The sequence below is a fragment of the Paenibacillus solani genome, from assembly GCF_050475945.1.
GTDB lineage: Bacteria > Bacillota > Bacilli > Paenibacillales > Paenibacillaceae > Paenibacillus_AQ > Paenibacillus_AQ solani_A.
This window is the reverse complement of record NZ_JBCMXJ010000016.1, coordinates 518,064-633,406: the sequence shown is the minus strand read 5'-3', so window position 1 is coordinate 633,406 and position 115,343 is coordinate 518,064. Positions and strand designations below refer to the sequence as shown.

Sequence of the window (115,343 nt, the reverse complement as noted above, 5' to 3'; positions counted from 1 at the left end):
AAGGTGCGATATTGATGAACAGAGATTAGTGGAATCATGTAAAGTTGCGAATATTTATGAATGGATAGATTTGTTGCCTCAGAAGTTTGACACTGTTATTGGGGAAAGAGGTGTAACATTATCAGGAGGGCAGAGGCAGAGAATTGCTATTGCAAGAGCTATCGTTGGTCATCCAGAAATACTTATTCTTGATGAAGCTACATCAGCACTTGATGAAGCTACAGAGGATAAAATATTTACTGCACTAAATATTTTTAGAAAAGGGCTAACCACTTTAATAGTAACTCACCGACTATCAACCGTAAAAGATGCTGATTATATATATGTTTTTGACAACGGGTCATTAGTTGAAAAAGGGAAGTATGGAGATTTAACAAGTAAAAATGGATTGTTTAGAGAGTTATTGGATATTGAATTGGATACCAAAAAAGAATTTAATATGAAAACAAATCAAATTACAACAACACACAAATTTTTAGAGACTTATGAATAATGACATTCTCAAGACGAGAAATACATGCAAAAAAACTATGAGACTTGAATAAACCTTTTGAGAGTCAATTAAAAAAGGTACTTCCAAACCGAAGGTATAGAATTGATAGATCTATTGAATAATCCTAATTTAATTATTAGTCTTAGTTAATAGGTGATATATGCCGGGGACTCCAGTTGAGGTATTTGTATATCAAATTAGAACTAAAATTTATCCGAACTTTTATAGCAGTTAGCTTAAAAATACGATTTTAACAACAAATGAATTCATTCTATAGAATCTGGACAATGAAAGAGAGCTTACTCACCATACTTCTCGATTTCATAAAAACACACTATTTACTACATTTCGAGTCCTTTGAATTAGCAGATATATTTGAATAACCATTACATCAAATGAATTTAAAATTACATTCTATATCCCAGCTATAAATCCTTGAGATTAAAATCTTAGATCCCAGTAGAAATGAAGAACTAGAGGTGAAAATATAAATATGAATTCATTAATTTGCTCGCATGCAGAAGTGAAATTAATTCTGAAGCATTAGGGATATGTTGTATGTTGAGTCAAAATATCAATGAGTTTGGTGTAACCTCATTCATTTTGGAGAGAAAAAAGTATCTGTTGAGAATGATAGGATTCAGAGAAGTATTTTCTTCAAGATAAATAAGATGTGATTGAGATGTATGAATCCATCTTTGCAAAAAATAGCTATGGCATTTTCTTGCACTTAGAGGATCAATCAATATGCTTTTAAGATGATTTAGTTGAAATTTTTTACTGAAAGGGGAGAGAGAGGATGGTTCTTCTTCTCGATAATTACGATTCATTTACTTATAACTTGGCTCAATATATTGGTAGAATCGGGTTCAAATATCAAGTCCATAGATCTGATCAAATCAATTTAACTGAAATAGATATGTTGTCTCCTACTCATATTATTATCTCCCCAGGTCCTGGCGATCCTAATGATACTGGAATCAGTAAGGAATTAATACAATTTTATATGGGTAGGATACCAATATTAGGCATTTGTTTGGGGCATCAAACTATTGGACAAGTTTTTGGTGCGAAAGTGGTTAAAGCACCTTGTCCAATGCACGGGAAACTATCAAGTATATATCACGATGGGAGAACGGTATTTGAGAGTATCCCTTCACCCTTCAAAGCAACCCGATACCACTCTCTTATTCTTGAAAAAGAAAGCATCCCTGAGTGTATCGAAATAAGCGCAGAAACCGAGTGTGGTTTGGTAATGGGAATTAGGCATAAACATTATGAGATTGAGGGCGTGCAATTTCATCCTGAATCAATCTTGACCGAATTTGGTTTGATTCTTATTGAAAAATTCTTGGTAGGAACCACTAGGAAGGTAGAAACATGACTAAATCTACTTTATCAGCAATCGGCTTGGGATCGAATGTTGGGTCGAGAAAAGAGTATTTGTTTAGAGCAATCGAGCTTCTTAATGACCACCCTCAAATAATGATTAACAAAATATCAAGTATATATGAAACTGAACCAGTCGGAATGAAAAATCAACCGTGGTTCTTGAATATGGTTGTTAAGTTGGAAACCACTCTAGACGTTTATGAGCTATTTAATTATTTAAATAAGATCGAGAATACAATGGGCAGAACCAGGAATATTCGGTGGGGTCCACGCACTATCGATCTGGATCTTTTGTTGTATGGGGATATGATAGTTGATACGCCCGAATTAATAATTCCCCATCCTAGAATAGAGGAGAGGCTTTTTGTATTAATTCCATTAATGGAAGTTTTAGAAGATGTTGAGCTTTCTTCTTACTGGAAGAAAATCAAGACTAGTATAAGTGAAAAGTGTGATGGGGATAAAGTAATACTTTTCGAAGGGTGAGAATATGAACGAATATGATCAAGTGAATTTTCTGCAGTTCGATTTTCAGACGGAAGAAGGGAAAAACGAAACAATTCAACTTTCAAAACCGATTAAAATTGTTCAAACCTACAGTCTTGATAATGTTGTATCACTTATTGATATCGTAGAGGAAGCGTCCAATAAAGGGTATTATTGTGCGGGATTTATCTCATATGACGCAGCACCTGCATTTGATTCATATTGTTTAGTTCAAAATAGTTCAGAGTTCCCCTTATTGTGGTTTGGGGTATATGATCCTGCAGATGTGGTGAAAAAAGGAAGTGTATCTGAAAATGTTACTTCTCATGGATTTAAACTCAATTGGAAATCTTCAATTGACAAGATCCAATACATAGATTCCATCAAAAAAATTAAAGAGGAGATCTATCAAGGAAATTCCTATCAAGTTAATTATACGATGAGGCTTCGATCTCATTTTTTCGGTAATGATTATGAATTATATCGTCAGCTCCGAAAAAACCAAAACGGCAAATATAGTGCTTATCTTAATACTGGCAGACACCGTGTTTTATCGTTATCTCCTGAGTTGTTTTTCGAATGGAACGGGCAAGATATTGTTACCAGACCTATGAAAGGGACCGTTCAGCGCGGCAGATGGAGTGAAGAAGACAGGAATAATAGGGATTTTTTACTGCAATCTGAAAAAGAACGCGCTGAAAATATCATGATTGTGGATCTTTTGCGTAATGATTTAAGTAGAATATCTGATCCTATGACAATAGAGGCGAATCCAATTTTTTCTATTGAAAAATATCCTACAGTCTTTCAGATGACCTCAACAATAAGAGCTAAAACTCAACATAACGTGAAATTATCGGATGTATTTTGTGCTCTTTTCCCTTGCGGATCTATAACCGGAGCCCCGAAGATTCGTACTATGAGAATAATATCAGATATAGAAGATTCCCCAAGGGGAATATATTGTGGTGCGATTGGATTAATTGAACCGCACAAAAACAAATATATTTTTAATGTCGCTATACGTACAGTTATTATCGATAAGGAGAACAACTCTGCTGAATATGGAGTCGGTGGAGGAATAACTTGGGATTCAACGGCTGAGGGAGAGTACCAGGAAGTCATCTCAAAAGCAAAAATTCTTAAGGGGAGTGCAACCGACATTGGTTTTTTTGATAATTGGCTATAACTCATTTTGTTGGTGTTTAATTATCTGATCTTAGGAGTTATTATTGGAGATTGCACGAAGAGGCGAGCGGGGCAGAAACAGTAATCTGTGTTATAGAGGATAGGACTGTAACAACTTCCGGTAAGTTAATTTGAAACAGATATTAATTTTGCTTACGTAATTAGTTTTATTATGATTTTTTTAGAGAATTGCTAAGGAATGTAGAAATGAGGTGAACCAATGAAAAAAACTTTACTTATTGATATGGATTCGGTCTTAGCTAATTTAATGAAAGAGTGGTTTGAGCGCTACAACAAAGATTATGGAGATAATTTAACAATAGATCGGGCTTATGATTGGAATGCTACATCTTATGTAAAGAAAGAATGTGGTTATAAAATATATGATTATCTGTGTCAACCTGGAATTTTTTTAAATCTTGAACCTATGCCAAACGCGATAGATGTTTTAAAACGATTAGCGAATCGGTTCGAAATTATTATTGTAACCTCCCCCCCTTCAAAATATGCATATTTAGAAAAAGAAGAATGGTTGAGCAAATATGTTCCATTTATTGATCGTAATAATATAATATTCAGTCATAGAAAAGAATTAATCGATGGTGATTTGTTATTTGATGATGCACCTCATAATCTGATACAATTTATTAATTGTAACAAAAAGGCAGTTGCAATGGATTATCCATACAACAGAGGTGTTTCTTGCCCTCGTGTTTCAGATTGGCTTGAATTTGAGTTGAAAATAGATCTTATTATGGAACATGTCAGCGTATAAACCGAAAAAAGTCAAATTGATTAGCTCGGAAGTAAAATTATTGACTGAGGATGATTAAGGTTAACTAAATTCGAATTTCTCTATGACAACTGCGCTGATCCCACCAAACAAAGCTATCCGGTATTCCGATCTATATTGGTGGATGAGAACATATGCAGATATGAAACCTCGGAAGGTAGGCAGTGTGTATAAGTACAGTAAAGTTTACTCAGAAGGGACCCGACATCAGGCTGGGTTTATCTCAACATACGAATCAGGCTTTAATACGACGGCACCCAATACAAAAACTATTATCTATGACATATCTGCCAATCGGCTCTCGTTTCTGTACCTGTCGGTTATGTTCGATCTGTCAATGTGGTTGTCTTCCAGATCGGACACCCCAACAATTTAAAGTTTACGCTGTAGACCGTACAATCAACTGTATATAAACGCTAAGTAACTACGGCTTCACAGCGACCAAGACTTTCATTATATCTACAAGGATTACCATTGTCTTTTGGAAATGCATACATAATAATCGGCCGGGAGAGGATGATTTTTATTATGTAAAAATAAACGGTAATATACAAAGACAAATAATTAAAAGTGCCTAATAAATATCCAATGACACATTACTGCTACCGCTCTGAGTAACAGCAGCTGTTGTTTTATTTCTTTTAAGCTTTGTTGAAATAGGACGTAATCCTTATCATGGAAAATCCTTTTCATGTGCTTGTTACTCAGGAATGTACTGGTTGTTATTGCTGGAAGGATATGTTGGCCTCGGTATTCTGGAAGTATAAGCTTGCATTAACCACATTTATGAGTTAAGTGATAGAGACTTATCTAAAATGTTTCCAAAAAAATTCTCTCGCATCAATTCTGCGACATGAGAGGATATAGTTTATTTTTATTAAATGGATATATAAGGTTGAAGAACGCTTTAAGGAGGCTGAAATGAAACAAGAGACGAGATCCTAGAGCTTAAAGATCGGTTGCATGCGGTGGAGCAGCAGCTTGAGAAAAGATCAGAGGGCTCAAGGCGCTTAGAATAGTAGTTATCATTGTACTCGTTATTTTTCTTCTGTTTACTCTCATTGGCATAATCCAATATGTGAGCATTGGTTAAAGATCACCTACTAGGCGGTCTTTTTCTTTACGACTTTAGTCAGTTGAGCAAGCAATAGTGTGCGTAACATAAAACCACCTGCTATGCGGTGGAGAGATCAATGAAAGGGATGGTCTTAGATGGCAAACAAGAGCTAAAGTCCTAGCTCACACGAAGTTGATGTGATCACCCCGAAGTATAGACAGAAAGAGTTCTATAATCAAGTGAGGAAAGATTTGATCGAAATCTACGTTCGCTAAATATATTCGTGAACAAGAAGCACAAGACCAAGCGGTATACCCCAAGTGTAAACCACTCGTTGGACGGGTGGTCATGATTAGATAAATATGATCCAGGACAACATTTACCAACTAATCATGTCCATCCATGAGGGGAACATAATGGTTACGATCTCTATTTAGTCCAGGACTCTGTGGATCTCCTCCAGCATATAAGTTGCAAACCGTTTGAGCTCGTTGGGTACGTAATCCATGGTGGAATGCTCTCCTTGACGATATGCGTGCAAGGCACGCTCAATGATCGGATGGTACTCGGAGGGAAGAACAGAAAGGCCCCATTCGCCCCCTTCTTTTTTGGAGGAAACAATATTTTCTTTCAGATAATACAACACCCTGCAGAGGTTCAGCGTATAGTAGGTTGGCGAGCCGGCGATGTCTTGTACCGCACCTTCCACATCATGGAGGATGGCTTCAACATAATATTGCCGGTCAACGGGTGTAAAGACCTCTTGAATTGGTTTGCCGTACAAGACAATCCCCCGATGGTAGACCACCGTGTAATGAGCCGCTAGGTCGGCGTCCGCAAATCCTCCGCATATGTAATGGGGATCAGTTTGATACCTTTCACGGTGAAAAGCAGAGTAGTGCAGTTCGAATGGTGGCGGGTAGACGAGATTCTGCAGGCTGGATTCCAGAACAAGACTGAGCTCCAAGCCTTGCCTATTGGCCATCGTATATTCTAACGTCATAATTTTCTGAGCAAGTCGTCTCATGTGTTCATGGGATAATCTCTCCGCTGCAACTATGATCAGATCTATGTCGCTATTCTCTGGGTGAAAGCAGCCCATCGCTAATGATCCATGTAAGTATATGCCAATCAGATTGTCGTGCAGCTCCTCTTTAAACAGGTCGACCACCTGGTCTAAAACCAATTGAGTGTCCATTTATTTGAAACCCGCCTTTATTACACATTGATATATTGATTATGTTTGGAGTTTCGCTTTATTGTCAATGACCGGCATCAGTGGCGATAAATAACAGAAAGGGCGTCAAGATCTTTAAGCAAGCAGGGGAATTAAGCGCACATCTCGAAGTGAACACGGACTATGATTTGTTGAAAGGACGAGTGTATGGATACTGCTTATGTTGATCAAACAAATGCTATCAAAATATATGCTATCAAGAATTTGGCCTCTATTTCTGATGAAACATTCCGTCTCTTGTTCTGTACCTTGTCGCCTGAGCGGCAGGCGTATGTATCCAAATTCAGAAGAGCAAGCGATTATCAACGTTCTGTCCTTGGCGGTGCCTTGGTCCAGCGCATGCTTCAGGATCGACTGGGAAGGGAAAAGACTGACTTCGACATTATAAGAAATGCCTATGGTAAGCCGTATTTGAAGAATTATAACGATTTGCATTTTAATATCTCCCATTCCGGCGACTGGATTGTAGGTGCTGTTGGCAACCAGCCAGTTGGGATTGATGTGGAGAAAATGGGAACGGTTAACATGGAAATCGCCAAGCGTTTTTTCCATCCAACCGAATACAATGTACTGATGGCCTGCTGCGGCATATCTGCTCAGCTATCGCTATTCTATGATCTATGGACGTTAAAGGAAAGCTATATCAAGGCCGTCGGCAAAGGCCTCTCTTTGCCGTTGGATTCATTTGTGCTGGTGCAGCAAGACGGGGAATGGGCGCCAGTTATCAGCGAGAACGGAGATACGCACTATTTTAAACAATATGCATTAGAAGAAGGCTACAAGCTGTCGGTATGCGGCATTAGTCCTCATTTCCCGATAAACATTCAATTCGTAACCGCTGAGGAATTATGAACGGGACAAGAAAAACCAGCTCAAGGTTATCGCTTGGGCTGGTTTTTTGGGTTGTAAAGCGGTGACGTATCAGACAGGCCGCAGTTCGGGCCATGCGAGCTCAATTCCTTCGTTTACAAGCTTTTGCTGGAAGCTGGCCAATCTCTCTTCATTGTTCCGCACATCTGTTGGCAGAATGTCATGGTCGAGACAGTAGCTGATACAATACCCAGCCGCTTCCCCAATATTCCATTCTACGGGATGCAGCCTATAGCAGCCGTTGGTAATATGGGTGACGCCGATGTTTTTGCTGGCTGCCAGCACATTCTTCATCCGTTTCGGAATTAAGCTGCCAAGTGGAATTTGAAATGGTAGAGACGAGATATCAATATAAGGCCGTTCTCCTGTACTCGGATGAAGATCGATCCGGTAGCAGCCGATGCCAACGGAATCTTGGAACGTTTCCGCTACGCCATCAGGCCGTGATTCGGTAGCCACATGCTGTTCCAGCACTGTAAACTCGGCCTGAATTCTTCTGGACTCACGGATGTATGGATACATAGCCATCCCGTCTTTCGTTCCGACCACATCGGGACGAAGCCGCAGCCCCGGATAACCTTGTCCGCCGTCCGGCCGTGGCGCCTCGGTCTGAAGCCAATACAGCAGAGACAAGCTGAGCTGCTTGGCTTCATAGATATGACGGTCTGCCTCCTCCTTCGGAACATCGATAATGGAGCCCAGCCAGTAGTCGTTTTGCGGCCAGTTTACAAGCGACACCGAGCTTTCGAAAGTCCCTTCGGCGAAATGCTTGGGATCCAGGATTTGTCGGTATTGATAGAGCGGGAACTTCCCATGTCCAGGGAAAATCTCGTACTCGATCGGCTCATTCGTAGATGGTTTGATGGCAGAGAGACTCAGCAGCTTATCCGGCCAGAAATCGGGCTTATATTCCCGCCAAAAATCGTAAAGAGCGGGTTTCTCGATCGTGTGGTCCTCCCCCTCCAGATAATCCACGGCAAAGCAATAAGTGATGCCTTGCATGTCCTGCGGCAGTGAATCACCGTCTACAGCATGCGGTTCTCCTGTCTGGGATTTCGATTCAGCGCCGGTAACATATTCTATACCAGCCAGCGGAAGCAAATCACCGAGCTCAGTGGCATCCACGAAGTACGGGGCGTGAAGCGCAATTTGATCCTGCGTTTCCAGATGGCGCACGGTCACACTGTTCACGCGATCTTCTGAAACATCAGCAGACTCCACGGCATATTGATACAGGATTTTAAGCTGTCCGCTGTGTATATATGGAGCCAGCATTTGGTGCAGCACGGCAAGAGCCGTACGAGGCTCATGGCACAACCGACTGACGATACCGCTGCCAGGGTTCAATTGCATATTGGCTCTGGCCTTGGGAGTCATGGGAAAAAAATCGCGATAATACTGACGGACGCCTTCGCGGAACTGTCTGTAGCTGCGAGTACAGCCAAAGGATTCGATCCACGGATGCTCGTCGGGCGGAACCGCTTGGCTGGTTAGCTGTCCTCCGATCCAGATAGTTTCCTCGGTCATAATGACCGTCTTTCCCGATTTGGCGGCAGCAAGAGCAGCGGCTGTTCCTCCTGTCCCGCCGCCCAGAATGACGATATCGGCCTGCATTTCTCGTATCATTGACAGATTCTCCTTTTGGGATGGTTTCGTACATGATTAACAAGATCAGCACAACAAGTGACTATTCTAATTGTAGATTCTCTCCTGCAGGAAAAGTACGGGACACAGGTGACCTTTTTTGGTAATCTGATGCCGATTTGCCCCATCCATGTTATTTTTACTGCGATAGAGGATGAAGTTATGACATGTTAAACAGGAATATGAAGAATATTCGGCGAAGATGTCCACGTACTTGAGACGAAGGACAGAAAGGAATGGATATCATGAAGCTTTGGGAACAAGACATACCTGGATTGGAATCAGTGGAAGAAGAATTCATGCCTTATATGACACCTTATCTTGTAAAGAACGATACTCCCCATGGAGCCGTCCTTGTACTGCCTGGCGGGGGCTACTGGCGGCGCTCGGATCATGAGGGTCATCCGGTTGCGCTGTGGCTTAATTCGATTGGTTTATCCGCCTTTGTTGTTCATTACCGTGTTGCTCCTTATAGGCACCCATATCCGCTGCTAGACGCACAGCGTGCGATTCGGCTTGTAAGACATCATGCCAGGGAATGGAATATTGATCCGGATCGGATCGGAATTCTTGGCTTCTCTGCGGGGGGACACCTCGCGGCTACTGCCAGCACGCATTCTGATGAAGGCAAACCGGAGGCCCAGGATTCCATTGAGCGGCAAAGCTCACGTCCTAATGCATCGATTCTATGTTATCCGGTCATCTCCTTCAGAGATTTCCGGCACGAAGGCTCCGTAAACAACTTGCTGGGAGAAGATGCAGCGGAAGATCTGATAGATGCACTGTCACTCGAACATGCAGTGAAACCGGGCACGCCGCCTACATTTTTGTGGCATACCGCAGATGACGGTGCGGTACCGGTCGAGAACAGTCTGATGTATGCTAAATCGCTAAGTAAGCATTCTATTCCCTTTGAGCTTCATGTATTCCCGGAAGGACAGCACGGTATAGGTCTTGCTGAAGGGGATGACAGCGTTGCCCAGTGGACAAACTTGTGCGAAGGCTGGCTGCGGAGGATAGGATTCCTGTCGTGAAGCTTCTTCCAATGAAGGTAGGACACATCAGAATACTTGCTAATTTTTATTTGGGAGAACAACTCGATTTCTCTTATTTATAGACGACTTTTACCCGTACAGGCACTTCTAGGCCCCTGCCCACATACAATGAGAAGACCGAGAAGCCGAGCGCGATAAGGGCCGGTTGCATTGTAACTTCGCAGGAGGTGTCCTAAAGTGCCTGGATTGTTTACCGCCATAGCTTTGTTCATTAAAGAGTTGACCCTGCTCGTTTCGTATGTGAAAAACAATGCGTTTCCACAACCTCTGACCGAAGAAGAGGAAGCTAAACATCTGCTGCGTATGTCCGAAGGTGATGCTCAATCACGCAATAAACTCATTGAGCATAATCTCCGGCTGGTTGCGCACATTGTCAAAAAGTTCGATAATACCGGTGAAGATCTTGAAGATCTTATCTCCATCGGAACCATCGGTTTAATCAAGGCTATTGAAAGCTTTCGGCCTAATAAGGGCACGAAGCTCGCTACATTTGCAGCTCGTTGTATAGAGAACGAGATACTGATGCATCTTCGCTCATTGAAGAAGACACGAAAAGACGTATCACTGCATGATCCAATAGGAACGGACAAAGAGGGAAATGAAATTACTCTCATCGATATTCTCGGAAGTGAAGCGGATGATATTGTAGATGCGGTACAGTTGAAGATTGAGAAGAGCAAAATCTACCGCAACCTGGATATTTTGGATGACAGAGAGAAGGAAGTTGTCATTGGAAGATTTGGACTTGAAGCTGGCGGTGAGGAAAGAACGCAGCGTGAAATCGCCAAGGAGCTTGGCATTTCGCGCAGCTACGTGTCGCGGATAGAGAAACGGGCGCTGATGAAGCTGTATCACGAGTTTTATAAACAGAAGCGTTGAAACGATGCAGCTTCCTCACGGACGGGATCACACAAGAAGATTTGCAGCTTCTGTATTTGAACTTTACAAAATAATGATCTGCACCCCATTTTAAGTCCCGGTCAATGCATGCTAACAAACGAAAGCGAGCCTCTTCTACCAATGAGGCTCGCTTTCGTTTGTTGTTAGTCATTTCGGCAAGGTATAGATTTAGTCAGGACCCCTTCTCGTCCAGTTCGGTTTGCAAGATCTGGTCCTCCGATGGATAATCCCTCGTCATCTCTTTGTGCAGCTCTCTATTTTCGTAATCGAAGGAGTTGGGCGGTCTTTGATCCTCTCTCCAAGGGGTGCTTTTACCAAGTGTTTCAGTCAGTAGGCTGGATCCGTAAGGACCCTCAGGGAACTCCTCGGCGGTTAGATCATTCCGCTGGGACTCAACAGTTGACAGGTCCGTGTATTCTGATCGATCTTCCTTCTCAAATCCGTTCATACTGAGACCTCCCGAACAGGTTCTTCATTTCCTTTTCAGTATGCCCTGCTCAAGAGGAATCATTCTGCGTATCCGTTAAACGACGGATTACAGTCCTGCAGCACCGAATACGTTGTTGAAGGCTTGGCGAGACTTGGCGACCAGTTCCTCTGGGGTTCCCGTCGGAGTGGAAGGCATCAGAATTTCTTGCGTAACCGGACCTGCGTATCCGATCTCGTTCAATGCTTGAAGGAACCCTGGTAAATCGATAACGCCCTCTCCAGGATAAAGCCTGTCGTTATCGAGGACGTTCTGGATTGGAATGTCCTGGGCATCGTTAATATGAACATGAACGATCTGCTGCGCCTGAAGCTGCTTTATATCGGCAACCGTCATTTCATTCGTGTACCAGTGATATGCATCATAGAGCAATCCCACATTAGGTTCTCCGATCGCATCGATCCAGTCCAATGTCTCTTGCACTGTCCATATGAACGGGTTTTTCCACTGGGTGCGCAGATGATGTGGTCCTACGAACTCAAGGCCCAGTCGGATACCATATGCCCCCAGAATGCTTGCGCATGCCCGTAGTCTTGTCGTAGCCAAGGCCATAAAATGAGCCGAAGGAGCATCTGTAGAAGGAAGGATATATGTACAGCAGCGTGTGCAGCCGAGAGCACTTGCAGCAGCAGCTGCTGACGGAAGCTGCTCAAGTCCGCTTAAGAACTGTTCATCGGTCCCTCTCCATTCTACTGGCAGCCCAATAGCACCGATCTCTATTTTTTTGGTTTGCAGCAATTCGATTGCAGCTTCTCTCCCGAGACGCTCCACCAGATCACGGGCATCGATATCCACGCATTGGAACTCATATTTGGACGCTAGTTCGATCAACTGGACACCGCTTTCAAGTTGGCCGAGTCCTGCGCTTGTTAATCCTTGCAACATATTCATCGTCTCCATTCGCTGTAAGATGTCGTTTTGTTTCGGGTGCTCCATTTATATGAGTCTTCTAGTATTCCATAGTTTCTATTATGATATGTTCGACTCTATAAATCTATGATCGCTTAGCATAAATTTATATAATAAATTGAGATGAATTCTTATCGATACGAAGGGGATACCGATGTTTTGCCGAATTAACCATGTTACAGGAACTTCCACTCTACTGGCGAAAAGGAGATCTTAACTCAGGATGAACACCATAAAGCAGCGTAAGAAAGAACTTGGCAACTTGCGTCCGAAACCAACGATCGATTTGCAGGTTTTAGATCGATTCTGGGAGGAAGTGCTGACGGCATATGCCGACAAGCCTCTTCACATGATGATTCAATCAGAGGAAACCCCCTTTCCTCATATGAAAGTATCCAAAGTTTCCTACCATGGTTATGACGAAACGCCAATCCATGCATGGTATATTACGCGTACTGATCAGTTGCAAGATAACTCCTCCCCATGTATCGTAACCTTTCCGGGTTATACCGGAGACCGCGGATTCCCGGAACGATATGCTCATTGGCTGATGCTGGGTTACTCGGTGCTTGCTGTGGATGTCAGGGGACAGGGCGGAGAAACCGGAAATCTGCTGCCGCTGGACAGCGGTGTAGTTAAAGGCTGGGTGTCGCAGGGAATAACAGATATCCATCATTCGTACTACATGGCTATTGCTATGGATGCCGTCAGAGCTGTGGACGTTGCAGCACAGCAACCGGGAGTTGATCCGGGTAAAATTGCCGTAGTGGGCGGGAGTCAGGGCGGGGGATTGGCACTGCTGGCAGGGGCTTTGAATTCGAAAGTTGCAGCGATTGTGGCCGATATTCCCAACATGTGCAGAATGGATTATGGGGTTCTGCATTCGGTCAGCTCTCTGAACGAGATCGCCCAGTATATTAAACGGTATCCCCAGCAGTTGGATCAAATCCTCGAGCATCTCGCACATTTTGATATGTTAAATCTTGCGCCGCGAATTCATGTGCCGGTCATGGTATCTGTTGGATGGAAAGATACGGTTTGCATGCCTGAAACGATATATGCTGCGTACAATCGAATAGAAGCTGAAAAAGAAATACGGGACTATCCTTTCTCCGGGCATGAAGTCAATGAGTATCAGAAGCGCGAAGGAATGTTGTTTCTGGAGCGAATTTTAAACAAGGTTTAATATATGGGATGAAGAGCTCCCATATATCACTTACAACTGTCTGAAATACGTGTACGTACATAGGGGAATAATACGCAAAAAGGGTATCCTGCGGTCATGATTAGACCAGCAGGGTACCCTTTTTATTAGCCATTAACTTAAGCCCGGTCCAGGATCGTCTGGAGCGTTGTGCGATCCAGACCTTTGACGAGCTTGATCAGGAGTTCTTTGGCTGCATCATAATCATCCGTGTGGATAATGGACGAAGAAGTATGGATGTAACGTGAGCAGATGCCAATGATGGTGGAAGGAACGCCAATACCGCTAAGATGAACTTGACCGGCATCCGTGCCGCCAGGGGAAACGAAGTATTGGTATTTAATCTTGTTCGTCTCAGCCGTATCCTGCACGTACTCTACCATGCCGCGGTGAGTAAGCATCGTCGGATCGAAAATTCGAAGCAACGCGCCCTGACCCAATTGACCGAATTGGCTCTTGTCACCCATCATATCATTCGCCGCGCTGGCATCTAGTCCGAAGAAAATATCCGGCTGAATTAGGTTAGCGGAAGTGCGTGCTCCCCGAAGGCCCAATTCTTCTTGCACGGTCGCCCCGGCGTATACCGTATTGGGAAGCTTCTCACCGTGGAGCGCCTGAACCAGCTCGATTGCAAGGCCTACACCATAACGATTGTCCCACGCTTTGGCCATGATTTTTTTGGGATTAGCCAGGGGAGTGAATTCACAAATCGGAACCACTTGCAATCCCGGACGAATACCAAATGATTCGGCTTCTGCCTTGTTGTCGGCCCCAATATCAATATACATCGATTTGATATCGACCGGTTTGCTTCGCTGCGCTTCATCCAGCAGATGTGTAGGAATGGAGCCGACAACACCTATAATCGGGCCATTGTCTGTGATGATTTGCAGGCGCTGAGCAAGCACCGCCTGACTCCACCAGCCTCCAAGCGGCTGAAAACGGACCATACCTGCCTCGGTAATGCCGGTTACCATGAATCCGACTTCATCCATGTGACCTGCCACCATGACTTTTGGACCTTCATCATTACCGCGGAGAACAGCGAACAGGCTACCCAGCCGATCCTGCACGAACTCATCTGTATATGGAGAGAGGGCATCCTTGACCCAAGAACGAAGTTCTCTTTCAAAACCTGGTGCAGCAGGGAATTCTGTTAGCGTACGAAAAAGTTCCAATGTTGATTCATTCATTGTGAAGTCGCTCCTTTTGAAAAGGTATGTAAGAGTTTTTTCATGTTCTAGTATGCCCCTATATATCTAAAAAGTCTACAAAGCCTGAGTGCTGTGCTGTTATAAACAATGAAACAAGCACCGGACTTTCCATAGCAGAATACGATGGTGGTAGAGCGGGTGAACCTGCAGCTCAAAGGAGGGGCAGAACAGAATATGAACCGCCCATGGATTAATAAATATGAGGCACACGCCGATCTAAGAATACTTCTGCTCATCATCGTCTTGTTTATCTTACTCGTCATTTTGCTGAAGTATATTTTCTTAGTCTAACCGCCCAAGCAATTATGACAGCGAATCTTAATTCAGCTTTCAGGATACTCCTGAAGGCTGATTTTCGCGTTAAGCATAAACCTTCTGGACAAGCTTTGGATTCCACGTGAGAAGGATGATTTTCCAATCATAAAGTCAGTTCGTACTAAGCATAATGATATCAGTGATATCCTCAGCAGGTCTTTTAGCGTTCAGAAAGGTCACATACTTATTCAAAGCGGAGGTGCATTAAAATGTCTGGCTCAAATCAAAAGCCTAAATCCGATATCACCACCATGAGTTCGGCGGAATATCAGGCGATTGCCAAGAAACACGAACCTCCCCGCGCCATATTCAAAAATTGTTTTCGCGCTTTTTTGGTGGGAGGACTTATTTGTTTGATCGGTCAATGCATACAGAAGTTTTTCATGTCTGTATTCCATATGAGCACCACCGAAGCGAGCAATCCGACGGTCGCCGTGCTGATTATACTCTCCGTTATTCTGACCAGTTTTGGCGTGTATGATAAAATCGCGCAATGGGCTGGAGCGGGCAGTGCCGTGCCGGTCACGGGATTTGCGAATTCCATGTGTTCCGCGGCGTTAGAGCATCGCGCAGAGGGTTTGGTCCTTGGTGTGGGGGCCAGTATGTTTAAACTGGCGGGCTCTGTCATTGTATTTGGTACCGTAGCTGCTTTTATCATAGGTATCATTTACGCTATCTTTGGCATCGAGGGGAGATAACATGAGATGAAGGTGATCGGCCAAACCTGGCAGTTCGAGAACAAACCCGTCATTATTGGCACAGGAACGATTGTAGGACCAGAGGAAGGCGAAGGGCCACTGGCCAATGATTTTGATTATGTGTACGACAATATAGAAATTAATGAGAAAACATGGGAGAAGGCAGAACGGAAACTGCTGGAGGATGCCTCAAAGAAAGCGGTCGAAAAGGCGGGCATTAAGGAAGACCAGCTCCAGTTTTTTGTGGGCGGAGACTTAATGAATCAGATTATAAGCAGTTCATTTGCCGCCAGACAGATGGGGGTCCCTTACATCGGTGTATTCGGTGCTTGCTCCACGTCTATGGAAAGTCTGGCGGTTGCTTCCATGCTCGTTGAAGCAGGTGGAGCCAAGTATGTCATGGCAGGTACCGCAAGCCATAACTGTACGGTGGAGAAGCAGTTTCGTTATCCGACAGAGTACGGATCTCAGAAGCCGCCTTACGCGCAGTATACGATAACGGGGGCTGGCTGTTCCGTCGTTTCAGACAAGGGTGATGGCCCTGCTGTCACTTATGCCACCATCGGCAAGGTCGTTGATCTGGGGATCAAAGACCCATTCAATATGGGAGCAGCGATGGCACCAGCAGCGGCCGATACGATCACGAAGCACTTCAAAGACACGGGACGGCAGGCAAAAGACTATGACTTGATCGTAACCGGTGACCTGGCGTCGGTCGGACTTCCCATAGCCAAAGATCTTCTGAAACAGAATGATGTCATCATGGACGGTACGGTATTCGCGGATTGCGGTTTGATGATTTATGACCTGGAAAAACAGAAATATGTCAATGCAGGAGGAAGCGGCTGCGGCTGCTCCGCAGTGGTTACTTACGGTCATATTTTGAATCGGATGCGGAAGGGCGAATTAAAAAAGGTTCTTATCGTAGCTACCGGAGCTTTATTGTCGCCGATATCATATCAACAGGGTGAGAGCATTCCTTGTATTGCACACGCTGTAGCTTTAGAAATGGGAGGATAATACGATGCAGTTTCTATGGGCGTTTATTATTGGCGGTTTGATATGCGTGATTGGGCAAATCCTAATGGACGTTGTTAAACTGACACCTGCGCATACCATGAGCACCTTAGTGGTTACCGGAGCCGTAGCCGATGGCCTAGGATTGTACGAGCCGCTAGTCAAATTCGCCGGAGCCGGAGCGTCTGTACCGATCACGAGCTTCGGTAATTCGCTTGTTCACGGTGCCTTGACGGAGCTGGGGAGGGACGGCTGGATCGGGGTCGTAACGGGGATATTTGAGGTCACCAGTGCCGGAATATCCTCGGCCATCATTTTTTCTTTTCTGGCAGCTTTATTTGTTCGACCGAAGGGATAACTTCTATAAATTAGGAAAAAGAAGGTCCTGGCATATGCCGGGATCTTTTTTATGTATAACAATCAAATTCTCTCTTCGAATGTACTCCCGGAGGTCGATCATGTACAATAGTACTAAATTAAGTATTTATTCCCCTATCAGGAGGTTAGTCATACATGCCCGTAAGTCAAGAATCAATGAAAATTATTACTTCGGTACGCAAAAATCTGGAATCGTGCCTGCTAGGAAAAGAATTTGAAATCCAATTGCTCCTTACAGCGCTCCTCGCTGGCGGACATGTACTGATTGAGGATGTACCCGGCACAGGAAAAACCCAGCTGATCAAGGCATTGGCTAAATCCATGCAGGGTGACTATCGCCGTATTCAATGTAACCCTGATATTCTCCCAAGTGATATTACGGGGGTTTCCGTATTCCATCCCAGGGATGAAATGTTCTATTTCCGTCCAGGTCCAGTTATGACCAACATATTGCTGGCGGATGAAATAAATAGAGCAACAACCAAAACGCAATCAGCTCTGCTAGAAGTCATGGAAGAGAGAAGCGTGACTGTGGATGGGACCACCCATGAGCTTCCGCATCCTTTCATGCTGTGTGCAACCCAGAATCCGATTGATTTTGAAGGTACCTATATGCTCCCTGAGGCCCAGCTGGACCGGTTTATGCTGAAACTAAGCTTGGGTTACCCTGATGCTGCTACAGAGAAGCAATTGATGTACCGCTCAAGCAACGGACAACTGGTGGACAAGCTTCAACCAGTGACACATATGGACAGGATATCGGCTATTCAGCTTGAAATTCGTGAAGTATTCATCGGTGAGCCCGTAGCCGATTACTTACTGAATATTATCCGGACAACGCGTGAGCATTCTGCTGTTATGCTTGGTGCTAGTCCACGGGCGACCTTATCCTTTATGAATGCTGTAAAAGCTTATGCTTTTCTGCAAGAGCGGGATTATGTACTGCCCGACGATGTAAAGATCCTTGCTCCTTATGTGCTATCACACCGGATCATGCTGCGTCCGGAAGCCAGACTCGATAATGCTAGCCCTTCGTCTGTGCTAGAGTTCATATTGCGTCAGGTCAAAGTGCCTGTACATATGGGGAGATAGGCATGCGCCGTGCTGTTTCGTTAATCATGAATGGCATGCAGCCGTCTAGACTGGCAGCGGTGCTGGCGGTATGGTGCCTATCACTATTGTATGTATTATTCCAGGGGGGCAAAACCTCGATTATGCTCTTCTCCATGATCAGCCTTCTCTCCATCTATTTGATCGGAGCCGGTTTTGGCGGAGTGAATCGTGTCATAGCTCAGAGAAGCGTACGGGGGGGAGCGGAACGCGGAGTGGAACAACTTCATGCTGGTGAGCAGGTTAGTGTGAAGCTGGAGGTTCATATTCCGGGATTTCTGCCTACACCCTATTTAATCGTCCGTGAAGTATTGCAAAGGCATAACGGTGACTCTTGGTCATTTGAAGAAAGCGTAATACCTAATCTCCGCGGGGCTGGCAAGCTTGTCTTTCAGACTCCTCCGTTAGAGCGGGGGCGGTATGTATTCTCCAAGACGGAATGCATAAGCGAGGATATCTTCGGACTTATGGAGCACAAGGGACGCATAGAAGTGCAGACTAATTTCCACGTACTGCCGCGAACGGTATATATCCCAAAATGGCAGCGAAATATTCGAAATTCCAGATTGGGAGGCACTCATACTACGATTTCTGCTTCAAGACGGGAAACAACGCAGATAAACGGGGTCCGCGATTATGTTTATGGCGATCGGATTTCCCGGATCCATTGGAACGCAACGGCAAAAACCGGCACGTGGAAATCGAAGGAGTTTGAGCATGAATCCTTTCCCAGAACCTTAATCGTTCTGGATTGCACTGCGGAAGGGTATGATCATGCCCAGCAGTTTGAACTTGCCGTATCAGCTGCCGCTTCGTTGATCGAATACGGTGCCAAAGAGCATGCGGGTACGGGCTTGTTCACGACCGCCAAGGAAACAAGAATGTTTCCTCCTGCTGATCACGCCGGAGAACGGATGCGGATGATTCAGCACCTGATTGATATTGATTACAACCGTAAGAGCAAACTGATTGCTTCTTTGGAGACATCGTACCGCCATTTTCCTAAGGGAGCTTTATTCTTGTTAATCAGCCCAATGAGCGGCAAGGCTGCTTCAGAGATCATGCGCTGGGTAGAGACCAGGGGAATGAACCCCTGCTTCCTTCAAATCACCAATCCCCGTAAACAGAATCAGCGGGATGAATCCATAGCGCTTCTTCAATCCCGTGGGATCTCAAGCTATTCCGTTTCTTCCCTTGAAGAGCTGCCTGCGGTGTTGGGAGGTGGGACATGATGAAGTTATGGCAGGACAAGTTATCCACTGTCTTCTTTGCCGCGCTAACGATGTTATGGATATGGATTATCGGAATGCAGTGGGTATCCTTTGCCAAAACGATCTGGCTGCCTGAAACAACGGCTATCGTTATTGCAGCATTGACCATCACGGCAGTGACCGAGGCACTGCTGCCAATAAGGCAAGGATACCGAATGCTTGTCCAGTTCATTCTGATCTTGTACTCTGTGTACAGCTTGCTGTCCAGTCATGGCAATGCGGTCCCATCTTTTGTAACGGGTGGTTTCCTTACTAAGGAGATTATGCTTCTGTTCCCGTATCTGTGGTTTGCCGTTATCGCTTGGGCTGTTATTCTGTTTGTTGCGCGCTGGACCAAAACGAAAAGCCGTGTACTCTTTGTAACTGCGCTTAACGTTATCGGTTTAGCCGTGCTGGATTCATTTACAAGAATCGTGCTATGGGATGAGGTTGCATGGGTTGCCGGCGTGGGATTATGCTGGCTCGTAACCAATCATTTTAACCGGTTTCGGAGACGTTTTCCCCAAGGCTGGGTTAGGCTATCCAAATCTCCCTTTAAGATTGTAGCTAATATTCTGGTCATTATTTCTTTAATTATCGTGGCAGGAGTGAACATGCCGTACGTTAAACCGACATTAGTTGATCCATATACAGCCTGGAGAGAATGGAATGGTGTACCACTATCTAGCAGTGGCATAACCGGGTCAGGCACTCTTTATGAGTCGTTAATGGAAAGCACGTCCGGATATGGAAGAGAAGACAACAATCTTGGCGGCGGCTTTAATTTTGACTATTCTCCTGTAATGTCGATTACCACAGACGAACGCAGTTACTGGCGTGGTGAGACGAGAACCGTGTATTCGGGTACTGGATGGACGGATAGCGCTGATAATCAGCGTTCCGGGTCTGGGGTAGACATTGGCAAGGAATTGACTGAAGAAATGAGTGTATCCGTGCCCACCAAAACCTTGGAGCAGTCAGTCATCATGCTGAATGATACGGTATATCCGGTATTGTTCGGAGCCTATACGGTTCGCCAGCTGGACAGCATGGATGATCGTATTGACTCGGATCGGCTTCGCTGGGTGGCGGATCGCGCCGAATTGCATTTGGATGAAATACGTAATTCAGATTATCCGCAAAGCTACACCGTAACATCGGAGGTGCCGGTAATCCCGATAGAGGAGCTGAGCAACAAAACCTTCAATGAACTATATTCAGGGTCCATTGATAAAGCTTATCTTCAGGTACCAAGGAATTTTCCAAACCGCGTTAAAAACCTGGCAGAGGAAATTACGGCAGAAGGAAATACGCCGTATGAGAAGGTTATGCTCTTGCAGAACTACTTAACAACCAATTATTCCTACACCAACACGCCTGATCTTACGCGCAAGAAGAGTGATGACTTTGTGGATGGTTTCCTGTTTGAGATTCAGGAAGGGTATTGCGATTATTTTTCTACTGCTATGGTGATGATGTCGCGGTCTCTGGATATCCCCGCACGCTGGGTCAAAGGCTACGCCCCGGGAAGGGCGGCGATTCCGGATTACCCCATGGCGGACGGCCAGACGATAATAGAGCCTGGGAGCTATACCGTTACGAATGCCGATGCTCATTCATGGGTTGAAGTATACTTTGGCGAATATGGTTGGGTTCCTATTGAAGCTACACCCGGCTTTAGCATGCCAATCCTGACAGCGGACTCAGATGCTGATCCTGTAATGAATGAAGAGGTTGAAGAAGAGAAGGAAGAAGATGTAACCACTCCGGCTTCCTCTGCCGATGATCAACAACCAGGCTGGGTTACACCCGTGGTTATGGCTGCTCTCGGGGTTATTGTGCTGTGGATTGTGTATATCTTATGGAGAATGCGCATCCGTTTACGTTTTGTCTCTGCAAGGATCCGCGCGGGCAAGCCGTTGACAGCAGCAGATAAGGTGATTGCCGAAACGGAACGTTGGATACGTGCCGCGCACCGCAGAGGTATGGTAAGGCAGGAACATGAAACTTTGCGAGAGTCGGTTCGTCGTTGGGCGACTTCACACCCTGAACTGGAGCCCCTGCTTAGAGCGCTGCTCCTGCAATTCGAAACTGCCAGATATAGTCCTGCCCAAGTAAAGGAGGAGCAGTGGCGTTCGGTCCAGCACGATGCAGAGCAATTGAAGAAGACGCTGAAAGGCGTGCGCATCGTGCCCCAAGAATATCTCTCATCTTAAATAGTTACGATGGCGCATGGGAAGGAATGTTCTTGTTATAATAATAGGGATAAGGCTTTTAGATGGATTACTTCCTGATATTTAGTCATGACAGACCGCCCAACCTGCTTTTGCAGCAGCCGGGTGGTCTTTTACTGACAAAGAATACGACTCGCTCGGGTCCAAGGAAAGGGTTCGTGATTATTTTTACTAAGGAACCGGAATATGGTATAGTTTTTCGTATGAAATTGAGGTGACGAACTTGTTTGAAATGTTAATTCCAAAGCTCCGTGTTAACACGGTTTTTGATATTAACCTTGAGGAACTATATAAACAGGGGTATCGGGGAATCATTACGGATTTGGACAATACTCTTGTAGGAGCCAAGGCACCACTGGCAACGCCAGAACTGGTCGATTGGTTCAAAAAAGTCAAGGAGATCGGCTTTCAGCTCATCATCGTCTCGAATAATCAGCTCGAACGTGTATCAAAATTTGCGACACCGCTGGATATCCAGTTTGTGCATGAAGCTCGTAAACCAAGCAATACTCCTTTTCGCAAAGCGATGAGCATGATGGAGCTTGCTCCAGAGAAGACGGTTGTGGTTGGTGATCAGATGCTGACCGATGTATATGGCGGAAATCGTCTCGGATTGTACACGGTTCTGGTTATGCCTATTGCCATTCAAGACGAGGGATGGTTTACACGTATGGTGAATCGCCGGGTGGAACGAATCGCCTTAACCCGTTTGCGTAAAAAAGGATTGTGGATGGAGGAGGAACCTAAATTATGACGTTGCCTACTGGCGGTGAAGACATCAAGAAGTGCAGCGGCTGCGGCATACCGCTTCAAAGTGCGGCGCAGGACAAGCCGGGATATTTACCGGAGAAGGCTTGGGATCGCGATCCGGTCATTTGCCAGCGCTGCTTCCGGATCAAGAATTATAATGAAGCATCTTCGGTTGCTGTAGACCAGGATGAATTTTTACGGCTGCTTGGGCAGATCGGCGGCAAGAACGCGCTGGTCATTCACATTGTGGATCTATTCGATTTTGAAGGAAGTCTCATATCCGGCTTGCAGCGGTTTGTCGGCAACAATCCGGTCATTCTGGCCGTGAATAAGACCGATCTTCTGCCGAAGGTAACCAATTGGAACAAGGTTCTGAATTGGGTGCAGAAACAATGTAAGGAGCATGGCCTGAAAACGGAAGATATTGTGCTATGCAGTGCAAAGAAAAACCAAGGCTTCGAGCGACTTCTTGAGACAGTTGCACACCATAGAGGCGATCGTGACGTCTACGTTGTCGGTGCCACGAACGTGGGTAAATCCAGCTTGATCAATCGCTTGATCCGCGATTACAGTGATCTGGATCAGGAGCTGACGGTTTCCCGTTATCCGGGAACAACGCTGGATATGGTCCATATTCCGCTGGATGATGGACGGCATATCATCGATACGCCGGGTATTGTTTATCCATGGCGTTACAGCGAGCTTGTCAGCCGCCAGGATTTGGGGGCGATTATGCCTGAGAACCCGCTGAAGCCGATGGTATACCAGTTGAATGAAGGACAGACACTGTTCTTTGGAGGGTTTGGCCGGTTTGATTTTGTGCAAGGAGAGCATCAATCCTTTACTTGTTTTATCAGCGGTAGACTAGGCATCCATCGCACCAAGCTGGAACGTGCGGATTCGCTGTTTGCCGAGCATGCAGGGGAACTGTTATCCCCTCCGACCAAGGAACAGCTTGATGAATTGCCGGAATGGACAAGACATGAAATCCGAATTTCAAAGGGTACACGACAGGATGTGTTTATTTCAGGACTTGGCTGGATCAAGATCAACGGTGAGCTGGGAGCTCTCGTAGCAGTCCATGTGCCCAAAGGAATCAAGGTGCTGGCGCGTCCTTCCTTGATATAAGCAAAATAAGAATGCTGGATAACACTAAAAGGGACTAAACCTTGGGTAAACACCCGTCTATTCATGGGAGAGGCAGGAGAGAATGAAAGTGAATCCATTAATCGAGCATGATTATCTGCTCCTGGGTGTGATGGGGGATCCGATCGGACACTCGAAATCACCGGCCATGCACCAGGCAGCATTAACTGCGATGGGATTATCCGGTGCCTATGTGCCGCTGCATATTCGTCCGGAAGGATTAAGTGATGCCATTCAGGCAATCAAAGTGCTGGGATTCCGGGGTGTGAACATCACGATCCCGCACAAGGTGGAAGTTATGAAGTATCTGGATGTCATTGATGAAGGAGCGCAGCGCATCGGTGCTGTGAACACGATCGTCAATGATAACGGTAAATTGACAGGATACAATACAGATGGTATCGGGTATGTCCGTTCCTTAAAGGAGGAAGCTTGTTCCGATCTTAAGGGAAAACATATTGTCGTACTCGGTGCGGGCGGCGCAGCCAGGGGAATCATACACGCCCTTACGGGGGAAGCTCCTGGATCGATATCCATTGTGAACCGGACATCGGCCAAGGCTGTGGCGCTGGCCGCAGAATGGTGCTCGCTTGGTGATCTGAGGGGATACGGAGAGGATGAAGCCGACAAAGCGTTGCTCGAAGCGGATATCATCATTAATACAACTTCAGTGGGTATGTTTCCTCACATTTCCGAACTACCAGTATCGCCGAAGTTTATCCCTGAGGGGATTGTTGTCAGCGACCTGATCTATAATCCACTGAAGACCGAGCTGCTGCGGCAAGCCGAGCTTCGGCAATGCACGGTGCATGGCGGACTGGGAATGTTCGTTAATCAGGGCGCGTATGCATTCGAGTATTGGACAGGACAAGCTGCACCAGTACAAGCCATGAAGGAAGCGGTGTTAAGAAGCTTCCAGCCAGAGTCGTAATATCTTTGTTTATTGATTAATGCTTAGGCAAAAGCTACAATATAGCTTTCAACACGAAGCACACTATAATAATTGAATATTTAAGGAGTAATGACCAAGCATGTTAACAGGAAAGCAAAAACGACATTTACGTTCGCTTGCGCATCATCTGGATCCGCTGTTTCAGGTAGGCAAGGGAGGCAGCAATGAACATCTGATCCGGCATATTTCCGAGGCGATCGAGAAGCGGGAGCTACTGAAAGTGTCCGTGCTCAACAATTGCCTCGAAGATCCTCGTGAAATCGCTCAGGAGCTTGCCGAAGGGGCAGATGCCGAACTTGTGCAAGTGATTGGAAAGACGATCGTACTTTATAAAGAATCGAAAGATCACAAAACAATCGAACTGCCATAACTAGAGCACGCGCTCTTTGGATGCAGTGGATTTGCAAGGAACTCAAACTCTCTTACTTTAGGGGGAGGTGACCCGCATGAAGGTAGGGATCATGGGCGGAACTTTCGATCCCATTCATATTGGACATATGCTTGCTGCGGAATCAGCGCGGGATGCTTATCGTTTGGACGAGGTATGGTTTATGCCAAGCCATATCCCTCCGCATAAAGAGGATGCTGGCGTGACCGGTTTGATGAGGCTGGAAATGACGGCTGAAGCGATCACCGGCCATCCGTCTTTTCGTTCGCTCGACTGGGAAGTGAAGCGCGGAGGGGTATCCTATACGGTGGACACGGTGAGGGATCTTCGGAATATGTATCCTGAGCATGATTTTTCATTCATCATCGGAGCGGATATGGTAGCATATCTTCCCAAGTGGGACCGTATTGAAGAGCTGGCGGGAATGATCACCTTTATTGGGGTCAACCGTGCGGGTACTAAGCTTTCGGTGGAGGCGCTGCCAGACTTTCTGCAAACCGCAGTGGTTACGGCGGAAATGCCGATGATCGAAATATCGTCTACCATGATTAGGAACAGGGCAGCTGCCGGGTCTTCCATCCGTTACATGGTACCGGATCGTGTATATGATTATATTGTTAGGAGCGGTATTTATGGCATACAACCGTGATGAACTCATAGCAGCCGTATCCTCCCAGATGCCGGCCAAGCGCTGGGAGCACACCCAAGGTGTAATGGAAACCGCGGTGATTCTGGCTGACAGGTACGGAGCAGACCCGGTTAAGGCTGAGCTAGCTGCCATTTTGCATGATGTGGCGAAATACTGGCCTATACAAAAGCTTCATCAAATGATGGTGGAGAACGAGCTCTCCGAAGAGCTGCTGCACTACGACAAGCAGCTTTGGCATGCCGAGGTAGGCGCCTTCGTCGCGGAGCACGAGTATGGCGTAACGGATGTCGAGGTGCTTGACGCCATCCGTTACCATACATCGGGGCGCGTAGGAATGACGCTGCTCGATAAGGTGGTATGCCTTGCGGATTACATGGAACCGGGACGGGATTTCCCCGGCGTGAATAATATCCGCGAACTGGCCAACCATAGCCTTGAAGGGGCCCTTGCAGCCGGTTTTGATTCGACGATTGGCTTTCTGCTTTCACGCAGACAAATTATTTTTCCGTTGACGGTACTAGCCCGCAACGATCTAATTAAGCAATTGGAGGCGAATTCATGACGTTGAAACCGAATGAATTGTTACAGGTAGCCGTGGCTGCCGCTGAAGATAAAAAAGCGATGGATGTTGTTGTCCTTGATCTTAGAGGCATTTCATTGATTGCAGACTATTTTGTCATTTGTCATGGTAACTCAGATACCCAGGTTCAAGCGATAGCTACCGAAATCCGAAAACAGGCTCATGATGCGGGCGTAGCCCTGCGCGGTCTGGAAGGCATGGACGCTGCACGTTGGGTGTTGATGGATCTTGGAGACGTGATCGTTCATATTTTCCATCGCGATGAGCGCGAATACTACAACATTGAGCGTCTATGGTCGGATGCTAAAGTGGTGGAGAACGTATGAGCCTGATCGCCGGCACATTGACGAAGCTCGTGGTCTCCAGAGAGGTGTCTCCATACGGATATTTTCTGGATGGTGGAGATCGGGATGTGCTTCTTCACTATTCTGAGCTTACGGAAAAAGTTGAGCCGGGGGATACGGTGGAGGTCTTTATCTTCTTTGACACGGAAGACCGCCTGGCCGCAACGATGAAGAAACCTTATCTTACGCTGGGTGAAACCGCAAAGCTTGAGGTGGCGGACGTTCATCCGCGTCTCGGATGTTTTCTGGAGATGGGTCTTGGGCGGCAGCTGCTGCTTCCCATCCGGGAATTGCCGGAAATGCGTGAGCTGCATCCGCAAGTGGGTGATCACGTATTTGTTCTTATGGAACATGATAAGCAAGGAAGGCTTCGTGCAAAGCTTGCAGGAGAGCAAGAGCTTGCTCCACTGGCATTCCATGCCCCTGAATCGTGGAAAGGCCAGTGGTTTACCGCTTTGGTGTATAAACCGCTTCAGATGGGTACATTCGTCATCATTGATGGCGGTGTGATCGGTTTCGGCGCTATTGGCATGATCCATTCTTCTGAACGTACACGCATGCTGCGTCTTGGCGAAGAGGTGAAGGTTCGGGTCAGTCATATCCGTGAAGACGGCAGAGTGAACCTGTCCATGGTTCCGCAAAAAGAAATCGGCCGCACGGATGATGCGGATCGGCTGCTTGCTTTTCTTAAGGAGCGTCCGGGTCATGCGATGCCGTATTCGGATGAAACACCGCCTGATATCATCAAGCAGCGTTTTGGGATCAGTAAATCTGCTTTTAAACGGGCTCTTGGCAAGCTGATGAAGGACGGACTCGTTACGCAGAAGGAAAGCTGGACCTACATGGTCAAACAAGAGGAAAATTCCGGTTCTAATGAATAACCGAGGCTTTGGTAGGTAAAAGCTTCTAGGAAAGTGGTGTCATCATGTTGTCTTACCGCAAGTTTGCTTACGTATATGATCAACTCATGGAAGACATGCCGTATCCGGATTGGATCCGCTTTGCAAGAACGGCTTGGGATCAGCACGGAATGCCAAAGAGCGTCGTAGAGCTGGGATGCGGTACAGGCAGTATCACGATTCCGCTTGTTAATTCTGGATTTGAAGTGACGGGAATTGATTTATCGTCGGATATGCTTTCCGTTGCAAGACGCAAGCTGGAAGGCACAGCCCAAGGCCACCGATTGTTCCGGGAGGGCAGTATTCGCTGGGTACAGCAGGACATGCGATCCTGGGAGCTGCCCGAGCAGGTCGATTCCGTCATTTCATTTTGCGATTGTTTGAACTACCTGCTGGAAGAGAAGGACATTCGATCCGCTTTCGCAAGGACTTATAGCGGTCTTAAGGAAGGCGGTACATTCTTGTTTGACGTGCATCACCCTAATACGCTGCGTCGGTATGACGAAGAGCAGCCATTTGTACTAGATGAACGTGAAGTGTCCTACATATGGACATGCGATCTCGATGAACGTCGTTGTGAAATTGAACATCATCTATCCATTTTTGCAAGAGATAACGAGGATTCTTCAGTCTATCGCCGTTTTGAAGAAACGCATGTGCAGCGGGGGTATGATCCGGACTGGATGAAGGTTGAACTGGTTAAAGCCGGATTTCGGGATGTGAAATGTTACGCTGATTTTGAGTGGATTGAGGCGGGCGAGGATGCTGCCCGGCTATTCTATGTTGCAATAAAATAAGTGAGTATTTTATGTGAAGGCACTCTCTTTCGTCTGTTTTGGGCGAAAAGGAGTGCCTTTTTTAGATATCAGGGAGTATACACTGCGGAGCAGTTGTATCCAAAGATACTTTTTTTCCATTTTATTTGACTGTCGTTAAGGTTCATTCGAAGAGGTATGGGTTTGCTTAATGGGCTGTGCTACGATGTTGGAGAAATAGAATTGACAGATTTGTTACCGCTTTCTTTCAGAGTGATTCTAGCATCCCATAGGTTTGGGATAACTGAAAACGAGTACAACGAGAGTTAAATGAATGAGGCGAAAATAGGTTGAGAGAGGATGGAACATTGATGAAACTGTCTGTATTCACAGTGGCTACTCCTGATTTAGCACCGGAGGAATTGGCAAAAGCTGCAGCAGATGCTGGTATTGAGAGTATTGAATGGCGCTTCAAGGAGGTTCCGGCAGATGCCGCTGATGAGAAGCCGTCCTTTTGGAGGCACAATCGCTGCTCGATGGATCCTGGTGGCACCCAGGAGGATTGGCTCCGGTTTCGGGAAGCAGCCGACCAATATGACAGGCGCAGTCTTGCAGTCGTCCCTTATCTGACATGTGGTGATGTGGAAGCGACGGAGAAGGTCATGCAAGCAGCCAAGCTGATTGGTGCCTCCTTTATTCGCGCAGGTATCCCGGGATATAACCGGAAACGCAATTATTATGAGCTGTATGACCAGGCGGTTCAGTATTTACACGAAGTGGAGGAGCTCGCAGCAGCTTATGGGGTTAAGGCATTGGTGGAAACGCATCATCTAACGATCGCGCCGAGTGCCGGGTTGGCGCACCGTCTCGTATCCCATTTCAATCCACAGCATATCGGCGTGCTGTATGATCCGGGCAATATGGTTTATGAAGGTTATGAAAACTACCGAATGGGTCTTGAGCTTCTTGGGCCGTATCTTGCGCATGTTCATGTTAAAAATGGGGGCTACCGTAAATCGCCATCTGTGGATGGTACCTCAGCTGAATGGTCTGCTGAATGGACTCCGCTTTCGCAAGGAGCCGTGCCTTGGAGACAAGTGGTACAGGACCTGAAGTCCGTTGGTTACGATGGTTACTACGGTATTGAAGATTTTAGCGGTACTTTTGAATCTAGGGAGATGCTAATGCGTTTTGCCGAGCAAATGAATATGTGGTCAGATCATGAACAGAGCTTGTAAGAAGCTGTTGAAGGAGGGATTAGATATGGATCAGGTAAGAGTAGGGGTTATAGGGTTAGGGATGGGTTTTTCACATGCCAGATCGCTGGCTGCGGGACAGATTGCAGGAGCACGACTAAGCGCGGTATGTGATTTGAATCCCGTTAAGTTGGAGGAGGCGAAGGCCACGCTGCCTTCAGATGTAAAGCTCTGGAGTGATGCCGATGCTATGATCTCGTCGGGCGAGATCGATGCAATAATTATTGCCACTCCGCATTATGCTCATCCGGATATGGCGATAAAGTGCCTGAGTCACGGGCTTCATGTCCTGATCGAGAAACCGGCAGGCGTGTACACGAAGCAAGTGCGGGAAATGAATCGCGTGGCAAAAGATAGCGGCAAAGTGTTCTCGATCATGTACAATCAGCGCTGCAATCCGTTGTACAAAAAGCTGAAAGAGCTCATTGCAGACGGAGAGCTTGGGGAAATCAGGCGGATGAATTGGATAATCACGAATTGGTATCGGTCTCAAAGCTATTACGATTCAGGCGGATGGCGTGCCACCTGGGCAGGTGAAGGCGGGGGAGTACTGATCAACCAGTCTCCGCATCAGTTGGACCTGTGGCAATGGACGATCGGCATGATGCCGAAGAGAATGCGGGCATTTTGCTCTTTTGGCAAGTATCGGAACATTGAAGTGGAGGATGACGTTACTGCGTACGCAGAATACGAGAACGGGGCCACAGCCGTGTTCATTACGACAACGGGTGAAGCGCCGGGAACGAACCGATATGAAGTGACGGGGGATCGCGGAAAAATCGTCATCGAAGACGGGAAGCTTACCTTCTGGCGTCTCCGTGTTAATGAGTCCGAGTTCAATCGCCAGTATACCGGCGGCTTCGGTGAACCGGAATGCTGGAAATGCGAAGTGCCGATCTCGAGTGATAACCCACAGCATAATGGAATTATCCAAAATTTTGCGGATGCTATCTTACATGGAACACCATTGATTGCACCGGGAGAAGAGGGAATCCATGGATTAATGTTATCGAACGCCATGCATCTGTCCACCTGGACTGACAATTGGGTTGATCTACCCCTGGACGAAGACCTGTATTACGAGATGCTGCAAGAACGGATAGCAAATTCGTCCATCCGGAAAACGGTTAAGGAGGTCGGCCCGGTGGATATGAGCAAGACGTTTGGCTCTTATTAAATCATAATCAGGAGGCTCTTGGTATGGATCGCAGTAATGGAATGCTCTATGCGCCCGTGGGCAAGGCCCAGCCGGTGTGTAAGCCCAGAGAGTTTATATTTGCAGCCATGTCGCTGGAGCACGGCCATATCTACGGCATGTGTAACGGCTTGATTGAAGCCGGAGCGAAGCTGAAGTGGGTGTATGACCAAGACCCCGTTAAGCTGGCAGCTTTTTGCAAGGCATACCCTGGAGTGGCCGTGGCTTCCTCCGAGGCCCAGGTGCTGGAAGATGCTGAAGTTCATCTGGTTGCTGCAGCAGCCATACCTTCGGAAAGATGCGAGCTTGGCCTAAAGGTTATGTCGCACGGCAAGGATTATTTCACGGATAAGACGCCGTTCACTACGCTGGAGCAGGTGAACGCTGCACGTGCGAAAGTTGCAGAGACAGGCAGGAAGTATATGGTTTACTATAGTGAACGCCTGCATGTGGAGAGTGCAGTCCATGCAGGAACGCTGATTCGGGACGGGGCTATCGGGCGAGTGGTGCAAGTGATGGGAACAGGGCCGCATCGTTTAAACGCCGCCTCTCGTCCGGATTGGTTTTTCCGTCGCCATCAGTACGGAGGGATTCTGTGTGATATTGGTTCTCATCAGATTGAACAGTTTTTGTATTTTGCGGACTGCCGTGATGCCAGGGTGATCAGCAGCAAGGTTGGCAATTATGCGAACCCGGCTTTCCCCGAGCTGGAGGATTTCGGAGATGCGACGCTTGTGGGAGACAATGGAGCGACGAATTATTTTCGTGTTGACTGGCTTACACCGGAAGGATTAGGTACCTGGGGTGATGGCAGAACCTTTATACTTGGGACGGAAGGATACATCGAGCTTCGCAAATATATTGATATCGCAAGGCATCCTCAAGGCGATCATCTGTATTTGGTTAATCGCGATGGCGAGTTTCATATGGAGCTTCAAGGCAAGGTAGGCTATCCATTTTTCGGGCAGCTTGTTCTGGATTGTCTGGAACGAACAGAAAATGCCATGTCCCAAGAGCATGCCTTCAAGGCCGGAGAATTATGTGTGATTGCCCAGAATGAAGCCATACGCATTCATCAAAATCACTTATAATAGAGAAAACCCCGTTAAGATTGAGGGGCAAGCAGGAGATGATTACTCCAAAATCGCTAAAGGGGCAATTCTCTATGACCTCATCTTCCAATAAAATATCAAGATTTGACCGTATGCAGCTTAATAAGCCTTTTGATCTGACTTATCACAGCGAGCAGCCAATATTGAGCGGGCAGTTTCATTCACATCCTTTTTATGAGATTTTTTATTTCCATGAAGGACGCTGTACTTATTTGATCGGCGATTCTATATTTGCTCTGAAGCCGGGAGATCTGCTCCTGATGAATGGACTCGTGCTCCACTGCCCGAATGTAGAGCCTGGCTCCAGATATGTCAGAAGTATTCTGCATTTTGATCCATCCTGGATCTGCAAGGGATTATCAGATACAGCCAAATCGATCATGCTGGATCCCTTCGAAACACTGCGGAATCATCGTATAAATCTGGTGGGGACGGACCGGGACGAGTTCGAAGGCATACTAGCAGATATTAACCGTCTATCTGTGTCCACAGCCGGCTTTCGTCAAGAGCGAATGACCTTGCGCATCCAGGAGATGCTGTATATGATAGCCGACTGGTGTCGGGCAGCTGTTCAGGATCAAGATTCGATCTCAGAGAAGGAACGACATGTCCAACATGTGGTGTCATTCATTGAGGGGAATTACATGAACGACCTGACGCTAGAAAGAATCGCCCGCGATATGCATATCACAAAACATTATTTATCTACTTTATTTAAGGAAGTTACCGGAACAACGGTGTTTACATATTTGTATCATCGGCGGATTAACCAGGCAAAGATCATGCTCAGGCTAAATCCTCAATTGAGTATAACGGATATCAGCCAAGCGTCAGGGTTTAAGCATCTAGCTCATTTTAGCAGGCTGTTCAAAGCCACGGTAGGGATGACACCCGAATATTATCGAAAGAGCGGGGATGAGCTTCCGTTGACTTGATCGTGCTTTTTGGTTATAATAGCGACATTAAAACCGAAATTAAACGCGATGATGAGGATCAATCATTCCATTTTCGATCATGCAGAGAGCCGGTGTCTGGTGAAAACCGGTTGACGATAGGAAGAAGCTCGCCTCGGAGCAATGGTGTTAACCCGGCCGTCGGAGGTTTGTATTTCCGGCAGATTCGGCCGATGAAGCATCGTCGTTTCATCCGCGATAAGGATGCAAAGGGAGTGAAAGGCAAGGCATGCCTTTGGCTAACTAGGGTGGTACCACGGGAATCAAACCTCTCGTCCCTAGCGATCAGCGCTATGGATGACGAGGTTTTTTTGTTTTTTTGGGCATAGGCATAGGCCTTTGTCTCTCGACTGCGAAGGAGGAGCAATGAAGTATGACGGACAATCAACCAATCGGCCACGGCTATCAGCCGCAGGCCATCGAACCAAAGTGGCAGAAATACTGGGATGATAACAAAACCTTCAAAACGGAAGATTCATCATCCAAACCGAAATTTTATGCACTGGATATGTTTCCCTATCCATCAGGTGCAGGCTTGCATGTAGGACATCCGGAAGGTTACACGGCAACGGATATCGTATCCCGCTACAAGCGGATGCGTGGCTACAATGTGCTGCACCCTATGGGATGGGACGCTTTCGGTTTGCCTGCAGAGCAGTATGCGATGGACACGGGCAAACATCCACGTGAGTTTACCGTACAAAATATTAATACGTTCCGCCGCCAGATCAAATCTCTCGGCTTCTCCTATGATTGGGATCGTGAGATCAGTACGACGGATCCGGAATATTATAAATGGACCCAATGGATCTTTATTCAGCTCTATAACCGCGGTCTTGCCTATGTGGCTGAAGTTCCAGTGAACTGGTGCGAAGCGCTTGGTACCGTGCTCGCGAATGAAGAGGTCATTGACGGCAAGAGCGAACGCGGAGGACATCCGGTCGTTCGTAAGCCGATGCGCCAATGGATCCTGCGTATAACCGAATATGCGGAGCGACTGCTTGAGGATCTGGAGGATCTGGACTGGAGCGAGAGCCTGAAGGATATGCAGCGCAACTGGATTGGTAAATCCACAGGTGCTGAAGTCCGTTTTGAAATCGAGGGTTATGATGGTCATCTGGAGGTATTTACAACTCGTCCCGATACGTTGTTTGGCGCTAGCTACTGTGTTCTGGCACCGGAACATGACCTCGTAGACAAGATTACATCGGCAGATCAGCGTGATGCGGTTAAGGCTTACCAGGACCAAGCGGCTCGGAAAAGCGATTTGGAGCGTACGGATCTGGCCAAAGATAAAACGGGCGTATTTACAGGTGCGTATGCCATCAATCCGGCAAGTGGTGCTAAAGTGCCGATCTGGATCGCCGATTATGTACTCGCCGGTTACGGAACCGGGGCCATTATGGCGGTTCCAGGGCATGATAGTCGTGACTGGGAATTTGCGAAACAATTCGGTCTTCCGATTATTGAAGTCGTTCAGGGAGGAAATGTTGAAGAAGAAGCATACACCGGCAGCGGTGTGCATGTGAACTCCGGCTTCTTGAACGGATTGGATAATGAAGAGGCTATCCAGAAAATGAACGAATGGCTGGAGAAAGAGGGAAAGGGCCAGAAGAAGATCACTTACCGACTCCGCGATTGGCTGTTCAGCCGTCAACGCTACTGGGGCGAGCCGATCCCGATTCTGCATTTGGAAGACGGTACAATGAAGACTGTGCCTGAGGATCAGCTTCCTCTGCTGCTTCCGGATGTGGAACAGATCAGACCATCAGGTACTGGCGAGTCACCACTGGCTAATGTTACGGATTGGGTGGAAACGGTAGATCCTGAAACGGGAATGAAAGCCCGCAGAGAAACCAATACCATGCCGCAATGGGCTGGCAGCTGCTGGTACTACTTGAGATACATTGATCCTCAGAACAATGATGAGCTGTGCTCCAAAGAGAAACAGAAGGAATGGCTGCCAGTTGACTTGTACATCGGTGGTGTGGAGCATGCGGTGCTTCACTTACTGTATGCTCGCTTCTGGCACAAGGTTCTGTATGATCTTGGTGTCGTTGATACGAAAGAGCCTTTCCAAAAGCTGGTCAATCAGGGTATGATTCTGGGTAACAATAATGAGAAAATGAGTAAATCCCGCGGCAACGTCATTAATCCGGACGATATCGTGAACGAGTATGGCGCTGACACACTGCGCGTATACGAGATGTTCATGGGGCCGTTGGAAGCAACGAAGCCATGGAACACCAATGGCGTTGAAGGAACGCATCGTTTCCTCTCCCGCGTATGGCGTCTGTTCATCGGCGACAATGGTCAATTGAACCCTAAAATCGTGGACGGGGAGGGTACGGATGAATTCAAACGTACGCTTCACAAAACGATTAAAAAAGTGACCCATGACTTTGATCATATGCACTTTAACACAGCAATCAGCCAGCTGATGGTATTCATCAACGAGGGATACAAGACAGATGAGCTTCCACGCAAGGCGATGGAGAACTTCGTCCAGCTCCTGTCCCCGCTCGCACCTCATCTGGCTGAAGAGCTGTGGAGTCGCTTAGGCTATACAGAGAGTGTAACCTACGTGCCATGGCCTGAGTTTGACGAAGCTTGGACCGTAGAGGCAGAAGTAGAAATCGTTGTTCAAGTTAATGGCAAAATTGTAGAACGTGCCAAGATTGCAAAAGACATGGATCAAGAAGCCATGCAACAACATAGCCTCTCCCTTCCGAATGTCAAGCAGGCGCTGGAAGGAAAGAGTATTCGCAAAGTTATTGCCGTACCGGGAAAACTGGTCAATATCGTGGCCGGTTAATCGTAAAACCGAAGGCAGCATCCAGTTTTGCCAGATCCTCCTCATACTTGTCGTGTGTGGTTTTGATCAATTGGTAGAACAATCCGCTCAGGTTGGAATCAAGAAGTGCCAAAGCCTGGGCTGTGATGCCTCCGGGAACCGCCACCCGATGTTGCAGCTGTTCGGGGGAGAAGCCCTCCTCCGTTAACAGTTTGCCGGTGCCAAGCAGCATTTCACCGGCTAACGCATTAAGGGTCCGGCGGTCGATTCCGGTCATCTCAACGGCAGCATCAATCCATTTTTCCATGAATAAACTTAAAAAAGCAGGCCCGCAGCTGGAGAAATCGGAAGTGATTCGCGTGTGCGATTCCAGTATCTCGACGGGCCTGCTGATGTAAGACAGGAGGCTTTCTATAAGCTGCCTGTCTTCTTCTTTTATTCGGGAACCATACATGCATAATGATGCTCCGCCACCGGTAAGGTTCGTGATGCTCGGGATGATTTTGGCGACTTTACAATTCAAAGTTGATTCCAAATGAATCAATTGAACGGGACTCGTGATGGATATTACAATTTGCCCTTCTTCAAGCTGGTCTTTAATTTCATTAATGACCGATCTAAACTCAAGCGGTTTGATACATAAGAATAGTACATTACTCGAAGAAGCTGTCTCCTCGTTACAGCTGCATACTGTCAAACCGGCATGGCGTTTTGCCAGTTGGTGTGCTTTCTCAGGGCTTCGGTTGCTGATCTGAATTTGCTCAGGCAGGAGTGCGCCCGAATGTATGAAGGCATCGATCAACAGACTACCCATACTGCCCGTACCGATAAAACCGACCTTCATGTGTAAGTTCCCTCCTTTCGCGCTTTACGGCAGAAATGTACCGTCCTTACGTTTAATGTATGCAGGAAAGTGGCCGGTTCATGACGGCTTTTCGACTCAATTTTGACGCAGGATAACTCAATATTATGGGATAGGCTTTGGGACAATGTGAACTTTGATAATAAGGAGTGATCATAATGAAACGGATACCTCTAGGCTGGAGTCTAGCCGCAACCATTGCAGGATGCGGATTCATACTATTTGCCGGTGGTAGCGATAAGGGGCTGGAGGGCTGGCAGGCGTTGAACGACCAGCTGGCGGAAGTGCTTGTAATAGAGGAGAAAGTAAATGCCAAAGTTTCGGGGCCAGATCCGAAAGAGAAGGATTCGGGACAGACTGCAGCCGTGGTCAATACGAATGTCGTGAAAGATTCAGAGGTGCTTGTGAACGGCCCGGCATCAAGTCAAGATCCTGGTACTGCAGGGTTGGGCAGCAGTGATCCCGCGCCACCGGTTACATCGATCGACCCGCCTGCCTCGTCCACCACTTTTTCAGATGCAGTAGACGGTAGTATGCAGTCCCAGCAGCCCCTGCCCGCTAATGAATCATCTGTGCAGACAACCCCACCGGCAGATCAAAATGGACTAATCAATGTCAACACGGCGGATGTAGCTGCATTGATGGAGTTGCCTGGCATTGGAGAAGCAAAAGCGAAGGCTATCATAAATTACCGGAATCAGTTTGGCCCTTTTCGCAGCAAAGCGGATTTAATGAATGTAAAAGGCATCGGTCCTAAAATTCTGGAGAAGATGAAGCCTTACGTTGGACTTTAGCTATGTGCTACAATAAAGGAGATATTGATAAGAAACAGGTGACAGATGATGAGTGCAGATCAACGTAAAGATTGGGATACTTATTTCATGGATATTGCCTTTATGGTGTCCACCCGCTCTCAATGTTCGCGGCGACATGTAGGGTCAGTTCTGGTGCAGGGGAAGAAGCTGCTTGGGACGGCATATAACGGAGCTCCGATGGGCGTGCCGGATTGCTCAGAGGCAGGCTGTATGATCGTGGAAGATTATGAGTTGGTAGTGGAGGAAGGCAAGGAAAGCATGGTGAAAAAACAACGCTGCATCCGTACGATTCATGCCGAACAAAATCTGCTGCTATTCACCGATCGCATTGATAGGGAAGGCAGCACGGTGTACGTGACGGATGAACCGTGCTGGACCTGCGCGAATATGCTCGCTAACAGCGGCATTGTCGAGGTGGTCTTCCATCGTCCCTATCCGAAGGATTCGGAGAAGGTTTCCCGTATGATGGAACAGAAGGGCATCTTGTTCAGGCAGCTTAAAGCATATGAGCCGCCACGCGAAACCTTGATGACGGTCGAGAATTAACGTAGGGATCGCCTAGATCGCATATAAGAAATTAAATCCGGCATCACAGAGGAAGAACCTTTGACTGCTTTAAGCAGCCAAGGGTTCTTTTTTGTATAGAATTATCGGGTTTGGAGGTCTCCGTCATCCAATCTTCTGTGGGGAACATCCGCTATATGCGGATTAGCTTGGTGAAAGAGTACGTCGATAAACGTTCTTTTGATGATATTTTTTTGGAAAGGATACGTTCAAAACATGAAACGAAGACCGTTGCTTGCATTTGCCGTATTATGGGTTATCGGCAGTAGTACAGCATGTCTGTATGATGGATGGAGGCTGTACTTGACAGCGGCCGGGCTGATTCTTTTGCTGCTTGTGGTATGTCAATGGGCGCGTGCAGGGAATATGTATACGTTTTGCATGCTGTTCTCTTTGGTGGTGTCAGGTATTTACTGGGAGTGGTATGACACAGCAAATGTAAGTGATTTCGAGTCAGTGCTCTCCGGAGAGGAAACGATAGATCGTATTCCTGTTATTGCTAGTGGCATCATATCATCACCTGTCGAGGTGGATGGTGACCGGGCGGATTTTAAGGTTACCCTGCAGCAGGCTGAGCTTATCCTGTCAAAGCCTCCCGTGGGAGCAAAGTCCCCAGTAGACTCGGACTATAACACGATGTTAAGGACAGATGACATCGTTATGGTTCAAGTAAAGCTTCTGGACCAAGTAGAGTTGGAATCAGCTAGGCAATGGCAGCGTGGTGATCGGGTACAGTTGACCGGAGAATTGCAAAAACCGGGAGAAGCGCGTAACTTTGGCGGCTTTGATTATCTTCAGTACTTGCGCACTCATAAGATTCATTGGATGCTTAAGGTGAAAGGCTCGGACCAAGCGAAGATCTCATCCCCTGATAAGTGGAAGATAAGCCATATTCTAAGGTGGAATGATGCTGTTCGCGAGAAGCTTGGGGATAAGTTAAAACAATTGTATGGCGGCATTCATGCAGGCTTTATGAAAGGGCTGGTTATTGGCAATCAGGACGATCTGGATCCCGATACTTTTATGGAGTTCTCGCGATTGGGATTGACTCATATTCTTGCGATATCAGGTATGCATGTCGCTGTGGTTGTCGGATGTCTTATCTTCGTTTGCAACTCACTTCGGATGACGAGAGAAACCTCGTTGACTGTAGTTATATGGCTGATACCTGTCTATGTCCTTCTTACAGGGGCGAGCCCTTCCATTGTGCGTGCGGGTATGATGGGGGTCATCGGTTTGTATGCAGCCAAACGACGAATGTTAAAGGACGGTATGCATATTCTCAGTGTGGCTGCGCTGGTAATGCTGCTGTGGAATCCATATTTTCTCCTAAATGTCAGCTTTCAGCTGTCGTTTATCGTCACTGCGGGGATCATGATATTCGTCCCGAAGCTGGTGTCTCTATTGACATTTCTGCCCCGCTGGCTTGCAGGGTCTGTCGGAATAACCGTGGTTGCACAGCTGATTTCTTTTCCACTCACAATCTATTACTTCAATCAAGTGTCATTGATATCTGTATTCGCCAATTTGCTTCTGGTTCCGGTCATAAGTATGGTAGTACTTCCACTCGGTATGGTGTCACTGCTGCTTAGCTGGGTATGGATGCGCGGAGCGGGCTGGATAGCTACTATAGCAGAATGGATTAACGAGATAAATTTTCGGATTGTAGACTTTATGAGTAGTTCATCCGCTTTCATGACTTTATGGCCATCCCCATCGCTGGCTTGGATCTTATGTTATTACTTCGTCTTGTATTTCCTACTCACTATATTGAAAAAGAGATCAGAGGTTCATGAAGAGCAGCAGCGTGGTTCCGATGATGATACGGTTCCTCTGGAGGACCGTCTATCGAGGGATATTCGAGCAAATATGCCAGATCCATCAGGTATGCTGCCGCTCGCGGACCAACTGGCCAGTGCATTACGATGGAGAGGTTTCCTGCGCGCAAGTGATTATGTCGAGCGATATGCATCAAGAACTGCGATCGTACTGCTGTCCGGAACTATGGTTATTTTGCTATTTAACGGTTATCAACCGCCTGAACCCGATCGCGGAACGGGGCTCGTACAATTTTTGGACGTGGGACAAGGAGATTCGATTCTGGTGACCACACCGGAGGGCAAGCATATTCTCATCGATGGCGGGGGGACGGTGAACTTTCGTAAAGAAAAGGATGTTTGGAAGGAACGAAAAGCTCCATTTGAGGTGGGAGCCAAAGTGGTAGTTCCTTTGCTAAAGAAACGGGGCGTACACCAGATTGATTATATGCTTATAACTCATGGTGACCAGGATCATATAGGTGGGCTCTTGGCTGTTCTGGATGAGATCCCTGTGAAGGCCGTCGTGTTCAATGGCACCTTGGCTCAATCTGCCTCTTTTAAACAGCTGATGCTTAGTGCCATTAAGCAGAAGATTCCGATTTATCAGGCTGGAGCAGACCGTGGGATTTGGGAGCTTGGTAAGGACACGACCATACAGTTCTTATCGCCCGTTTTCCCTGATAAGGGAGAGTCCGCAGAGGATTTACCGTTCATGAAGGAGCAGAATCATGTGTCATTAGTGTTTATTCTTGAAATGAATGGCAGCCGTTTTTTGTTTACAGGTGATACGGACCAAGCTGCCGAACAGAAAATATTATTGCATCTTGAAGAGCAGTCCATTAGCGGCCCCGGCTTACTAGACACTGCCGGTGGTCCTGAGGGCGGGATTGATGTCATGAAAGTGGCCCACCATGGAAGCAAAACATCCACCTCGGCTATATGGCTAGACGCTTGGAAGCCGAAAACCGCGGTTATTTCAGCTGGTGTCAACAATATGTACGGTCATCCTCATCCGGATGTCGTCGACCGTTTAGAGCGTTCCCCCTCTCTTATCTATCAAACCAATCTGCACGGTGAGATTCAGATGAGGGTCAAGAATGGTCATATTGAGACAAGGACGAAGCTGCCATAATGCTGCCTTTCTGTCATTTCCGCCTATAATCGTAGTATGATCTCTATAGGGAAACGTAGAGATGACTATGATCTTTATATTTGGTATAGTTAGATGAAGTTTCCTAAAAATAATAGGTTACATACTGCAACATTTATTAATTCTATCCGTCTGTATGTATGCAGGGAGAGGGGGATCCACTGTGGTGGAGCAGGGACTCATAAGAGCCGCTCAATCGGGCGATCGCGACGCTCTAATCACCCTATTGCGAGAAATTGAGCAACATGTTTACAGGACTGCTTATTATATTCTGAAAAATGAACAGGATGCCATGGATGCGGCACAGGAAGCACTTATACGAATATATACGAAGATCAACTCCTACGAGGAGAAAGCTCAGTTCAAGACGTGGGTCCAGCGAATTGTTACCAACATATGTATTGATAAATTTCGCAGAACCAAGCCGACGGTTTCCATCGATGAACATGATCTGGTATTTCGGGATAAGCTCGACGTTGAACGGGAAGTGATGTCGGGGTACTTGGCTGAGGACATCAAAGAAGCCATTAATCTGCTGCCGGATCACCATCGGACCGTCATTGTCTTAAGGTATTTGCAGGACCTATCCTACAACGAAATTGCTGATTGCCTGAATCTGCCGCTTAATACGGTAAAATCATATCTGTTTAGAGCCAGGCAGCAGCTGCAGAATATGCTCCAAGAGCATCAGAAAGGTGGTGTATCAGGATGAATTGCCAAGAGGTGGTGGAACGGATGCATCGGTATTTGGACCGAGACCTCACACCCGAGGAGACGGCCGAGATGTATCAGCATATTGCCGTGTGTCCCGAGTGTGCAGAGACCTTTTCCATATTAAAATCATTGAACAGAGAGCTTGAAGAACTACCAGCCGTAACTCCGCCTGTCAGTCTGGTTGATGCTATTATGCCTAGACTTGATGCTATTGACCGTGAACGCCAAAACCTTGACGTACCTCCAGCCGTAAAAATCCAGGAGCCGGCCGAGATGATGCCGGAAATTCGGCGCCCGCGCCGTAAGGGCAGCTGGTGGAGTACCGTTGGCGGGAGGACTGCTGTCGGGGCTGCAGCTGCTGTGATGATACTCGGCGCAGCTATACTTACTTATGAACCCAAAATGCTGTCAGATGCTGAAGTTCCTTATGAAGCGGTAAGTACAACGGGCGCGGGAACGACAGAGAATGGAGCTGGGATCGAATACCAGGATCAGCAGGATAAGGAACAATTATTTATGGACGGCGGTATGGAAACGGGAGGCGCGGAGAACGAGGGGAGCGCTCCCTCTGTAAGTCAACGAAATTCGCCTCCAGATTCGTCAACTGAATCTGATCCCGATTCCATTACGAATAAACCGGAGGAAGCAGTTAAGCCAGCCGAGCCATCGGCTTCGACTGAGACTGAAGATCAGAAGAAAGATGCGGTCTCCGATCCTGCCACTCAGAAGAGTGATAAGGCTGACAAGGCACAATCTCGAACTTCGGATCAACCTGTAGCAAACGAAACTAATGTGCAGAATAATGCTGCAAACCAACAAACTCCTAAGGTCGGCGAACCACAACAGAACGAAGATAACATGAATATTCAAAAGGCACCTACTGAATCCATGGATACCAGGTCAGATAAGTTGCCGCCGATCAGCACGGATTCAGGCGATCCCGCTGTGGAAAGCCATGAATCCTCCGACCAGTTATCTGCAACGCATTATGGGCTGGCGAATGTGCCGGAGCAGTGGTCTTCGCCGGACGGTCTGTATACAGCTTCGGTTGAGGTTGATCAGTTGGTCATTTATCGTCTTCCTTCCGGAGATGATACTTCACCTGAAGCGGTTGAGACGGTTGCGAAGATTCCACTCAAGGGCAGCGTCATATCTGGTCAGTGGTCAGATGACGGCTTAACGTTTAAGTATAAGCTGCAGAATAATGGCGAATTGGTTGAGCATGTCTATTCCCTAGAGAAGGAACAGGTTCCAGCTTCAACAGCGGATAATCAATCAAAGCCTAAGAAATAAATAAAGAGATAAAAACAAAATCGGCGCACACATGCCGGGAGATATGAATACCCTATATAGATTGAATAGAGTGTTATACCAACTACCGTCGTATGACCGTCGGCAAGGTGTTTCTAGAGCATGCTCGCCGGCGTTTATATAGATGTGTTGGGACGAAGGGACCTTGCTGCTGAATATAAGCCGAGGTCTCTTTGTTTTCCGTCAGGTTAATTCCTGACTTTATTTTGCGTGTTTAGCTATCGCTTTTGGATATTCTTTTTTGGTATAGTGTACAGAGTAGGAAGGGGGGACGCCGATGGATGCCAAAGCGGCAGCCAAAGCGGTCAGACAAGGAGATGTATCTCCCGTTTATTTGCTGTACGGCAGCGAGAAATTTCAAATGAAGGAATTTGCCGAGCTTCTGGAGGCTCAGTTGATCCCACAGGAAGATCGTGATTTTGCCATTGTTCATATGGATTTAGGGGAAGTGCCGATCCAAGCTGTTGTTGAAGAAGCGGAGACGGTTCCTTTTATGGTTCAAAAGAAACTGATATTTGTTCGGGATACATCTTTTTTTACAGCTGCGAAGGATAACGGGAAAGTGGATCATCGTCCAGAGGTTTTACTGGATTATGTGACCAATCCTGCTGATTATAGCGTAATTGTCTTTCAGGTTGGGCAAGAAAAGCTGGATGAGCGTAAAAAGGTAGTGAAGGCGGTCAAAAAATCTGGGGTTGCGCTGTCCTTTATGCCACTAGGTGGGGAGGATTTGCTTCGTTGGGTAGACAAGCAAGTGAGGAAAGGCGACTGTACGCTGCGTGAAGGTGCGGCAGAGGCAATCGTTCGAAATGCAGGAACCAGTCTTCAAGCTTTATCGGGAGAAATTGAGAAGCTATGCCTGTATGCTGGTGCCGGCGGAGCTATTGATGCCGCAACCGTCGATATGCTGGTGGCCCGCAGCACGGAACAGAATGTATTTGCCTTAGTAGATGATATTGCAAATCTTCGATTGGACAAGGCACTCGGGATCTACTATGAATTGCTGAAGCAGCGGGAGGAACCGATTAAAATTGCCGCGCTGATCACAAGACAATTCCGAATCATTCTTCAGGTTAAGACCTTGTCTACCCAGAGTTATTCACAGCAGCAGATTGCTTCACAAATCGGGCTGCATCCTTATGCTGTGAAAATTGCGGGTGAACAAGCCCGGAAATTCGAGACAGCTCGTCTTGAAGGTATATTGAATCACTTGGCTAATCTGGATTATCAGATGAAGACGGGGGCCATTGACAAGGTGCTCGGAATTGAAATGTTTCTGTTGCGACTCGGTGCCTAATCTTCCGCTCGCAACAATATATTCGTAGATAGCAGAACAAGAGTGTACGCGTATATACCGTACACTCTTGTTCTTTATCATAAAAAGCCCTGAGCAGTGTGAACTGTTCAGGGCTTTTTCCATGTCGTATTCAACAAACGTTACTTACGCTTGGGACGTAAGAGCGTTCAGTCTTTTCGCCAGACGGGATTTCTTGCGGGCAGCTGCATTTTTATGGATCAGGCCCTTCGTAACGGCTTTATCAAGCTTCTTGGAAGCAGCTTGGAAAGCAACTTTAGCAGCTTCGATTTCTGTACCGTTCAGTGCTACGTCAGCAGTTTTAACAGCTGTGCGAAGCGCGGATTTCTGAGAAATGTTAAGCGCGTGGCGTTTGTCACTTGTCTTTACACGTTTAATCGCGGATTTGATGTTTGGCATTACATTCACCTCCTGTAAGGCATTTCAATAGAGCGAAATGGTTCACAACTTAAAATATTTTAGCATGGGGGTGGACAAAAAGCAATACTCATTGAGGACTTCTGCATAATCTCCTCCTTACTCTCGCACACTATTATTAATAAGAGGAGGAGTGTGAATTTAGATGGATCTGGATTTGCAAAAATATTCGGTCCGAACGGACTTGGCCGTGGAATCAAGAGAGCTGGCAGGAGGCAATAGCAATGCACCGATACCGGGAGTTATGGAGGATGTGGTGCAGGAAGACGGAATCAAGATTACAAGACTGGATGTTGAGAACGACGCTGCCTCAAAATCAATCGGAAGAGTTAAGGGTCATTATGTAACATTGGAGGTTCCGGATCTTCGCAAAGGAGATACCGGGCTTCAGGAGCAAGTATCCGTTGTCTTCGCTCGGGAATTCGAGGCGTTCATGTCCCGGATCGGAATCGGACCGAAAGCAAGCGTTCTGATTGTCGGTCTCGGCAATTGGAATGTGACGCCGGATTCGCTTGGTCCCCTCGTGGTGGAGAACGTGATGGTGACAAGGCAGTTTTTTGAGCTGATGCCCGATCGTGTGGCGCCGGGCTATCGCCAAGTCAGCGCTGTGGCACCTGGGGTACTCGGCCTGACAGGAATTGAGTCAAGTGAAACAGTCCAAGGCATTGTGGAGCAGACTCGTCCGGACCTGATCATCGCGATTGATGCACTGGCTTCGCGTTCTTTAGAGCGGGTGAATACAACGATTCAGATTGCCGATATAGGTATTCATCCCGGCTCCGGCGTAGGTAATAAACGTAAGGGATTGACTCAGGAGGTTCTTGGCGTCCCTTGTATTGCTATCGGAGTTCCAACGGTCTGCTATGCCTCTACTATCGTGAATAACGCCATAGAGCTAATGAAATCCCATTTTGGAAAAGATGCACCTGAAACCGGCAAGATTATGGGCATGCTGCACGATATCCCCGAGGGTGAGCGTCTGGCACTGGTAAAAGAAGTTCTTGAGCCTCTGGGTCATGACCTCATTGTTACCCCAAAAGAGATTGATGAATTCATAGAGGATATTGCCAACATTGTAGCAAGTGGTCTCAATGCAGCGCTGCATGAAGCAGTGGATCCTGGTAATGTTGGGGCGTACACACACTAAACGAAAATCAATATTAAACCAGCTCCGAATCTATCGGAGCTTTTATATTTTTTAAGGATTCTAGTTCTATTGATTCTCCCCGGTTCATAGATTCGAAGTATAAGAGATTACAGAGTCGCGGGAGCGTAAGCGATAGTAGTGAGAGCCGGCAGCTCCCGGCGAACCGAGGAGGACATCAATATGAATCATCGCAAGTTTCGTATCTGGAACATTGCCAGACTGAAGCGGAAGTTCATGGAAGGTCTGAGCATGGGCCGCACACTTATTATTTTGATGCTGGGCTCTTTTATATTCTTTATTTTACTAGGGCTTGGAGGAATGGCAGAACAACGGCTAAATTCTTCACCGGTGTCATCAATGAAAGGTTTGGCCGCATCGTTATCCAGTCGTTTTTTCATTGATATGATTGGCATGGAAATGCCGCATATGACAGCTTCCAAGGAGTCATCTAGCTTCTCCGGCGAGAAAATGTCATCTTTCGTCTTTGAACTGCTTACAAGCGTGAATCCACGGGATCCGAAGAGCCTCATCGCGGGTGAGCTTCCCGGTATGAAGGCAAATCAACCTGTGCAGCTGTCCCATGGCTCCGGTAACGAGGATGGCGAGGCCCCGGCTGATTATCGGCCGGATCCCTCCGCAGAGCAGCTTGAGCAAGAACCGTCCGAAGTCGTTGAAGAAGCCTCTGTACCAGATCAAGGAGAGATTGGGAATGAAGGTAAAGGTCCCGATGTCCCTGATCAGAGTCCGCAAAGAGACCCTGGTAGCAAGAATAAACCTGGCAGCACCTCCAAGGATGGAAAAACGACAAATGGTAAGAAAACGGTACTCATCTATCATTCTCATCCACAGGAAGCCTATAATCCGCTTCTTACCCACCCTTCTGACAATCCTGGAGCGGTCTCTCCAACTAAGAATGTAATGCTCGTGGGCAGTTTTCTAAGCAAAAAGCTAGAAGCAAACGGTATTGGCACCCTGCACGATAAGAGCGACTATCAATCTACCGTTAAAGGATATAATTATAACTTTTCTTATAAATACTCGCGGCAGATGGCCATGGAGGCCATGTCACAAAATGACGGAATCAACTATTTGATAGATATCCACCGGGATTCGCAGCGCTATAACAAAACTACGGCTACTGTAAACGGCGAGAAATACGCCAAGGTTTACTTTATCATCGGACATGCCAATGAGAATTGGAGAAAGAACGAAGCATTTGCCAGCAAAATTAATGCCAAGCTGGAAAAGTCTTATCCTGGAGTCTCCCGGGGGGTATGGGGGAAATCAGCAGATCAAGGCAACGGAGAGTATAATCAATCCCTATCGCCGAACAGCATTCTGATCGAAATTGGCGGCATTGATAACACGAAGGAAGAATTACAGCGTACTGCGGAAGCTTTGGCAGACATCATTGCAGATGTATATTGGCAGGAACAAGAGGCCGAAAAGGCCAGTGTGAAAAATAACGATGATTCATCGAAGAAAAAGACTGCCTCCTCTTAATCAAGATCAGGACCAAGTGAAGCTTACAGCATCAGACGAAGGCTGAGAGCTGGTAAAAAAAACATTTATATATGCAGGGCAGGAATGCACGGGAAATCAAGGAGGGACAGAGGATGTCACGATTAGGCAAACGGTTTGTGGCACTGATCATATGGACTGGCATCGGCATATTGGTCGGCATGCAGCTTGGTGGATCAAAAGCGCCAGCCCCGGAAGATGGGGCAGGACGTATACAGAGCGTGCGGCAGGGTCAAGTGCAAGGTCCGCAAAGCGAAATCAATCCAGGGAATGGTTGGGGAGGAAAACGCCAGAATCCGCCGGTAATAGATTCTGCTGCACAAGAACAAGAGATCCGGAAGAGATGGAATGAATATGAGCCGTCGCCAAGAGATATCCTGCTGCCTGAACGATCCCAGCCTCCTGCCGATGTACTTGCCGACAAAACAGCTGGGCTTCTCCAGCAGCTGTCTGATCAAAGCATACGCTGGGTCGTGTCGATGTTCGGATCCATTACGGATTAAGGATGCCTTATATCTCAGCATTGCTGTACATCCCTTCAACTGGTATAATAAGTTGATTCAAAACATCTGGTGGTTGTTGGGGGTTAGGCATGACGGACGTACAAGTAAGACAACAAAAAATTCGTAATTTCTGTATTATTGCACATATAGACCATGGGAAATCAACTCTTGCCGACCGTATCTTAGAATTTACGGGTGCATTAACTACGCGTGAAATGCAAGAACAAGTACTGGATACGATGGATCTGGAGAGAGAGCGTGGCATTACTATCAAGCTGCAGGCGGTTCGACTGAACTATAAAGCCGATAACGGCGAGGAGTACATTCTGAACCTGATCGACACTCCGGGACACGTCGACTTTACGTACGAGGTATCTCGAAGCTTGGCCGCTTGTGAAGGCGCTCTGCTCGTAGTTGATGCTGCGCAGGGAATTGAAGCCCAGACACTAGCTAACGTATACTTGGCTCTGGATAACAATCTTGAAATTCTGCCTGTCATTAACAAGATCGATTTGCCTAGCGCGGATCCCGAGCGGGTTAAGCAAGAGGTTGAAGATGTCATCGGGCTGGATGCCAGCGATGCCGTCTTGGCATCGGCCAAAGCGGGCATCGGGATCAAGGAAATTTTGGAGCAGGTGGTTCAGAAAGTTCCAGCGCCTGCAGGTGATTCCGAAGAACCGCTTAAAGCGCTGATCTTCGACTCCCATTATGACCCATACAAAGGTGTCATCGTATATGTGCGTGTCCTTGACGGGAGTATCAAGGCTGGTTCCAAGATAAAGATGATGGCAACCGGCAAGTCCTTTGAAGTCATTGAGGTGGGGGCATTCATGCCTCGCATGACCATGGTGGACGAGCTTAATGTTGGGGATGTCGGATTCATCGTTGCTGGCATCAAGAGCGTTGGCGATACGCAGGTCGGTGATACGGTTACGGACGCCAAGCGTCCTACCGCAGAGCCGCTACCTGGTTACCGCAAGATCAATCCGATGGTATTCTGCGGCCTGTATCCTATTGAGACATCGGATTATAATGACCTGCGCGAAGCGCTCGAGAAGCTGCAGCTTAATGATGCTTCATTAAGCTTTGAACCGGAAACGTCCAGCGCGCTCGGGTTCGGATTCCGCTGCGGTTTCCTGGGACTTCTTCACATGGATGTCATTCAGGAACGGATTGAACGCGAGTTCAATATACCGTTAATTACGACCGCGCCGAGCGTAATTTATCGTATAATGCTTACCAACGGTGAAGAGATTCAGATCGATAATCCTTCCCATTACCCTGAGGTTGGCAAGGTCGATCATGTTGAAGAGCCATATGTAAAGGCAGCCATCATTGTTCCGAATGATTATGTCGGAGCGATCATGGAACTGTGCCAGAACAAACGTGGCGAGTTTGTAAACATGGAATACATGGATACGACGCGCGTTACCATTACTTACGAAATTCCATTGTCGGAAATCGTGTATGATTTCTTCGACCAATTAAAATCCAGCACCAAGGGATATGCATCATTCGATTATGAGCTGTCTGGATACCGTCGATCCAATCTGGTGAAAATGGATATCCTGCTGAATAACGAGCAAGTGGATGCGTTATCCTTCATCGTGCATAAGGACCGTGCATATCACAGAGGCAGAGCGATCTGCGAGAAGCTGCGCGAGCTGATTCCTCGCCAAATGTTCGAAGTACCGATCCAAGCTTCTGTCGGCACCAAGGTTGTGGCCCGCGAAACGGTGAAGGCGATGCGCAAAAACGTACTCGCGAAGTGTTACGGTGGTGACATCTCCCGTAAACGTAAACTCCTTGAGAAGCAGAAGGAAGGCAAGAAGCGGATGAAGCAAGTCGGCAGTGTGGAAGTTCCGCAGGAAGCTTTTATGGCGGTACTGAAAATCGACGACAAGTAATCCGCTGGTCACGATACGAAACAACTGAAATAACACCGGTCCTACGGAAAGCCTTTTATGATGTAAATGATGGGAAAGCCGATTTTCGGCTTTCCTTTCTTTCATTACAAGAGGCATAGCGTTATAGTAGAAAAGGAACTTTTAAGAAGTTTCTTAAATTTAGTAAGTCATGCCAGAGCATTGCAGGAGGAAAAAGAAGAATGACGGTTAATGACCAACGGACGGAAGCGGTGTACATTCACATTCCGTTCTGTACCAATAAATGTTTTTACTGTGACTTTAACTCCTACGTATTGAAGGATCAGCCAGTGATGGATTATCTGCGAGCGCTGGATAAAGAGATGGAGCTGACGGTTTCGGCCCATCCGCCGGGAACAATTAAGAGTATCTTTGTCGGCGGCGGAACACCCACGGTGCTGAAGCCAAATGAGATGGAGTACTTCTTGCAGAGCGTGAAGCGTCATTTTCCGGATTGGTCCGACGATATCGAGTTTTCGATGGAAGCGAATCCCGGCACTACAGATTTGGAGAAGCTGTCCGTTATGCGTGAAGGAGGCGTAAATCGGATCAGCTTCGGTGTGCAGGCCTTCCAGAATACCTTACTGAGCGGAATTGGCCGGATTCACGATACAGATGATGTATACCGAAGTCTGGAAAACGCCAGAACTGCCGGTTTTAATAACATGTCCATCGATTTAATGTTCGGGCTCCCGAACCAAACGCTCGATATGCTCGCCGAAAGCGTAGATAAAGCGCTGGAGCTTGGACTCCCGCATTATTCGATTTACAGCTTAAAGGTTGAAGAAAATACGCTGTTTCATACGATGTACCAGCGAAATCAGTTGCCGCTTCCGGATGAGGAGGACGAGCTGAATATGTATCTTCTATTAATGGACCGGATGAAGGCGGCCGGATACAAGCAATATGAGATTAGTAATTTTGCCAAACCCGGTTTTGAGAGCCGGCATAATATGACGTATTGGCGTAACGAGGATTATTATGGTCTGGGTGCGGGAGCACACGGATACATCGGACGTCAGCGCCATGTGAACATTAAGGGCGTTAACCCATATAATGAAGCAGCAAACCAAGGACTTCCGCGCTTGGAGAGTTTTGAAGTATCAAGGGAAGAGGCGATGGAGGATTTCCTTATGGTTGGACTTCGCGTGCTGGACGGCGTTTCGGGCAGCCGATTCCGGCAGCAGTTCGGGGTTTCTTTGGAAGAGGTATTCTCCAAGCCCCTGAATAAAATGGTGGGTGCGGGACTTCTGGATTCCACTGATGATGGTTATAAGCTGAGCAGCAAAGGCATTCTCTTCGGGAACGATGTATTCGCAGAATTTATAGGTAGCTTGTCGTCAAATTAATCTATTGAACTTATATGCGCTCTGTTGTATATTTATTCATAACATGACGGAGTGTGTAAAGGGGAGACGGACAACAATGTCGGCGGTATGCAGAAAGGCGAAGTTAGAAGATGTCGAGCCGCTGTATCAGATGATTCAGGGTTATGCCGAAAAGGGGATTATGCTGCCCCGTTCCAAAAAAGTGCTGGAGAGGCAAATTGGAGAATTCGTTGTGGCCGAGTCTGAAGGACAGGTTATCGGCTGCGGTTCATTATGTCAGTTGGGGAGCGATTTGGTTGAGATCCGTTCGCTAGGTATATCTGAAGGCTATAAAGGGCAAGGCATTGGCTCCATGCTGGTGGATTCCCTTCTGGAAGAAGCGAGACGTCGCGAGCTTCCCAAAGTGATGGCCTTGACATATGAGGTATCCTTCTTCATCAAGAACGGCTTTTCTGTTGTAGAGAAGGAGATTTTTCCAGAGAAAGTATGGACCGATTGCATCCATTGCAAGAAGCAGCATGCTTGTGATGAAATAGCTGTTCTTAAAGTACTGAACTGACTTGACAATCCTCAGGTCGGTTTGGTATTTTTGTTATATCGGTTAGCACTCGTTGACGATGAGTGCTAACGAAGATGAAAAGTAAGCAGTCAGCAAGGAGGGGAGCGACATGTTAACAGATCGTCAGCGCATGATATTGAATGCCATTGTGGATGACTATATCCGTTCTGCGGAGCCGGTGGGCTCTAGAAGCATTTCCAAGCGCGGGGATGTCGGTTATAGCCCGGCAACCATCCGTAACGAGATGGCTGATCTGGAGGAACTCGGTTTTTTGGAGCAGCCTCATACATCAGCTGGACGAATTCCGTCGCATAAAGGATATCGTTATTATGTTGATCATCTCACGTCGTCGTTTTCCTTGAACCCTGCAGAACTGCATATGATGAAATCATTTTTTGCAGAAAAGCTGAACGTGATGGAACAGATGATACAGCATACAGCCGGCATTCTGTCTCAGATGACCAATTACACTTCCATCCTGCTGGGACCGGAAGTCTTTCATACGTCTTTGCGTCATTTCCAGCTTCTCCCTCTTCATGAGGACCAAGCTGTAGCCATCATCGTCACTAGTACAGGGCAAGTTGAGAACAAGATCGTTTCGATTCCGAAGGGCGTGTCTGTTTCAGAGCTGGAGCAAGTGGTAAATCTTCTAAACAAGAAGCTGGTCAACGTGCCTCTATATAAGCTCAAGACTAGGCTGTACACGGAGATCGGCGAGGAAATGCAGCGGCATATTTCACATTATGAAGATCTTATGAGTATGCTGGATATCGCCTTAAACAACGAACCAGACCATCGCGGCGTATATCTCAGCGGCACGACTCACATGCTGAATCAGCCGGAGTTCAAGGACGTTGACAAGGTTAGGGAAATATTTGAGCTCCTGGAGCAAACACCCGCTCTAATGAAGCTTATGGCACCTGCTCCCGGGGAGCACGGCATTCAAGTGAAGATCGGTACGGAGAATACGCATGAAGCCATTTCCAATTGCAGCTTGATTACCGCGACATATTCGATTGATGGAAAAGCGCTTGGTTCGATCGGCATTCTCGGTCCGACTAGAATGGAATACGCGCGGGTGATCGGCATTTTGAATGTGTTATCCCATGATCTGACGAAATTGCTGTCACACTGGTACAAATAAAGGAGTGAGACAGATGAGCCAAGGACAACATAGCCAAGTAGATGGAGATGAGCGTTATTCTACACTGCTGAATAACAGCAATGCCGTCCGGGCCGTCACGTCCGCTGTGGAAGGCACGCTTGGTCCCAAGGGGCTCGACGTGATGTTGGTCGGTCCCCGTGGGGAAGTGGTAATTACCAACGACGGGGTGACGATTCTGGACAAGATGGATGTCACCCATCCTGCAGCGCGGCTTCTCATTCAGGTGGCACGTGCTCAGCAGGAGAAAATAGGCGATGGAACCACGACGGCCACCGTGCTTGCAGGCGCTCTTGTTCAAGAAGGGGTATCCCGCATAACGCGGGGTGTGCCTGCATCCAAGGTAGTAGAGGGCTTGCGTCAGGGCGTTGAGAAATCTCTGGAGCTGTTAGCGAGCCGGGTTCGGGTAATCGAAGGATTAAATGATCCTCTTCTGGAGCGGACGGTGTACGTTGCCGGTCGTGAACGAAAAGACATCGTGGAACTGATTATGCATGCCGCCCACAAAGCGGGAATAACCCGTCTGAAGGACCCAGCCTACTCGCTTGCAGACAGTATAATTGCGCTGGAGAATGCCGACAATGAAGTGTTCGAGGGGGTTCTGCTAAGGCAACGGCCGATTTTTGCCAGAGAGTCAAGGTCATACGAGGATGCCAAAGTGCTTGTATTGTATGACTCGTTAGAACCGGATGATATCGGTGAAGAGGCACTTACTACTGAAGCGGGGTTCGCACAGTATATGGACCTGAGAAGCATTTTTGCTTCAAATTTGGAGAAATTGTCCGAAATGTCCGTTAAGCTGATCCTTCTTGAAAAAGGAATTCACCCCGATGCGGAGCAGTTCTGCCTGGATCACGGGATGATGGTTGTACCGCGCGTATCACGTGCAGATCTTCGCCGGGTAAGTGACATGACTGGTGCTACCCCCATACGCCGCAAGGCGTTACATAAAGATCCACAGGGGCTAGCGGTTCTCCTGGGTCATACCCCGCGTGTGACTTATGACGAACATATTGAAAAAATTCGTCTGTCCTGCGGCAGTCAAGATCGTATAGTGACTGTGATTGTGGGTGCCAGTACCTCTGAAGTTGTAGGCGAGGCAGCCAGAATTGCGTGTGATGCAGCATCGGCGTTGCAGGCTGCCGTATCCGGAGGCGTTCTTCCAGGTGGCGGGACAAGCGAACTCGCCGTATCCTATGATCTTGAACGAATTCGAGAAACCCAGAAAGGGATGGAAGCATTCGGCATGGAGGCCGTTTCAGCGGCACTGCGTAAGCCCATGTCCCAGATTCTACTGAATGCCGGCTATAACCCGCTTGAGAAAATGGAAGAGGTCCGCGCGGCGCAAATCCGTGCCGTTTCCGATGGGATGGGCATTGATTGTGACAGTGGCCGCGTTGTCGATTATGAAGAGCTTGGTGTGCTTGACCCGGCTCTGGTCAAACTTCATGGCCTGCGGGCAGCTGGCGAGGTAGCGGCAGCCGTACTGCGAATTCATCACGTGATCAAGATGAAAGAGATAGACGAATAACGTTAATCTCATATATAAGTATTACAGCTAACCCGTTTTTTAATATAAGGAGGTGAAGGCGTCTTGAATAATGAGCATAAGGATGCCGTTCAAGATACAGCAGCAGAGGAAATAGTAGAAGAGACATTGGAAAACAAGCCGAACTCGGATGAGGGCGTTCCTTCAGAGGAAACAGTTAATTCCGAGCAGGAAATGCCTGTGGAGGAAACAGGTGAAACTGCAGGTTCAGCCGAGCTTGAGAAGCTTCAGGCCGAGGTGCAGGAGCACCAGCAGCGGGTCTTACGGGTTCAGGCGGATTTCGATAATTTCCGTCGCCGCACGCAGAAGGAGAAAGAGGAATTAGGCAAGTATGCTTCTTCCAAGCTGATTACAGAGCTATTGCCTGTTATCGACAATTTTGAGCGTGCCCTGCAGGCATCCGAGGAGAATCCGGAATTTGAATCCTTTTCCAAGGGAGTCAGCATGATCTTCCGCCAATTGGAATCAGTCCTCGCTGCTGAAGGCTTGTCGGCTATGAAGAGCGTTGGCGAGTCATTCAACCCCGAGTACCACCAAGCTATCATGCAGGTGGAGAGCGAGGAGTACGAGGAAGGCATCGTGGTTGAAGAAGTGCAGAAGGGGTATATGTTGAAAGATAAAGTATTGAGACCTGCTATGGTTAAAGTCAGCATGTAAATGACTTTTGATAGTCGTTTATCATATATAAAAAATTGATCAGGATCATACGAGGATTCGTATGAATGAATAAGGAGGATATTTTTGTTATGAGCAAAGTTATTGGTATCGACTTAGGAACAACCAACTCCTGCGTGGCCGTTATGGAGGGTGGAGAAGCTGTAGTTATCCCGAACCCGGAAGGAGCGCGTACGACTCCATCCGTTGTAGGATTTAAGAAAGACGGAGAGCGTGTCGTCGGAGATACAGCAAAACGTCAAGCTATTACGAACCCGAATCGCACGATCATGTCTATCAAGCGTTACATGGGTACGAATCACAAAGAAACAATCGATGACAAAGACTACACACCACAAGAAATTTCCGCCATTATTTTGCAGAAGCTGAAATCGGATGCGGAAGCTTATCTTGGCCAAACGGTAACCCAAGCGGTTATCACGGTTCCTGCATATTTTAATGACAGCCAGCGTCAAGCGACAAAGGATGCGGGTAAAATTGCAGGACTCGAAGTTCTGCGTATTGTCAATGAGCCAACAGCTGCTGCACTGGCTTACGGCATGGAGAAGTCCGAAGATCAAACGATCCTGGTATATGACCTCGGAGGTGGTACCTTCGACGTATCTATTCTGGAACTGGGCGATGGCTTCTTCGAAGTAAAAGCAACCAGCGGTGACAACCAGCTTGGTGGTGACGACTTTGACCAAGTGATCATTGACTACCTGGTAGCAGAATTCAAAAAAGACCAAGGCATTGATTTGAGCAAAGATAAAGCAGCCGTTCAACGTCTGAAAGATGCAGCGGAAAAAGCGAAAAAAGAATTGTCCGGCGTGTTGACAACTACAATTTCCCTGCCGTTTATCACCGTTGCTGACGGGGTGCCTCAGCATCTTGAGGTCAACCTGACTCGTGCTAAATTCGAAGAATTGTCCGCTTCTCTCGTTGAGCGTACGCTCGGCCCAACTCGTCAAGCGCTCAGCGATGCAGGTCTGACAGCTAACGATGTTGATAAAATTGTGCTTGTTGGTGGTTCTACTCGTATTCCTGCCGTGCAAGAAGCGATCAAGAAATTGACAGGCAAAGAGCCTCACAAAGGCGTAAACCCTGACGAAGTGGTTGCACTTGGTGCTGCTGTTCAAGCTGGCGTATTAACTGGTGACGTTAAAGACGTTGTATTGCTTGACGTAACTCCACTGTCCCTGGGTATCGAAACGGCAGGCGGCGTGTTCACAAAAATGATCGACCGCAATACCACGATTCCAACGAGCAAATCTCAAGTGTTCTCCACGTATGCTGACAATCAGCCAAGCGTAGAAATTCACGTGCTGCAAGGTGAGCGTGAAATGGCTGCTGGCAACAAAACGCTCGGACGCTTCATGCTTGGAGATATTCCTCCGGCACCACGCGGCGTACCGCAAATCGAAGTTTCCTTCGATATTGATGCGAACGGGATTGTTAACGTATCGGCAACCGATAAAGGTACCGGTAAGAGCCAGAAGATCACCATCACTTCTTCCAGCGGCTTGAGCGATGCTGAAGTTGAACAAATGATGAAAGATGCCGAGCTTCATGCCGAGGAAGACCGTAAACGCAAAGAGCTGGTTGAAGCCCGCAACAACGCAGACCAACTCGTATACACAACTGAGAAAACGATCAAGGACCTTGGAGACAAAGTCGATGCTTCCGAAGTAGAAAAAGCAAACGAAGCGAAAGACAAAGTGAAAAAGGCGCTTGAATCCGATAATCTGGAAGAGATCAACGCTTCCGTTGAGGAACTGACTCAAATCGTACAACAGCTTTCCGTGAAGCTGTATGAGCAAGCAGCTCAAGAGCAGCAAGCAGCTGAAGGTGCTGACGCTGGTGCTGGTGCTCCTAAGAACGACAATGTCGTAGATGCAGAATACGAGGTTGTTGACGAAGATAAAAACAAAGGTTAATCTGAATAGATTGTATGGGAAGGTCAAAGCTGCGCATCTTCGCACTTTGGCTTTCCTTATGTAAAGAGTAATAAAGAGATTGGGGTGAAACCGTGGCTGATAAGCGTGATTATTATGAGGTGCTCGGTGTTGGCAAAGACGCATCCGAGGACGATATCAAGAAGGCGTATCGAAAAATGGCTCGCCAATACCATCCGGATGTGAACAAAGCGGCTGATGCGGAAGCCAAATTCAAAGAAGTGAAAGAGGCTTACGATGTATTAAGCGACAGCCAACAGCGTTCGCGTTATGACCAGTACGGTCATATTGATCCGAACCAAGGCATGGGCGGGGGCGGTTTCTCCGGTGATTTCGGCGGTTTTGGAGATATTTTCGATATGTTCTTTGGCGGCAATGGACGCCGTGATCCAAATGCGCCTCAACGGGGGAACGATCTGCAGTATACGATGACGGTTGAATTTAAAGAAGCCGTATTCGGTAAAGAAACAGACATTACAATTCCACGAACGGAAACATGCGATACATGTCACGGTTCAGGAGCAAAGCCAGGCACGCAGCCGCAAACTTGCTCGGTGTGTAACGGAAGCGGACAGCAAGAGGTTGTGCAAAATACGCCATTTGGTCGTATGGTGAACCGCCGTGCTTGCTCGAACTGTAACGGGACTGGAAAGATTATCAAAGAACGCTGTACGACTTGTCATGGCAACGGTAAAGTGAAGAAGCAGCGCAAGATTCATGTTCGCGTGCCTGCTGGTGTGGATGACGGAGCTCAGCTGCGCATGACAGGCGAAGGCGAAGGTGGACTCCGCGGCGGCCCGGCTGGCGATCTGTATATCGTAATCCGCGTGAAGCCGCATGACTTCTTCGAACGCGAAGGTGACGATATTTATTGCGAAGTGCCGCTTACTTTTGCACAAGCTGCGCTTGGTGATGAAATAGAAATCCCGACGCTGACCGAGAAAGTGAAGCTGAAGATCCCTGCCGGGACTCAGACGGGGACCTTCTTCCGTTTGAAAGGCAAAGGGGTGCCCCGGCTGCGTGGCATGGGACAGGGCGACCAGCATGTCAAGGTTGTGGTTATCACACCAAGCAAGCTGAGCGATGAACAGAAGGAATTGCTTCGTCAATTCGCTTCACTTGATGGCGAGCAGACCCATGAACAGGAGCAATCTTTTTTTGACCGCGTAAAAAAAGCATTCCGTGGTGACTAATAAAGAATTTAGGGCTTAGTCCCACGAGGATCATGATAGCAGCAGGCTAAAGGTTAGTTCGAACCTTTGGCCTGCTGCTTTCTTTGTTTAAGGCAAGGTCAATGTGCAGAAGCCTTAGCCTCGTAGCGACAGAAGCGTTTTCTCAAGAATAAATCCCTTTGCGATGAAGCAACCTAAAGTAGTCTCCACCCGGAATAATGAAGAGGAAATGCAGGTGATATGAAGTGACAGAGAAGAATATATTGGCGTATTTTAAAAGCCCGGAAGAAGCCCAGCATGCTGCCCGCAAATTACAGACACTGCGTGTTGCCGATATGTCCATCGACCGATTCAGTGCTGATCCCGGCGGGGAACTGAATAATCCGATGAATCCGTTGACAGGAAATATTACAAGCTTAACCACACTGACTTTGAACGCGGATATCTCCGGGCCAGGGGCAGGGATTCTTGAAGCGGCAGATCCATCTGCCAGCGGTATGAGTAGTGGAGACCAGGATGGGACTGAGGGCCGTGATATTTTGTTGACGGTTGTATTAGACGAAAGCGTATTCCCGCAAGCTATGCGTTTAATTGAAGAATCCGGCGGCATGATTTAACAGAGCAGGCCATGTACTCATTTTTATTGAAGAGGAGAATAGCACCATGATGAGACGCGTTAAGAAAGGTAAAATCTCCAGCAAAACCGAAAAGATGATTGCCCTTCAATCCGCCAAAGCCGAGGATGTTGAGTTTTCTGCTATGGAAGCGGACAGCGATGATGTTGAGGCTATGCGCAGAGGCGAAGCTGCGGATGAACGCCAATTGAAGATAATCCTTGACGAAACCAGTAAAGACGTAGATTAGTTTGTTCCAAATACGAAAGAGCCCACCATGCCCTCTAATTATGGAGGTTTTAAGGTAGGGCTTCTTTTAATTGAGTTGAATTGGGAATATATGGTCCAACCCTGATGCAATGTAAATTTTGTATCCAGGGTCCTCGATATAGTACAATAATACTTATGTATGAATGAGGAGGAACTGTAGCAGATGTTATGGCATGAATTGACGATACATACCACGGAGGAAGCCGTGGAGATGATTACGAATTTCCTGCATGAGGCAGGAGCCGGAGGCGTTTCCATTGAGGAATCCGGTACAACGAACAAGAAGCGGGACACCTCACTGGGACAGTGGTTTGATGAAGTTGTCCCGTTTAATGATATTCCTGAAGGCTTTGCTGTCATCAAGGGATACTTTGATGAGACCGTGAATTTGGACACGATCCGCGATGAAATTGCGCCACGTGTTGATGAGCTGAAAGATTTCGGCATTGATGTTGGCGAAGTCAGATATGAGATGAAAACGGTGGACGAGAATGAATGGGCTACCGCCTGGAAGCAATATTTTAAGCCGATCCGTGTATCTGAGCGATTGACGATCAAGCCGACATGGGAGACGTATACGCCAGAGACCGACCAAGAATCGATTATCGAACTGGATCCCGGTATGGCCTTCGGCACAGGGACGCATCCGACGACTTCCTTATGCCTGCGCACATTGGAGATGGTGATCAAGGGCGGAGAGGAAATCATCGACGTTGGAACAGGCTCAGGCATTCTCTCTATCGGTGCAGCGCATTTGGGGGCTTCACGAATCCTGGCACTCGATCTGGACCCGGTAGCTGTATCCAGCGCGAAAGAGAATACCCGTTTGAACGGCTTGGAAGATCGGATTACGGTGAAGGAAAGCGACTTGCTCTCGGTACTGACGGATTCTTCCGATCAATCGGATCTGGGTGTTACGCTCCCGGTACAAATTGTTGTAGCTAACATTTTGGCTGAGGTTATCCTGTTGTTTGTAGACGATGTGTACCAGGCTCTCCAGCCGGGAGGTGCTTATATCGCATCGGGGATTTACAAGAACAAGGAAGAGGTCGTGGAGAAGGCTCTGATTGCAGCCGGTTTTGAAATTGCGGATATTTGTCGTGAGGATGACTGGGTTGCCTTCGTGGCGAGGAAGAACTGATCATGAATGTTTTGGATCAACTGCTATTTTACCCGCTGGAACAACTTCCTTTTTACCTGATTGCTTTAATCATCGCGTTTTCTGTACACGAGTTCTCTCATGCCTATTTTGCGAATAAATTCGGAGACCCTACGGCTAAGCTGCTGGGACGGGTTACGCTAAACCCAGCGGTACATTTTGATTTTTTGGGGATCGTTCTCTTGCTCGTTGCCGGTTTCGGCTGGGCTCGTCCGGTCCCCATCAATCGTGATAATTTCAGCAGCCCGCGCCGCATGAGTATCATTGTCGCGGCGGTAGGTCCGCTGAGCAACCTTGTGTTAGGAATCCTGGGGGCGCTTATATATGCACTTTTGTATCAAACAGGGATAATTCCTCCAGAAGGAATTACGAAGACGGATCAAGCGGTGCATTTATTCTTTAATATATTTATATTGCTTAATTTCTTTCTTTGTTTGTTCAATCTTGTTCCATTGCCTCCGCTGGATGGCTACCGCATTCTTGAGAATGCACTCCCTCCGCGGATGAGTGCGAAGATTCAGAAGTTTGAGCAATGGTCGATCCTAGTATTTTTGTTGATCATACTGTTGCCTGTTTTCCAGGATTATACGATCAAGCCTCTATATGATGCGGCACATGCGCTGTCATCCAAATTTCTTGACATGTTCATTATGATGACCGGTGGTTACCGGCTCTGATTTTCTCTGGTCAGTTTGTTCGAAAAGTTGTATGATGGGGTTTGGCGATTTTGGAGTTAGGTGAGGATTAGAGATGCAGCGATATTTTGTGACTCCCGCGCAATTTCAGGGAGAACGTGTTGAGATTACGGGCGATGATGCCCGTCACATTACCAAGGTCATGCGAGGCAGACTTGGTGATCAATTGATTATTAGCGACGGGGTTTCCCGCGAAGCCGTGGTGGAAATTCAGAGCATCGAGGCAGGCAGTGTTGCTGCTGTTGTGGTTGAACCACTGGAGATGACTCAAGAACCGCGCCTGCAAGTTAGCATCGCTCAGAGCTTGCCGAAAGGCGACAAAATGGAGACCGTTATTCAAAAGTGTACCGAGATCGGTGCGGTATCCTTTGTACCCTTTCTATCGGAAAGGACGATTGTTCAGTACGATGCCAAGAAGGAAGGCAAGCGGCTGGAGCGCTGGCGCAAGATTGCAAAAGAGGCAGCTGAACAGGCTCACCGTAACCGGGTCCCGTCTGTTGAACAGCCTTTATCGTGGAAAAATCTGCTTGCCTCGTTTTCTGGCTATGATGCTATTTATTTTTGCTATGAAAAAGAGCATGGTTCCCAGCTTAGGGACGTGCTGAAGCCTTTTGTGGAGCAGGCGCTGCCGGAGCTCGGCTCCAAGGCCAGCTTGCTGCTGGTCATTGGGCCGGAGGGCGGCTTTACAGAAGAGGAAAGCCAGGCTGCTGAGGAGGCAGGAGCCGTATCTGTTGGACTTGGAAGACGGATCCTGCGCTGCGAGACAGCCGGCATGACCGCGCTTGCCTGCGCACTATATGAATCTGGAGAAATGGGGGGCGTTTGAGCATGCCATCCGTAGCGTTTTATACGTTGGGTTGCAAAGTCAATTTTTATGATACCGAGGCCATCTGGCAATACTTCAAGAATGAAGGCTACGACCAGGTGGACTTCGAACAAACCGCAGATGTTTATCTGATTAACACCTGCCATGTTACCAATACTGGGGATAAGAAGAGTCGTCAGATGATAAGAAGAGCGGTTCGCCGCAATCCTGATGCAATCGTGGCTGTAACAGGCTGTTATGCCCAGACTTCGCCTGCGGAAATTCTGGATATTCCTGGCGTGGATCTCGTTATCGGGAACCAGGATCGTGATAAAATCATGGATTTCATTCACGATATTGAAAAAACGCGCCAGCCGATCAATGCGGTTCGCAACATTATGAAAACCCGGGTATTTGAGGAAATGGACGTTCCGGATTTCGCAGAGCGTACTCGCGCATTTCTTAAAATTCAGGACGGATGCAACAATTTCTGTACGTTCTGCATCATCCCTTGGTCCCGCGGCCTTTCACGCAGCCGTGAGCCGAAGAGCATTATACAGCAGGCACATCAGCTAGTTGATGCGGGTTATAAGGAGATCGTGCTGACGGGTATCCACACCGGCGGATATGGCGATGATCTGGAGGATTACAGATTATCAGACCTTCTATGGGATCTTGATCGCGTGGACGGTCTGGAACGGATCCGGATCAGCTCTATTGAAGCAAGTCAGATTGATGAGAAAATGCTGGATGTGCTGAACCGTTCCAGCAAAATGTGCCGCCATCTCCATATTCCGCTGCAAGCAGGGGACGATACGGTCCTTAAACGGATGCGCCGTAAATATACGACGGAAGAGTTCTATAACAAGATGACCTTGATTCGCCAAGCGATGCCTGATGTAGGCATCACGACAGACGTTATCGTAGGCTTCCCTGGGGAAACGGATGAGATGTTCCGAAACGGCTATGACCTTATGAAGGCGATTCAGTTCTCTGAAATGCATGTATTCCCGTATTCCAAGCGTACCGGTACGCCGGCGGCTCGGATGGAGGATCAGGTGGACGAGGAAGTAAAGAATGCACGCGTGCATGATCTGATTGATTTGTCAGAGCAGCTGCAACTTGCTTATGCTGAACGTTTTGTGGGTCAGATTCTAGAGGTAATCCCGGAACGAGAATATAAGGGAGCTCCTCAGGGCGGCATGATGCAGGGCTACAGTGATAACTATTTGCAGCTTGTGTTTAATGGTTCGCCTGAGCTCGAAGGCAAACTGTGCCGTGTAAAAGTAACCAAAGCCGGTGTGAATGAATGCGAGGGCGAACTCCTTAGCATCGTGGATCATGGACTAAAGGCAGCTGCCCAGTAATTACCATAGCAGCCATCCAGACAAGGATTTCATTTCCTGGCTACCGGAAGTGAAATCCTTGTTGTACATGAAGGAGGAATAGGACGTGACATACACACAAATTTCCGCAGGCGGCGTTGTATACCGTCACCATGAAGGGGAGCTTCAAGTTCAGCTCATCTTGGATCGATATGGAAAAACCTCGCTTCCCAAAGGGAAAATGGAAGCTGGGGAAACGGTCGAGCAGACGGCACTCCGAGAAATTTGCGAGGAGACAGGTATCGTCGGATCCATCACCTCTCCAGTGGACATTATTGCATATAAATATCAGCATCCTGAATTCGGGCAGGTTGATAAAGAAGTTCATTACTACCTGGTTAAGGCAGTAGGAGGCACCTTAAAACCCCAAGTCGAGGAAATCAACGGGGTGGATTGGTTTGACCCCCTATCGGCATGGAGGAAGCAGCGAAGCAACGGCTATAATAACAATGATATTATCCTGCGTAAAGCACTTGCATTGCTTGAAGTCAGCATCCCTGAGGATGAGGATATGAAGGGTTAGGTCTGTGCCCGCTTGCTCCAGTAGGGCAGATAGCATAACGGAAGGGCAATCAGCGAGCATACAATGTTAAACAGAGTTTGCGCATGTGCGATTTGTCCAGCTGGGTCTGCTGCGAGCCAGCCGGATACGGTGGTTAAACCCGTTATCATGGGAGTAAAGAGCAGGACTCCACCGACATTTAGCCCCATATGGGACCAGGCTACAAACCGCCCTGCCCGGCTGCTGCCTATGGCGGCTATCAGAGCTGTGACGCAGGTGCCTACGTTGGAGCCAAGAACGATCGCCACTCCGATCACTGGAGGCAAGGACGCACTGGCTGCTAGACCCATAGCCATAGCGATCACGGCAGTGCCGCTGTGCATGATAGCAGTCAAGAGCATGCCGGCTGCAATGCCCCAGAGAACGCTTTGCGAGGCATGATCCACAAACCACTGGAACAAACCGAGGGTTTGCAGCATCGGACCTATGGATTGCATGATTTGTATCGCTAGCAATACTAGCGAGAACCCGGCGATCGCAAGACACAGGAACTGACCGCGGACCAATTGATTTTTTATATTGTCGCTGCTTGTAGGCACGCGTTCACTTGCGATGACGGCACCAACCCATAGCATCAGTGAGAGGACAAGGAGGGGCATGGCTGCTTTTCCGATCTGCAGGCTGATGAGCTCGGTGGTTACCGTCGTGCCGATGTTTGTGCCGAGGATAACCCCCAGGGTACCGGCCAGGCTTAACAAACCGGCATTGGCGAAGCCGATCGCCAGCACGGTAACAGCGGTACTGCTCTGCAGCAGAGCCGTGACTACCGTGCTGGCGATCATGCCTTTTAGGGGCGTAGATGTCGCTTTATGGAGCCACTTATGCAGCAGTGGACCGGCCCAGCGCTGGAGGGCAACTTCCATCACCTTCATACCAAACAGGAACAGGACAAGACCGTAACAAACGGGAAACCAGAGTGAGGATAGCATGATGTTCTCCTTTTAGAGGTGGTTCAAAAAGCTCTCTTTTGATAAGAAAACCAATCGATGCCAATCAAGGGTGAGCGACCGCGATTCAAGGTAGGTTTTCTTGCGATATAGAATTTCATCAGCTCTGCTGATAACGAATAAATTCTATATCTAACACGAAAGAATCAGGAAGTTACTCAGCATCGAATTTTGAATTCAGCCGGGCCTAAGTAAAAGCTTCCGAAGCATGTTTCTGCGGAAACATTTCAGGTGCTCACGTACCAAACGTACGCTCCGCTCCTGACGTCCCTTGCTTCATCCAACTAAAGCGTTTTGCAAAAACGCACATCGGAAGCATAAGCTTCGGTGCTGAAAACAGACCTTTTTGAACACGCATTTTTAATAAATAAAGTGTAAGCTTACGAAAACTAAGACAACGCATTACGCATTTAAAGTACCTGAATCGCATTCTCAGCTAGGTTTGAGCAGGTGCTTTTTCTAATTACGTATATGACCCTAGGCGGACATGCATGCCTATTGAATTCGTCAGGGACAATCTAAGGAGTGACATATAAGTGCCATCGGTTATTTTGGAGCGCAGTCGAAAAAAGAGACTGGAGCAGGGACATCCCTGGGTTTATAAAAGCGAAATTGCTTCGGTGGAAGGTGAGCCAATTCCCGGCGACATCGTTTCGGTGCTAAACCATCAAGGCCGGTTTCTCGCCTCCGGTTACTACAATCCACAATCTCAAATTACCGTGCGCACCGTTTCGTATGAGCCGCTTGAGAAAATGGACAAGGCTTTCTTTACTGCCAGATTTCAAGAGTGCCTGAAACATCGGGAACGGTTTATTACGGACGAGAATGCCTATCGGTTCGTATATGGCGAGGCTGACTTTTTGCCGGGTCTGATCGTAGACCGTTTTGCTGACGTGCTGGTTGTGCAGCTGCTGACGCTAGGTATGGATCGCTGCCGTACAGAGATCGTGGACGCCCTTGTTGAGGTGCTGCATCCAAAAGGGATTTATGAGCGGAGCGATGTGTCCATTCGGGAATTGGAAGGTTTGGAACAGCGTAAAGGGATCCTGTATGGGGAATGCCCGCGTCACGTCACCGTAACGGAGAACGGCTTGAAGATCAAAGTGGATATCGAAGAGGGCCAGAAGACCGGATATTTCTTTGATCAGCGGGAGAACCGAGCATCCATCAAACCGTTAATGACTGGCTGGGGAAGCCGGAGCGGGATTACGCTTCAGGCGATTGAGCGTGACGGTGAAACAAGAGCCTTGCCGGTGAACAAAAGCGGAAACGAAGTAACTTTTCCGTATTGGGATGGTGCTACGGTGCTGGAATGCTTTTCGCATACGGGCAGCTTCACGCTCCATGCATGCAAGTACGGCGCGAAGAAGGTAACCTGTCTCGACATCTCGGAACATGCCATTGAAAGTGCCAAAGAGAACGTGGAGTTGAATGGATTCCAGGATCGCGTGGAGTTTGTGGTGGACGATGCCTTCCAATATCTGCGCAATCAGGTAAAGGGCTTGGAAGAACGGGAGCTGCGCGCCCAAGGGGACAAGAAGGTGGATACCTCCAAACCGTTGACTGCGGGAGGAGGACGCTCTTGGGATGTGGTCATACTGGACCCACCGGCGTTTGCCAAAACCAGATCAGCGGTCAAAGGAGCCTGCCGCGGGTACAAGGACATCAACCTTCATGGCATGAAATTGGTGAATGAGGGCGGTTATCTGGTGACCGCGAGCTGCTCGTACCATATGCGGCCGGATTTGTTTCTGGAAACGATCCAGGACGCAGCGAAAGATGCTGGGAAAATTCTCCGTCTGGTAGAATGGCGGGCAGCTGGCAAGGATCATCCGCAAATTCTGGGAGTTGACGAAGGGCATTATTTGAAGTTTGCCGTGTTTGAAGTGCGCAGCAAATCAAAATTGTAACAGGTTATGGCTGCGATTAGCAGCGGATCAAGAGAAGGACCTTGCATGGATGGGTAACCATAATGGCAGGGTCCTTTTTGGTTTCCGGCAATATTTTGGAAAGGGAATGAAATCCAAACGTATGTTCCACCCTTCCATACTTATGCTATACTAGTAATCAGCATCTTTAAGTATAAAGAACTCGTTATCAGGTTGGTTTTATATAAATATTCAAACATAGATTCATCGGTATAAGGGATGATTTCAGCGCAAACTATCTGTTTTATAGACGATGGAATTGCCCTTTTTAGTAGACTAGACGATGTAGAGGGGGCATGGCAAGAACATGAGTGTTCAATTTGTTATCGGCAGGTCAGGCAGCGGCAAGAGTGCGGCGATTCGCCAAGAGATGATCGAGCGATTGGAACAGGACCCGAAGGGCAATCCCATGATTCTCATCGTGCCTGAGCAGGGATCCTATGAAGCGGAGCATGCACTCGTGAATGCGGGAGGCGTGCGCGGAATGATGAGAGCGCAAGTGCTCAGCTTCCGGCGGCTCGCTTATCGAGTCATGCAGGAAACCGGCGGAGCGGCCAAAATGGCGATCAGCGAAGAAGGCAAGCGGATGCTGCTGTATAAAATTTTACGGCGACGCAAAGAGGAGCTCCCGTTGTTCGGTGCATCGGGAGAGCAGCATGGCTTCGTTGGCAAGCTGAGTGAACTGTACACGGAAATGAAGCGATATTGCATTGATGCTTCATGTGTGGAGGAGCAGCTTGAGCAGTTGGCCTCAACACAAGGAAATACCCCTACACTAAGGCGCAAGCTGGCGGATATGGTGACGGTATTTCGTGATTTTGAGCTTGAGATTTCTAGGCTCTACATGGATGAGGAAGACACGCTGGTCTCCTTGGCAGAGGGCGTGACGGAATCTGAATATATAAAGAATGCTGATATTTGGATCGATGGTTTCTACGGCTTTACGCCGCAGGAGTATCGGGTGCTTCGGGAGATCATGTTGCATGCCCGTCATGTTACCATTGCATTGACTCTGGACAAGCCCTATATGGACGGGCATACTCCACATGAGCTGGATCTGTTTCATCCTACCGCGGTGACATACATAAAGCTTAAAGGGATTGCTGATGAGCTCGGGCTTGATACAGAGCATTGCCTGCTTCGTCCCGATGTGCTGCCACGGTTTCAGGAATCTCCTATGCTGGCACATCTCGAACGCGGCTATGATCGAAAGATACGCTGGAACAAAACTGCCGGAACTGAATCTCAGGGCAGCGAAATTGATACCGGGAAAGGTCTTCTTCTGCACGCTGCCAGCCACCGCCGTGCGGAGATTGAAGGAGCTCTCCGCGAAATGGTCCGACTCGCACGGGAAGAAGGGGCAAGGTACCGGGATATGGCCGTGTTTGTTCGGAGCATGGGGGAGTATGAGCATCTCATGGGCCCGCTGTTCAGAGAATACGGCGTTCCTTACTTTCTGGACCAGAAGCGAAGCGAACTGCACCATCCGCTCGTCGAATTTGTTCGCGCAGCTCTGGATGTCATTGAACGGCGGTGGCGGTATGAAGATGTCTTTCGCTGTGTCAAGACAGATCTGCTGCTGCCGCTGGACGGCTCACTTACCCGCGAAGACATGGACCGTCTGGAGAATCATGTCCTTGCTTGCGGCATTCACGGCTCTCGCTGGACAGATGGCCGTCCGTGGAAAGGGATTCCGAGCCTGTCTTTAGAAGATGGAGAGAGCGAGAGCAAGGCGGCTAATCAGGAGGGTATGCAGGATATCGAGTATGCGAGGAAAATGATTTCAGGTCCCCTGCATGCTTTTGAGAAACGGATGAAGAAGGCCAAGAATGCAACGGAACAGAGCACTGCTGTATATCGGCTGTTGGAGGAAACCGCCGTTCCAGACAAATTGGAACTGTTAAGCAGGGCAGCTCTGGATGCAGGGCGACCCGAAGAAGCGCGGGAGCATCGTCAGGTGTGGGGAGCTGTGCTGGGCCTGCTTGACCAGATTGTAGAGATGATGGGTGCGGAGAAGCTGAGCACCGATATGTTTACAGGTATCCTGGGCACAGGTCTGACGGAAATGAAAATGGCTCTTGTGCCTCCATCCCTGGATCAGGTCCTCATAGGCAGCATGGATCGGACACGTACCAGCGGGTTGAAGTACGCTTTCCTGCTCGGGATTAATGATGGTGTTCTTCCAGCCCAGTTTCAGGATGATGGCATTCTGACAGAACCGGAACGGGTGCAGCTTGAAGAGCAGGGACTGGAGCTTGCTCCGAGTATTTCCCGGAGATTGCTGGATGAGCGCTTTCTCATTTACCATGCACTAACTTTAGCCAGCAAGCAGCTGTGGGTCAGTTACCCTGCAGCGGACGAAGAAGGTAAGCCATTGTTGCCCTCCGAGGTCATCCGTCAGCTGAAGCTGATGTTCCAGCTGGAGGAAATTCCTTTGTTTCCTACGCCGCATGCAGGACAATCGGCCCATGAGCAGGAACGCTACGCAGCGCATCCGGACAACACGCTTGCTTACTTAACGGGCAGGCTGCGCGATTGGAAGAATGGAGAAGACATCCCGAATGTGTGGTGGCATGTTTATAACTGGTACGCAGAGAAGCCTGATTTAAGGCTGCGTCTATCTTCGATGCTCTCATCCTTGTCTTACCGGAATGAAGCACGGTCACTCAGGCAGGAGACCAGCAGGCAGTTATATGGTACGAAGCTTCGAACAAGCGTATCCCGAATGGAACGTTTTGTGGCTTGCCCGTTTTCTCATTTTGCCTCTCATGGTTTGAAGCTGAGAGAGAGACAGCTATACAGACTCCAGGCACCTGACATTGGTCAGCTGTTTCACGCTGCCTTAAGCAGCATGGCGGTGAAGTTTCAATCACAGCATCGAAGCTGGGGGGATCTGACAGCAGAGGAATGTCTGCGTGAGGCGGAAGCCACTGTTGATCGGCTCGCTCCGATGCTTCAGGGCGAAATACTGCTGAGCTCCAAGCGATACGGATATATATCACGCAAGCTCAAGAACATCGTAGGCAGAGCGTCTGTAATCCTGGGTGAACAAGCAAGACGCGGCCAATTCGAGCCGATCGGTCTGGAGCTCGACTTTGGTCCGGGCAAGCCACTGCCACCGCTGACATTTGAATTGTCGAATGGGGTCAAGATGGAGATTGTCGGACGGATTGACCGTGTTGATATGGCTCGAGGAGAGCAAGGCATCATGCTCCGGGTCATTGATTATAAATCCAGCCAGAAGGATTTGCGTTTGCACGAGGTTTATTACGGGTTATCCTTGCAAATGCTGACCTACCTCGATGTGCTGCTGACATTTGCGGAGGACTGGCTCGGCGAACAGGCTCTGCCTGCGGGGACACTGTATTTCCACGTTCATGATCCGGTGCTGCAATCGGCTAATGGTATGACGCCCGAGACAGCGGCAGAAGAATTGCTTAAGCGCTACAAAATGAAGGGTCTGCTGCTAGCAGACCGTGAAGCCATTTCTCTCATGGATACCTCCCTTGAAAAAGGACACTCCGCTATTCTGCCGGTTGCCGTCAAAACGGATGGCAGCTTCTACAGCAGCGCCGCTGTCGCAACGCCTGACCAATGGGAGACTTTATTATCCGCCGTTCGGGAGAACATGCTGACGATTGGCATGCGTATTACAGGCGGCGACGTCTCTATTGAACCGTACCGTATTCAGCAGGAAACGGCCTGCACATACTGCTCTTTCCGGCCTGTATGTCAGTTTGACGAGGCGATTGAGGGAAGCGAATATCAATTGCTGGGCAAGCCCGGTAAAGATCAGGTGTGGGATCTGCTAGGGCATCCGAAGGGAGGAGAGAACTCGTGAGTGAGATCATAGCTAAACCCGAAGGCAGCATGTGGAGTGATGACCAGTGGAAAGCCATTGTGCAATCAGGCGATGACATGCTGGTTGCGGCTGCAGCAGGGTCTGGGAAAACGGCTGTGCTTGTTGAACGGATTATACGCAAAATACTGGACGTTACCGCGGGCTTTAGCGTAGACCGGCTTCTCGTGGCTACTTTTACCAAAGCCGCCGCTGCAGAAATGCGGGGACGAATCCGGGAAGCACTTGAGCGTGAGCTGGACCGTGATCCGGATAATGAGCATATCCGCCGTCAGCTGGCTCTGCTCGGCAGGGCGTCGATTACGACGCTGCACTCCTTTTGCATGGAGGTCATTCGGCGTTATTACCAATTAATCCCCTTGGATCCGGGATTCCGGATTCTCAATGAACATGAGGCCGATCTGATGCGGCAAGATATATTGGAGGAGCTGTTTGAAGAGAAGTATGGAGAGGCCGAGGGAGATCAGAAGAGCCTCTTTCTTCGTTTGGCAGACTGGTTCAGCGGCGAGCGAACGGACGATGCGCTGTACCGTCTCGTGCAGCGTCTCTATGATTTCTCACGGAGTCACTCGTGGCCGGCACACTGGCTTAGGGAGACGGCTGCCGGCTTCCAGGTGCAAGATACCGAGGCTCTTGGACAAACGCCATGGGTTCAGAGCATTTTGGCTGATGCACGGTTGGCTTTGAATGGAGCAGCCGGCTTGCTTCAGCAAGCCAGGGCGATTGCGATGCAGCCGGGAGGGCCTGCGCCGTATGTGGACACTCTGGATGAGGACCTGCAACTTGTTGTTTCCCTGCTTGAATCGATCGATGTTTCGCCATGGGAATCGCTGTACGGGTTATTCCGTGATGCGTCCTTTGGCAAACTCAAATCCGTCCGGAAGGATGACGTGCTGCCGGAGCTTCAGGAGCAGGTGAAAGAGCTGCGGGACAATGTGAAGAAAACTGTTAACGAGCTGAAGAGCGCGTTGTTCGGTCGTCCGGCAGCGGAATTTTTGCAGGAGCTTCACACGGCAGCCCCGCTAATGATGGAACTGTCTGAGACGGTTATCGCTTTTGACGAGCGTTACCGGGAAGCCAAGGCAGCTAAAGGGATGGTCGATTTTAACGATCTTGAGCATTACTGCCTGCAAATTCTTCGCCACCCCGATTCTGTCCCGGGCCATACGATGCCTTCCGATGCGGCGATGGAATACCGCGAGCAGTTTGATGAAGTGCTGCTTGACGAATATCAGGATACGAACAGTGTTCAGGAGGATATTGTTCGACTGATTGCAAGAGAGATGCCGGGCAACCGGTTTATGGTTGGTGACGTGAAGCAGAGCATTTACAGGTTCCGTCTGGCGGAGCCTGGACTGTTTCTTGACAAATACAAGACATATTCTTCGGATGTAGTATCCACCCAAGGAGGCATCCGAATCGATCTGGCGCGAAACTTCCGCAGCCGGATGGAAGTGGTGAACGCCGTCAATTTGCTGTTCCGGCAGATTATGAATGAGTCCGTAGCCGAGATCGCTTATGATGCGCGGGCAGAGCTTGTATGCGGTGCTTCCTTCCCGGAACAGGAAGTGGGGGAAGAGGCTAACCCCTACACACCTGAACTACTGCTGATTGACCGTCTCGGAAAAGGGCCAGAGGAATCCTCTGATGAATCCGCTGCTCAAGAGGAAGGGGCTCCTCTTGAGTCGGAGGTACTCGAAATGGAAACCGCCCAGCTGGAGGCGCGCGCCATTGCCCGCCGAATCCGGGAAATGACCGGCGAAAGCGGGAAGCCGCTCATGGTTTACGACAAGGGACTGAAATCGATGCGGCCTGCAGGTTACGGAGATATGGTCATTTTGCTGCGTTCTACCATGGTATGGGCACCGCTCATCATTGAGGAGCTCCGGCAAGCAGGGATTCCAGCGTTCGGTGAGCAGAACAAAGGGTATTTTCAAGCGACTGAAGTAGAGATCGTCTTATCGCTGCTTCAAGTGATTGATAATCCCCTGCAGGACATTCCTTTGGCTTCCGTATTACGTTCACCGATACTTGGACTATCAGAAGAAGAGATGGCTCAAGTGCGTCTGTGCGCCAAAGGGACTTATTATGATGCGCTTAAGGCTGCGGTGTCGTTAAGTGCCAAGACATCTGTTATGAATACAGCACATTCTATTGAATTCGTCGATGGAAGATGGACGCCGGGTGCCGAACTGCCAGGTTTGGCTGAAGCAGCCGCAAGTCATGAGCTGGTTGCAGGCAGTCAGTTACCCGATGCTGCATTATCGGAAGATCGACAGACGATTGAAATATCAGCGGAACTGGGATATAAACTTGGCTTGTTTATGGATCGGCTGCAGCGCTGGCGGCGGGAAGCACGCCAGGGGAGCCTTAGTGATCTGATCTGGCAAATATACAGCGAAACGGGTTACTTGGATTGGGTTGGCGGTTTGCCGGGCGGCAAGCAGCGCCAAGGCAATCTCACGGCTTTGTATGACCGGGCGGTGCAGTATGAACAGGATACTGCCTCCAGAGGGCTATTCCGTTTTCTGACCTTTATTTCCCGCCTTCGGGAACGCGGCGGAGATCTGGGCGCCGCCGGCGGTGCGGAAAGCCAGGGTAATGCTGTACGTCTAATGACCATTCATAAGAGTAAGGGATTGGAGTTTCCGGTTGTGTTCGTAGCAGGGTTGTCCAAAAACTTCAATCAACAGGATTTAAACTCCCCTTTCCTGATGCATAAGGAACTGGGATTTGGACCGAAGTTCGTAGATGAAGACATGCGTGTAAGCTATCCCACGCTGCCCAATCTGGCGATTCGGCGCAGATCACAGCTGGAGCTGTTGGCTGAGGAGATGCGGGTCTTATATGTTGCGCTAACACGGCCTAAAGAGAAGATGATTCTGGTCGGTACGGTGAAGGATTTACCAAAGAAGGTGTCTGCATGGGCACAAGCTGATGTGTACCCTGAGCTTCTTCTGCCGGACTACATTCTGGCCCGGGGGCGGAGTTATCTGGACTGGATCGGTCCGGCCCTGATACGACATTCGTCCGCGGCAGCACTTCGAGAAAAGGCCGGTCTATCCGGTCAGTCGAATTCTCGTGTGTTACGGGATGACCGATCGGAATGGATCCTTTCAGTTGAAACTCCTGAATCTTTGGCGCAGGTGATGGAAGGTCACTTGGATCATGATCAGGCGGAAAGCGATGATCGGAAACATATGCTGGATGCCCTCCGTAAGCTAGAGCCCGTCGTTGTGGAATCCGCAAACCTTACGGAGGAAGCAATGTCAGATAGTTTGCGAGCAGCCATATATCAGCGTTTATCTTGGAACTATCCCTATGAGGCGGTTAGCCGAATTTCGGCCAAGACATCCGTTACGGAGATGAAGAAGCTGCTGGCATTACAGGACAGCCCTTCTCTGGATTTGCTGGAGGAACAGGCCGTGAAACAACAGAGCAAGGAGCGTGTGGGAGAAGGCTCTTCTTTCACGCTGAACCTGCGCAGGCCTAAATTTATGGAATCCACGAAGCTGACGCCTGCAGAGCGAGGAACGGTCTATCACACGATTATGCAGCATGTGCCTCTTCAGCGCTTGAAGGGAGCAGCAGAGCCGCTATCTGAGATCGAAGAAACCATCCGTTACCTTCTGGAGAAAGAAATCATTACCGGCGAGCAGGCATCCGCTGTGGAGCCGATGGAAATTAGCAGCCTTTTTGACAGCGTGATAGGGAAAAACCTTTTGGCGTCTGAGGATATTTGGCGGGAGATGCCATTTTCTTACGCACTCCCTGCTAGTGAAGCCTATCAAGGACTCGCTTTCATGGATGGAATCTCAGACCAAGCTGATGAGGACAAACCGAATATGCAGCTGCTTCAGGATGAAACGGTGCTGATCCAAGGGGTGGTGGACTGCTTGTTCAGGCTTGATGGAAGGCTTGTGCTCCTGGATTATAAGACAGACCGCGTGCTGGAGCATCGCGGCGGCATCACAGCCTTAACGGAGCAGTATCGTTTCCAGCTGGATGTATATGCAAAAGCCTTGGAGGATATTTTAGGCGAGCCGGTGTTTGAAAAATGGCTGTTCTTCTTTGATGGAGGACATGCCGTTCAATTATAACCATTCATACATCTATTAAAAGTTTAAAGCGGGAGAGGTGATTAGCGATGCGTATTTTGCATACGGGAGACTGGCATCTGGGGCGCACGCTCGAAGGCCGCAGCCGGATCGCAGAACAGGAACGCTTTCTGGATGAGCTGGTCAGGCTGGCAGATGATCAGCAGGCGGACCTCATCCTTATGGCAGGCGATGTCTATGATTCCGTTAATCCGCCTGCTGTAGCGGAGCAGCTATTCTACGATGCGGCCGCTAGACTTACCGAGGGAGGCCGCCCTATGGTGGTCATAGCAGGTAACCATGATCAGCCGGAGCGGGTAGCCTCGGTTACGCCGCTTGTTGCCACAAGAGGCATTACGCTGATCGGGACTCCGATCGCTGAAGCGGTGACGGTCACCGCTGCACGCACCGGAGAAACGGCTAAAATTGCAGCTCTCCCCTATCCATCTGAGGCCAGGCTTAACGAGCTGCTCTCGGTTGATGGGGATGAGGATCAACTCCGCCGTGCTTATAGTGAGAGAGTCGGAAAACTAATGAAAATGATGGCAAGGGAATTTTCCCCGCAGACGGTCAATCTGGCGATGAGCCATATCTATGTTCTTGGCGGCGTTGAGAGTGATTCCGAGCGTCCAATTCAGGTTGGGGGAGCCTATACGGTTGATCCGTCGGCACTCTCTGTTGGTGCATCCTACACAGCGCTTGGTCACCTGCATCGCTCCCAGGCTGTAAAAGGAGAAGGGATTATCCGTTATAGCGGTTCCCCGCTGGCTTACAGTTTCTCGGAGGCGGGGCAAGCCAAATCAGTGACTATGGTTGACGTATCACCAGGCGGGGTTCCCGTGATAGAGGAGCTGTTTCTCAGCTGCGGCCGCCCGCTTGTACGCTGGAAGGCCAAAGGTGGCTTGGAGGAAGTGTACCGCTGGCTTGATGAGAAGCGAGATCCTGATGCCTTTATAGATCTTGAAGTTACCCTGACAGAAGCGATGGGGCTTGCCGACATACAGCGGCTGCGCAAGAGCAGGGAAGGCATTATCCACATCCGGCCGGTATATCCGGAGATGGAGGCGCTGGAGCTTGAGAGTGAACGTTCCCGGCTGCCTTTGCCGGATCTGTTCCGGAAGTTTTATCAGCGGCAAACGGGAGGGGCGGAGCCGGAAGACCATCTGGTCGACTTGTTTCTGGAGCTTATAGAGGAAGAGGAATCTGACGGGACGGAGGTGACCTCTTAGATGAAACCGATTTTGTTGAAATTATCCGGCCTTCAGAGCTATCGCAGCACGCAGGAAATTGATTTTGAAACACTGTGTGAAACGGGACTCTTTGGTATATTCGGCCCGACGGGAAGCGGCAAATCCACGTTATTGGATGCCATCACCCTGGCTATGTACGGAAAAGTGGAGCGGGCAGTTAACGGGACCCAAGGCATCATGAACCATTCGGAGGACAGTTTGTCCGTCTCCTTCACGTTTGAACTATCCTCGGCTGCCGGGCAGGAGCGATACAGGGTAGAACGCAAATTCAAAAGGGTCAATGAGCTCTCCATTAGCAATACCATCAGCCGATTTATTCAGGTTACACCCGAAGGGGACCAAGTCATGGCGGATAAACTGGCTGATGTAACCCGCTGCGTTGAAGAGAAAATCGGACTCAAGATGGATGACTTCACCCGTGCGGTCGTTCTCCCTCAAGGTAAATTTGCTGAATTTCTCTCGCTAAAGGGGAGTGAACGTCGGCAGATGCTGCAGCGGCTGTTTCATCTGGAGCGGTACGGTGACCAGCTTGCGATCAAGCTCAGTCGCCGAGTCAAGGATACGGATGGTTCACTCAAATCCGTCGAAGCTGAACAGCAGGGGTTGGGTCATGCAGGCATAGAAGCTTTGGATGAAGCGACCAGAGCCCTTGAAGAAGCCCAGAAACATGCGATTTCCTCCCGCGATCAACTGCAGGTTGCCATGGAAGCGCATGAAGCTTTGGGGAAGATTCGGGAACTGGATTTGGAAAAAAGACGGCTTCAGGGAAAGCTGGATGAGCTTGCCCTTCATGAGGAAGAGATGAAGCAGCTGGAACGCCGGCTTGAACTGACTGGGGCAGCAGCGGCCGTTCTTCCAGCGCTTGAAGCATGGCGGGAATCCGGCAAGGTATGGGACCTGAGGCGTCGCACGGCCGAAGATCATACGGAACAATCTGCATCCGCTCAGAAAGCCGCGGAGCTTGCGACCAAGGCAGACGAAGCTGCCCAGGCAGCTCTGCGCGCAGAGGAACCCAAGCTGGTGCTGCGAGAGCAGCAGCTGGAGCAAGCGGTTGTGCTGCAGAAGGAACGTGACGTTTTACGTGCGGAACTGGCCAGGCTGGATATGCAGCGGGTGGAGGCTCGCAAAGAACTTGAAGGGGTAACTGCACAGCTGCAGAAGGAGCAAGAATTGCTCGAACGCGGGCGCAAGCGGCAGGAGGAATTGCAGAACAAGCTGAAAGGGCTTGAGGTTCGTTCAAGTGAACGTCAGACACTTCATATGGCAATGCAGAAGGTGCAGGAGCTGGAGGCTAACCGAAAGCAGAAGCATAAAGTGGAGTCCGAGGAACAGTCACAACAGATCCGGGTGAAGGAGCAGGAAGACAAGCTGGGCCATTACCGGAAGCAGGAACAGGAATTGCGGCGGCAGTACATACAGCTCTCTTCGCAAACGGGACGCTTACAGCAGGACGCAGCTGATGCTTTGGCTTTTGCTGATCGGATTGCTGCGGCGTCCGCCAGGCTGCAAGAGCTGATGAATCAATCGCTTCGTGAGAAACAGCTCCATGCACTATCCCTCTCACTGGCTGCTGAACTCCGGGAAGGTGAGCCTTGTCCTGTATGTGGTAGTGAACATCATCCTCTTCCGGCAGCTGGATCCGGGCAGTCCACAAAGACCTTGGATGACCAGATGGATCGGCTGGTACAGATCACGCATCAAATCCAGGAGGCCAGATTAACCCTAAGGGGGCAGCATACGGAAGCAGAAGGGCTAGCAGCTCAATTGCGTTCGCAGATGGAGACGTATGTCGGTGACGAGCAGCTTGACGTTAATATGGATGAGCGAGTACAGGAACAGGGATGGCAGGAGGCGGCTGCATCCACTGTTACCGCCGAATATCATTTGGACGATGTGGACAAGCTTGCATCGGATGCTTCATGGCTGATGAAAGCGGTCGAATCCCAGGCGACTGCCATGGCTCATTGCCGTGCGGAAGCTTCCAGTTCCCAGCAGAGCCTCCTTATTTGTCAGCAAGAGATGATGAAACAGACGGCTTCACTTGAAAATAGTCAATTACAGCAAAACCAGCTTCGAAATCAGCTTGCCGGTTTGGAAGAGGAAGCAGCAGATATACTTAATTCCTGGCAGGAGGGTAAGCCTGAATTCTTGCTGGAGGAGGCAGCCGCTCGCTTTCAGCAAATGCAGGTGAAGGATGCGGAGTCTGAGTCGATAAAGGAAGGGCTTGAACGCAGCGTTCCATTTATCGAAGAGAAGAAGCAGGCCGTCCAGCGCTTGGAACAGCGGCTTAATGAGCTGGAGAAGCTGTTGATTCAATGGGATGCCCAGCGAGAAGGGAAAGCGGATGGACTGAAGGATAAGGAAGAGCGTCTCCAGGCATGGATTGGTGACCGGCCGGCAGAGGAATTGCTGGCCGAGTGCCGGGCCAAAATGGCGGAGCTAAAGGAATCAGCCGAACAAGCCAGGATCCACTGTAGACAGGCTGAGGAGGCGGCTCAGCGTGCAGCTAAGGAGGCAGCGCTTGCCGAACAGGCTGCAAGAACTTCACAGGAACAGCACCAAGCAGCCAAGCTAGCTTGGGAGAGTCAGTTGGCAGAATCGCCTTTTGCTACAGAGAACGCCGTCATGGAAGCTTGTTTAACCCCAGCAGAAAGCGAACGATGTGCCCGGCTGGTGGAGAAGCATCGGGAAGGGCAGCGGGAGTGGACGCTGAGGCTTCGTGACGTCGAACAGAAGCTTGGCACCCACCAATATCAGGAAGAGGATTGGAATCGTTCTTCAGCGAGGCTACAGGCGGTTCGTTTAGCCGATGAGGAGGCTCTGCAGGCAAGAGCGCGCGCTGAGCGGGATTTGGAAGACCTCCGTAAACGTCATATCCGGTTTATGGAATTGGAGGAGCAGCGGCTTGCTCTTGGGCGGGAGAGCGAACGCTTGTCCAAATTGCAGTCCTGCCTGCGCGGAAATGCCTTTGTAGAGTATATTGCGGAGGAGCAGCTGATGCAGGTGAGTCAGTCGGCTTCCCAGCGTCTGCGTTACCTGACTAAGCAGCGTTACTCGCTGGAGGTAGATTCCGGTGGCGGATTTGTCATCCGGGACGATGCCAATGGCGGCGTCCGTCGTCCGGTTTCTACACTCTCCGGTGGTGAGACCTTCTTGACCTCATTGGCTTTGGCTTTGGCGCTTTCGGCACAAATTCAGCTGCGGGGGCAATACCCGCTGCAATTCTTTTTCCTTGACGAAGGGTTTGGCACGCTAGATCCGGAGCTGCTGGAGACGGTTATTACCGCACTGGAGCGGCTTCATAACGATAAGCTTACTGTCGGCATCATCAGTCACGTGCCTGAGCTTCGTTCGCGTCTGCCGCGCAAGCTCATTGTGTGGCCAGCGGAGGAGGCGGGAGCCGGCTCTCAGTTGGCTATAGAATCGATGTAGCTAGAGAAGTCAGTCGGTGTGATGTGCGTCACTGAAACAGTAACAAGGCGCTGTTATAGTACAGCTAAGCCGACATTTGAAAGAAGCACCGGGCAGACGCTTGATCATGAGGGATTCCCATCTTTTCCCTTGTCCTCATGATAAAGCGCCTCCTTACTGGACAACTGCGTTCCAGGGGTGCTTCTCTTTTTTTGTCCATAAGGAGCCAAGGATCATCCATTGGACGCCCTGTTTATTTTCTTATATGATAAAGACAATCTCAACCAATGAAAGGGGGAACCGGGAATGGATTGTATTTTTTGTAAAATTGTAAAGGGTGAGCTTCCTTCAACGAAGATCCTGGAGAACGATAAGGTGCTTGTATTTCAAAACATTAATCCTGAAGCACCCGTTCATATTTTGATTATTCCTAAGAAGCATATCGCATCCATGAATGATGTTCAGGATGAAGATTTGCTATTGATTGGCGAGATGCACAAGGCGGCTAAAGAAGCTGCAGCGAAGCTGGGCATCGCGGATAGCGGTTACCGATTAATTAACAATTGCGGACCCGATGGGGAACAAACGGTATTCCATCTGCACTATCATCTGATGGGCGGTCGCCGTCTAGGCGCATTAACCGGCATTTCGCCAGCTCATACATAAACTTTTGCCGTAAAAAGAACGATAACAACCCCGCAGCATATGAGCGCTTCGGGGTAGTTCCAATTATTGAGACTATCGTAAAATAGCGCGCCCAAGGTTGACACGATATTTCTGTTTGCCCTATAATGAAGTTTGATGAACCGTGTTATGCTCTTGGACGGTCTGGTCGGAGGGAGGGAAAACTGGTGTCTGAAACTAAAGTTCGCAAAAACGAGACAATTGATGCTGCACTTCGTCGCTTCAAGCGTTCCATTGCTAAAGATGGCGTATTGGCTGAAGTGAAGAAACGCAAGCATTATGAAAAGCCAAGCGTAAAGCGCAAGAAAAAGTCCGAGGCTGCTCGTAAGAGAAAGTTTTAGGAGGAACTGAACTAGCATGAATCTTAGCGAACGATTGAACGAAGATATGAAGCAAGCGATGAGGAGTAAGGACAAGTTCAAACTCTCAACGATTCGAATGGTTCGTTCGACGATTAAAAATCTTGAAATAGATTTGAAACGAAGTTTGGATGACAACGAAGTGCTTGATATTTTTAGTCGTGAAATCAAACAGCGCAAAGATGCCCTCCAAGAATTTGAAAAAGCGGGACGCGACGATCTTGCCGCCGATGCAAAAGCAGAAATTGAGCTCCTTAGCGCCTACCTCCCGGAACAGCTTACTGAAGAAGAAATTAAAGTCATTGTACAGCAGACCATCCAGGAAACCGGTGCTTCTTCAAAAGCCGAGATGGGTAAAGTTATGAGCGCTCTCATGCCGAAAGTTAAAGGGCGTGCAGACGGAAAGCTTGTTAATCAAGTTGTTCAACAATTTCTGTAACAACATAAGTGAAACATCCCTTGTATTCAAGGGATGTTTTTTCTTTATGTGCAGTTGGTATTAAAATCCAGCATACTTTTTGAAACGAAATGGTTTCTGATTCGTAATAACTACCATATGAGGCCAAGTATATACATATGCTAGGGGTATAGGCAGGTCAATGAACCTAGTTTGTCGAAGTATAGGATACCATTGACTATTTTACTCGAAAAGGAGGGGGAAAAATGACGAAACAGATGGGGATACGCAAATTACTGACCTGTGCAGCGGCCTTGGTCATGTTGTTCATATCGCTTGGGCTGTATGTGTTTCCCATGAACTCGGCAGCGGCGGCCAACAACGGGGCTGTATATGTGATTCCGGTCAAGCAGCCGATCGAACGCGGATTAGCCAGCTTTATGGAACGCGGATTCAAGGAAGCGGAGAAGATGTCGGCCGGTCTTATTGTGCTTGAGATTGACACACCTGGCGGTCTTGTCGACCAGGCTGATAAAATTGCCACCATGATGAGAGACAGCAAGATTCCGATCGTAGCATACATCACGGGCAATGCAGCATCTGCAGGCAGTTATATCGCGCTTAATGCCGACAAGATTGCCATGGCAGAAGGCAGTATGATTGGCGCTGCCTATATGGTGGACGCGAGTGGCAATCCTGTTGAGGATGCCAAGCTGGTCTCCTGGTGGAAAACGAGTATGGCCAGCGCGGCTCAAGCTTCAGGACGCAATCCCGAGATTGCCAAAGGCATGGCTGATCTTAATCTAAAGGTCGAGGTGCCGGAAATCGGATTGACGAAGCAAGCGGGTGATATCATATCTTTAACGAATGATGAAGCCCTTAAGACTGGTTATGCAGATACCATTGCCAACAGTACCGAAGAGGTCATCGCCTGGATGGACTATTCCACGCAGGATGTATTTCGGATGGAACCAACGTTTTCGGAAAAGCTGGCTACCTTTTTAACGAATCGTAGTGTTATGACTATTCTGCTGTTCATTGGTATTGCAGGTGTTATTATCGAGTTGATTGTGCCTGGGTTTGGAGTGCCTGGAATCCTAGGGGTAACTGCATTTGTACTGTATTTCTTCGGTAATCAGGTGGCTGGATTTGCCGGTTGGGAGACTTGGCTGCTGTTTGTGATCGGCATTGTGATGCTGGCCATGGAGCTATTTGTGCCAAGCTTTGGTATCTTGGGTATTATCGGTTCTGTCAGTTTGATTGCAGGTGTTGTCATGGCCGCATACAGTACGTCTCATGTTGCTCTATCCCTTGGTATAGCAGTGGCCTGTGCTCTCGTGGCGGTTATCGTGGTTGCTCTTATATTCAAAGAGCGAGGGGTATGGCGCAAATTTATACTTAGCGACAGCCTGTCGAAGGAGCAGGGATATATTCCGAATGAGGATCGCGATGTGTTAATCGGCTTAATCGGAACTTCCCTTACAGCGCTCCGGCCAGCTGGAACGATGGAAGTTGAGGGACGACGGTTTGATGTCGTTACGCTTGGAGGGTTCATTGAAGCCGGTCGTCAAGTTCGCATTATTAAGACAGATGGAACGAGAATTGTAGTAGAGGAAGAAAAAGGGTGAACATCCCCACGGAATTGTGTAGTATGGATAGGACTGGTATCTCTGTATTTCTAGATATGCAAGTAAATAACGAACATGGAGGGTGAAGTGTAAATGTTGGATGGTTCATTGGTACCGATACTTCTGATCGGGGTTGTCGCGATCATCGTGCTTAGTGTGTTTTTCAGTTTCTTCCCGTTAATGCTCTGGATTTCGGCGCTCGCTTCCGGCGTGCGCATTGGAATCATTACGCTTGTAGCTATGCGCCTGCGGCGCGTAACACCAAGCCGGATCGTAAATCCGCTCATCAAGGCGACAAAAGCAGGACTCGGCTTAAACATTAACCAATTGGAGAGTCACTATCTCGCAGGAGGTAACGTAGACCGGGTGGTTAACGCCTTGATTGCAGCTCAACGTGCGAATATTCCGCTTGAATTTGAGCGTGCTGCCGCGATTGACCTTGCGGGACGCGATGTGCTGCAGGCTGTTCAGATGAGTGTTAACCCGCGTGTCATTGAGACACCGACTGTTGCCGCCGTTGCTAAAGACGGTATTGAAGTAAAAGTTAAAGCTCGTGTTACTGTACGTGCCAACATCGACCGCTTGGTCGGGGGTGCCGGAGAAGAAACGATCATTGCCCGTGTTGGTGAAGGTATTGTAACAACGGTCGGTTCGAGTAATTCTCATAAAGATGTATTGGAGAACCCGGATTCGATTTCCAGAACGGTATTGTCCAAAGGACTGGATGCCGGTACTGCATTCGAGATTCTGTCCATTGATATCGCGGATGTGGATGTAGGCAAGAATATTGGTGCATACCTGCAGACTGAACAGGCGGAAGCCGACAAGCGGATCGCCCAAGCGAAGGCGGAAGAACGCCGCGCGATGGCGGTAGCCCAAGAGCAAGAGATGAAGGCTCGCGTTGTCGAGATGAGAGCGCGCGTGGTGGAATCCGAATCCCAAGTTCCGCTTGCTATGGCTGAAGCGCTGCGCAGTGGCCAGCTCGGCGTGATGGATTATATGAACCTGAAGAACATTGAAGCCGACACGCAGATGAGAGGCTCCTTCGGTAAAATGGGTGATAATAATGATGGCTCTGGAGATAACAAAACCAAGTAACCATGAAGTGAGGTGAGCCTATAGTGAGCTGGATATTGGATAATATATACATTATAGCTGTTATAGGCTTCTTCATCATCTCCGCCCTTGGAAAGCGCGGCAAAAACCCTAATGATAAGAACACGCGGATGCCATCCTTCGGTGGCGAAGGAGAGCGTCCTGCAAGACCTGATCAAGGACATCAGGGGCAGCGCGGGTCGCAAAGACCTGAAGCAAGACGGGTACAATCCCCACGAGTATCTCGTCCTGCGCCTGTTCAGGAAAGTACACGGGTGGACAGGATGAATGAAGAAGAGGCTGAGAGCGGGAACGGATACTCTCTAGAGCATCAAGAGATAGATCGTATGAGGCGTGAACAAGATATGAAGCATCAGCCTGACGGCATGGATCATAGAGTGCGGATGATGGAGTCCGATCTGGACAGAATCCATTCAGAGCTGGACAGAATGACTGTTGCGTTACCGGAAACCGTTGTTGAAATCCATGAGGAAGAGCGTGAGCAGCGGAATAATGATCGGTCGCTTTTTGCTGAACAAGCTCGAAATGGAATTGTATGGGCTGAAATCCTGGGGCCTCCGCGAGCGAAGCGCCCCATGAATCACCGTCGATAAATTGCGGGAGTCTTAACGACCCCAAACAAGTAGCCTTTTGTTCTTGTAAAGGATACATGGAGAATTTCATAGAGTTACAAGAGCGGGAGACCGCCTCGTCAGATTTTGACGGGGCGGTCTTTTTACTTTTGATTTCATAAAAATGCTTTCTGGGGCATAAGGTGTACAGTACAGGAAGGGGGAACGTCTTCATATGTCCCGCATCAGCCGCAAGCTGCAGAAATGGACTCAAGAAGTGCTTGATTTGCCACAGGACCTGTTATTTGATCTACCGCGGTTGACCCTGGTTGGCAATAAAGAGCTGCATATCGAAAATCATCGCGGAGTACGGCATTTTTCCGGGGAACGTCTCGTGTTGTCTTTAAGCGAGGGCTCTTTGGAGATTTCAGGGACCGGACTCGCGATTCAAGCTATTCAAAGTCATGAAGTGACCATCATTGGCACCATTCATCATATCCAATACATAGGAATGGGGGAGAAACCGTGAAGATTCCGACGATGATTCACCTTCGGGGATATTTAACGCTTACTGTTCGCGGTGAGCATGTAGAAGCATTCATCAATTCGTTGGCGAAGGCGGGCATTCCGGTTTGGGACGTAACACCGACAGGGGCGGAATCAGCAGAGCTCAAGCTGCTGTTGAAGGATTTCAGAAGGCTTCGCCCTCTGTTAAAGCGGACAGGCTGCCGAACACGCATCAAGGAACGGAACGGTTATCCCTTTAAGGCTCGCAGGCTATTGAAGCGCAAAGCGTTTTTGATCGGCGTAGTAATGTTTTTTGCCATATTGCTGGCTCTCTCCTCCATGGTATGGAATGTAGAAGTCGAAGGAAATGAAAGCATAGCTTCGGAAGATGTGCTAGATGCAGCTAAACTGGAGGGGATCTATCCATTCCAATGGATATTCAGGCTGCAACCGATGGACAAGCTGTCGGGTAATATAACCGCACGTCTTCCGGGTGCTTCCTGGGTAGGAGTGGAACGCAATGGGACACGTATACGTATACAGATTGTGGAGGCTTCCATGCCGAAGAAACCGCCGCTGCAGAATCCAAGGCATCTGATCAGCACACGGGACGCAGTCATCACCTATATATATGCGGAGAAGGGCGTTCCCAAAGTTGCTATCAACAGCCGGGTGAAGAAAGGCGAGATACTGATCTCCGGCGTCCTTGGGGATGAGGAAAACTCAGAGCGCGTTGTAGCCAAAGGTGAAGTGAAAGGCTTGGTGTGGCATGAATACGATATCGAGATTCCCTTAGTCACAACGCATAAGGTTTATACAGGGGAAGGAAAGCAGCGTTCGTACGTTGTATTTGGCGATCGGGCCGTTCAGTTATGGGGCTATGGAAAGATACCCTTCTCGGAGCAGGAGACTTTGACCTTTTATGATCCCCTTACCTGGAGGTCTCGCGTCCTGCCTCTTGGCTGGATGACTGAAAAAATAATGGAGGTCACCGAAGTACAGCGAACGATTACGGAGGATGAAGCCAGAAAGGAAGGAATTGAGGGGGCACGCCGTGATATTTTGGCGAAATATGGAGCGAATTCTAAATTCATAAGCCAAAAAATTTTGCATGATAAGAGAGAGAATGGTAAAGTTTATATGAAAGTGCTTTTCGAGGTGGAAGAGACCATCGCGAAAGAACTTCCCATAGTATATGATCAAGGAGAATGAGGCTATTTGTCACAGCAAACGACCAGCATTCAAATTTTACTTCAAAGCGCATCAGAAGGTCTGTCCTTATTCGGACCACAAGATACATTCCTTAAATTAATCGAAAAAGAAATTCCTGCTACGATTGTTTCACGGGAAGCGGTTATCACGATTCGGGGACAGCATCAGAATGTGGAGAGTCTCGGGCAGCTGTTTGAAGTTCTGCTCCAGCTTGTACGTAACGGCTACATTTTGACCGAGCGTGATATTCTTTATGCTGTGGAACTCGCCAAGGACCTGAGAGCCGACCAGCTGCTGGATCTATACAAAGGCGAAATTACGACTACCTTCAAAGGTAAGCCTATTCGTGTAAAAACCATCGGTCAAAAGCACTACGTGACCACGATCAAGAAACGGGACATCGTCTTCGGCATCGGTCCTGCCGGAACAGGAAAGACCTATTTGGCCGTCGTCCTGGCTGTTGCTGCTCTCAAGGAAGGGGCTGTCAAACGGATTATTCTGACAAGGCCTGCAGTTGAGGCAGGAGAGAGTCTGGGCTTTCTGCCTGGAGATCTGCAAGAGAAGGTTGATCCTTATCTAAGACCGCTCTACGATGCGTTATATGATGTTATGGGCCCGGATCAGACCGCTAAAGCGCTTGAGCGTGGGTTAATCGAAATAGCGCCTCTTGCATACATGCGTGGACGTACACTGGATGATTCATTCATTATTCTGGATGAAGCACAGAATACTACACCTGAACAGATGAAGATGTTCTTGACCCGGCTTGGCTTCGGTTCGAAGATGGTCATTACCGGGGACGTAACCCAGATTGACCTGCCGCGAGGCAAGAAATCAGGACTTATTGAAGCTAAAAAGATACTAAGCGAGATTGAAGAAGTGGGATTCGTCTATTTTGCGGAACAGGATGTTGTACGGCACTCTTTAGTACAAAAAATCATCGTCGCATATGATAAAGCAGCAGAAAACCAAGATTAAAGGGGATTGTCGCAATGGCCTCCAAAGAACCATCGACGGACAAGTCCATATGGGGTAAAAACAGCGGATGGAAGTATAGCGTGGCAACACGCTATATTCTGTTTTTGCTGCTAGCTTTGCTCTTTTATATCAGTCTAGCATCCAAGTTGTTACCGGAGCGCTACGACATACAAGTGAATACCAAAAGTGAAAAGAATATCGTCGCGCCTGTGCAGATTGAGGACAGCAAGGCAACGCTGCAGGCGCAGGAGCAAAAGGCGGAAGCAGTTCAACCCGTTTACTCCTATATCCCTCTTCGGAGTGATGTTCTGGTTTCCCAGATTCTGGACAGAATTGAACAACTCAATCAGGATGCGGATGTATCTACTCAGGAAAAAATCGGTATTTACCGAGTTGAAATTCCCCAAAGAGCAGAGCGATTTGTACGAAATTACCTGTCTGCAAACAGTACAAACGAAGCATATTCCCCGGAACTGCTGGAAGAAATGCGTCAAGCCATTGAGGAACAAACCTATCAGATTCCAGAGGAAACCTTTATTAAGATACCGCGATTGAATTTGGAGGATATTCCTCAAATGAAATCAACCGCTCGAGATATCGTTTCCAGGCTGATCTTGAATGAAATGGTAGATGCGCAAACGGGTAGAGCACGGGTTCCAGAGATGGTAAGTACAAGCAACCTGGATGATCGTACAGCTAGGGAAGTCGTTCAAGAATTGGCTCGTTTAGCTATTACGCCTAACAAGTTTTTGGATGAGGTGGCGACGAAGGAAGCCAAGGTTGCAGCCCGTGAAGAAGCTGACCCTGTCTATATCAAACAAGGGGATATCCTCGTGGCGAAGGGTCAGCTTATCACACCGGAGCTGTACGAGCTGCTTGGCAAAAATGGTCTGCTGAAGGACGACATTAATTACTGGCCGGAGCTGGGGGTACTGCTTCTGTCCATCTTACTGTCTCTGGGCATACTCACCTTCATTCGGCAATCTGAACCCGGCAAATTTAAATATAACAACGCACAGCTGTTAATGCTTGTTCTGGTATATTTTATTACACTGGTGACTATGCATTTGACTGCGTTCCTGCAGAGTGATTCCCAAATCTACGTAGGTTATCTTGCACCTGTGGCGATTGGAGCGATACTGGTCACCCTGCTGCTGGAAACCTCGCTGGCCTATTTCAGCGTCATTATTTTCAGCATTCTGGCGAGTGTGATATTGAATGTGCAAGGGGAAGTGTTTGATTTTCATTTCGGGTTATATGCAGCTGTAACTTCATGTGTGGCGATCTTCTCAATCCACCGTGCAAGCCAGCGGTCTACCATGCTGAAGGGGGGCATTATGTCCTCACTCTTCGGTGCGTTGATTGTATTCATCATGCTGCTGATCAACAACGATACATGGACGACTTCAGAAACCTTGTATTCAATCGGCTTTGCCATCGCAGGCGGTCTATTGACGGCGATACTGGTTATCGGCTTAATGCCTTTCTTTGAAGTGACTTTCGGTATCCTCTCAGCACTAAAGCTTGTAGAATTGTCAAATCCGAACCATCCATTGCTGCGCAAGCTGCTTACGGAAACGCCAGGCACTTACCATCACAGTGTAATGGTTGGAAACTTGTCAGAAGCTGCAGCTGAAGCAATAGGTGCTAATGGTTTGCTGTGCCGTGTTGGTTCTTATTATCATGATATCGGGAAAACCAAACGGCCCATCTATTTCATTGAGAACCAGAACAATATGGAAAATCCTCATGATTCTATAGAACCAAAACTGAGCAAATCCATCATCGTTGCTCATGCAAGAGATGGCGTAGAAATGCTTAAGGAGTACAAACTGCCGAAACCGATTCGGGATATTGCGGAGCAGCATCATGGTACAACATTTTTACATTATTTTTATCATAAAGCGATGCGGCAAGCGGAAGAGCAAGGGGTTGAACCGGATTTTACAGAAGATGATTTCCGGTATCCGGGACCGAAGGCTCAGTCCAAAGAATCTGCGATTGTCGGCATAGCCGATAGCGTGGAGGCTGCAGTCCGATCGTTGCGCAAACCGACGGTAGAACAGGTGGAATCGATGATCGAGAAGATCATCAAAGGACGCTTGGACGATCACCAGTTTAACGATTGCGATTTAACGATGAAGGAATTGGATATTATCGCCAAGACTTTAAAGGAAACGGTAATGGGGATTTTCCACTCCCGGATTGAGTATCCGGAAGATGTGAAACGGCCCAAGCCGCCCGTTCCATCCGAGGGTGAAGCTCCGGCAACGTCTGGGACACCCGCAACAAGTGATGAACAGAGAAGGAGCGTTTAAGAATGAGCCTGCAGCTGGCATGGAATAATGAACAAGAGAATTTTCAGATTAGCGATGAGTTGATCGCTCTGCTCGAAGCGATACTTCAGAAGGCCGGAGAGGCCGAAGGGGTAAGTGATGGAGAAGTCGATCTAACCTTTGTCGATGATGAACAGATCCATCAGTTGAACCGGGAGTATCGGGGGATCGATCGTCCAACGGATGTGTTATCCTTTGCCATGAATGAGATCACAAATGATGAACTCGAGATTATTTATGAGCTTGAAGAGGACGATGCTTCGGGTGGTATACCGAATGTTCTAGGGGATATCATTATTTCTGTCCCTCGTGCAAAGCTGCAAAGTGAGGAGTACGGACATTCATTGGAACGGGAGTTAGGTTTTCTCTTTGTCCACGGATTTCTGCATTTGCTTGGATACGATCATCAGGATGAGGCAAGCGAAGCAGAAATGATGGGCAAACAGGAGGCTGTACTTGCAGAAGTAGGATTGACAAGATAGTGAAGCCGCATAGATACTCGTTATACAGAGCCTTTGGGTGCGCCATGCGCGGCATAACGACCGCCGTTAAAACCGAACGCAATATGAAAATTCACATTGCTGCTGCCTTGATTGTATTCATTGCAGCAGCATTGCTGCAATTGGATCGAGTACGCTGGTTATTCCTGTTGGTGGCGGTTGCTATGGTATTCGTGGCGGAGCTGATGAATACCGCTGTGGAAGCGGTGGTTGATTTGATTTCTCCTGAAGAGCATGTATTAGCCCGGGTGGCTAAGGATACTGCAGCCGGTGCAGCATTAGTTGCAGCGGTTTTTGCCGTCATAATCGGGATTATCGTCTTCTATGAACCAGTATGGGATTGGCTGCAGCATTGGTTGAACACTTAACATTAGGAGGTATGACACATGGAAGCAGGATTGTTAATGCAGGAAGCAATTAAAGCGCGCACACGTGCTTATATCCCTTATTCCAAATTTGGTGTTGGGGCTGCACTGCTGGATGCGCGGGGCGATGTGCATCTAGGCTGTAATGTGGAAAATGCGGCTTACGGTCCAACGAATTGCGCAGAGCGAACAGCATTGTTTCGGGCTATTGCGGATGGTCATGAAGCGGGAAGCTTCCAGGCTATTGCCATTGTTGCTGATACAGATGGGCCGTGTACGCCATGCGGAATATGCCGCCAGGTGCTGGTCGAGTTGTGCAAACCGGATATGAAAGTATTCATGGGGAATATGAAGGGTGACTTCAAGGAAATGACCGTCAGCGAATTGCTGCCGGGTGCCTTCGGACCTTGGGATTTGAATAAGGAATAAGAAATCAAGATTACGGAGTATATAGAATTAAACAACATGTGCTTTAGGAACAGTAGCGGAGGAATGGTATGCAGAAAAAACAGTTTAAATCCGGCTTTGTGGCTATAATTGGAAGGCCGAATGTAGGTAAATCAACGCTCATGAATCAAGTCATCGGTCAAAAGATTGCGATTATGTCGGATAAGCCACAAACGACTCGAAACAAAATTCATGGTGTATATACGACCAATGAATCCCAAGTGGTCTTTTTGGATACTCCGGGAATTCACAAGCGTCAATCCAAGCTCGGGGATTATATGAACCAGACTGCACTCGGCACGCTGGGTGAGGTTGAAGCCGCATTGTTTCTGGTTGACGCCTCCGAGGGAATTGGTGGAGGAGACCGCTATATCGCAGAGCAGCTGAAGAAAATCAAGACGCCGATTATCTTGGTGTTGAATAAAATTGACAAGATAGATCCGCCTGCGTTGCTTCCTCTGATTGAACAATATCGGAAGCTCCATGACTTTGCGGAAATTGTGCCGATATCAGCAAAACTCGGCAGTAATGTGAATACGTTGCTGGATCAGATTCAGCGTTACTTGCCGCCGGGTCCGCAATATTATCCGGAGGACCAGGTTACGGATCATCCCGAGCAGTTTGTGTGCGCTGAGTTGATTCGTGAGAAGATTTTACACATGACGAGAGAGGAAGTGCCTCACTCGATCGCGGTCACCATCGAAGATATGCGGGTAGAGGAGAACGGAACGGTATATATTTCAGCTGTCATATTTGTGGAACGTGATTCCCAAAAAGGCATCATCATCGGCAAACAGGGGGCATTGCTGAAAGAAGTAGGCAAACAAGCTCGTCAAGATATTCAAAGGCTTCTGGGATCCAAGATCTTCTTGGAACTCTGGGTCAAGGTAAAAAAAGATTGGCGCAATCAAGAACGCGTTCTTCGAGATCTCGGTTTTCACCGTGGAGAATAATACTCGGTTGAATTATACGTAGATTATGCACTGTGGCTGCCTGCCAACTATTGCAATTCATAAATCCGCCATGAACGTACATCCTAATTTTCGTAGATGCGATACGTCATTTCCGAGAGAGAGGATGAATACGAATGCGAGATTTTTCGTGGAAGTATTTTGCGATGACTGGAGATGTCGATGCGTATTTGCTGTATAAGGAAACCGAAGGCGAAACGGTCCTTACAGCTGCATCCGTTGAAGATGAGGCGGCCCCTTATGAAGAAGACGAATAATTATTGGTTGTTCCAGGAATGGTTGGGGGAAAGCGCATGCTATATCGGGCGGAAGGGATTGTCATCCGCAGCATGGACTACGGAGAAGGGAACAAAATCATTACACTTTGCACCAAGGAATCGGGCAAGGTAGGCGTGCTGGTCAGAGGAGCAAAAAAGGTGAAAAGCCGGCATGCTGCTCTGACCCAGCTGTTTACGTATGGCGAGTATGTGTTTTTTCGGAATGGCACCGGGCTAGGAACCTTGAACGCCGGGGAGATCATGGAGTCCCATCACGAGCTCCGGGAAGACTTAATCAAAGCGGCCTATGCTTCTTATGCTTGCGAGCTCTTGGATCGGGTGCTGCAGGATGAGGAGACGGGCGCTTTTTGGTTTCATCAGCTAAAAGCCTGTCTACAGGCGCTTCAAGAGGATAAGGCTCCTCAAATCATCATCAATTTGTACGAGATGAAAATTTTGCAGGCTGCGGGCTACGGGCCTGAGCTGGATGTTTGCATTTCGTGCAATCAACCCAGGGCTGATGAGGACATGCTGGTTAGTCCCCGCTTAGGCGGGGTACTGTGCCGTTACTGCAAACATCTGGATCCCCCGGCAATGGCGATCTCGCCCCGAACGTTGAAAGTGCTGCGCATGTTTGGCAAACTGGATTTAAGGCGGCTGGGCAATGTCGATGTGAAGGATGAGACGAAAGCCGAGCTCAAAAAAGTGATGAGAGCGCTCATGGATATGCAGCTGGGATTACGTCTGAAATCGCAAAATTTTCTCGATCAGATGGACAAGTACAATATTTGACGTAAGGTATAGAATAAGGTATTATATTTATCAGTTTATTAGTTTTTTGAATACTGACATGCATTGAACGGGAAAGTAGTGAGTAATTCATCCGTGATAGCGAGCCGGGGGCGGTGGAAGCCTGGCGGGAGATATTCATGAACAGGGCACCCGGGAGCATGGTGAAACGATAAAGTGGGTTTTGCTCTTCGCTAGAGATGTTGGCGACATTAGCAAGGCCAAGTAGGGTGGAACCGCGGGAAGCTACAGCTCTCGTCCCTATGTCTGTACAACAGGCGTAGGACGAGAGCTTTTTGTTGTACAGAGAACTTGCGATCAAGGAATTAATAAAGAAAGAAAAGGAGCAAAAATCATGAATTTTCAACAAATGATTTTGACGCTGCAGCAGTTTTGGGCCGAACAGAACTGTATCATCGTGCAGCCGTACGACACGGAAAAAGGTGCCGGTACGATGAACCCGATGACGTATTTGCGTTCAATCGGACCTGAGCCGTGGAATGTGGCATATGTGGAGCCATCCCGCCGCCCGGCTGACGGTCGTTATGGGGAGAACCCGAACCGTTTGTATCAGCATCACCAATTTCAGGTTATATTGAAACCTTCACCTGATAATATTCAAGAGTTGTATTTGGAGAGCTTGGAGCGTCTTGGTATCAATCCGCTTGATCATGACATCCGTTTTGTTGAGGATAACTGGGAAGCTCCGACACTCGGTGCATGGGGCCTGGGTTGGGAAGTATGGCTGGATGGGATGGAAATTACCCAATTTACCTACTTCCAACAGGTTGGCGGCATTGATGCCAATCCGGTCGCTGTAGAAATTACCTATGGGATGGAGCGTCTTGCATCCTACATTCAGGATAAAGAGAATGTCTTCGACTTGGAGTGGGTGGACGGCATCACATACGGGGATGTTTTCCATCAGCCGGAATATGAGCATTCGAAATACACATTTGAAGTATCGGATGTCAAAATGCTGTTTACGTTGTTTAACATGTACGAGGAAGAAGCTAACAAAGCGATGAACCAGCATCTTGTCTTCCCAGCTTATGATTATGTGCTGAAGTGCTCTCACACGTTTAACCTGCTGGATGCTCGAGGCGCAATCAGCGTTACGGAGAGAACGGGATACATTATGCGCGTGCGAAACCTGGCACGTCAGGTAGCGGCAACATATTTGGAGGAACGCGAGAAGCTGGGCTTCCCGCTGATTAAGAAAGGGGGCGCAGAACATGTCTAAAGATTTACTGTTCGAGATTGGTCTGGAAGAGGTTCCGGCAAGGTTTCTGCGCGCCGCAGTGGAGCAGCTACAGGACAAAGTGGTTAAATGGCTGGATGCTTCCAGAATCGGGCATGGAGAAGTTACGGCTTACGCTACGCCGCGCCGCTTAGCGGTATGGGTACAGGGCGTTGCCGATAAGCAGGAGGATATCAGCGAGGAAGTGAAAGGCCCTTCCCGCAAGATCGCTTTGGATGAGAGCGGCCAGTGGAGCAAAGCTGCGCTTGGTTTTGCCAAGAGCCAAGGCGTAGATCCGGAAAGCTTTACGTTTAAGGAACTCGGCGGGGTGGAGTACATCTACGTGACCAAGAATAGCGTCGGTGTAGAGACGAAGTCGATTCTTTCTGAAGGACTTCATGGTATCTTAACTTCGATGACGTTTCCGAAAAACATGCGCTGGGGAGCACATGAATTTAAATTTGTACGTCCGATAAAGTGGATGGTCGCTTTGCTGGGCAGTGATATCATCGATCTCGAAATTACGGGTGTAAAGGCAGGAAACGTAACACGTGGTCATCGATTCCTTGGTGGTGAAGCTGTTATTCCTGAGGCCTCGGCATATCGTGATGTTCTTCGTGAACAGCATGTTATCGTAGATATTAAGGAGCGCCAGGATATGATTGTGGCGCAGATCGAGAATTTGGCCCAGGAGAAAGGCTGGAATATCGCAATCAAGGATGACCTACTTGAAGAGGTCTTGTTCCTGGTTGAAACTCCAACCGTATTGTACGGAACATTCGACTCTTCGTTCCTTCATATCCCGCAGGAAGTACTGATTACTTCGATGCGCGAGCATCAGCGCTATTTCCCTGTACTCGATAACCAGGGACAGCTGCTTCCATTCTTCGTAACGGTTCGCAACGGAGACAGCCGTTCGCTGGACGTTATTGCAAGAGGTAACGAGAAGGTGCTTCGCGCCCGTTTGTCAGATGCGAAATTCTTCTACGAGGAAGATCAGAAGCTGCAGATCAAAGACGCGCTGTCGAAGCTGGAAAGCATTGTGTTCCATGAAGAACTCGGTACTATTGGCGATAAAGTCCGCAGAATCCGCCGGATTTCCGATCAGCTGTCAGCGAAGCTGAATATCTCGGCAGATGCGGCAGATTCTGTAAGCCGAGCTGCGGATATTTGCAAATTCGATTTAGTAACCCAGATGGTTTATGAGTTCCCTGAGCTGCAGGGCGTAATGGGCGAAGATTACGCAAGAAAAGCCGGTGAGAAGGAAGATGTGGCTAAAGCGGTGTTTGAGCATTACCAGCCTCGCTTTGCCGGAGATGCGGTCCCTTCCACACAAGTCGGATCCATCGTCAGTATTGCAGATAAAATCGACACCATTGTAGGCTGCTTCTCCATCGGCATTATTCCAACCGGTTCCCAGGATCCATATGCACTGCGTCGTCAGGCTGCAGGCATCGTACAGATTATACTGGAACATCAATTATCGGTAACGTTATCGGATGTGTTTGGCATAGCTCTGGAGGTTCATGAGAACATTCGGGCCTTGAAGCGATCCACTGATGAAATCCGTAAAGATCTTAAGGAGTTCTTCGGTCTGCGCGTGAAGAAGCTGCTGTCCGAAGATCAGCGTTATGACGTGGTGGATGCGGTCATTACAGCCGGATTTGACCATGTTGTGTCCGTTGTATCCCGCGGTCATGCTCTCATGCATGCTGTGGAGAATGTGGAGGATTTCAAAGCGGTCGTTGAGTCCTTCAATCGGGTGAGCAATTTGGCTGCCAAGGCAGGGAAGGCCGCTGTCAATTCCGAACTGTTCACAGAGTCTGAGGAGAGCGAGCTGTATGAAGCTTGGCAAGCAATCCGTAAGGATTACCAGGCTGCACTGGAGGCAGCGGATGGCGAACGCTCACTGTCCTTGCTCAGTGGACTGAAAGGACCGATCACGAAGTTTTTTGATTCCGTTATGGTTATGGCTGAAGATGAAGCAGTCCGTGCAAATCGTCTTGCCTTGCTCTCGGGAATCGACAGTGATTTAAAACGCTACGCCGATTTCACAAAATTGGTGTGGTAGATGGTGGCAGTATGAATAAGCAAATGTTATAATGCATTGTTCAGTGAAAGCGACAGCCTGCGCAAAAAGCGCCGGATGGCGCTTTCGCTATGCATAACAGGTATTGCTGAAGGGACAAGCAATAGCTGCCGCATTGTTTATTTGTGAAGCAGGATTTTATTCGGCCAAAGACGTATATAATAATATACAGTTATAAAGCTGATTCTAAGATTAGATAGAGCTGGTGACGCGAATGAACGATAACTGCTCCATTTCGATCGTGGTTGATGGGGATGCATGTCCAGTTAAGAAAGAAATTGCCGAGACGGCTCTTGCATTCCGTGTGCCGGTACTGCTTGTTTCTTCCTATGATCATCTGCAGCAACCGGAGACAGGAGTTACGACAATCCAAGTGGATCGAAGTGACCAAAGTGCGGATCTCTATATCGCCAACCATATTTCCAGAGGAGATATCGTAGTGACGCAGGATTATGGACTGGCTGCCCTTGCACTTGCCAAATCATGCCATGTTATATCCTTTCGGGGTCGAATATTCCATAATTCGGATATTGATTTTATGCTCGATTCCCGTCACCATCAAGCCAAAGCGAGGAAGCAAGGAAGGTACGGTAAAGGACCGAAAAAATTGGTTGACGAAGACCGGAGGTTTTTTCAACATAAACTGACAAAACTTTTGCATGAATTGCAGGAGAATGTCCACCCGTAGCGAATACTATTTACGTGCCAAAAGAGATGAAGGTGGTTTGGATGATTACCGGACAAGGCAATATTCCGGATGATGTCATTGAGGAAGTTCTGGCCAAGAGCGATATTGTCGATACGGTCAGCAAATACGTGCATCTTACCAAACAGGGGAAATACCTGAAGGGCTTGTGCCCGTTTCATTCAGAGAAGACTCCTTCCTTTACGGTTACACCGGAACGCCAAATCTTTTACTGCTATGGCTGCGGCAAGGGCGGAAATGCCATTAAGTTCAGAATGGAAATCGAAGGATTTTCTTTCCCCGAAGCTGTGAAGACCATGGCAGAAGAGAATGATATTTCGTTACCGGAAGGTCAAGGGGTTCCTGCAATTCCTCGTAATCCGGAGAAAGAACGATTGTTTGAAGCTAATGAGCTTAGTGCCAAGCTGTATCACTTCCTGCTGAAGAATACGGAGCACGGCACAGAGGCGATGAGGTATTTACGATCCCGCGGAATGAACGACAAAATAATTGATCAGTTTCAGATCGGTTATGCGCCAGATCGCTGGGATACGTTGGTTCAATTCTTGACAAAGCGATCCTTTGACTTGAAAGAAATGGAGAAGGGTGGCTTATTATCTGCAAGACACGAACAAGAAGGCTATCTTGACCGTTTTCGCGGACGCATCATGTTCCCGATCCATGACCGCAGCGGCAAAGTGATTGCTTTCGCAGGGAGAATACTGGGGGAAGGTCAACCGAAATATCTGAATTCCCCGGAAACAATTTTATTTAATAAAAGCCGCACATTGTATAACTTGCACCAGGCAAAAACATCCATACGCAAATTGCGTCAAATTCTGTTGTTTGAAGGTTATGGCGATGTGATTTCGTCATGGGAAGCAGGGCTTCATAATGGTGTGGCAACGATGGGAACCTCTCTAACGGAAAATCAAGTGGCCATAATGAAATCATTGGCTGAAGAAGTGGTTGTTGTCTATGACGGTGACAAAGCCGGAATGGCTGCCGCTCTTAAGGTCATTCCACTCCTTGAAGGCGTTGGCCTCAGAGTGAGAATCGCTTTAATGAACGAGGGAATGGATCCTGACGATTACATTCGAAAGTTCGGTGCAGAGCGTTTCAGGCATGTGGTAGAGAGTGCTGTTTCTACAACAAAATTTAAACTTATATATCTGAAGAAAAACCATATACTGCTAGAAGAAGATGGGAAAATCGCATACACCAAAGAGGCATTGCCGATTATCGCAGCACTGAATTCCTCAACTGAACGGGAAGTATACTTGAGGGAATTATCTTCTGAGCTCCATCTTTCCTACGAAAGCCTTAAACAGGATTGCAATCTGCTTCGGCAATCGATGATGCAAAAAAAGATGGATGAGGGGGATAATAAGGAAAATAGGTGGAATAATGGTAGGCATAAAAAAGGACGCGTGCCCGCCCCGACACTTCTGCCCGCTTACCATGCTGCTGAGCGGCGGCTGTTGTCGCTGATGCTGCAGGATGCGGAGGCTGCGCGATACGTAGGAGATCGCCTGGGAGAAGCGTTTAATATTGAAGATCATGCGGCGATCGCTGCTTATCTATATGCTTTTTACGCACAGGGCAAGTCTCCGGATATTAGCCGATTCATGTCATCACTCCATGACGACCGCTTAGAAATGACGGTCAGCTCCATCATGATGATGGAAGCACCAGCAGAGTGGAATGTACAAGTGCTCGATGATTGCATACGTGAGGTGCTGAAATTTCCGCAGCAGAGAGAGATCAACCAGAAAAAAGAAGAGATGATAAAAGCGGAACGCTCGGGTGATTTCTTGCGAGCCGCGCAAATTGCAAGTGAGATTATTGCCCTAGAGAGACAATGAAGACCCGCTCATTGTTGTATCTAGGGAGGAGGGAGTCGAAAGATGGCGAATGATCAGCATACTGAATTAGAAACGGAATTTACGCTGGATCAAGTCAAGGATCAGTTGATTGAACAGGGTAAAAAGAGATCCGTATTGAGCTATAAAGATATTATGGAGAAGTTATCGCCATTCGACCAGGACACGGAGCAGATGGAAGAGTTTTATGAGCAGCTTGCTGATCTTGGAATTGATGTCGTGAATGAGAATGACGAGGAGAGCCCTCATCGCCAGTCAGGAGATTCGGAAACGCACGAGAATGAGGAATTTGGATTTGATGATGACTTATCCTTGCCTCCCGGGATCAAGATTAATGACCCTGTACGTATGTATCTAAAGGAAATTGGCAGAGTCCCGCTGCTCTCCGCTGATGATGAGATTGAACTCGCGAATCGGATCGAACAAGGTGATGAGGAAGCCAAGCGACGTCTAGCCGAAGCGAACTTGCGACTGGTTGTCAGTATCGCTAAGCGTTACGTTGGACGCGGAATGCTGTTCCTGGACCTGATTCAGGAGGGCAACATGGGCTTGATCAAAGCCGTCGAGAAGTTCGATTATAAGAAAGGTTTTAAGTTTAGTACGTATGCGACCTGGTGGATTCGCCAAGCGATTACCCGTGCTATCGCTGACCAGGCACGTACGATCCGTATCCCGGTGCACATGGTGGAGACGATCAATAAACTGATACGTGTATCCAGACAGCTTCTGCAGGAGCTTGGACGAGAGCCATCGCCGGAGGAAATTGCTGCTGAAATGGAACTCAGCGTTGAGAAAGTCCGGGAGATTATGAAAATTGCCCAAGAACCGGTATCGCTTGAAACGCCAATCGGTGAAGAGGACGATTCTCATTTGGGGGATTTTATCGAGGATCAGGAAGCACTGGCTCCTGCCGACGCAGCTGCTTACGAGCTTCTGAAGGAACAGCTCGAAGATGTGCTTGATACGTTGACAGAGCGGGAGGAGAATGTACTGCGTCTTCGTTTCGGTCTTGATGACGGCCGTACAAGAACCTTGGAAGAGGTCGGCAAAGTGTTCGGCGTGACCCGTGAACGGATTCGCCAGATCGAAGCCAAAGCGCTTCGCAAGCTTCGCCATCCAAGCCGCAGCAAGCGACTAAAGGATTTTCTCGAATAGCTCCATCAACGGACCTTCTGCAGTTAACGGCAGCGGGTCCTTTTTTTTCGAGTTTGAAAGGGAAGAGAAGAACTCCTTGGTTCTGGAATTTCTTCCTGCTTTTGTTTTATTGGTCTTTATTTTAGCTCTTTTCAATGTCCAATGCAAATAACCTGGAAGACTTTTTGTAAACGAAGTTGCTGGTTTGCAGTTTGGCATGGTCTCTGTTAGGGTTAGAAATAGGCTGTAATTAGAACGAAAAATTAGGAGATAAGGTGTGTCAACGTTGAAATTATCAAAAAGATTAACGCAGCTACTGGACAAAATTCCACCAGGCAGCAGACTTGCGGATATAGGCTCCGATCATGCCCTTCTACCTGTCGCTGCTGTTGAAAGCGGAGCGGCTATCCAAGCGATTGCTGGTGAAGTCAATCCGGGCCCCTATGAGGCAGCTCTAAAGCAGGTCATGGAATCCGGGATGAAGGATGTCATCAGCGTAAGAAGGGGTGACGGCTTGGATGTGCTCTCGGCAGGAGAGGCCGATGTAATTACCGTTGCCGGTATGGGGGGCGGGTTGATTACCTCGATACTGAATCGTGGCATCGATAAGCTTGCCGGTGTGCGGAGGCTGGTCCTTCAGCCGAATGTCGGGGAAGATATTTTGCGTAAATGGCTGTATTCTCATCATTGGGTGCTGGTGGAGGAATTTATTTTAGAGGAAGACGGTAAAATTTATGAGGTTCTGGTCGCAGAACCTGCTGAAGCCACAGAACTAACAAACGAACAGGTATATACAGAGCGAGTGATTGGCGACAGCGGCGTTCGGTTATCTACGAACTGGCTGTTACGCATGGGTCCCTGGCTGACCCAATCACCGAATTCGGTGTTCCACGATAAATGGAGTTCAGAAATGGAGAAGATGGATCATATTCTTCAATCCTTATCACGGTCTGATCTTACAACAGCAGCCGATAAGGCAAGTGAGATCCAATCGGATATAGCGTTTATTCAGGAGGTGCTGGCATGCTTGCCAAAGGACAAACTGTAATTCAATACATGGAGCAATTGGCTCCGAAGCATGTGGCCGAGCCGGATGACCGGATTGGTCTTCAGCTTGGAACATTGCAAAAGGACATTCGCACCGTACTGGTTGCACTGGATGTCAATGAAGAAGTCGTTGATGAAGCCATCGAGCTGGGGGCTGACTTGATTATTGCGCATCATGCGATTATATACCGCCCGCTGAAACAGCTGCAGACGGATACGCCGATGGGCAAGGTATACGAGAAGCTTATCAAACATGATATAGCGGTCTACATAAGCCATACCAATCTGGACGTAACAGAGGGCGGTATGAACGATTGGATGGCCGAAGCTTTAGGGATCGTAAATACAGCGCCTATCCACGACATGCATAATGAACAGCTATCCAAACTGGTGGTATTTGTACCGAAGAGTCACCATCAAGAAGTACTGGATGCCGTGCTGGGAGCCGGTGCAGGCTGGATTGGGAACTATAGTCATTGCAGCTTCAATATCGAAGGCTTTGGTACCTATATGCCAAGAGAAGGCAGCGATCCTTTTCAAGGCAAGCAAGGTAAGATGGAGCGGGCGGACGAGGTCCGGATCGAGACGATTGTTCCTCATAACATTAAAAACAAAGTTATCCAGGCGATGCTGAAAGCTCATCCTTATGAAGAGGTTGCTTATGATCTCTACTCCATGGATCTTAAGGGGAGGTCTCTCGGTCTGGGCAGGGTTGGAAAACTCAAGGAAGCCCAAACGCTGGCTGAACTGGTAGAGGTGGTAAAGGAGCAGCTGGATGTTCCTCATGTTCGTGTAGTAGGAGAGCTTGACCGTACCATACGCAAGGCTGCCGTAATAGGCGGCTCTGGCGGGCGCTATGTGATGAAAGCCCTGTTCCGGGGGGCAGATGTTCTGATAACCGGAGATGTGGATTATCATACAGCACAAGATGCGCTGGCAGCCGGTTTAGCGATCATTGATCCGGGGCATAATGCGGAGAAGATCATGAAGGTCAAGGTAGCCGAATGGATGGAACAGAAGCTGCAGGAGCATAAATACGAAACCCGGGTTGTTGCGTCTCGCATCGATACAGAACCGTTCCAGTTTGTCTGAGTCGGAATCGGAAGTATAAGAGAGCTCTCTTTTATCTCTGGGAAATTGAGCAATCAATGTTAATGTTTAAGGGTTGTGTCCCTTCTTAAATCAAGATATAATATGTAATGTTGTCCGGAAAGTTTAACAGACAATCGCTGGCGGCGTCAAAGCCGCGAGAGGAAAGTCCGGGCTCCATAGGGCAGGGTGCTGGATAACGTCCAGTCAGCGCGAGTTGAAGGATAGTGCCACAGAAATGGACCGCCGATGGCCGCCTTAGTGCGGCACAGGCAAGGATGGAACCGAGGTGTAAGAGACCCCGAGGAACGCTGGTGACTTCGTTCCTGGTAAACCCCACCTGGAGCAAGACCTAATGGGACGCAGTTTCCTTCGAGGAGACAGCCTTTGCCCGAGGCGCGTCTGGGTTGGTCGCTGGAGTCGATCAGTAATGATCGGCCTAGATAGATGATTGTCGCTTAAAGTGGCAGGGTAGTTCCCATTATGACCACAAAGAGCACAGAACCCGGCTTACGGAAAGCTTTCCCAACTGAACAACAACATACCGCTTTATGATGCTTTGCTTGTAAAGGGTACAAACGCGCATTTTCTTTGCACTTCTCGTAAGAGGTGTAAAGGAAATGCGCGTTTTTTTATAGGGGGTTCGCAAATAAGTGCAAGCTGATCCGGCTTTAGAGGGGACAATCGTCCATACCAAATAGCCCTGAGGATAATAAGCTATAATCATCAACGGAAAGGAGATGCAAACATATGTCTTGTTGCAACGAAAATCCATGTCCTCCCTTATCACCTATCGTGTGCGACCCGATTGTCATCGTAAGAGACCATTATTTGCCGCAAATCGTGCCTGTCATTCATCCGATAAAAGTGGTGGACAAAATTCACTGTGTACCGGTAGAGAAGCATATTTACACTTACAGCGAGGAAGAAGTCACCAGCGGCTCCAAAGGTCCCGGAGGAGTGACGGTATCGAGTAAGCGGGCTAAGAAAGCAGCAGTAGGTACCAGTCGTTCCCGCCGTAAGAAATAAGGTGAGGGTCTCTTTACACAATAAAGCAGCCCACGCTTATAGCGGAAGCTGCTTTATTCTTCATCTACTTTTTTGGGCCTGTTAGCTTGCGAAGTTCCTGCTCCAAATTAAGCAGGGTACGACCCGGCCACATTTGTAGGGGAACTTCAGGAGCACCTGCTGCTTGTAAAGCACGGAAGATATCAATCTGACCATGACCGAAATATTTATCCTTTCCTTTTTCCCCGAGATCCACCGTTTGACTTGTCATGATATCCATTACTTCCTGATTCGTCAGATTCGGATTCAAAGAACGTATGAGACCTGCCATAGCTGCTGCGTGAGGACTGGCCATGGAGGTTCCAGATAATGCGGCATACTGGTTCCCGGGGAAAGTGCTGGCGATATTGGTTCCAGGTGCAGCCACATCGATATAATCCCCGTAGTTGGAGTATTCTGCCCGCTTCTGATTGGAATCGGTCGCTGCAACTGCAAGCACCTCAGGATAGGCAGCAGGATAGCCGGGGCGCTCCGTATTGTCATTGCCTGATGCAGCGACAAGGACAACGTCGCGATCATATGCATATTTTACGGCATCATGGAGAAATTGCGAATCTGCGTAGTTGCCAAGACTCATATTGATGACTTTGGCTCCATGGTCCGTTGCCCATATAATGCCTTCTGCTACAGCATAAGTCGTTCCCGATCCCGAGCTGTCAAGCGCCTTCACCGGCATGATTTTATTATACCAGCTGACTCCGGCAACGCCTTCGCCATTGTTGACAAGAGCACCGATGATGCCTGCAACGTGGGTGCCGTGGCCGACATCATCTAGCGGTTTCTTTTCCTTATCTACGATGTTGTATCCTTCCACCAATTGACCTGCCAGATCGGTATGCGTTAGATCCGCGCCCGTATCGACTACAGCAATAATCACATCTTCACTGCCTCTGGAGAGATCCCAGCCCCGGTTCGTTTCAATCACCGGCAGGTTCCATTGATACTGAGAAAACAGCAGATCATTCGGGATATTAACTTGGGCATTTGCTTGATCTGGTAATGAACTTGTGTTTGACATGGTATGGGGAATACGATCATTTGTTAAATACATGTAATGGGGTTCTGTATATTTGGTTTCCCAATTTTTCTCGAAGTAAGAGCGCAGCTGTTGATAATCCAATTCTTTGGAGCGGAATACATAAGCATAACCAAGTTTTCTTGGTGTATCACAGGAAATTTCTTTGGATATATCCAGAAGCTGCTGTTTGGTTGGATGCTGTTGAAAGGAAACCACAATTTCATTTTCATAAAAGTGACTCGCTTTCTCATTATCATGACCAGTTTTGACGGTAATATCGGACAGGGTATCCGCATGAACGGATTCTACTTTGAATTTTCCCTCCTTCGGATATGGAATTAAGCGGAGATTGCGTTTTTGGTGATTGCTTACTTCTTGGAGCACAGCTTGATTGACCAATGCGGCTGCTCCAAATTTACGATCCTTAGATGGCTCGGCTACTACAAAGTACGGCTGACCTGCAGCGACAAACTTGGGTGAATCATACGCTTCGCCCCGTTTGAGTTTCTGCTGCGCGATTTGAAAATGGTGAGCAATCAGAGTCTTATCATTTTTACTCAATTTGGGAAGCTGACCCTGAATATCCACCATTTTATTTTGTTTAAGGTTATACCATCTTACCTGCTGAAAATGCTTGTGTGTTTTCTGTTCATTCTGTGTATATGACCTGATTTGCCCATCGTTGCGCAATGATTCATTGCTAAGCATTTTGTGCAGATGAGCCTTGGCGTCAAGACGGTTTAGTTGATGTGTGGAATGGATGTCGCTCTGAATGGTAAAGTGTTTAGCTTTATGCTCCTGCTGAGGCTTTAGTGGTTGCGCTGGTTCTGCCGCTGGGGCTGGCTGCTTCGATCCGGGTATGAACAGTAAGAGAAGCGCACCCAAAAGGGTCACGGCACCGATCACACTCCACAAGTTACGTGATTTCACATGATTTCCTCCTCGCCGCAATTCATGATTGATTATTCTTAGCGTGGGAAGTGTCCATCCTTTTTATGCGTAATTCTTGAAAGTACCTGCCTGCTGGGGATATCGTTATCCCAAAAATTGTGATACGATGATTCTAATTGAACGTACGCCAGGCATAACCTGGAGTCACGATTATTTAAGGGGGATCTATCGTAATGCCAGCGGACAATCTTCAGAAATTATGTTCCGAGTCCAGAGATAAGTTGAAATCTGCTATTTCGATAATGGAAACTTTTTTAAATGAACATGGGCTGTCTCAATTGGTAACAGATGAGGAGGAAGAAACGGTTCATTTTTACAAAGGATTTCTGTCGGATGTACGTCATTTGCTTGTCTTTTCTGAAGTTTCTTATGAAAAGCTTGGTGTTGTGCAGCGTCGTCCTCGCTTTGATATCGATTTTGCCGAGAAAGCTTTGTATCATTTGTATCACCGCTGTGTAAACAATTTTTTCTATCCAAAGAATGAAAGTTATTCCGAAGATGGGCGGTATGCCTATACTGGGCAGGATGCGATCCGTTTCAGGATGACTCCGGTTCGTCCTGCGCGTGATGTTATTATGAATATCACCAGAATTTATGAAGAATTGCGCGAAGATCTTGCTTACTACGAAAGCGATTATTTGATGGGACGCCGTTTGCAGCCGGAGAAAAGTCCTGTATAGAATAAGCAATGACATATTCAAGAGATACCAGCTCCTGGTATCTCTTTTTTTTGCGTTTTATTGTAGGTACCAACTGACAATCGTTCTTGTGCATACCGACAGTAAACTAAGGAAAAGATGTTGACGAGGTGATGCTAAAATGGCCAACGAAGCCAAACCATTGGTGAAATGCAGTGTCAGCAATTGCCATTACTGGGGAGAACAAAATTTATGTCATGCCGAGATGATCATGATTGAAATCGACCGTCATGCGCACATGAAACTCCATGAAGAATATGGGGCAGAACCTTACGTAGACGACCACCAAGATGTTGCTGACAAGTCTTCAGAGACCTGCTGTCTGACCTTTAAGCCTAAGGGCTGACGAAGACAGGCCGGATAACATTTTCCGGTGTCTTGTACTTGGGGATGATGGAAATGGAGGAAACTATGGATAAAAGAAATCGCAAGCATAAAATGAAGGTTGTTGAAGGCAGACGAAACAGAGTGGATTTCCCACGCAAGGATCATCGTGAGGAGTATGCTGCAGAGGTCGCTCCCCCAATGGATGCCCAGGTTCGTAGAAATACAGGCAAAGATAGCACACAAGATCGGTCTAGTACTAATGGCCGGACAGTTGGATATGTGGGCTTGGTGTTAGGCATTGCTTCTTTGTTTATGTGGTCGGTTATTCTGGGTCCCATTGCAGCCGTTGTGGGTTACTATGCTTACAACAAGGGCAGCAGAACGACTGGCGCCTGGTCAATAGGACTCGGCATACTGGCAACTATCAGTTATTTTATCTTGATTCCTTTTAGTAGATAATGGTTTTTTAGAGAAAATCGTAAATGGCGGGTCAACCAAAAAATCCGGTTGATTCGCTTTTTTGTCGAAAAAAGGTATAGCAGATTGTTCCAGTTCCGTGATAAGATAAAGGGACAAGTATGTCAGAAATTTTGTAGTAGAAAGCGAGCTTGAGTTAATGATGCAAATAGATCCGATATCATGGAAGTCATTGACGGATGCACCTCAGGTGAATACTAACTCCATTGGCACCACAACCGGATTCGTGGATGTATTAAGCAGTATGCTTGCCGAGGAGTCTGCGTCCCAACCAGTTGAACGTTCCATTACACAACTTGCTCCAGGCGTTACTTTTAAGGATGGTTTGTTATGGCAGCAGCTGGGTGCAGTGGAGGAGTCTCCTTCATCCTTTACATCTGTTGAGCAGCTGAATGATACGGGCGCCACCAAGCCTACAACCTTCGAAGATCTGATTACGACTGCCGGGGATCGTTATGGAGTACCGGTATCCTTGATAAAAGCGGTGATCGATGCAGAATCTTCCTTTAATCCGAACGCAGTTTCATCTGCAGGAGCCAAGGGATTGATGCAGCTCATGGACGGTACCGCAAGAGGACTTGGCGTGAACAACCCTTTTGATCCTGCTCAGAATATCGAAGGCGGAACCAAATACCTGTCCAATCTGATTCAACGGTTTGGCGGGGAAATTGCTATGGTACTTGCGGCATATAATGCGGGACCGACCCGAATTGCGGGCATGGGTGTGTCTACGGATGAAGAGCTTATGTCTGTCGCACAACAATTACCGAAGGAAACCCAGGAATATATTGGCAAGGTCATGAATGCTAGATCGAAATATACGCTTTAAGGAATGAATAGGCAGCCTAACAGGATCAAACGATAAGCACGTCACTTTGTCCGATCGAAGGATATCGTGCGGCTTTACCGTTTGGTCTTTTTGTGTAAATATATAGGTCTGGGTTAAATAGTTTTCAACGTGTAAGTGCGTAGATGGAAAGGGGAATGAACCTTGATATATTGGGATCATGCTGCAACGACCCCTCCTTTTGATGAAGTGGTGGATACGATGGCTGAAGTGATGAAGATGCATTATGCTAATCCGTCAGCACTTCATCGTTCAGGCGAGGCCGCTGCTAAATTACAGAAAAGGGCAAGAGAGGTATGTGCAGCAGCGCTGGACGTTCGTCCGGCTGAGATTGTATTTACGTCCGGAGCTACAGAAGGCAATAACATGGCTATAAAGGGCGCTGCGATGCAGTATAGCAGTCGGGGCCGCCATATTATAACGACGGGAACGGAGCATCCATCCGTATATGAATGCTGCAAACAGCTGGAGACGCTTGGCTGGGAGGTAACGTATCTTCCTGTTGACACCCATGGTGTCGTTGATCTGGCTGCTCTTAAGGAAGCTGTACGTAAAGATACGGTGCTGGTAAGCATCATGCATGTAAATAACGAAATCGGAACCGTACAACCGTTAGCAGAGGTTGGCCGTATCGTAAAAGAGCGAAATACACGGACATTGTTACATGTGGACGGCGTTCAGGGATTTGGCAAACTTCCGGTTGCCCTCTCAGAATGGCAGGCTGATTTGTACAGTCTGTCGGCACATAAGTTCAATGGGCCCAGAGGCATGGGAGTATTGTTCGTCAAGCAAGGCGTACAGCTGTTTCCGCTCATATCCGGAGGATCCCAAGAGAGCGGACAGCGAGCCGGAACGGAAAACGTGGCCGGAGCGGTAGCGATGTCCAAGGCCATGCGTTTATCCAGGGAACATCAGCCAGAATTGTATGACAGAATGACTGAGCTCAGGGAGCTGTTGCTTTCCGGTATTCGTAAAATTCCAGGCTTGGTGTTAAACAGCGGTGAGGCGAGTGCGCCGCATATCATCCATTTCTCATATCCCGGATTAAAGCCTGAAGTAATGGTTCATGCTCTGGAGGAGATGGGGATGCTTGTATCAACCAAATCGGCTTGTTCATCCAAACTGAGCGAGCCCAGCAGAGTTCTGCTGGCGATGGGTAAAGACAGGGAAATTGCTTCCTCCGGAATTCGTATCAGTCTTGGCAAGGAGCATCAATTGGGAGATGCTGCACGGCTGGTGGAAGTTTTGGCAAAAGTTTGCGGGAACCTGCGTCCCGTTATTGAAAGAGAGGGAAACCTGAAATGACTTACGATATGCTGCTGCTTCGCTTTGGCGAGTTTACCCTAAAAGGCAAAAACCGCAGCCGATTCGAGAAATCGGTGGTGAACCATATTCGAAGAGTACTCAAACCGTTTCCGAATGCAGTTATCATTAAAGAATACGGTCGTATGTATGTTGAGCTTAATGGAGAGTCTCCTGAGGTCCTGATTCAAGTTCTAAAGAAGGTGTTCGGACTTGTCTCGATCAGCCCGGTACGTGTATGTCCTTCCGAGCTCGACCGGATTATCGAAACCGCGGTTGATATGGTCGGCCAAAGGAACTTAGCTGATCAGGTGACCTTCAAGGTCCATGCCAGAAGAGTGTGGAAGCAGTTCCCGCATTCCTCACAGGAAATGAACCATCTGGTAGGGTCGCCATTGCTGCGAACCTATCCCCAGCTTAAAGTACAGGTGAAGCAGCCCGACATGGAGCTTCGTGTAGAAATTCGAGAGAACGGTACGTACGTGTACTATGAAGTGATTCCTGGAGCCGGAGGATACCCGCTGGGTACGAACGGGAAGGCAATGCTGCTCCTCTCAGGAGGGATTGATAGTCCTGTTGCCGGATGGTCGGCCATGCGAAGAGGGCTTGAAATCGAATGTGTACACTTTTACAGCTTCCCGTACACCAGCCAGCTTGCCAAGGAAAAGGTGATGGAGTTAACCAGGCTGTTATCGGGTTATACGGGCAGAATTAAGCTGCACTTGGTTCCCTTCACTGATGTGCAGACTTCATTTGTCGGCATCGGCCAGGATAACTTGATGATTACCTTTATGCGCAGAGCGATGCTGCGGATTGCTTCAGCGCTTGCTGAGCGTGAAGGGGCGCTTGCCGTCGTAACGGGTGACAGTCTTGGACAAGTTGCCAGCCAGACCTTGCCGAGCATGAATGTCATTGGCAGAGCAACGGAGCTGCCTTTGCTGCGTCCGCTCGTCATGATGGATAAGAATGATATTATTAACATTGCTACGGATATCGGCACTTACGAGACTTCCATTTTGCCTTATGAGGATTGCTGTACCTTGTTCGTACCTAAATCGCCTACTACCAATCCGAATTTAAAAATCGTTGAGAAGGTGGAAGCTTCCCTTACAGATCTTCCTGGGCTGATTGAAGCGGCCATTCAAAATACGGAGACCGTGATCATCAGGCCAGATAGCAAGATCGGAGAGCTTGAGGCAAAATCTGAAGGACAAGTGATTAAAGAAGATTGGTTCTGATCTAGTTAAATGGTTATTCGCTTAAGGCTTTATTCGGCAGAAGTAAAAAAAGACACCCCACAGCTTAACAAAAGCTGTGGGGTGTCTTTTTATCGAACAGTCAGGAGCCGCTCGATGTGTTCTGACGCTTTGCAGATCTCTTTTTCAAATGCCCGGCTGTCAGTACACCGAGAATGATTGCTGCAATGAATAAGTATTTAATGAGAAGATGCCCCTCAAAGTATGCTGAGAAATGCTTCTCTTCGGTGATCATGGAGGATGCTGTGTATGCAAGGACAGCTGAACCAACATAGATGATCCATGGGAAGCGGTTAATGAGCTTAATAAACAGGGTGCTGCCCCATACAACGATTGGAACGCTGATAAGCAAGCCCAAGGCTACAAGAATCACATTGTGCTTGGCTGCTCCGGCAACGGCGATAACGTTGTCCAAGCCCATAGCCGCATCGGCAACAATAATTGTACGAATCGCTGCGCCAAGACTCTTGCCTGCTTTTATGTTGTTGTGGTCACTATTGTCGTCAGTCATCAGCTTGTAGGCAATACCAATCAGGAGTATGCCCCCTACAAGCAGAAGCCAAGGGATGTTGAGGAGCCAGACAACTAGAATGGTTGCGATAATTCGAAGGATGACAGCGCCACCTGTCCCGTAAATGATCGCTTTCTTTTGGGTTTCTTGTGGAAGGTTCCGTGCTGCAAGCCCAATTACAATGGCATTGTCTCCAGCCAGGATCAAATCCAAGAACACAATATTGATTAATGCGAGAAAAAATTCGGCGGCTGTGGTTTCCATGAATGTCACTCCTCTTAAGATACGGTCCCACAAAGAAACAAAGTGGATTTATTATAGGCTTATTTTTCTCGTTGTGCAAGCATAGCCTGGCCATTTATCACATATGTGTAGAGTGGGGGTGCTGCTCTGGTGGATACATGGATTGTGTTGGGACAGATTTTATTGATCAATCTTGTGCTCAGTGGTGATAATGCCCTGGTCATCGCAATGGCAAGCAAAGATCTGCCTGAAATACACCGCAAACGGGCTGTTTGGATCGGTACGGTAGGTGCCGTGATTTTACGATGTATTCTATCATTCGTGGCTGTATTGCTGTTGAAAATTCCGTTTTTACAGGCGGGCGGTGCCTTGTTGTTAATCTGGATCGCTTTGAAGCTGATCATGCAAAATGAGCAGGAGGAACTACATATGAGCAGGGCGCTAACGCTATGGGCCGCAATCCAAACGATATTGATTGCTGATTTTGTCATGAGCCTGGATAATGTCCTAGCCATTGCAGGCCTTGCGAACGGCGATCTCGCATTGATCGTTATCGGGATTCTGCTGAGTATTCCCATTGTTGTATGGGGAAGCGGCATGATCTCGAGGCTGCTTCACAAATATCCTTTGCTGCTGTACATAGGTGCTGGAGTTCTGGCCTACACTGCAGGAGAAATGCTGATACAGGATGCGTCCGTGGGCTTGTTTCTGGCTTCCTGGATGCCCGCTGCTCATCACATGCTGCCGTTTGTCATTGCAGGCTTGGTTGTTCTTTTTGGCGGATTGCGGACGAGAAGACGGACGGGAACCTAAGGGGGTCTTCGTCTTTGGTCGGTCGCATCAACATATGGGAATGCTTGGATGGCTGGTGAGATTCCGGCCGTCTTTTTTGTTATGATTAAATAATTGAGGATAATTTTAAGTGGAACAAGCTCGCCATATGGTTTTTTTTGTCGGTTTGGGCTAAAATTAACGTAACTGCTGCTATTAGAAACCGTTGATTTTGGTGATACATATATTGAAGAGAGGGTGATCAAATGTCCTCCAGAAAAGATTTGGCACTAGGTATTTTCATCGTTGTGGCTGGAGTCGTTATTTTGCTGGGGAAGCTTGGCGTATTTGGGTTTTTAGGCCGGACTTTATGGCCACTGGTATTGCTGCTGCCGGGCATTTTCTTGCATTTTATGTTCTTTGCACGACGGGCTTCGGCAGCTATTCTAATTCCAGGCGGAATTTTGACAGTGTACGGCTTACTGTTCTTCATATGTAATATCGGTGGATGGGGGCTTATGGCGGTATTATGGCCTGTATTGATTCTGGGTGTGGCTGTCGGCCTGTATGAGTATTACCTGTATGAGACCCCTCGTCCGGGGGGAGCGTTGCCCATAGCGCTTGGACTTACGCTGCTCTCGATCCTGATCTTCATCTTTAGCTGGTTTAAGACAGGAGCGCTGTACATTATAGCCTTGATCCTGATCGCAGCAGGCATATGGATGATCTTAGGTCGCAAACGATCAGGGCGCCGTGACAAATGGAGCCGAGGGTGGTAAATGGTAAGTGATATGTGTTACTGGAAGTTTTCTGAAAAGACTTGATTTTTTCGCTCGTTTACCTATATTATAGGATGTATGTTGAAGCGTCGGCATGTCGTCCGGCGCTTTCTTTGTGGCTCATTCGAACAGAAGGGATTTGAGATATATTTATGCACTCTAGAGATCAGATTCGTAACATTGCCATTATTGCACACGTTGACCATGGCAAAACAACGCTTGTAGACCAACTGCTGAAGCAGTCCGGTATTTTTCGGGAGCATGAGACGCTTCAAGAGCGCGCGATGGACTCCAATGATCTGGAACGTGAACGCGGAATTACCATTCTAGCCAAGAATACGGCTATTACGTATAAAGACTATTTGATCAACATCATGGATACGCCTGGACACGCCGATTTCGGCGGAGAAGTTGAACGTATTATGAAAATGGTGGACGGCGTGCTGCTTGTCGTGGATGCCTATGAAGGCTGTATGCCTCAAACCAAGTTTGTGCTTGGTAAAGCTCTTGCACATAACTTGACGCCAATCGTTGTTGTGAATAAAATCGACCGCCCAGCTGCGCGCCCGGCTGAAGTAATCGATGAAGTGCTTGATCTGTTTATCGAACTTGGCGCAAATGATGACCAGTTGGAATTCCCCGTAGTATATGCATCAGCATTAAACGGTACGTCTAGCATGGATGCAGAGAAGCAAGATGATAACATGCTGGCTCTTTATGAAACCATTGTTGACCATATCCCTTCCCCTACCGAGAATGTAGACGAGCCTCTACAGTTCCTTGTTACATTGATGGATTATAATGAATATTTGGGCCGAATCGCCATTGGCCGAGTGAACCGTGGTATCATTAAGCAAGGGCAACCTGTTACGGTTATGCTTCGTGATGGTTCTTCCAAGAACGCACGGATTGAGAAGCTGTTCGGTTTCCAGGGCTTGAAACGAATCGAGGTTGCAGAGGCAGGAGCTGGCGACATCGTTGCAATCGCTGGTATCAAAGACATTAACATTGGTGAGACCATTGCTGATCCGCAGCATCCCGAAGCTCTGCCGGTTCTGAAAATTGACGAGCCTACACTGCAAATGACCTTCTTGGTAAACAACAGTCCATTTGCGGGACGTGAAGGTAAATGGGTGACATCCCGTAAACTTCGTGACCGCCTCTTTAAAGAATTGGAAACGGACGTGAGTTTGAGAGTAGAAGAGACGGATAGCCCTGACGCCTATATCGTCTCCGGGCGTGGTGAGCTTCACCTCAGTATTTTGATTGAAAATATGCGTCGTGAAGGTTACGAATTGCAGGTATCCAAGCCTGAGGTTATCGTTAGAGAAATTGACGGTGTCAAAATGGAGCCAATCGAACGTCTTATGATTGATGTGCCGGAAGAAAGCATGGGTTCGGTTATGGAAAGTCTCGGAACACGCAAGGCTGAAATGGTGAATATGGTTAACAACGGTAATGGTCAAGTGCGTTTGGAATTCCTGATTCCTGCTCGCGGTCTAATCGGTTATCGTACTCACTTTTTGACTCTGACACGCGGCTATGGCATTATGAACCATGCCTTCGATAGTTACGGTCCGCTGATTGGCGGGCAAGTGGGTGGACGCCACCAAGGCGTGCTGGTTTCCACGGAGAACGGAAATTCCACGTTCTACGGCATGATGTCGGTTGAAGATCGTGGCACCTTGTTCCTTGAGCCAGGTACTGAAATTTACGAAGGCATGATTGTAGGGGAACATACACGTGATAACGATATCGTCGTTAACATCTGTAAAGAGAAACAATTGACCAACGTCCGTTCCGCAACGAAGGATGATACAGTAAAATTGAAAACACCGGTTCTATTCTCAATGGAACAAGCTCTTGAATATTTGAATGATGATGAATATTGTGAGATTACACCGAAGTCCGTACGTCTTCGCAAGAAGATTCTGAACAAGAGTGAACGCGAACGTGCAGAAAAACATCGCAAAATGGCGCAAGCGAATCTATAATAGATAGAGTTACTTGTCCAAAAGGAGTGAACCTATCATGCAAGAATGGTTTGCCTCGAACCCCATCATCTCCTATATTTTGATTTTTGTGCTGATCACCTACGTGTACAACAAGGTATTTCGAGTCAAGCAGAAGCTTCCTTTATTAAAGGAAATTCTCTTGTATATCTTGATGGCCTTGGGTTCGGCGATCTTGCTTGTGTTTCAGATTGACAAGCTGCCGATTATCCAATGTCTACTTGTAGCTGTCGCATTGATGTTGATGGTGCGTATTCGATATTTTGTTGAAGATCGTCAGAAGAAAAAGGCTCAGGCTGAGCCGAAATCTTAAGTTGTTGTTCAGTCATCTTATGGAAATTGACCAGTAGAATACGGCAACTTTTTGTCAATCCCCTTCGTTTATAAGAGAGAGAAGCCACTACATGTCCGATAACTGCTTCCAATGAAGCGGTTATCGGACATTCATCTAATTTGAATGAAATCAGGTGTTATGATATGAATCCTACTCATACCAATCTCCCTCCGAGAGCTAAAAGTGGGGGGAAGGGCAAGAAAAAGCCAGTTCCAAAAAAGAAACAAAGTGCAGGGAAATCATTTTTGAAATTTGTTCTTATCGTTTTGTTAGTCGCAATTCTGGCTGCAGCAGGCACTATCGGCTATTTGTACTTAAAGGGAAATGAGATCATTGAAAAGAGCGGGATTGACAAACCTGTAGCTCCAGGACATTCTGCAAAAGAAAAGCCGATTACGGTGCTTCTTTTGGGAACGGATCATCGTCCGGAAACGGGGACTTACTTGACGGATGTGGTCATGGTCGCCACCATGCATCCGGACACCAATACGTCGACGCTGGTATCACTGCCGCGGGACACGCTCATTGAACTCGATGGATATAAAGCGACAAAACTAAATGCGTATTACCCAAGGTTTAAAGCGGCCTATACTGCTGCAGAGAAAAAGCAACCGGGCAGCGGCATTCCGGCTGAAGATGAAATGAAAGTCATGATGAGCAAATATCTTGGCGTTAATATCGACTATGTCACGGTTATCGATTTCCAAGGATTCCGTGATGTGGTGGACACCTTCGGCGGTGTAGATGTCAACGTTCAATACAATATGTGCTACCGCGATACTGCGGACGGGACTGACATTAACCTCACTGCGGGTCCTCAGAAGCTGGATGGCAAGAAGGCGCTGGATTATGTTCGTTACCGTAAAACCAGTGATAACTGTTCTCCAAAAACGAAGGGATCAAGCGATTTTGAGCGTAATGCCCGCCAAAGCGAAGTATTGCACTCCCTGCTTGATAAGATGAAATCGCTTGGAGGCGTTGCAAAAGTGGGCAGTGCTCTGGATGCGGTCAGCGACAATATGACTACAGATTTCGAGCAGGAGCAGATCCGGAATTTGATTGCGACTTATTATGATATGGGTAAAAATGATGTGAAATTCATGCCGGTTACAGGTAACTGGAAGAGCCCTTATGTGTATATAAGCAGCAGCGAGCTGGATGCAGCCAGACAAGCGCTTCAAGATGAGCTTGCTGGCAAGCATAACGCTGGTGCCCAGGAGACAGATGCGGGTTCTGAACCGGCTCAGTGACAATTGAAGGCAAGTTTTATCGTATGGTATAATACAATGTAACAGATGGAGATCATTGTATAGGAGGCCAAGGCATGTCCTACCTTATGATGCATACGACACAATC

104 protein-coding genes, 1 other RNA gene, 1 pseudogene and 1 other annotated feature (2 of these 107 cut by a window edge) are annotated in these 115,343 nt (G+C 48.1%); of the genes and pseudogenes, 96 read left to right on the top strand and 10 right to left on the bottom strand.

The window, feature by feature from the left end; all coding sequences use genetic code 11:
• The 6 genes and pseudogenes from ABEQ74_RS21610 to ABEQ74_RS21585 all read left to right on the top strand — a co-directional run.
• Positions 1-493, top strand: the final stretch of a protein-coding gene (locus ABEQ74_RS21610) for an ABC transporter ATP-binding protein (RefSeq protein ID WP_430124186.1). 1,289 nt of this gene lie to the left of the window's left edge; only the last 493 of its 1,782 coding nucleotides appear in the window; its start codon lies beyond the left edge, outside the window; its stop codon occupies positions 491-493.
• 799 nt (positions 494-1,292) lie between these two features.
• On the top strand, positions 1,293-1,877 hold the full coding sequence (locus ABEQ74_RS21605) for an anthranilate synthase component II (RefSeq protein WP_430124185.1): 585 nt from the start codon (positions 1,293-1,295) through the stop codon (positions 1,875-1,877).
• Entirely contained in the window at positions 1,874-2,371 is a 498-nt protein-coding gene (gene folK, locus ABEQ74_RS21600; RefSeq protein WP_430124184.1) for a 2-amino-4-hydroxy-6-hydroxymethyldihydropteridine diphosphokinase, read from the top strand. Before ABEQ74_RS21605 ends, folK begins: the two co-directional genes overlap by 4 nt.
• A 4-nt stretch (positions 2,372-2,375) precedes the next feature.
• Entirely contained in the window at positions 2,376-3,560 is a 1,185-nt protein-coding gene (gene pabB / locus ABEQ74_RS21595) for an aminodeoxychorismate synthase component I (RefSeq protein WP_430124183.1), read from the top strand.
• Between the two features lie 219 nt (positions 3,561-3,779).
• On the top strand, positions 3,780-4,334 hold the full coding sequence (locus ABEQ74_RS21590) for a 5' nucleotidase, NT5C type (RefSeq protein ID WP_430124182.1): 555 nt from the start codon (positions 3,780-3,782) through the stop codon (positions 4,332-4,334).
• Between the two features lie 1,272 nt (positions 4,335-5,606).
• A pseudogene (locus ABEQ74_RS21585) lies at positions 5,607-5,681 on the top strand (IS200/IS605 family transposase); the annotation flags it as partial.
• Between the two features lie 161 nt (positions 5,682-5,842).
• Here ABEQ74_RS21585 and ABEQ74_RS21580 read toward each other — a convergent pair.
• On the bottom strand, positions 5,843-6,607 hold the full coding sequence (locus ABEQ74_RS21580) for an aminoglycoside adenylyltransferase domain-containing protein (protein WP_430124181.1): 765 nt from the start codon (positions 6,605-6,607) through the stop codon (positions 5,843-5,845).
• 186 nt (positions 6,608-6,793) lie between these two features.
• Between ABEQ74_RS21580 and ABEQ74_RS21575 the strand changes: the two genes are divergently transcribed.
• Positions 6,794-7,498: a 4'-phosphopantetheinyl transferase family protein gene (locus ABEQ74_RS21575; protein WP_430124180.1), complete on the top strand. Its 705-nt coding sequence runs from the start codon at positions 6,794-6,796 to the stop codon at positions 7,496-7,498.
• A gap of 69 nt (positions 7,499-7,567) precedes the next feature.
• On the opposite strand, the gene ABEQ74_RS21570 is transcribed toward ABEQ74_RS21575, so the two are convergent.
• Entirely contained in the window at positions 7,568-9,142 is a 1,575-nt protein-coding gene (locus ABEQ74_RS21570) for an FAD-dependent oxidoreductase (protein ID WP_430124179.1), read from the bottom strand.
• A gap of 263 nt (positions 9,143-9,405) precedes the next feature.
• Here ABEQ74_RS21570 and ABEQ74_RS21565 point away from each other — a divergent pair, with 263 nt between their 5' ends.
• Positions 9,406-10,194: an alpha/beta hydrolase gene (locus ABEQ74_RS21565; protein ID WP_430124178.1), complete on the top strand. Its 789-nt coding sequence runs from the start codon at positions 9,406-9,408 to the stop codon at positions 10,192-10,194.
• Positions 10,195-10,392: 198 nt separating this feature from the next.
• Positions 10,393-11,094, top strand: a complete 702-nt coding sequence (sigK, locus tag ABEQ74_RS21560) for an RNA polymerase sporulation sigma factor SigK (RefSeq protein WP_430124177.1) — start codon at positions 10,393-10,395, stop codon at positions 11,092-11,094.
• Positions 11,095-11,287: 193 nt separating this feature from the next.
• On the opposite strand, the gene ABEQ74_RS21555 is transcribed toward sigK, so the two are convergent.
• A complete protein-coding gene (locus ABEQ74_RS21555; protein ID WP_430124176.1) occupies positions 11,288-11,563 on the bottom strand; it encodes a hypothetical protein in 276 nt (91 codons plus the stop codon).
• A gap of 87 nt (positions 11,564-11,650) precedes the next feature.
• Entirely contained in the window at positions 11,651-12,487 is an 837-nt protein-coding gene (locus ABEQ74_RS21550; protein WP_430124175.1) for a sugar phosphate isomerase/epimerase family protein, read from the bottom strand.
• A gap of 247 nt (positions 12,488-12,734) precedes the next feature.
• Here ABEQ74_RS21550 and ABEQ74_RS21545 point away from each other — a divergent pair, with 247 nt between their 5' ends.
• Positions 12,735-13,697, top strand: coding sequence for an acetylxylan esterase (locus ABEQ74_RS21545; protein ID WP_430124174.1), 963 nt, complete (start codon positions 12,735-12,737; stop codon positions 13,695-13,697).
• Positions 13,698-13,834: 137 nt separating this feature from the next.
• Here the strand turns inward: ABEQ74_RS21545 and ABEQ74_RS21540 are convergent, their stop codons facing one another.
• A complete protein-coding gene (locus ABEQ74_RS21540) occupies positions 13,835-14,908 on the bottom strand; it encodes a M42 family metallopeptidase (protein ID WP_430124172.1) in 1,074 nt (357 codons plus the stop codon).
• A 545-nt stretch (positions 14,909-15,453) separates the two neighbouring features.
• On the opposite strand from ABEQ74_RS21540, the gene spoVAC reads away from it, so the two are divergent.
• The 20 genes from spoVAC (at position 15,454) to leuS (ending at position 35,725) form a co-directional block, all read left to right on the top strand.
• Positions 15,454-15,942 (top strand): stage V sporulation protein AC, encoded by a 489-nt coding sequence (gene spoVAC, locus ABEQ74_RS21535; protein ID WP_054401376.1) that lies wholly within the window; start codon positions 15,454-15,456, stop codon positions 15,940-15,942.
• A 6-nt stretch (positions 15,943-15,948) separates the two neighbouring features.
• Positions 15,949-16,962, top strand: a complete 1,014-nt coding sequence (spoVAD, locus tag ABEQ74_RS21530) for a stage V sporulation protein AD (protein ID WP_430124171.1) — start codon at positions 15,949-15,951, stop codon at positions 16,960-16,962.
• Positions 16,963-16,966: 4 nt separating this feature from the next.
• Entirely contained in the window at positions 16,967-17,317 is a 351-nt protein-coding gene (gene spoVAE, locus ABEQ74_RS21525; protein ID WP_430124170.1) for a stage V sporulation protein AE, read from the top strand.
• Between the two features lie 155 nt (positions 17,318-17,472).
• Positions 17,473-18,429: an AAA family ATPase gene (locus ABEQ74_RS21520; protein WP_053489199.1), complete on the top strand. Its 957-nt coding sequence runs from the start codon at positions 17,473-17,475 to the stop codon at positions 18,427-18,429.
• Positions 18,430-18,431: 2 nt separating this feature from the next.
• Positions 18,432-19,679 carry a DUF58 domain-containing protein gene (locus ABEQ74_RS21515; protein ID WP_430124169.1) on the top strand — a complete coding sequence of 416 codons (1,248 nt, stop codon included), beginning with the start codon at positions 18,432-18,434 and terminating at the stop codon, positions 19,677-19,679.
• A complete protein-coding gene (locus ABEQ74_RS21510; RefSeq protein WP_430124168.1) occupies positions 19,676-21,913 on the top strand; it encodes a transglutaminase TgpA family protein in 2,238 nt (745 codons plus the stop codon). The genes ABEQ74_RS21515 and ABEQ74_RS21510 overlap by 4 nt, the downstream gene beginning before the upstream one ends.
• Positions 21,914-22,154: 241 nt before the next feature.
• Positions 22,155-22,685 (top strand): YqeG family HAD IIIA-type phosphatase, encoded by a 531-nt coding sequence (locus ABEQ74_RS21505; protein WP_430124167.1) that lies wholly within the window; start codon positions 22,155-22,157, stop codon positions 22,683-22,685.
• Positions 22,682-23,809 carry a ribosome biogenesis GTPase YqeH gene (gene yqeH, locus ABEQ74_RS21500; protein WP_430124165.1) on the top strand — a complete coding sequence of 376 codons (1,128 nt, stop codon included), beginning with the start codon at positions 22,682-22,684 and terminating at the stop codon, positions 23,807-23,809. Before ABEQ74_RS21505 ends, yqeH begins: the two co-directional genes overlap by 4 nt.
• Before the next feature lie 82 nt (positions 23,810-23,891).
• Positions 23,892-24,758: a shikimate dehydrogenase gene (gene aroE / locus ABEQ74_RS21495; protein ID WP_430124164.1), complete on the top strand. Its 867-nt coding sequence runs from the start codon at positions 23,892-23,894 to the stop codon at positions 24,756-24,758.
• Positions 24,759-24,858: 100 nt separating this feature from the next.
• On the top strand, positions 24,859-25,149 hold the full coding sequence (gene yhbY, locus ABEQ74_RS21490) for a ribosome assembly RNA-binding protein YhbY (protein ID WP_054401384.1): 291 nt from the start codon (positions 24,859-24,861) through the stop codon (positions 25,147-25,149).
• Positions 25,150-25,225: 76 nt separating this feature from the next.
• Positions 25,226-25,816 carry a nicotinate-nucleotide adenylyltransferase gene (locus ABEQ74_RS21485; protein WP_430124163.1) on the top strand — a complete coding sequence of 197 codons (591 nt, stop codon included), beginning with the start codon at positions 25,226-25,228 and terminating at the stop codon, positions 25,814-25,816.
• A complete protein-coding gene (gene yqeK, locus ABEQ74_RS21480; protein WP_430124162.1) occupies positions 25,800-26,378 on the top strand; it encodes a bis(5'-nucleosyl)-tetraphosphatase (symmetrical) YqeK in 579 nt (192 codons plus the stop codon). Before ABEQ74_RS21485 ends, yqeK begins: the two co-directional genes overlap by 17 nt.
• A complete protein-coding gene (gene rsfS, locus ABEQ74_RS21475; protein ID WP_430124161.1) occupies positions 26,375-26,722 on the top strand; it encodes a ribosome silencing factor in 348 nt (115 codons plus the stop codon). Before yqeK ends, rsfS begins: the two co-directional genes overlap by 4 nt.
• On the top strand, positions 26,719-27,621 hold the full coding sequence (locus tag ABEQ74_RS21470) for a CvfB family protein (RefSeq protein WP_430124160.1): 903 nt from the start codon (positions 26,719-26,721) through the stop codon (positions 27,619-27,621). Before rsfS ends, ABEQ74_RS21470 begins: the two co-directional genes overlap by 4 nt.
• Positions 27,622-27,665: 44 nt before the next feature.
• Positions 27,666-28,436: a class I SAM-dependent DNA methyltransferase gene (locus tag ABEQ74_RS21465; protein ID WP_430124159.1), complete on the top strand. Its 771-nt coding sequence runs from the start codon at positions 27,666-27,668 to the stop codon at positions 28,434-28,436.
• Positions 28,437-28,765: 329 nt separating this feature from the next.
• Positions 28,766-29,632 carry a sugar phosphate isomerase/epimerase family protein gene (locus ABEQ74_RS21460; RefSeq protein WP_430124158.1) on the top strand — a complete coding sequence of 289 codons (867 nt, stop codon included), beginning with the start codon at positions 28,766-28,768 and terminating at the stop codon, positions 29,630-29,632.
• 25 nt (positions 29,633-29,657) lie between these two features.
• A complete protein-coding gene (locus tag ABEQ74_RS21455; RefSeq protein WP_430124157.1) occupies positions 29,658-30,827 on the top strand; it encodes a Gfo/Idh/MocA family protein in 1,170 nt (389 codons plus the stop codon).
• 23 nt (positions 30,828-30,850) lie between these two features.
• A complete protein-coding gene (locus ABEQ74_RS21450) occupies positions 30,851-31,936 on the top strand; it encodes a Gfo/Idh/MocA family protein (RefSeq protein WP_430124156.1) in 1,086 nt (361 codons plus the stop codon).
• Positions 31,937-32,010: 74 nt separating this feature from the next.
• Positions 32,011-32,892: an AraC family transcriptional regulator gene (locus ABEQ74_RS21445; RefSeq protein WP_430124155.1), complete on the top strand. Its 882-nt coding sequence runs from the start codon at positions 32,011-32,013 to the stop codon at positions 32,890-32,892.
• A 39-nt stretch (positions 32,893-32,931) separates the two neighbouring features.
• Positions 32,932-33,193 (top strand) — a binding site (T-box leader).
• 90 nt (positions 33,194-33,283) lie between these two features.
• On the top strand, positions 33,284-35,725 hold the full coding sequence (leuS, locus tag ABEQ74_RS21440; RefSeq protein ID WP_430124153.1) for a leucine--tRNA ligase: 2,442 nt from the start codon (positions 33,284-33,286) through the stop codon (positions 35,723-35,725).
• Here leuS and comER read toward each other — a convergent pair.
• Positions 35,706-36,548: a late competence protein ComER gene (gene comER, locus ABEQ74_RS21435; RefSeq protein WP_430124152.1), complete on the bottom strand. Its 843-nt coding sequence runs from the start codon at positions 36,546-36,548 to the stop codon at positions 35,706-35,708. The two genes, leuS and comER, sit on opposite strands and share 20 nt — an antisense overlap.
• A gap of 176 nt (positions 36,549-36,724) precedes the next feature.
• Here comER and ABEQ74_RS21430 point away from each other — a divergent pair, with 176 nt between their 5' ends.
• The 6 genes from ABEQ74_RS21430 to holA all read left to right on the top strand — a co-directional run bounded on the left by ABEQ74_RS21430 (position 36,725) and on the right by holA (position 44,237).
• Positions 36,725-37,360, top strand: a complete 636-nt coding sequence (locus ABEQ74_RS21430; RefSeq protein WP_430124151.1) for a helix-hairpin-helix domain-containing protein — start codon at positions 36,725-36,727, stop codon at positions 37,358-37,360.
• Between the two features lie 48 nt (positions 37,361-37,408).
• Positions 37,409-37,927 (top strand): deoxycytidylate deaminase, encoded by a 519-nt coding sequence (locus tag ABEQ74_RS21425; RefSeq protein WP_430124150.1) that lies wholly within the window; start codon positions 37,409-37,411, stop codon positions 37,925-37,927.
• 234 nt (positions 37,928-38,161) lie between these two features.
• The gene (locus tag ABEQ74_RS21420; protein WP_430124147.1) at positions 38,162-40,897 is read left to right on the top strand and encodes a ComEC/Rec2 family competence protein; all 2,736 of its coding nucleotides are present in this window, start codon (positions 38,162-38,164) and stop codon (positions 40,895-40,897) included.
• A gap of 181 nt (positions 40,898-41,078) precedes the next feature.
• Positions 41,079-41,627, top strand: coding sequence for an RNA polymerase sigma factor (locus ABEQ74_RS21415; protein WP_053489178.1), 549 nt, complete (start codon positions 41,079-41,081; stop codon positions 41,625-41,627).
• Positions 41,624-42,922: a zf-HC2 domain-containing protein gene (locus tag ABEQ74_RS21410; protein WP_430124146.1), complete on the top strand. Its 1,299-nt coding sequence runs from the start codon at positions 41,624-41,626 to the stop codon at positions 42,920-42,922. Before ABEQ74_RS21415 ends, ABEQ74_RS21410 begins: the two co-directional genes overlap by 4 nt.
• Positions 42,923-43,217: 295 nt before the next feature.
• On the top strand, positions 43,218-44,237 hold the full coding sequence (gene holA / locus ABEQ74_RS21405; RefSeq protein WP_430124145.1) for a DNA polymerase III subunit delta: 1,020 nt from the start codon (positions 43,218-43,220) through the stop codon (positions 44,235-44,237).
• Between the two features lie 144 nt (positions 44,238-44,381).
• Here holA and rpsT read toward each other — a convergent pair whose 3' ends face one another.
• A complete protein-coding gene (gene rpsT, locus ABEQ74_RS21400) occupies positions 44,382-44,654 on the bottom strand; it encodes a 30S ribosomal protein S20 (RefSeq protein ID WP_053489175.1) in 273 nt (90 codons plus the stop codon).
• A gap of 163 nt (positions 44,655-44,817) precedes the next feature.
• Between rpsT and gpr the strand changes: the two genes are divergently transcribed.
• The 18 genes from gpr to ABEQ74_RS21310 all read left to right on the top strand — a co-directional run bounded on the left by gpr (position 44,818) and on the right by ABEQ74_RS21310 (position 63,598).
• Positions 44,818-45,819 (top strand): GPR endopeptidase, encoded by a 1,002-nt coding sequence (gene gpr / locus ABEQ74_RS21395; RefSeq protein ID WP_430124144.1) that lies wholly within the window; start codon positions 44,818-44,820, stop codon positions 45,817-45,819.
• 180 nt (positions 45,820-45,999) lie between these two features.
• Positions 46,000-47,322: a stage II sporulation protein P gene (locus ABEQ74_RS21390; protein WP_430124143.1), complete on the top strand. Its 1,323-nt coding sequence runs from the start codon at positions 46,000-46,002 to the stop codon at positions 47,320-47,322.
• A gap of 113 nt (positions 47,323-47,435) precedes the next feature.
• Positions 47,436-47,843 carry a hypothetical protein gene (locus tag ABEQ74_RS21385; protein ID WP_430124142.1) on the top strand — a complete coding sequence of 136 codons (408 nt, stop codon included), beginning with the start codon at positions 47,436-47,438 and terminating at the stop codon, positions 47,841-47,843.
• An 89-nt stretch (positions 47,844-47,932) separates the two neighbouring features.
• The gene (lepA, locus tag ABEQ74_RS21380) at positions 47,933-49,750 is read left to right on the top strand and encodes a translation elongation factor 4 (protein WP_053489171.1); all 1,818 of its coding nucleotides are present in this window, start codon (positions 47,933-47,935) and stop codon (positions 49,748-49,750) included.
• A gap of 200 nt (positions 49,751-49,950) precedes the next feature.
• The gene (gene hemW / locus ABEQ74_RS21375) at positions 49,951-51,117 is read left to right on the top strand and encodes a radical SAM family heme chaperone HemW (protein ID WP_430124141.1); all 1,167 of its coding nucleotides are present in this window, start codon (positions 49,951-49,953) and stop codon (positions 51,115-51,117) included.
• Between the two features lie 76 nt (positions 51,118-51,193).
• Positions 51,194-51,655, top strand: a complete 462-nt coding sequence (locus ABEQ74_RS21370; RefSeq protein WP_430124139.1) for an N-acetyltransferase — start codon at positions 51,194-51,196, stop codon at positions 51,653-51,655.
• A gap of 109 nt (positions 51,656-51,764) precedes the next feature.
• Complete coding sequence (hrcA, locus tag ABEQ74_RS21365; protein ID WP_430124138.1) at positions 51,765-52,799, top strand: heat-inducible transcriptional repressor HrcA; 1,035 nt, start codon at positions 51,765-51,767, stop codon at positions 52,797-52,799.
• 13 nt (positions 52,800-52,812) lie between these two features.
• A complete protein-coding gene (locus ABEQ74_RS21360) occupies positions 52,813-54,348 on the top strand; it encodes a TCP-1/cpn60 chaperonin family protein (protein WP_430124137.1) in 1,536 nt (511 codons plus the stop codon).
• A 63-nt stretch (positions 54,349-54,411) separates the two neighbouring features.
• Positions 54,412-55,023, top strand: coding sequence for a nucleotide exchange factor GrpE (gene grpE / locus ABEQ74_RS21355; RefSeq protein ID WP_430124136.1), 612 nt, complete (start codon positions 54,412-54,414; stop codon positions 55,021-55,023).
• Positions 55,024-55,112: 89 nt separating this feature from the next.
• Positions 55,113-56,957 carry a molecular chaperone DnaK gene (gene dnaK / locus ABEQ74_RS21350; RefSeq protein WP_430124135.1) on the top strand — a complete coding sequence of 615 codons (1,845 nt, stop codon included), beginning with the start codon at positions 55,113-55,115 and terminating at the stop codon, positions 56,955-56,957.
• Between the two features lie 92 nt (positions 56,958-57,049).
• Positions 57,050-58,168 (top strand): molecular chaperone DnaJ, encoded by a 1,119-nt coding sequence (gene dnaJ, locus ABEQ74_RS21345; RefSeq protein WP_053489164.1) that lies wholly within the window; start codon positions 57,050-57,052, stop codon positions 58,166-58,168.
• A gap of 224 nt (positions 58,169-58,392) precedes the next feature.
• Positions 58,393-58,764 carry a hypothetical protein gene (locus tag ABEQ74_RS21340; RefSeq protein WP_430124134.1) on the top strand — a complete coding sequence of 124 codons (372 nt, stop codon included), beginning with the start codon at positions 58,393-58,395 and terminating at the stop codon, positions 58,762-58,764.
• Positions 58,765-58,810: 46 nt separating this feature from the next.
• Positions 58,811-59,011, top strand: coding sequence for a YfhD family protein (locus tag ABEQ74_RS21335; RefSeq protein WP_430124133.1), 201 nt, complete (start codon positions 58,811-58,813; stop codon positions 59,009-59,011).
• Positions 59,012-59,194: 183 nt separating this feature from the next.
• Positions 59,195-60,172, top strand: a complete 978-nt coding sequence (prmA, locus tag ABEQ74_RS21330; protein ID WP_430124132.1) for a 50S ribosomal protein L11 methyltransferase — start codon at positions 59,195-59,197, stop codon at positions 60,170-60,172.
• A gap of 2 nt (positions 60,173-60,174) precedes the next feature.
• Positions 60,175-60,867, top strand: a complete 693-nt coding sequence (locus ABEQ74_RS21325) for a site-2 protease family protein (RefSeq protein ID WP_053489160.1) — start codon at positions 60,175-60,177, stop codon at positions 60,865-60,867.
• Positions 60,868-60,940: 73 nt separating this feature from the next.
• Complete coding sequence (locus ABEQ74_RS21320) at positions 60,941-61,711, top strand: RsmE family RNA methyltransferase (protein WP_430124131.1); 771 nt, start codon at positions 60,941-60,943, stop codon at positions 61,709-61,711.
• Positions 61,712-61,713: 2 nt separating this feature from the next.
• The gene (gene mtaB, locus ABEQ74_RS21315) at positions 61,714-63,057 is read left to right on the top strand and encodes a tRNA (N(6)-L-threonylcarbamoyladenosine(37)-C(2))-methylthiotransferase MtaB (protein WP_430124130.1); all 1,344 of its coding nucleotides are present in this window, start codon (positions 61,714-61,716) and stop codon (positions 63,055-63,057) included.
• Between the two features lie 85 nt (positions 63,058-63,142).
• On the top strand, positions 63,143-63,598 hold the full coding sequence (locus tag ABEQ74_RS21310; protein ID WP_430124129.1) for an NUDIX hydrolase: 456 nt from the start codon (positions 63,143-63,145) through the stop codon (positions 63,596-63,598).
• Here the strand turns inward: ABEQ74_RS21310 and ABEQ74_RS21305 are convergent.
• On the bottom strand, positions 63,595-64,566 hold the full coding sequence (locus ABEQ74_RS21305; RefSeq protein WP_430124127.1) for a Na/Pi cotransporter family protein: 972 nt from the start codon (positions 64,564-64,566) through the stop codon (positions 63,595-63,597). The two genes, ABEQ74_RS21310 and ABEQ74_RS21305, sit on opposite strands and share 4 nt — an antisense overlap.
• A gap of 554 nt (positions 64,567-65,120) precedes the next feature.
• Here ABEQ74_RS21305 and ABEQ74_RS21300 point away from each other — a divergent pair.
• From ABEQ74_RS21300 to ABEQ74_RS21155, 30 genes are all read left to right on the top strand, one after another.
• Positions 65,121-66,494 (top strand): class I SAM-dependent rRNA methyltransferase, encoded by a 1,374-nt coding sequence (locus tag ABEQ74_RS21300; RefSeq protein ID WP_430124126.1) that lies wholly within the window; start codon positions 65,121-65,123, stop codon positions 66,492-66,494.
• A 325-nt stretch (positions 66,495-66,819) separates the two neighbouring features.
• Entirely contained in the window at positions 66,820-70,353 is a 3,534-nt protein-coding gene (gene addB / locus ABEQ74_RS21295) for a helicase-exonuclease AddAB subunit AddB (RefSeq protein WP_430124125.1), read from the top strand.
• 29 nt (positions 70,354-70,382) lie between these two features.
• Positions 70,383-74,471: a helicase-exonuclease AddAB subunit AddA gene (gene addA, locus ABEQ74_RS21290; protein ID WP_430124259.1), complete on the top strand. Its 4,089-nt coding sequence runs from the start codon at positions 70,383-70,385 to the stop codon at positions 74,469-74,471.
• Positions 74,472-74,518: 47 nt separating this feature from the next.
• The gene (locus ABEQ74_RS21285; RefSeq protein WP_430124124.1) at positions 74,519-75,697 is read left to right on the top strand and encodes an exonuclease SbcCD subunit D; all 1,179 of its coding nucleotides are present in this window, start codon (positions 74,519-74,521) and stop codon (positions 75,695-75,697) included.
• Complete coding sequence (locus ABEQ74_RS21280; RefSeq protein WP_430124122.1) at positions 75,698-79,150, top strand: AAA family ATPase; 3,453 nt, start codon at positions 75,698-75,700, stop codon at positions 79,148-79,150.
• 285 nt (positions 79,151-79,435) lie between these two features.
• Positions 79,436-79,795 carry a histidine triad nucleotide-binding protein gene (locus ABEQ74_RS21275; protein ID WP_430124121.1) on the top strand — a complete coding sequence of 120 codons (360 nt, stop codon included), beginning with the start codon at positions 79,436-79,438 and terminating at the stop codon, positions 79,793-79,795.
• 185 nt (positions 79,796-79,980) lie between these two features.
• Positions 79,981-80,154 carry a 30S ribosomal protein S21 gene (gene rpsU, locus ABEQ74_RS21270; RefSeq protein ID WP_005547957.1) on the top strand — a complete coding sequence of 58 codons (174 nt, stop codon included), beginning with the start codon at positions 79,981-79,983 and terminating at the stop codon, positions 80,152-80,154.
• Between the two features lie 16 nt (positions 80,155-80,170).
• Complete coding sequence (locus ABEQ74_RS21265) at positions 80,171-80,611, top strand: GatB/YqeY domain-containing protein (protein WP_053489149.1); 441 nt, start codon at positions 80,171-80,173, stop codon at positions 80,609-80,611.
• Positions 80,612-80,835: 224 nt separating this feature from the next.
• Positions 80,836-82,197: an NfeD family protein gene (locus tag ABEQ74_RS21260; RefSeq protein WP_430124120.1), complete on the top strand. Its 1,362-nt coding sequence runs from the start codon at positions 80,836-80,838 to the stop codon at positions 82,195-82,197.
• 93 nt (positions 82,198-82,290) lie between these two features.
• Positions 82,291-83,295, top strand: coding sequence for a flotillin-like protein FloA (gene floA, locus ABEQ74_RS21255; RefSeq protein WP_430124119.1), 1,005 nt, complete (start codon positions 82,291-82,293; stop codon positions 83,293-83,295).
• Positions 83,296-83,318: 23 nt separating this feature from the next.
• On the top strand, positions 83,319-83,906 hold the full coding sequence (locus tag ABEQ74_RS21250) for a hypothetical protein (RefSeq protein ID WP_430124118.1): 588 nt from the start codon (positions 83,319-83,321) through the stop codon (positions 83,904-83,906).
• 193 nt (positions 83,907-84,099) lie between these two features.
• Positions 84,100-84,393, top strand: coding sequence for a sporulation protein YqfC (gene yqfC, locus ABEQ74_RS21245; protein ID WP_053489145.1), 294 nt, complete (start codon positions 84,100-84,102; stop codon positions 84,391-84,393).
• The gene (gene yqfD / locus ABEQ74_RS21240) at positions 84,390-85,583 is read left to right on the top strand and encodes a sporulation protein YqfD (protein ID WP_430124117.1); all 1,194 of its coding nucleotides are present in this window, start codon (positions 84,390-84,392) and stop codon (positions 85,581-85,583) included. Before yqfC ends, yqfD begins: the two co-directional genes overlap by 4 nt.
• A 6-nt stretch (positions 85,584-85,589) precedes the next feature.
• Entirely contained in the window at positions 85,590-86,561 is a 972-nt protein-coding gene (locus tag ABEQ74_RS21235) for a PhoH family protein (RefSeq protein ID WP_430124116.1), read from the top strand.
• A gap of 14 nt (positions 86,562-86,575) precedes the next feature.
• A complete protein-coding gene (locus tag ABEQ74_RS21230; protein ID WP_430124115.1) occupies positions 86,576-88,879 on the top strand; it encodes an HD family phosphohydrolase in 2,304 nt (767 codons plus the stop codon).
• A 2-nt stretch (positions 88,880-88,881) separates the two neighbouring features.
• Positions 88,882-89,379, top strand: coding sequence for an rRNA maturation RNase YbeY (gene ybeY / locus ABEQ74_RS21225; protein ID WP_053489141.1), 498 nt, complete (start codon positions 88,882-88,884; stop codon positions 89,377-89,379).
• The gene (locus tag ABEQ74_RS21220) at positions 89,379-89,765 is read left to right on the top strand and encodes a diacylglycerol kinase family protein (RefSeq protein ID WP_430124114.1); all 387 of its coding nucleotides are present in this window, start codon (positions 89,379-89,381) and stop codon (positions 89,763-89,765) included. Before ybeY ends, ABEQ74_RS21220 begins: the two co-directional genes overlap by 1 nt.
• A gap of 18 nt (positions 89,766-89,783) precedes the next feature.
• The gene (cdd, locus tag ABEQ74_RS21215; protein ID WP_430124113.1) at positions 89,784-90,191 is read left to right on the top strand and encodes a cytidine deaminase; all 408 of its coding nucleotides are present in this window, start codon (positions 89,784-89,786) and stop codon (positions 90,189-90,191) included.
• A 68-nt stretch (positions 90,192-90,259) separates the two neighbouring features.
• Positions 90,260-91,162 (top strand): GTPase Era, encoded by a 903-nt coding sequence (era, locus tag ABEQ74_RS21210; RefSeq protein ID WP_430124112.1) that lies wholly within the window; start codon positions 90,260-90,262, stop codon positions 91,160-91,162.
• Between the two features lie 134 nt (positions 91,163-91,296).
• Positions 91,297-91,437 carry a YqzL family protein gene (locus ABEQ74_RS21205; RefSeq protein ID WP_082341536.1) on the top strand — a complete coding sequence of 47 codons (141 nt, stop codon included), beginning with the start codon at positions 91,297-91,299 and terminating at the stop codon, positions 91,435-91,437.
• Between the two features lie 36 nt (positions 91,438-91,473).
• Entirely contained in the window at positions 91,474-92,229 is a 756-nt protein-coding gene (gene recO, locus ABEQ74_RS21200; protein ID WP_430124111.1) for a DNA repair protein RecO, read from the top strand.
• A 352-nt stretch (positions 92,230-92,581) separates the two neighbouring features.
• Entirely contained in the window at positions 92,582-93,469 is an 888-nt protein-coding gene (glyQ, locus tag ABEQ74_RS21195; protein WP_053489137.1) for a glycine--tRNA ligase subunit alpha, read from the top strand.
• Positions 93,462-95,537, top strand: a complete 2,076-nt coding sequence (gene glyS, locus ABEQ74_RS21190) for a glycine--tRNA ligase subunit beta (RefSeq protein ID WP_430124110.1) — start codon at positions 93,462-93,464, stop codon at positions 95,535-95,537. The genes glyQ and glyS overlap by 8 nt, the downstream gene beginning before the upstream one ends.
• A 232-nt stretch (positions 95,538-95,769) precedes the next feature.
• Complete coding sequence (locus tag ABEQ74_RS21185; RefSeq protein ID WP_430124109.1) at positions 95,770-96,243, top strand: YaiI/YqxD family protein; 474 nt, start codon at positions 95,770-95,772, stop codon at positions 96,241-96,243.
• 41 nt (positions 96,244-96,284) lie between these two features.
• Positions 96,285-98,105 (top strand): DNA primase, encoded by a 1,821-nt coding sequence (gene dnaG / locus ABEQ74_RS21180; RefSeq protein ID WP_430124108.1) that lies wholly within the window; start codon positions 96,285-96,287, stop codon positions 98,103-98,105.
• Positions 98,106-98,147: 42 nt separating this feature from the next.
• Positions 98,148-99,278 (top strand): RNA polymerase sigma factor RpoD, encoded by a 1,131-nt coding sequence (rpoD, locus tag ABEQ74_RS21175; protein WP_430124107.1) that lies wholly within the window; start codon positions 98,148-98,150, stop codon positions 99,276-99,278.
• Between the two features lie 265 nt (positions 99,279-99,543).
• Complete coding sequence (locus ABEQ74_RS21170) at positions 99,544-100,305, top strand: tRNA (adenine(22)-N(1))-methyltransferase (protein WP_430124258.1); 762 nt, start codon at positions 99,544-99,546, stop codon at positions 100,303-100,305.
• Positions 100,281-101,396 carry a Nif3-like dinuclear metal center hexameric protein gene (locus ABEQ74_RS21165; protein WP_430124106.1) on the top strand — a complete coding sequence of 372 codons (1,116 nt, stop codon included), beginning with the start codon at positions 100,281-100,283 and terminating at the stop codon, positions 101,394-101,396. The genes ABEQ74_RS21170 and ABEQ74_RS21165 overlap by 25 nt, the downstream gene beginning before the upstream one ends.
• A gap of 118 nt (positions 101,397-101,514) precedes the next feature.
• Positions 101,515-101,921, top strand: an RNA gene (rnpB, locus tag ABEQ74_RS21160) — RNase P RNA component class A.
• A 222-nt stretch (positions 101,922-102,143) separates the two neighbouring features.
• Positions 102,144-102,422, top strand: a complete 279-nt coding sequence (locus ABEQ74_RS21155; RefSeq protein ID WP_430124104.1) for a hypothetical protein — start codon at positions 102,144-102,146, stop codon at positions 102,420-102,422.
• 64 nt (positions 102,423-102,486) lie between these two features.
• Here the strand turns inward: ABEQ74_RS21155 and ABEQ74_RS21150 are convergent, their stop codons facing one another.
• The gene (locus ABEQ74_RS21150) at positions 102,487-104,409 is read right to left on the bottom strand and encodes a S8 family peptidase (RefSeq protein WP_430124103.1); all 1,923 of its coding nucleotides are present in this window, start codon (positions 104,407-104,409) and stop codon (positions 102,487-102,489) included.
• Between the two features lie 194 nt (positions 104,410-104,603).
• On the opposite strand from ABEQ74_RS21150, the gene ABEQ74_RS21145 reads away from it, so the two are divergent.
• The 6 genes from ABEQ74_RS21145 (at position 104,604) to thiI (ending at position 109,319) form a co-directional block, all read left to right on the top strand.
• On the top strand, positions 104,604-105,110 hold the full coding sequence (locus ABEQ74_RS21145) for a YpuI family protein (RefSeq protein ID WP_430124102.1): 507 nt from the start codon (positions 104,604-104,606) through the stop codon (positions 105,108-105,110).
• Positions 105,111-105,249: 139 nt separating this feature from the next.
• On the top strand, positions 105,250-105,474 hold the full coding sequence (locus ABEQ74_RS21140; protein ID WP_430124101.1) for a DUF1540 domain-containing protein: 225 nt from the start codon (positions 105,250-105,252) through the stop codon (positions 105,472-105,474).
• A gap of 65 nt (positions 105,475-105,539) precedes the next feature.
• Positions 105,540-105,914, top strand: coding sequence for a hypothetical protein (locus tag ABEQ74_RS21135; protein WP_430124100.1), 375 nt, complete (start codon positions 105,540-105,542; stop codon positions 105,912-105,914).
• A gap of 160 nt (positions 105,915-106,074) precedes the next feature.
• Positions 106,075-106,761, top strand: a complete 687-nt coding sequence (locus ABEQ74_RS21130; RefSeq protein ID WP_430124257.1) for a lytic transglycosylase domain-containing protein — start codon at positions 106,075-106,077, stop codon at positions 106,759-106,761.
• 162 nt (positions 106,762-106,923) lie between these two features.
• Entirely contained in the window at positions 106,924-108,084 is a 1,161-nt protein-coding gene (locus ABEQ74_RS21125; RefSeq protein ID WP_430124099.1) for a cysteine desulfurase family protein, read from the top strand.
• Positions 108,081-109,319: a tRNA uracil 4-sulfurtransferase ThiI gene (gene thiI / locus ABEQ74_RS21120; RefSeq protein ID WP_430124098.1), complete on the top strand. Its 1,239-nt coding sequence runs from the start codon at positions 108,081-108,083 to the stop codon at positions 109,317-109,319. Before ABEQ74_RS21125 ends, thiI begins: the two co-directional genes overlap by 4 nt.
• A 100-nt stretch (positions 109,320-109,419) precedes the next feature.
• Here thiI and ABEQ74_RS21115 read toward each other — a convergent pair whose 3' ends face one another.
• Entirely contained in the window at positions 109,420-110,112 is a 693-nt protein-coding gene (locus ABEQ74_RS21115; protein WP_430124097.1) for a TerC family protein, read from the bottom strand.
• Between the two features lie 129 nt (positions 110,113-110,241).
• Between ABEQ74_RS21115 and ABEQ74_RS21110 the strand changes: the two genes are divergently transcribed.
• From ABEQ74_RS21110 to ABEQ74_RS21085, 6 genes are all read left to right on the top strand, one after another.
• Positions 110,242-110,904 carry a TerC family protein gene (locus tag ABEQ74_RS21110; RefSeq protein WP_430124096.1) on the top strand — a complete coding sequence of 221 codons (663 nt, stop codon included), beginning with the start codon at positions 110,242-110,244 and terminating at the stop codon, positions 110,902-110,904.
• Between the two features lie 224 nt (positions 110,905-111,128).
• Positions 111,129-111,641 (top strand): hypothetical protein, encoded by a 513-nt coding sequence (locus ABEQ74_RS21105; RefSeq protein ID WP_430124095.1) that lies wholly within the window; start codon positions 111,129-111,131, stop codon positions 111,639-111,641.
• A 152-nt stretch (positions 111,642-111,793) separates the two neighbouring features.
• Entirely contained in the window at positions 111,794-113,635 is a 1,842-nt protein-coding gene (typA, locus tag ABEQ74_RS21100; RefSeq protein ID WP_430124094.1) for a translational GTPase TypA, read from the top strand.
• A gap of 37 nt (positions 113,636-113,672) precedes the next feature.
• Complete coding sequence (locus ABEQ74_RS21095) at positions 113,673-113,966, top strand: YlaH-like family protein (RefSeq protein WP_054401426.1); 294 nt, start codon at positions 113,673-113,675, stop codon at positions 113,964-113,966.
• 164 nt (positions 113,967-114,130) lie between these two features.
• Positions 114,131-115,237, top strand: coding sequence for an LCP family protein (locus tag ABEQ74_RS21090; RefSeq protein WP_430124093.1), 1,107 nt, complete (start codon positions 114,131-114,133; stop codon positions 115,235-115,237).
• A gap of 74 nt (positions 115,238-115,311) precedes the next feature.
• On the top strand, positions 115,312-115,343 hold the 5' portion of the coding sequence (locus ABEQ74_RS21085; RefSeq protein WP_430124092.1) for a hypothetical protein. 253 nt of this gene lie beyond the right edge of the window; the window shows 32 of its 285 coding nt (coding positions 1-32); the start codon lies at positions 115,312-115,314; its stop codon lies beyond the right edge, outside the window.

Coding starts and splice junctions, on each gene's coding strand:
- ABEQ74_RS21605 (WP_430124185.1), top strand. CDS start 1,293: ATGGTTCTTCTTCTCGATAATTACGATTCATTTACTTATAACTTGGCT.
- folK (WP_430124184.1), top strand. CDS start 1,874: ATGACTAAATCTACTTTATCAGCAATCGGCTTGGGATCGAATGTTGGG.
- pabB (WP_430124183.1), top strand. CDS start 2,376: ATGAACGAATATGATCAAGTGAATTTTCTGCAGTTCGATTTTCAGACG.
- ABEQ74_RS21590 (WP_430124182.1), top strand. CDS start 3,780: ATGAAAAAAACTTTACTTATTGATATGGATTCGGTCTTAGCTAATTTA.
- ABEQ74_RS21580 (WP_430124181.1), bottom strand. CDS start 6,607: ATGGACACTCAATTGGTTTTAGACCAGGTGGTCGACCTGTTTAAAGAG.
- ABEQ74_RS21575 (WP_430124180.1), top strand. CDS start 6,794: ATGGATACTGCTTATGTTGATCAAACAAATGCTATCAAAATATATGCT.
- ABEQ74_RS21570 (WP_430124179.1), bottom strand. CDS start 9,142: ATGATACGAGAAATGCAGGCCGATATCGTCATTCTGGGCGGCGGGACA.
- ABEQ74_RS21565 (WP_430124178.1), top strand. CDS start 9,406: ATGAAGCTTTGGGAACAAGACATACCTGGATTGGAATCAGTGGAAGAA.
- ABEQ74_RS21555 (WP_430124176.1), bottom strand. CDS start 11,563: ATGAACGGATTTGAGAAGGAAGATCGATCAGAATACACGGACCTGTCA.
- ABEQ74_RS21550 (WP_430124175.1), bottom strand. CDS start 12,487: ATGTTGCAAGGATTAACAAGCGCAGGACTCGGCCAACTTGAAAGCGGT.
- ABEQ74_RS21545 (WP_430124174.1), top strand. CDS start 12,735: ATGAACACCATAAAGCAGCGTAAGAAAGAACTTGGCAACTTGCGTCCG.
- ABEQ74_RS21540 (WP_430124172.1), bottom strand. CDS start 14,908: ATGAATGAATCAACATTGGAACTTTTTCGTACGCTAACAGAATTCCCT.
- spoVAC (WP_054401376.1), top strand. CDS start 15,454: ATGTCTGGCTCAAATCAAAAGCCTAAATCCGATATCACCACCATGAGT.
- spoVAD (WP_430124171.1), top strand. CDS start 15,949: ATGAAGGTGATCGGCCAAACCTGGCAGTTCGAGAACAAACCCGTCATT.
- spoVAE (WP_430124170.1), top strand. CDS start 16,967: ATGCAGTTTCTATGGGCGTTTATTATTGGCGGTTTGATATGCGTGATT.
- ABEQ74_RS21520 (WP_053489199.1), top strand. CDS start 17,473: ATGCCCGTAAGTCAAGAATCAATGAAAATTATTACTTCGGTACGCAAA.
- ABEQ74_RS21515 (WP_430124169.1), top strand. CDS start 18,432: ATGCGCCGTGCTGTTTCGTTAATCATGAATGGCATGCAGCCGTCTAGA.
- ABEQ74_RS21510 (WP_430124168.1), top strand. CDS start 19,676: ATGATGAAGTTATGGCAGGACAAGTTATCCACTGTCTTCTTTGCCGCG.
- yqeH (WP_430124165.1), top strand. CDS start 22,682: ATGACGTTGCCTACTGGCGGTGAAGACATCAAGAAGTGCAGCGGCTGC.
- aroE (WP_430124164.1), top strand. CDS start 23,892: ATGAAAGTGAATCCATTAATCGAGCATGATTATCTGCTCCTGGGTGTG.
- yhbY (WP_054401384.1), top strand. CDS start 24,859: ATGTTAACAGGAAAGCAAAAACGACATTTACGTTCGCTTGCGCATCAT.
- ABEQ74_RS21485 (WP_430124163.1), top strand. CDS start 25,226: ATGAAGGTAGGGATCATGGGCGGAACTTTCGATCCCATTCATATTGGA.
- yqeK (WP_430124162.1), top strand. CDS start 25,800: ATGGCATACAACCGTGATGAACTCATAGCAGCCGTATCCTCCCAGATG.
- rsfS (WP_430124161.1), top strand. CDS start 26,375: ATGACGTTGAAACCGAATGAATTGTTACAGGTAGCCGTGGCTGCCGCT.
- ABEQ74_RS21470 (WP_430124160.1), top strand. CDS start 26,719: ATGAGCCTGATCGCCGGCACATTGACGAAGCTCGTGGTCTCCAGAGAG.
- ABEQ74_RS21465 (WP_430124159.1), top strand. CDS start 27,666: ATGTTGTCTTACCGCAAGTTTGCTTACGTATATGATCAACTCATGGAA.
- ABEQ74_RS21460 (WP_430124158.1), top strand. CDS start 28,766: ATGAAACTGTCTGTATTCACAGTGGCTACTCCTGATTTAGCACCGGAG.
- ABEQ74_RS21455 (WP_430124157.1), top strand. CDS start 29,658: ATGGATCAGGTAAGAGTAGGGGTTATAGGGTTAGGGATGGGTTTTTCA.
- ABEQ74_RS21450 (WP_430124156.1), top strand. CDS start 30,851: ATGGATCGCAGTAATGGAATGCTCTATGCGCCCGTGGGCAAGGCCCAG.
- ABEQ74_RS21445 (WP_430124155.1), top strand. CDS start 32,011: ATGACCTCATCTTCCAATAAAATATCAAGATTTGACCGTATGCAGCTT.
- leuS (WP_430124153.1), top strand. CDS start 33,284: ATGACGGACAATCAACCAATCGGCCACGGCTATCAGCCGCAGGCCATC.
- comER (WP_430124152.1), bottom strand. CDS start 36,548: ATGAAGGTCGGTTTTATCGGTACGGGCAGTATGGGTAGTCTGTTGATC.
- ABEQ74_RS21430 (WP_430124151.1), top strand. CDS start 36,725: ATGAAACGGATACCTCTAGGCTGGAGTCTAGCCGCAACCATTGCAGGA.
- ABEQ74_RS21425 (WP_430124150.1), top strand. CDS start 37,409: ATGAGTGCAGATCAACGTAAAGATTGGGATACTTATTTCATGGATATT.
- ABEQ74_RS21420 (WP_430124147.1), top strand. CDS start 38,162: ATGAAACGAAGACCGTTGCTTGCATTTGCCGTATTATGGGTTATCGGC.
- ABEQ74_RS21410 (WP_430124146.1), top strand. CDS start 41,624: ATGAATTGCCAAGAGGTGGTGGAACGGATGCATCGGTATTTGGACCGA.
- holA (WP_430124145.1), top strand. CDS start 43,218: ATGGATGCCAAAGCGGCAGCCAAAGCGGTCAGACAAGGAGATGTATCT.
- rpsT (WP_053489175.1), bottom strand. CDS start 44,654: ATGCCAAACATCAAATCCGCGATTAAACGTGTAAAGACAAGTGACAAA.
- gpr (WP_430124144.1), top strand. CDS start 44,818: ATGGATCTGGATTTGCAAAAATATTCGGTCCGAACGGACTTGGCCGTG.
- ABEQ74_RS21390 (WP_430124143.1), top strand. CDS start 46,000: ATGAATCATCGCAAGTTTCGTATCTGGAACATTGCCAGACTGAAGCGG.
- ABEQ74_RS21385 (WP_430124142.1), top strand. CDS start 47,436: ATGTCACGATTAGGCAAACGGTTTGTGGCACTGATCATATGGACTGGC.
- lepA (WP_053489171.1), top strand. CDS start 47,933: ATGACGGACGTACAAGTAAGACAACAAAAAATTCGTAATTTCTGTATT.
- hemW (WP_430124141.1), top strand. CDS start 49,951: ATGACGGTTAATGACCAACGGACGGAAGCGGTGTACATTCACATTCCG.
- ABEQ74_RS21370 (WP_430124139.1), top strand. CDS start 51,194: ATGTCGGCGGTATGCAGAAAGGCGAAGTTAGAAGATGTCGAGCCGCTG.
- hrcA (WP_430124138.1), top strand. CDS start 51,765: ATGTTAACAGATCGTCAGCGCATGATATTGAATGCCATTGTGGATGAC.
- ABEQ74_RS21360 (WP_430124137.1), top strand. CDS start 52,813: ATGAGCCAAGGACAACATAGCCAAGTAGATGGAGATGAGCGTTATTCT.
- dnaK (WP_430124135.1), top strand. CDS start 55,113: ATGAGCAAAGTTATTGGTATCGACTTAGGAACAACCAACTCCTGCGTG.
- ABEQ74_RS21335 (WP_430124133.1), top strand. CDS start 58,811: ATGATGAGACGCGTTAAGAAAGGTAAAATCTCCAGCAAAACCGAAAAG.
- prmA (WP_430124132.1), top strand. CDS start 59,195: ATGTTATGGCATGAATTGACGATACATACCACGGAGGAAGCCGTGGAG.
- ABEQ74_RS21325 (WP_053489160.1), top strand. CDS start 60,175: ATGAATGTTTTGGATCAACTGCTATTTTACCCGCTGGAACAACTTCCT.
- ABEQ74_RS21320 (WP_430124131.1), top strand. CDS start 60,941: ATGCAGCGATATTTTGTGACTCCCGCGCAATTTCAGGGAGAACGTGTT.
- mtaB (WP_430124130.1), top strand. CDS start 61,714: ATGCCATCCGTAGCGTTTTATACGTTGGGTTGCAAAGTCAATTTTTAT.
- ABEQ74_RS21305 (WP_430124127.1), bottom strand. CDS start 64,566: ATGCTATCCTCACTCTGGTTTCCCGTTTGTTACGGTCTTGTCCTGTTC.
- addB (WP_430124125.1), top strand. CDS start 66,820: ATGAGTGTTCAATTTGTTATCGGCAGGTCAGGCAGCGGCAAGAGTGCG.
- addA (WP_430124259.1), top strand. CDS start 70,383: ATGTGGAGTGATGACCAGTGGAAAGCCATTGTGCAATCAGGCGATGAC.
- ABEQ74_RS21285 (WP_430124124.1), top strand. CDS start 74,519: ATGCGTATTTTGCATACGGGAGACTGGCATCTGGGGCGCACGCTCGAA.
- ABEQ74_RS21280 (WP_430124122.1), top strand. CDS start 75,698: ATGAAACCGATTTTGTTGAAATTATCCGGCCTTCAGAGCTATCGCAGC.
- ABEQ74_RS21275 (WP_430124121.1), top strand. CDS start 79,436: ATGGATTGTATTTTTTGTAAAATTGTAAAGGGTGAGCTTCCTTCAACG.
- ABEQ74_RS21265 (WP_053489149.1), top strand. CDS start 80,171: ATGAATCTTAGCGAACGATTGAACGAAGATATGAAGCAAGCGATGAGG.
- ABEQ74_RS21260 (WP_430124120.1), top strand. CDS start 80,836: ATGACGAAACAGATGGGGATACGCAAATTACTGACCTGTGCAGCGGCC.
- floA (WP_430124119.1), top strand. CDS start 82,291: ATGTTGGATGGTTCATTGGTACCGATACTTCTGATCGGGGTTGTCGCG.
- yqfC (WP_053489145.1), top strand. CDS start 84,100: ATGTCCCGCATCAGCCGCAAGCTGCAGAAATGGACTCAAGAAGTGCTT.
- ABEQ74_RS21230 (WP_430124115.1), top strand. CDS start 86,576: ATGGCCTCCAAAGAACCATCGACGGACAAGTCCATATGGGGTAAAAAC.
- ybeY (WP_053489141.1), top strand. CDS start 88,882: ATGAGCCTGCAGCTGGCATGGAATAATGAACAAGAGAATTTTCAGATT.
- cdd (WP_430124113.1), top strand. CDS start 89,784: ATGGAAGCAGGATTGTTAATGCAGGAAGCAATTAAAGCGCGCACACGT.
- era (WP_430124112.1), top strand. CDS start 90,260: ATGCAGAAAAAACAGTTTAAATCCGGCTTTGTGGCTATAATTGGAAGG.
- ABEQ74_RS21205 (WP_082341536.1), top strand. CDS start 91,297: ATGCGAGATTTTTCGTGGAAGTATTTTGCGATGACTGGAGATGTCGAT.
- recO (WP_430124111.1), top strand. CDS start 91,474: ATGCTATATCGGGCGGAAGGGATTGTCATCCGCAGCATGGACTACGGA.
- glyQ (WP_053489137.1), top strand. CDS start 92,582: ATGAATTTTCAACAAATGATTTTGACGCTGCAGCAGTTTTGGGCCGAA.
- glyS (WP_430124110.1), top strand. CDS start 93,462: ATGTCTAAAGATTTACTGTTCGAGATTGGTCTGGAAGAGGTTCCGGCA.
- ABEQ74_RS21185 (WP_430124109.1), top strand. CDS start 95,770: ATGAACGATAACTGCTCCATTTCGATCGTGGTTGATGGGGATGCATGT.
- dnaG (WP_430124108.1), top strand. CDS start 96,285: ATGATTACCGGACAAGGCAATATTCCGGATGATGTCATTGAGGAAGTT.
- rpoD (WP_430124107.1), top strand. CDS start 98,148: ATGGCGAATGATCAGCATACTGAATTAGAAACGGAATTTACGCTGGAT.
- ABEQ74_RS21165 (WP_430124106.1), top strand. CDS start 100,281: ATGCTTGCCAAAGGACAAACTGTAATTCAATACATGGAGCAATTGGCT.
- ABEQ74_RS21155 (WP_430124104.1), top strand. CDS start 102,144: ATGTCTTGTTGCAACGAAAATCCATGTCCTCCCTTATCACCTATCGTG.
- ABEQ74_RS21145 (WP_430124102.1), top strand. CDS start 104,604: ATGCCAGCGGACAATCTTCAGAAATTATGTTCCGAGTCCAGAGATAAG.
- ABEQ74_RS21140 (WP_430124101.1), top strand. CDS start 105,250: ATGGCCAACGAAGCCAAACCATTGGTGAAATGCAGTGTCAGCAATTGC.
- ABEQ74_RS21135 (WP_430124100.1), top strand. CDS start 105,540: ATGGATAAAAGAAATCGCAAGCATAAAATGAAGGTTGTTGAAGGCAGA.
- ABEQ74_RS21130 (WP_430124257.1), top strand. CDS start 106,075: ATGCAAATAGATCCGATATCATGGAAGTCATTGACGGATGCACCTCAG.
- thiI (WP_430124098.1), top strand. CDS start 108,081: ATGACTTACGATATGCTGCTGCTTCGCTTTGGCGAGTTTACCCTAAAA.
- ABEQ74_RS21115 (WP_430124097.1), bottom strand. CDS start 110,112: ATGGAAACCACAGCCGCCGAATTTTTTCTCGCATTAATCAATATTGTG.
- ABEQ74_RS21105 (WP_430124095.1), top strand. CDS start 111,129: ATGTCCTCCAGAAAAGATTTGGCACTAGGTATTTTCATCGTTGTGGCT.
- typA (WP_430124094.1), top strand. CDS start 111,794: ATGCACTCTAGAGATCAGATTCGTAACATTGCCATTATTGCACACGTT.
- ABEQ74_RS21095 (WP_054401426.1), top strand. CDS start 113,673: ATGCAAGAATGGTTTGCCTCGAACCCCATCATCTCCTATATTTTGATT.
- ABEQ74_RS21090 (WP_430124093.1), top strand. CDS start 114,131: ATGAATCCTACTCATACCAATCTCCCTCCGAGAGCTAAAAGTGGGGGG.